This is a genomic window from Stenotrophomonas sp. NPDC047960 (assembly GCF_043204395.1).
Classification (GTDB): domain Bacteria; phylum Pseudomonadota; class Gammaproteobacteria; order Xanthomonadales; family Xanthomonadaceae; genus Stenotrophomonas.
In genome coordinates, this window is sequence record NZ_JBIDBX010000006.1 from 285,010 (window position 1) to 388,368 (window position 103,359).

The following is a 103,359-nucleotide window of genomic DNA, read 5'->3' on the forward strand; positions in this document are numbered from 1 at the left end:
GCGCAGGCGCGGCTGGACGGCCTGGTCGCCAAGCTGCGCGCCCCCGGCGCGGGCTACCCGGTGCCGATCACCCGCGATGTGCTGGACGAGAACGATTTCGTCTCCGGCTTCACACGCGAAGGCTTCATCGCCGCCGTGGACAAGTCCAAGGAGTACATCCGCGCCGGCGACATCTTCCAGGTGGTGCTCAGCCAGCGCCTGAGCGTGCCGTTCAAGGCGCGCCCGGTGGATGTGTACCGCGCGCTGCGCGCGCTGAACCCGTCGCCGTACATGTACTTCCTCGACACCGGCGACGTGCAGGTGGTCGGCTCCTCGCCGGAAATCCTGGTGCGCCTGCAGGACGGGGAGGTCACTGTGCGTCCCATCGCCGGTACCCGCCCGCGCGGCGCCACGGTGGAAGAAGACAACGCGCTGGAAGCCGAACTGCTGGCCGATCCAAAGGAGCGCGCCGAGCACCTCATGCTGATCGACCTGGGTCGCAACGACGCCGGCCGCGTTTCCAAGGCCGGCACGGTGGAAGTGGGCGAACAGTTCGTGATCGAACGCTACAGCCACGTCATGCACATCGTCAGCGAAGTGACCGGGCAGCTGCAGCCGGGCCTGAGCTACGCCGATGTGCTGCGCGCCACGTTCCCGGCCGGCACGGTCAGCGGCGCGCCGAAGATCCGCGCGCTGGAAGTGATCCGCGAACTGGAGCCGATCAAGCGGAATGTCTACGCCGGCAGCATCGGCTACATCGGCTGGCACGGCGATGCCGACACCGCTATTGCGATCCGCACCGCAGTGATCAAGGACGGCCGCCTGCACGTGCAGGCCGGCGCGGGCATTGTCTACGACTCGGACCCGGGCAAGGAATGGGACGAGACCATGAACAAGGGGCGCGCGCTGTTCCGCGCCGTGGCCCAGGCCGCCAAGGGCCTTTGATATTCGCGGTGTGCCCGCCAACGGCTGGTGCCACCGATTTCCCATTGCATCCTTGATTCCAGGAATTTGCCATGTTGTTGATGCTCGACAACTACGACAGCTTTACCTACAACCTCGTGCAGTACCTCCAGACGCTGGGTGCCGATGTAAAGGTGGTGCGCAACGACGCCCTGAGCGTTGACGAGATCGCCGCGCTCGCGCCCGAGCACATCGTGATCTCGCCCGGTCCGTGCACGCCCAACGAAGCGGGCGTGTCGCTGGAGCTGATCCGGCGGCTCGGCCCGACCACCCCGATCCTCGGCGTATGCCTGGGGCACCAGGGCATCGGGCAGGTGTACGGCGGCGATGTCATCCGCGCCGGCACCATCATGCACGGCAAGACCTCGCCGATCCGTCACCTGGGCAAGGGCGTGTTCGCCGGCCTGCCGGACAGCTACCAGGCCACCCGCTACCACTCGCTGGTGGTGGACAAGACCACCCTGCCCGACTGCCTGGAAGTGACCGCCTGGACCGAGAATGAGGACGGTACGATCGAAGAGATCATGGGCCTGCGCCATCGCGAACACCCGGTGGAAGGCGTGCAGTTCCACCCCGAATCGATCCTCACCGAGCACGGCCACGCCCTGCTGAAGAATTTCCTGCACAGGAACCCCGCATGACCTTCTCCCCCCAGGAAGCCCTGCAACGCACCATCGAGCATCGCGAAATCTTCTTCGACGAGATGGTCGACCTGATGCACCAGGTGATGCGCGGTGAAGTCTCACCGGTGATGACCGCTGCGATCCTCACCGGCCTGCGGGTCAAAAAGGAAACCGTGGGCGAGATCGCCGGCGCGGCCACCGTGATGCGCGAGCTGGCGCTGGCGGTGCCGGTGGAAGACAAGACCCACCTGATCGACATCGTCGGTACCGGTGGTGATGGCTCGCACACCTTCAACATCTCCACCTGCGCCATGTTCGTGGTCGCCGCCGCCGGTGCCAAGGTGGCCAAGCACGGCAACCGCAGCGTGTCGTCCAAGTCCGGCAGCGCCGATGCGGTGGAAGCCCTGGGCGCCGTCATCGAGCTGCAGCCATACCAGGTGGCCCGCGCGATCAGCGAAACCGGTATCGGCTTCATGTTCGCGCCGATGCACCACCCCGCGATGAAGCGGGTGGCGCCGGTGCGGCGTGAGATGGGCGTGCGCACCATCTTCAACATCCTTGGCCCGCTGACCAACCCAGTGGGTGCCACCAATGTGCTGATGGGCGTGTTCCACCCCGACCTGGTCGGCATCCAGGCGCGCGTGCTGCGCGAGCTGGGCGCCGAACGCGCCATGGTGGTGTGGGGGCGCGACAACATGGATGAGATCTCGCTCGGCGCCGGCACGCTGGTCGGCGAGCTGCGCGACGGCAAAGTGCGCGAATACGAGATCCACCCGGAAGATTTCGGCATCGCGATGTCGGCCAGCCGCAACCTCAAGGTCAGCGGCCCGGAAGAATCGATCGCGATGCTGCGTGGCGTGCTCGACAACCAGCCCGGCCCGGCGCTGGATATCGTGGCGCTGAATGCCGGTGCGGCGCTGTACGTGGCCGGTGTGGCCAGCAGCATCGCCGACGGCCTGGCGCGTGCCCGCGCGGCCATCGCCGACGGCAGCGCGCACCAGCGCATGCAGGATTATGTGGCTGCCACCCGGCGGCTGGCCGATAATGGCCAGCCTGAAGGACCCCGAACGACATGAGCGACAAGAGCGACATCCTCGAGACCATCCTGGCCCGCAAGGCCGTTGAAGTGGCCGAGCGCCGTGCCCGGGTCCCCCTGGAAACGCTGCAGGCACGCCTGGCGGGCGCCCCGCCGGTGCGCGGCTTTGCCGATGCACTGCGCGCCTCGATCGCGGCTGGCAGCCCGGCGGTGATCGCCGAGGTGAAGAAGGCCAGCCCGTCCAAGGGCGTGATCCGCCCGGACTTCCACCCGGCCGACATCGCGGTGAGCTACGAATTCGGCGGCGCCAGCTGCCTGTCGGTGCTGACCGACGTGGACTTCTTCCAGGGCGACGACGCTTACCTCCAGCAGGCGCGTGATGCCTGCACCCTGCCGGTGCTGCGCAAGGACTTCGTGATCGATGCGTACCAGGTTTACGAAGCCCGTGTGCTGGGCGCCGACTGCATTCTGCTGATCGTGGCCGCGCTGGAGGACCGCCAGCTGGCCGAGCTGTCCGGCCTGGCCATGCAGCTGGGCATGGATGTGCTGGTGGAAGTGCACGATATCGACGAGCTCGAACGCGCCATCCAGGTGCCGGTCCCGCTGATCGGCATCAACAACCGCAACCTGCGTACCTTCGAGGTGTCGCTGCAGACCACCTTGGACATGCGCCAGGCCGTGCCGCGCGACCGCCTGCTGGTGACCGAGAGCGGCATCCTGGGCGCCGACGACGTCAGTCTGATGCGCAGCGCCGGCGTGCACGCGTTCCTGGTGGGCGAGGCCTTCATGCGGGTCGAAGAACCCGGCGAGGGCCTGCGTCAGCTATTCTTCAGCGCATGACTGCGATCTACCCGACTCCGCGCGACGATGCGCCGCTGGTGGTCTTCGACTTCGACCACACCCTGTACGACGGCGATTCCGGCAGCCACCTGTTCGCCTCGCTGATCAAGCGCAATCCGCTGCGGCTGCTGGCCGCCCTGCTGGTCACGCCGATCGCCGGACCGCTGGTGGCGATGCTGCCCACGCGCCGCACGGGCATTTCAGTGTATGTCTGGATCGCCACGTTCGGTCTGCATCGTGCGCGCGAATTCAACCGCGTCATCGACGCCTACGTGCTCAAGCACGAGCCGCAGCTGCGCGCCAAGCTGCTGCCGCAGGCGCTGGAGGTGTTCGCCGCGCACCGCGCGCAGGGCGATCGGGTCGTGGTCGCCACAGGCGCACCGCCGGAGCTGGCCCGTGCCATCCTGGCGTTTGTCGCCCATCAGGGCGTGCCGGTGATCGGCAGTGAGGTAGGCCCGCGCTTCGGTGCGGTGGGCGCTACCCGCCATTGCCACAACGAAGAGAAGATGCGCATGCTGCGCGAGCGCGGCTATGGCGACATCGACGTGGCCTACTCTGACAGCACCGCCGACCTGCCGCTTCTGCTGGCGGCCAAGGCCCCGGTGGTGGTGAACCCCAAGCACTCCAAGGTGGCGTTCTTCCGCCAGGTGCTCAAGCCCGGCACCCGCATCCTCAACTGGGGCTGCGTGGACCGCGGCGGCGACCGGTAAGGCCGTATCGACCAACGGTCGATACCTACCGATCAGGCGGTAGCGCACGCCCGTTGTACCGATCAGGCGGTAGCGCACGACCGTTGGTCGTGCGGCGGCGCACTGCGCCGACCATCACGCGCCCCACCACCCGCGAACGGCCCGGCTGATCTGGAACAGGCTGATCGACAGCACCAGCACCCCCACGGCCACCAGCACCCAACGTTCCTTTACCCGCTTGACCAGCACGGCCGCCAGCGGGGCGGCCATCATGCCGCCGATCAGCAGGCCGGCCACGATGTTCAGGTGCTGCAGGCCCATCGAGAGCAGGAAGGTGATCGATACCGAGAGGGTCACCACGAATTCGGCCGCGTTGACCGTGCCGATGGTGGTGCGGGCCTGGCCGCCCCGGGCGAGCAGGGTGGAAGTGGCCACCGGGCCCCAGCCGCCGCCGCCGCTTGCGTCCAGCAACCCGGCAATGAAGCCCAGCACCGGCACCCGCTTCACTTCCTGGCGCGGCACCAGCCTTCCGGCCGCGCGCAGCAGGATGAAGATCGCCAGGATCAACAGATAGCCGTAGATGAAGGGGCGGATCGCATCACCTGGCAGCTGGGTCAGTACGTAGGCGCCCAGCACCCCACCCACCGCGCCCGGCAGGGCCAGGCGCAGGAACAACCGCTTGTCCACGTTCCCGGCGACGAGGTGCGAAACGCCGGAGGCGCCTGTCGTGAACACCTCAGCGGTATGCACGCTTGCGCTGACCGCCGCCGGAGGCAGGCCCATGCTGAGCATCACGGAGGAAGAGACAAGCCCGAACGCCATGCCCAGCGCGCCGTCCACCAGCTGCGCGCCAAGCCCGATCAGGATGAACCAGTAGAATTCGCTGCCAGGTGCCATGTGTTGAGACTAGCGGCAGTCCGTGAATGCCGCGAACACGCGCTGGACGGCGGCGCAGGGCGCCGGCATTTACCGGGTGCCGTACAGAACGACCGTTTTCCCCCGTGCATGCAGCAGCCCATCGCTCTGCAGCTTCTTCAGCACGCGGCCGGCCATTTCACGCGAGCAGCCGACCAGGCGGGCCAGCTCCTGGCGCGACACGCGCAGCTGGGTGCCTTGCGGATGGCTCATGGCCTCCGGTTCGCGGGCCAGGTCGTGCAGCGTGCGCACGATGCGATCGGTGACATCCAGGAACGCCAGGCGGCTGGCCTTGCGGCTGGTATCGAGCAGTCGCTTGGAGACCTGCTGGCCGAGGGCGTACAGCAGCCGGGGCGCGTCGGTGGAAAGCGGGCCCAGGAACAGCTGGTGCAGCCGCTCGTAGCTGATCTCGGCCAGCTCGCAGGGCGTCCGGGTGCGCAGGATCACCTCACGGCGGTCGGTTTCCACGAACAGGCCCATTTCGCCCACGAACTCGCCGGAACCGAAGTAGCCCAGCACCAGTTCGCGGTCGTCCTCTTCTTCAGCAATTATGGAAACTGAGCCGCTGATCACGTAATACAGGGTGCCGGCGGGGTCGCCGGGGCGGAAAACGTCCGTGCGGGCCGGGTAGCGGCGTCGGTGGCTGTGGGCCAGAAAGCGGTCAATGGTGGCGATGTCCAGGGCCAATGGACTTGTGGCAAGGCGCACAGATGACACGTTGAGGCGCTCCCTTTGCTCATGAACAATTCACGGCTATGTGCCGCGAGCTTAACGATCAGGGTTGTGAAGGGCAAACCCCAACACAGCAACTTGTTTCAATGCAAGTTTCGCCCCCGATCACTTTGCCCCATAATTGATCCTTTCCCACCACACACAGGATCGACCGCCGTGGTCAAGCCGTTGCCTCGCCTGAGGTTGCAGGGTTTCAACAACCTCACCAAGGCGCTGAGCTTCAACATCTATGACGTGTGTTACGCCCGCACCGAAGAGGAGCGTCAGCGTTACATTGAATACATCGATGAAGAGTACAACGCCGATAGGCTGACTCAAATCTTGACCGATGTCGCCGAGATCATCGGCGCCAACATCCTCAATGTCGCGCGCCAGGATTACGATCCGCAGGGCGCGTCGGTGACGATCCTGATCTCCGAAGAGCCGGTGATCGACAAGAAGCTGGCGGGCAAGGAGTTGATCTCCGATGCCGTGGTAGCGCACATGGACAAGAGCCACATCACCGTCCATACCTACCCCGAAACCCACCCTCAGGAGGGCATCGCCACGTTCCGCGCGGACATCGATGTGGCCACCTGTGGCGTGATTTCGCCGCTGAAGGCGCTGAACTACCTGATCGAGAGCCTGGAATCGGACATCGTGATCATGGACTACCGCGTCCGTGGCTTCACCCGTGACGTGAAGGGCAAGAAGCACTACATCGATCACAAGATCAACTCGATCCAGAACTTCCTGGCCAAGAACATCAAGTCGCGTTACGAGATGTTCGACGTCAACGTCTACCAGGAAAACATCTTCCACACGAAGATGCACCTGAAGGACTTCGACCTGGACCAGTACCTGTTCGAGGAAAAGGCCAAGAACATCTCGTTCAAGGAGCGCATGAAGATCGAAGCGCTGCTCAAGCGCGAGATCGAAGAGCTGTTCCACGGCCGCAACCTGTCCGAGTAACACCACGCGACACCCGCCCGGGCCCTGGCCCGGGTGGTGCTGCACAAGGCGGGACGCCCCGCCCTGTGGAACATCTGTTTTGCGCAGAAGTAATGTTCCACGGCAAGCTACCGACGACGGTCCGGTGTGAAGACACCGGACCGTTTTGTTTTTGTTTAGGAGGCAACCCCCATGCCCTGGATCTACCTGCTGCTGGCCGGCATCTTTGAGATCGGCTTCGCCCTTGGCCTGAAGTACAGCGACGGCTTCAGCAAGCCCTGGCCCACCGTGGCCACCCTCATTTCCGCCGGTATCAGCCTGTACCTGCTGACCCATGCCCTGCGCACCATCCCGGTGGGGACGGGTTACGCGGTCTGGACCGGCATCGGTGCGCTGGGCGTGGCGACCCTGGGCATTTTCCTGTTCGGGGACAGCGCCTCGGCGCCGCGGCTGGCCTGCATCGGGCTCATCGTAGCCGGGGTGATCGGCCTGAAGCTGGTTTCCGGCTGACTTTAAAGCCGGTAGGCGATGGTCTTCATGACCTTCGACGCCAGTGCCATCACCGCCGGGATCGGCGGCGGCAGCCGGCGCGCGCCGGCATGTTCGGCGTGGTCGGCGTGCCTGGCCTCATCGATTTTCATCACCTTGAGGATCTCGCGGCTGCGCTGGTCGGTCGGGGGCAGGGTATCCAGGTGCTCGTCCAGGTGGGCTTCGACCTGCCGCTCGGTTTCCACCACGAAGCCCAGGTTCCAGCCATCCCCGCGCAGCCCGGCCAGCGTGCCGATGGTATAGCTGCCGGCATACCAGATCGGGTTGAACAGGCTGGGCCGGCTGTCCAGCTCGCGCAGGCGCCGGGCGCACCAGGCCAGGTGGTCGGTCTCTTCCTGGGCCGCCTCGAGCAGGTGGGCGCGGGTTTCCGGCTCACGCGCCACTGCCGCCTGGCCGAAGTACAGGCCCTGCGCGCAGACCTCGCCGACATGGTTGATCCGCATCAGGCCGGCCGCGTGGCGGCGGGCCGGGGTCGGCATCGGTACGTCCGGGGTTGCCTCGGCCGGGTACGGGCGGCTGGCCGGCGGGTTGCCGAACACCGTGTCCAAAGCGCGCTGCGCCTCGGTCAGCAGATGGTCGAGCGGGGTGATCTGGCGGAGCGCAGTCATGCGGTCGGGCATCGCGGCTGGGGATCATCGATTCTCACCCCCTGGAGCCGGTCTGCCAAGCCGTGCTACCGGCCGATTTGCATGTGGGCCAAATGGCCAGTACAATCCCGCCTCTTCACAACGCGTGGCAGAGTTCCGGCCGCTCCATGGCCGCAATGAGCCCGACCTACTTGAGTTCTTCCATGAGCACTTTCACTGCAAAGTCCGAGACCGTCCAGCGCGACTGGTATCTCGTCGACGCCTCCGGCAAGACGCTGGGCCGTCTGTCCACCGAGCTGGCCCGCCGTCTGCGCGGCAAGCACAAGCCGGTCTACACCCCCCACGTTGATACCGGTGATTACCTGGTTGTCATCAATGCAGAGAAGATTGCCGTCACCGGCAACAAGCTGCAGGACAAGCTGTACCACCGCTTCACTGGCTACATCGGCAACCTGAAGACCGAAACTCTGGCCCAGGCGCTGGAGCGCCACCCGGAGCGCGTCATCGAAACCGCCGTCAAGGGCATGCTGCCGAAGGGCCCGCTGGGCCGCGCCATGTACCGCAAGCTCAAGGTGTACTCGGGTTCCGAGCACCCGCACGCCGCTCAGCAGCCCCAGGTTCTGGATATCTAATCATGGCTATCACTCAAAACTACGGCACCGGCCGCCGCAAGTCCTCCACCGCCCGCGTGTTCCTGCGCAAGGGCGCCGGCAACATCACCGTCAATGGCCGTCCGCTGGACGAGTTCTTTGGCCGTGAAACCGCACGCATGATCGTGCGTCAGCCGCTGGAACTGACCAAGAACACCGAATCGTTCGACATCATGGTCACCGCCGCTGGCGGCGGCACCACCGGCCAGGCCGGTGCGATCCGCCTGGGCATCGCCCGCGCGCTGGTCGAGTACGACGAAACCCTGAAGTCCGAGCTGCGCAAGGCTGGCTTCATGACCCGTGACGCCCGTGAAGTCGAGCGTAAGAAGGTCGGCCTGCACAAGGCACGTCGCGCCACCCAGTTCTCCAAGCGCTGATCCATCGCGCCTGGCGTGGGATCCTCCGGGATCCCGCTGGGAGGAAAGCAAAAGCCCGGCTTCGGCCGGGCTTTTGTCGTTTCAGCGTGCCGGGTGCGCTTACACCGCGCCCGGGTCGCCCTTGACCTTGCTGCGTGGCCAGTAGCCGCCCCCACGCTTGGGCGCGGGCGCGCGCTTGCGCGGTCGGTCGTGCCCGGCCGCATGCCCCGGCATCCAGGCTTCCTGGGCGGACTTGGGCATGGCGTCCACGCCGGTCCCGGCCACCCCGCGCGCCAAGGGCGCCAGATGACGCAGTGCCCGCGCATAGACCCCGCGCTTGAACATCACCACGTGCTCGACCGGATACCAGAAATCCACCCAGCGCCACTGGTCGAACTCGGGGCTGTCGGTATGGTCCAGTTTCACGTGCGATTCGTCGCCGGCCAGGCGCAGCAGGAACCAGACCTGCTTCTGGCCGATGCAGACCTGCCGTTCATTACGGCGGACGGCCCGTGCCGGCAGGCGATAGCGCAGCCAGCCCGGTGTCGCACCCAGCACTTCGACGTGCTCTGGCAACAGCCCGGTTTCTTCATGCAACTCGCGATACATGGCTTCGACAGGCGTCTCATCGGTATTCATGCCACCCTGCGGGAACTGCCAGCCATCCCGGCGCACACGTCGTGCCCAGAACACCTGCCCGTCCTGCCGCATCAGCACGATGCCGACGTTCGGTCGATAGCCGTCCGGATCGATCACGATGCGGACTCCTAGAAAAATCTACTGGTCAGGACTGTGACACGCCCGCTGCCCACTCACAAGCGCGGTGAAAAGGTGTTGACAGATTCCGTTTACATGTCCAGAATTGCCGGCTCACTAAGGCTATGTAGCTCAGCCGGTTAGAGCACAGCACTCATAATGCTGGGGTCGGTGGTTCGAGTCCACCCATAGCCACCAAGTCCGCTTGGTTTTCCAGTGAGAAAGTGCAACAATTGCACGCACGTTTTGCCCCGTCGCCAAGCGGTAAGGCACCTGACTCTGACTCAGGCATTCGGTGGTTCGAATCCATCCGGGGCAGCCAAATACGAAAAAGACCGATCGAAAGATCGGTCTTTTTTTTGGCACGCTGAACCGTATCGAGAATGATTCAGTTACGAAATTGACAACCATTCTCGTTTCGATTGGAATACGCACAGGCCGATCCGGGCCTGCCTGCCGAGTCCGCACGTGTACGTCTGCATCTGTAACGGGGTAACCGACCACCAGATCCGCGAAGCCGCCCAGAGCGGTGTCGCCAGCGTGTCCGAGCTGACCATGCGCACCGGCTGCGGCGCCACCTGCGGTTCCTGCCTGGACATGGCGGCGGATCTGCTGGCCAAGGCCCGCTCCGTTGATCTGCCGCTACCCGTGCTGGGTCTGGCGCAGGTAGCCTGACGGCAACCTGGTCCAGCCCCGCCAAGGTCATCCGACCAACGGTCGGCTGCTACGGGATCATTCCTGCGCCTGGGGCGACGCCCCGCCGTAAACCGATCGATCATGATTCGCGTTCCCTCATTGGTTGCGGGGACGCGCTACAGTGCCGGCGTTTTCACGCTGCAGGAGCACGGTCATGAAAGGCGACGCCAAGGTCATCGCATTCCTCAACAAGGTCCTCTACAACGAGCTGACCGCGATCAACCAGTACTTCCTGCATGCCAAGATGCTGAAGAACTGGGGTCTGAAGGAACTGGCCGACCACGAATACAAGGAATCGATCGAGGAGATGAAGCACGCCGACGTGCTCTCCGATCGCATCCTGTTCCTTGAGGGACTGCCGAACTTCCAGGCGCTGGGCAAGCTGCGCATCGGCGAGAACCCCACCGAGATCCTGCAGTGCGACCTCGCCCTCGAGCGCGAAGGCACCGTCACCCTGCGCGAAGCGGTGGCTTACGCTGATTCGGTCGGCGATTACGTCAGCCGCCAGCTGTTCGTGAAGATCCTCGACAACGAGGAAGAGCATATCGACTGGCTGGAAACCCAGCTGGAATTGATCGAGCGCATCGGCGAGCCGAACTACCTGCTCACCAAGCTGGAAGACTGATTCAGCGCGTGGCCGTGACGCGGATGCTGGCCTGGTAACCGGCCAGCGCCAACCGTGCACGCGCGTATTCGGCAATCAGCAGCGCCACGGCCACCGCCGGGCGCTCCAGCGTACCGGCGCGGGCATCGTGTTCAATCCGACGTGCCGCCACCGACAACGCCATCGCCCCCACGTTCGCACTGGCCGACTTCAGGCTGTGCGCCAGCGCGCGCAGTTTTTCCAGGTCGCCGGCCACCGAGGCGTCCTGCAGCTGCCGGATCAACGGCGGGGTGTCTTCCAGGAACACGGCGATGATGGTGGCCGTCTCCGCACCGATCACTTCCTGCAGCTCATCCAGTACGCCGCTGTCGAGCACCCCGGGTGTGGCGTCGTCACTGCTGTCGTCCGCGACCAGCGGCGGCATGGGCGGCGGTGACCGGGTGGGAGCGGGTGGCAGCACCGGTGTCCTGCGGGCCTCCGCGGCGTTGTCCTCCGCCGCGATCTGCCAGCGCAGCAGACAGGCCTGCAGCGACTCGCGGTTGACCGGCTTGGACAGGTAATCGTCCATGCCCGCCTGCAGGCAGCGCTCACGGTCGCCAGCCATTGCGTTGGCAGTCATCGCCACGATCGGCAGGCGGGTGCGGCCTTCCGCCGCTTCCTGCTCACGCCAGCGGCGGGTGGCGCTGTAGCCATCCAGGACCGGCATCTGGCAGTCCATCAGCACCAGGTCGAAGGCGTGGTCCTGCAACTGCTGCAGGCCCTGCTGGCCATCGGTGGCGGTGGTGACGGTGCAGCCCAGCACCTGCAGCAGGCGCTGTGCGACCAGCAGGTTGACGCTGTTGTCTTCCACCAGCAGCACGCGCAGGCCAAGCTGCGGCGCGTCCAACGGGCCGCTGTAGGGCTCCACGCTGGCCAGCAGGGGGGCCGGGCGCGCACTGGCTACCGCCGGGCGCAGCACCGCATGCAGATCCACGTCACCGGCCTCGCGCGGAAACACGCAGGTGTTCTCGCGCAGCAGCGCGGCCAGCGGGTCGTCGCCCTGCAGCCAGAGCAGGCGCGGGGTGGGCGTGCGGGCATCGTGCAGTACGGCGCGGTGCAGCGCGGTAGCGCCATGGCGCAGCGCGTGGCTGTCGGCGATCACCCAGACCAGGTCCGGTTCGATGCCCGGGCGCACCGGCGCGCGCAGAATGTCCAGCGCGGCAGAGGCGCTGTCCACCGTGTGCAGGCGGATGTCGTGGTGCTGCAGCACGCGTTGCAGACGCTGCACCAGCAGCGGATCTTCGCTGACCAGCAGAGCGCGGGTGGTCAGCGGCGCGGCCGGCAGGTCGCCGACAACCTTCAGCAGCGGAATCTCGAACCAGAACGTGGCGCCGTGGCGCGGGGTCGAACTCACCCCGATGTTGCCGTGCATCAGGTCGATGATGCGTTTGCAGATGGCCAGGCCCAGGCCGGTGCCGCCGTAAATGCGGGTAGTGGACGCGTCAGCCTGGCTGAAGGACTGGAACAACCGCGCCTGCAGGGTGCCGTCGATACCGATGCCGGTGTCGATCACTTCGAAGCGCAGCTGATGCTGGCTGGCGGTCTCGCCCTGGCGGGTGACCCGCAGGCGGATCTGGCCGCGCTCGGTGAACTTGATGGCGTTCACCATCAGGTTGCCCAGCACTTGGCGCAGCCGCACCGGGTCGCCGCGCACCGACAGGCGCACGGCCGGGTCCAGCTCCAGCGATACCGCCAGGCCCTTGGCTTCGGCGCTGCGCTGCATGAGCTGGACGATGCCTTCCAGCAGCTCGCGCAGGTTGAACGTGGTGATCTCCAGGTCCAGGCCTTTGGCCTCCAGCCGGGAGTAATCCAGGATGTCATCGACGATGCGCAGCAGCTGCTGCGAGCTGACCATGGCGGTCTGCAGCATCTGCCGCTGGTCGGTACCCAGCTGGCCGCGCGCGATCAGGTCCAGCATCGGCAGGATGCCGTTGAGCGGAGTGCGTATCTCGTGGCTCATGGTGGCCAGGAACTCGCCCTTGGCCAGCGCGGCGGCTTCGGCCGCCTGCTTGGCCTGGAGCAGCTCCTGCTCGAGCATGTCCTGCTGTTGCATCGCGCGCTGCAGGTGGTCGCGCTCACTGGCCAGCGCCTCCTGGCGGCGCTGGCCCGATGCCAGCTGCGCCTGCATGTCGCGCCAGCGGCCCACGCAGACCAGCGCGCTGACCACGGCCACGGCGGCCGAGCCGACGGCAATGATGGGCCACGGGCCATGGGCGCCGGCCGCAGCCATGCCGCTGGCCGTAGCCGCCAGTGCGGCTGCGATCGCAGCCAGCCACAGTGCGGAGGGTCCCCGTCCTTGGGTCGCCATGGTCAGAGCACCGCGGTGTGGAAGTCGAAGTTGAGCTCGCTCCCGGCCGACTGCACCATGTTGCCCTGGATGAAATCGACCCCGCCCATCCACATCGCCGCGGCGGCCTGGGGGTCTTCGATCTGCTGGCCGATGATCAGCGCCCCGGCGCGGTGCGCGGCATCGATGGCGCCGCGCAGTTCATCGCGGGTCTGCTGGTTGGCATGGCTGCTGGAGAAGCGCGCGGCCATGCGCACGAAGGCCAGCGGCAGCTGGCCGAGCAGGGCATTGGCTTCGCCGCTGGGCTCGAACTGGCTCAGGCAGAAGCGTACGCCGGCCGCGCTCATGCGCGCGCAGAACTGCTGCAGCGTGACAGTGTGGATCAGCGCGTCGGGCAGGCGCACGTCGATGACCAGCGCGCTGCCCGGCAACTGGCGTTGCTGCAGGGTTTCCAGCAGCCAGTCGGCAAAGGCATCGCGGGCCAGCGTACGCAGCGATTGCGACACGAACAGGCTCAGCGGCTGGGTGGCGTGCCGGTACAGGTCGAGCAGGCCCAGCGCATGGTCCAGCACCTGCTGGTCCAGGTCGGCGATGCGCCCGGCCGCTTCCGCGGCGGGAATCACCTGGCCGGCGTTGAGCACGCTGCCATCGGCCTGGCGCAGGCGCAGCAGCACCTGGTACTGCGCGGTGTTGCCGCCGGCGACGGCGACGATGGGCTGGTAGGCCGGTTCAAGCTGTCCTTCCAGAATCGCCAGGTGTTCCTGCGCGGCGACGTCCTCGCGGCGCACGTGCGCGGCCACGCCGGAGGGCAGCAGCCGCGCCTGAAGCGTGGTGCGTTCCACTGCTTCCAATGCGGTGCCGGCATCGCCGAAGCCCCCGGAAAGCCGGGCATGCCCGACCACGCCCCGAAGGTGCACCGATTCCTCGTCGCGGATGACGAAGGAACGCGCGGACAGTTCATCGCGCAGCTGGTGCGCCGTCGCGTCCAGCGACTCCTCGTCCAGCCCGCGGGCCAGGACCAGGAAGCTGTTGTCGTTCAGGCGCGCCAGCAGGTGCGGGTGCGCGTTGTCGGCAAGGCGCTGCGCGGCCTGCACCATCAGCCGCTCGAACGCCGCATAGCCATAGCGTTCGCGAAGGCCCAGTGCGCTGGCCACCTCGATGAAGAACAGGCCGCCACGGTCGCCGTGCGACAACGCCGCGCCCAGCTGCTGCATCACGTGGTGGCGGGTGGGCAGGCCGGTCTCGGGGTTGTTCATCGCCGGCGCGCCCTGCGCGCCGGGCTGCAGGGCCGCCTGCGCGCGAGCGCGGCGGATCCGGTTGGACACCGCGGCAATCAGGTGGCGCGGGCGGATCGGTTTGCTCAGGAAATCGTCGGCGCCGCTGTCGAGCACTTCGAACTGGCGCTCCGGGTCCGGGTCGCCGCTGAGAAACACGATCGGCAGCAGCTGCTGGCCAGGCTGCTGGCGGATCAGTGCGGTCAGGCGCATGCCATCCAGACCCGGCAGGTGCAGGTCCATCAGGATCAGGTCCGGGCGCTGTTCGTTGATCACCTGCTGTACGCCTTCGGCCTCGCTGTGCACGATGGCTTCCATGCCGGCGCCATGCAGTACGCTCTGTGCGAACAGGGCCTGGGAGCGGTCGTCCTCTACGATCAGCACGCGATAGGGTGCCTCGCTGCCCAGCAGCGGCGGACTGGCATCGTCGTGCTGCCACTGCGACGGCGGCAGCACCGGCGGCGCAGACACCGCAGCGGCGGCTGCGGCGTTGAGCGGCACCACGTTGCTTGGCGTGGGCGCCGCGGCGGGCACGTCGGCACCAGCCCAGCGCTGCCAATGATCAGCGGGCGGGGTTTCGGCGCGGGTCACGCGGGTGGATGCAACAGCGTTGTCTTGGACGGCCATCAGTACTCCCAGTCTGCGGCGCGATTATGCGGCATCGCGGTCGGCCAGTGCCCCGGGCTTGCCCGCCGGTTGCCGCAGCAGCCAGCGCATGCCCTTCCACAGGGTGCGCCAGACCAGCCAGACCACCAGCGCGCCGACCAGACTGCAGGCCACCACCACGATCAATGCCATCCACGGGTGCGCCAGCGCCAACGCCAGGCCGCCGACCACCACGGTGTCTTCCGCCGCCGACGCCACCCAGTTGCTGGCCGGCTCCGGCGAGGTGTTGAGCAGGGCGCGGGTGCCTGATTTCAGACCATGGCTGGCCAGCGCCACGCCGGCACCGGCGGCCAGCGCCGTGGTGCTGAGTTCGCCAGTGGGCGAGAGCGTGGCGGCGGCCAGGAAGGCGCCTGCCGGTACCCGCGCCAGGGTCTGCACCAGGTCCCAGGCCGAGTCGACCCCGGGAATCTTGTCGGCGACGAATTCCGTTATGGCCAGTGCAGCCGAGGTGCCCAGCACCCACCACGATTCAGTGGCCTGCAGTGCCGGCGGCAGCTCGACCCAGCCCAGCATCCCGGCCAGGCCCACCCCGAACACCGTCAGGTACACGCGGATGCCGGCCAGCCAGGCCAGCAGGATGCCGATCACGAACAGGTGGGCCTCGGTCATGGCAGGCGCTCCGGCGAAAGTGTGCACAGGCCCACACTATCGGGGATGACGACCCTGAACGCTACTGTCCCGGAGGGGGAAAGGGGCGAAAAATGTGCCACCCCTGACTTACACTAACGAGTCGCTCTTCCCGACAGGGGTCGTGTCGGTATCGCCCAAGCTGCGGTGCCGCCGTATTCGCCATGAACAACCCGACACCTTCCCGTATCCAGATCCGCCGCCCCGGTTCCCCGGTGGCGCCTGATCGCCGCCGGCTGCTGATCCTGGCCGGCATCTGGCTGGCCAGCCTGGTCCTGGCTGCGCTGCTGGGCCGTTGGACCGCCGGTCCCGGTGGCGACGCCGGCCGCCAGCTGGACGCCGCCGAAGCGCGCGTGGAAACCCTGCAGAAGCAGGTGGTGGAACTGCAGCAGACCCAGGCCACGCTGCAGGCGTCGGATCGGATCAGCCGCGCGGCCAACAACGAGGTGCAGGCCTCGCTGGGCGAACGCGATGAGGAAATCGCCGGACTCCGCGCCGACGTGGCCTTCTACGAGCGCCTGGTCGGATCCACCAGCCAGCGCAAAGGCCTGAACACCCATTCCATTGAATTCTCGCCGGAAGCGGGGGGCACCTGGCAGTACGCCGTGGTACTGACCCAGAACCTCAACCGTGGCGCGATCAGCCAGGGCCAGATGCGCTTTACGGTTGAAGGTGTCAAGGACGGCAAGCTGACCTCGGTCAGCTGGGACGAGCTGCACCAGCGCACCAAGGTGCCGGGCCAGGATTACTCCTTCCGGTACTTCCAGCAGCTCACCGGCAGCATCATGTTGCCCAAGGACTTCACCCCGCAACGTGTGCGGGTCACGCTGGGAACCGGCGCAGGGGGCGCCACCCAGGTATTCGACTGGAAGCAGTCCGGGGCACCGGCTGCAGCAACGGCAAAAGAAGGGGAGTAAGCCCATGTTTGGCAGCAACAAATCCAACCGCAACGGTCATCTGGTCGTGGACGCGCTGATCGGCGCGCAGGTGGTGATCCGGGGAGACGTGGAATTCAGCGGTGGCCTGTACGTGGAAGGCACCATCCTGGGCAAGGTGATCGCCCAGGACGGCGCCACCAATGCCACCCTCACGCTGGCCGAGCAGGGCAGCATCGAAGGTGAGATCCGCGCCCACGTGGTGGTGGTCAGTGGTCGCCTGGATGGCGACGTGCACGCCAGCGAACGGGTCGAGCTGACTCCCACCGCCCGCGTCACCGGCAATGTTCACTACCAGGTGGTGGAGATGAACGCAGGCGCCCAGCTGACCGGCCGCCTCATCCACGGCGGCGCCCAGATGGCGCTGCCGCCGCCGGCTGACGACAGCGCCGAACGGAAGGATGGCAAGGACGGCAGTGCCCGCAAGAAGCTGGCCGAAGCCATGGCCTGAACGGCCGGTGCTTGAAAGCGTGCCCATGCACCCCCATGCTGGGGGCATGAGCACGCTAGTTTCCCTTCCCGGCGCCCCTACCCCTGCCGCCGCGCCGAATTACCAGACGCTGGATCGCCCGCTGAACTTCACCGAAGCCGCTGCGGCCAAGGTCAAGGAACTGATCCAGGACGAGCCCGGCGATGGGCTGGCCCTGCGTGTCTACATCCAGGGCGGTGGCTGTTCCGGCTTCCAGTATGGCTTCGAGTTCGACGAGAACCGTGCCGAGGATGACCTGGCCGTAGACACCAACGGCGTGACCCTGCTGGTCGACCCGCTCAGCCTGCAGTACCTGATGGGTGCCGAAGTGGATTACACCGAAAGCCTGACCGGCGCGCAGTTCGTGATCCGCAATCCGAACGCCAAAACCACCTGCGGCTGCGGCAGCAGTTTCAGCATGTGACCGGTTGGGCGATGCCGCACGGCACCGCTTGCTGTTCGGGTTGAATAGCGGCAGGCTTCAGGGATGTCCAACGTCTCCTTGCCGCTTGCCGGTTTTGCTTTCACCACCGAACCCCTTGAACGCGCCGACAGCCTGCGCGACGACGCCGATGCGTTGTTGCGGATGTGGCCGCAGGCCCACGTGCTTGTGCTGGACCCCGATGGCCGCGCGCTGGCCGGCGACGACGGCCAGCCGCTTGCGCTGACCGGCGCCCAGGTCGGGGGTGGCCCCGGCACGGCGATATTTCTCGGCCTGCGCGGCGAGCAGGCGTGGTTCTCGGTCGAATCCGCCGCGGTGGATGCCACGGCTCCCCAGCGCGTGGACCTGCGCGAATCGGCCACCACCTGGTCGGCCGCCGATGCCAGCGCCTTCTGCTACGCCCGCGGCATGTCGTACTGGCAGTCGCGCACCCGCTTCTGCGGGGTGTGCGGCGGTGCCGTGGCCTTCACCCGTGGTGGCTTCATCGGCCGCTGCGCCAAGTGCAACACCGAGCACTACCCGCGCGTGGACCCGGCGGTGATCGTGGCGGTGGAGAACAATGGCCGCCTGCTGCTCGGACGGCAGGCCAACTGGGCCCCGCGCCGGTACTCGGTGCTGGCCGGGTTCGTCGAGCCGGGCGAATCGCTGGAGCAGACCGTGGTCCGTGAGGTCTTCGAGGAAAGCCGGGTGCGGGTGCGTACCTGCAGCTACCTGGGTACCCAGCCGTGGCCATTCCCGGGCTCGCTGATGCTGGGCTTCAGCGCAACGGCTGAAGATGACGTGCCGACCGTAGACGGCGAGCTGGAAGATGCACGCTGGTTCAGCGCCGAGGAAGTGGGCGCGGCACTGGCACGCGACATCGAGGACGACGGGGCGGGCATCCGGCTGTCGCCGCCGATCTCGATCTCACGCAGTCTGATCGAGCACTGGTACCGCAGCCAGGTAAGCTGACCGGCACCACGTTGCCGCTGCCTGAACGCGGGGCGGCATACATTACCTGTGGCCCGGGGAATTGCCGGTCCCCAAGGCATAGTAGCGCCCAGAAACCGAACGGAGGCCGCCATGTTCACCACCCTGGTCGCAGTACTGGTCGCCTTGGCTCTGGGCCATGTCGCGCCTGCCGCGGCCGTGGCGCTGCGCCGTTTCGGCTGGTACCGGCGTTGGCTGCAGTGGCTGGACGCGCACGCCGCCGAAACCGGCTTCTGGCGTGGGCGCCACGGCTGGCTGTTGGCAGTGGTTCCGTTCGTGCTGTGTCTGGCCCTGCTGCAATGGGCGTTGCATGACCGCCTGTTCGGCCTGCCGTCGCTGCTGCTGGGCATCGCCACGCTGGTGGTGTGCTGGGGCCCGCGCGATCTGGACCGTGACGTGGAAGCGGTGATCGATGCCGATGATGCGCATGCCCGCCATGCCGCCATCGGCCAGCTGCAGTCGGCCGGTGGCAGCCTGCACGAGGACGTGCCGTCGCTGGTGGAAGTTACCGTGCTCAACGCGCTGCGGCGCTGGTTCGCGGTGCTGTTCTGGTTCCTCCTGCTGGGCCCGGTGGGCGCGCTGGCGTACCGCCTGCTGGTGCTGCTGGCGGTGGGGCCGCTGCGCTCGCTGGCCGACGTCGAGACAACCGCCGGCGCGCGCCAGGTCGTGTCGTGGCTGGAATGGCCGGTCGCGCAGCTGATGTCGCTGTCGATGGCGCTTGTGGGCAACTTCGATACTGCCTTCAAGGCCTGGCGCGAGGCGCACGGTAATCGCTGGGCCGCCTCCAGGAACTTTTTGGGCGCCGTGGCGCGGGCCAGCGTCAGTGCCGAACTTCGTGAAGACGCGCACGATTACAGCGAAGCGGGCATGGTGCCGGTGTGGCGCCGCCTGCCGGAACTGCGCGACGCGATGAGCCTGGTCTGGCGGATGCTGTTGTTGTGGATGGCAGCGCTTGCGTTGCTGGTCATCGCCGGTTGGGTGACCTAGGGCGCCAGCAGCGCGAACGGCATCCATGGCAGGTTGCGCAGCACCGCATAGCCGACCAGCAGCACCAGCCAGAAGGTGGGATTGGCCAGCACCCGCATCAGCGGGTCCAATGCGCGCATGCGCACGCCTGCGTTGTTGAGCAGCATCAACAGCAGGAACGGCAGCGAGATAACCAGCAACGGATTCATCGCCATCGCGCCGGACCAGTCGAAGTGGACCAGCGAATACAGGCAGCGGGTGCTGCCACAGCCGGGACAGTACAACCCGGTCAACGCATACAGCGGGCAACCCGGCAGCGGGCTGTTGCCGGCATACGGGCTGACATGGCGCAGCACCACGGTCGCGCCCACGGCCAGCCCGGCCGTGACGGCCAGCGGCGTCCAACGCGACAGGGTGGAACGGGAAGGCATCGTCATGACGGCAGAACGGCCCGAGCCGGGCACCCTTCCCGGGCGCCGGACCGGGCCGTCCAGGGGGCGATCAGTAGTTGCCGCCGCCCATCGCGCCGCCAACGCCCATCACCACGACCAGGATGATGTAGAGCACGATGGCCACGACGCCGATGATGGCCGACCACATCGCCCACTTCTTGGCCTTGTCCGACGACTCGCGCGCACCGGCGATGTCACCGACGGCCAGCTTGCCGTTGACCTGCGCGGCATACACGATCGACACGATGCCGGCCGGCAGGCAGCAGAACAGGGTGGTCAGGATGGCCCAGACCAGATTGTTGGGGACTTGCGGGGCAGTGGTGTTCATCGGTGAAGCTCCATTTTTTTGGGTGGGTTGAACGAAGGGTGTTTCACAGGTCGGAAAGAGCGCCCAGCGCGGCCATGCCGCCAAACAGGCCAAACCACACCAGCAGCAGCACCGGCAGGGCCAGCGCCGATGCCAGGGCCCATCCGCCGGCCTTGCGCGATGCGTCATACGCACCGGCCAGGTCGCCGGCCGCGCGGCGGCCATCGACCTGGGCCGCATACACGATCGACACCACGCCCAACGGCAGGCAGCAGAACAGCGTTGTCAGGATGGCCCAGACCAGATGGTTGGGAACGACAACGCCCGGTGGGGTGGGTGGCGGCAGATGATTCACGTACGACTCCATTCCATTGGCTGTCTCCCGGCGTCTCCCAACGCCAGGGGACATCCCCTATGGGCGGTAATCTACCCGATGTTTCCTGCGATGTATGCGTTTACATGAGCGCCGCAATGGATTTCTTTGCGGAATACCCTGACCCGCCGCTTTCAGCCTTGGTCGCCGCGCAGCGCTCGCACCTGTGCTTCCAGCCCCTCGGCGGTCGCCATGGCGCCGTCGACCGGCGGTCCGGCGATCACCTCTACGTGGGCGCGCAGGCGTCGTGGCACCCGCATACGCCCCAGGCGCGTATCGCGGCGGCTCCACATGCTGGCCCACATGCCGCGCAGTGCCATCGGCACCACCGGCACCGGTCGGCGCTCGAGGATCTTCTCCACGCCGGATTTGAAGGCCGCCATTTCGCCATCGCGGGTCAGCGCACCTTCGGGGAAAATGCAGACCAGCTCACCTTCGGCCAGCGCCTTGTCCACTTCATCGAACGCGGCCTGCATCAGCGCCGGGTTCTCGCGCGCGCCGGCGATGGGAATGGCCTTGGCGGTACGGAAGATCCAGCGCATCACCGGGATGTTGAAGATCCTGTAGTACATGACGAAGCGCACCGGACGCGGGATCGTCGCCGACAGGATCAGCGCGTCCATGTAGCTGACGTGGTTGCAGACGATCAGCGCCGCGCCCTCATCAGGCACGTTGGCTTCAATGCCATGCGGGCGCAGCCGGTACAGGAAGCGCACCATCACCCAGCTGAGGAACCGCATCAGGAATTCGGGCACGATGGTGAAGATGTAGATCGCCACCACCGCATTGGCGATCGCCAGCGCCAGGAACAGCTGCGGGATCGTCCAGTGCAGGAATTTCTGCGTGGCCAGCGCGATCATCGCCGCGGCGACGATGAAGCCGGAATTCTGGATGTTGAGCGCGGCGAACACGCGCGACATTTCCGATTTCGGCGTGCGGCTCTGGATCAGCGCGAACAACGGCACCACGAAGAAGCCGGTGAACAGGCCGATGCCCACCAGGTCAACGATGATGCGCACGCTGCCCGGCGCGGCCACGAAGGCGGCTACGCCCAGGCCCGCCGTGGTGGCGGTGCCGGCGCGCGCGAAGTACAGGTCCAGCATGAAGGCCGTCATGCCGAAGGCGCCGAGCGGCACCAGGCCGATTTCCACGGTGCGTCCGGACAGCTTTTCGCACAGCAGCGAGCCTACCCCGGTACCGACCGAGAACAGCGCCAGCGCGAAGATGTACAGGGTGGGCTCGCCGCCCAGGTTGACCACCGCGTAAGTGGGCAGCTGCGAGGTGAGCATGGTGCCGACGAACCAGAACCACGACACGCCCAGGATGGCGTTGGACACCGCCTTCTGCTTCTTGGCCAGGCGCAGCACCGCCAGCGATTCGGGAATGGGGTTCCAGTTGATCTTCAGGTCGGGCGCGCCGGCATCGACCTTGGGGATCATGCGCGCGGTGATGTTGCCGGCAATGGCCAGCGCGATCACCGCCGTTGCCGCCACGATCGGGCCGAAACTGCCGGCCAGGGTGAAGATGATCCCGCCGCTGATCATCCCGGTCAGGATCGACATCGAGGTGCCCATCTCGACCAGGCCGTTGCCACCGGTGAGCTCTTCGGGCTTGAGCACCGAGGGCAGCACCGAATACTTGACCGGGCCGAACAGGGTGGACTGCAGCCCGGTGCAGAACAGGGCGATGAGCAGGATCGGCATGCTCTGCGTCAGGAAGCCGACCGCAGCCAGGGTCATGATCGCGATCTCCATCGTGGTGGTGATCACGATCAGGCGCGACTTCTCCAGCTTCTCGGCGATCTGCCCGGCCAGGGCGGAGAACAGGAAGTAGGGCAGGATGAAGATGGCCGGTGCCAGCGTGGTGTACAGCGACTGCTCGGCCTGGCTCACGCCGAGGTAGAACAGCAGGCCGATGATGGCCTGGCGGTACACGTTGTCGTTGAACGCCCCCAGCGACTGCACGATGAAGAAGGGCAGGAAGCGGCGCTGGCGGAGCAGGGCGAACTGACTGTGGCCGGACATGGAATCTCCTTGCGAACCGGCGCAGCCTATCACGCAGCCCCGGTACCTATTTCGTTCGCGGCCGCGCGCAGCTTGGGCAGGAGTCGCAGCATCAGGCCGATCTGGGTGCGGATCAGCTGCAGCTTGGGCGGCATCTCATCGCTGACCTGCTCCAGCTGTTCGGCCAGGGCGCGGTCGTCCTCGTTGGCCGCCTCGTCCACCGGTTCGCGCCGTTCCAGCGCACCGGCGATCTGCTGCATCGCGTGCTGCACGCGTTCGCCGCTGGAGCGGGCCAAAGGGTCCTGCGCGTAGCTGTCCACCTGCGCGCGATGGGCGCCGAGCGCGGAAAGATGGCCGAGCAGGGTGTTGGACAGCGCCAGGAAGCGGAAGCCGGCATCCAGGTTGCCGCGCACGTGGCCCGGCTCGCGCAGCATGTTGGACAGCGCGGTGGACAAGGCCGCATCGGCGTTGTGCATATCGCGGCGGGCGATACGGTAGGCCAGGTCGTCCTGCATGCCGCTGCCGTACTGGCCCAGCACCGCCTGCAGGTAGCCGGCGCAGCGTTCAAGCACGCGCGCCATTACCAGGTCGAGGCGGCGGCCCTGCCAGTCGGGCAGGATCAGGAACGCGGCAGCGGCGGCAATCGCGCAGCCCAGCAGGGTATCGACCAGGCGTGGCCAGATCAGCAGGAAACCATCGCCGATGAGGTTGAAGCAGGTCAACGCCATCACGGTAATCGCCGCCGAGGCGACCAGGTAGCGGTCGCTGCGGGTGAAGAAGAACAGCAGTGCGGAAAGCAGGGCGATCAGCAGTTCGATGCGCAGGTCCTGGAACAGCTGCATCAGCGCCCAGGTGAGCACCAGCCCGATCAGGGTGCCGGCAATGCGCTGGGCCAACCGCTGGCGCGTCGCGCCGAAGTTGGGGCGGCATACGAACACGATGGTGAGCAGCACCCAGGAGCCGTTCTGGGCGTTGAACAGGCGGATGGCGGCAAAGCCCACGATCAGCGCAAGCGCCATGCGCAGGCCGTGCCGGAACAACAGCGAGCCGGGTGTGAGCTGCTGGCGGATGCGCACGCCCATTTCGCGCAGGGTATGGGGGTTGGTGTCGCGCAGGCGGGTATCGACGTTGTCCAGGGTGGATTCGGACTGGGCGGCTTCGGACAGGCGGCGTTCGATGCTCTGCAGGTTGTGGCCGAGCAGTTCCAGCGAGGAGAGCAGGCGCTGCCACTGGGGATTGTGCTGGGCGCGCAGCCAGGTGAGGGAGTCGGTGAGGTCGGCGGTGGCCTGGCGGGTGCGGTCGCCGTACTGGAACGGCCGGCGCATGCGGATGGCGGTGCCCAGGTTGGCACAGGCTTCTCCCTGCAGGGCGAGCAGGCGCTGGCAGCGGTAGAGCACGTCGCTGTGGAAGAAGGCGTCGGTGAGCGCGCCATAAGGGTAATGCGAGGAGCTGGCGCGTTCGTGGAAGTCCTGGGCCATGTAATACAGGCGCAGATACAGGCCGGACTGCACGCCGGGCCGGCCGGAGCGGCCGAACCGGGCCAGGATGGCGGTCTTGGCGATGTTGAGCGCTTCAACGACGCGGCGGTTCTGTTCGGCCAGGGCCAGCTGGCGCTTCTGCACGTCGGCATCGCGCACGGGCTCGAACAGGTCGGCCTTGAGCTGGAGGTAGCGGCCCAGTTCGAGGTAGAGGCGGGCGAGGCGTTCGCGAACGGGGCGGTTGGCGAACAGCGCGGTCCACAGAATGGACAGCAGGCCATACCAGAGGGCGCCGGCCAGCAGGTGGCTGACGGCGGTGATGGCCTGGGCGCGGTCGTCGGCGCCGTGCTGTTCGAGGCCGATCATGGTGTAGATGGCCAGGGTGACGGTGGCCTGGGCGATGGAGGCGTAGCGCTCGCCAAGGGCGCCGAGCAGGGTCAGGCCGAAGGTGGACAGGGCGAGGGCGGCAATGAACAGCCATGGCCAGGCGAACAGTTCGACCACCGCGGCCGCCGCCACCACGAAGCACAGCAGGGAGAGCGCGACGGATTTGGTGCGGCCCCACCAGTTGTCGTCGGTTTCGGCAATGGCGCTGGCGATGATGCCGAGGAACACGCCGGGCAGGGCGGGCAGCTGGTCCAGGTGCCAGCACACGCCCATGGCCACGGACAATGCAATGAACACCCGCAGCCCGTAGCTGGCCTTCTCATGCGCCCACAGGCGACTCAGGCGGGATTCTCGGGCGGACATGCGGACTCGCAGGGCGGTGACGCCTCATTATTGCGTCATCGCAGTGAAGCCGACATAGCCGGTTGGTAGGTACCGACCATACCGCGGAAGCGCACGGCCGTTGGTCGTGCGCTGCGTCAGGCGCGTGCAGCGCGCTTGATCATCACCTTTTCGCGCCGGCGCGCACGCCAGCCGCGCCAGTGCTGCTGCAGGCACGAGAAGATCACATACAGCGCCGGCGTGCTCAGCAGGGTCAGGCTCTGCGAGAACAGCAGGCCGCCGATCATCGCGATGCCCAGCGGGCGGCGCAGCTCCGAGCCCTCGCCCAAACCGATGGCCAGCGGTACCGCCGCCAGGATCGCTACCATGGTGGTCATCATGATCGGGCGGAAGCGCACGATGCTGGCCTCGCGCACGGCTTCGAGCGGGCTCTTGCCATGCTCACGCTGGGCCACCACGGCGAAGTCGATCATCATGATCGCGTTCTTCTTGACGATGCCGATCAGCAGCACCAGCGCGATCATCGAGATCACCGACAACTCGGTGTTGGTGACAAACAACGCCAGCAGCGCGCCCACGCCGGCCGCCGGCAGCGTGGACAGGATCGTCACCGGGTGCACCAGACTTTCGTACAGCATGCCCAGCACCAGGTACACGGTGATGATGGCCGCAAGAACCAGGATCAGCATCGAATTGGGGTTGAGCTGCACGTTGAAGCCGCCGCCGTCGCTGATGCGGATGTCGCCGGGCAGGCGCAGCCCGTCCACCGTGGCCTTGATGATCGCCTCGCCTTCGCCGGTGCTCACGCCGGGGGCCAGGTTGTAGCTCAGGTCCATCGTGGTGTATTGGTTCTGGTGGGTGATCTGCGGCGGCGCCAACCCGGGAACCTGGCGCGCCACGGCGGTGATCGGAATCATCTCGCCGTTGCCGGCCCGCACGTGGATCTCATCCAGCGCGCGCGGGGTCGCAGTCTGCTCCGGCAGTGCGTTGACCACCACGCTGTACTGGTTGATGTCCGAATAGATGGTCGAGATCTGGCGCTGGCCGAATGCACCGTACAGCGCACCATCAATCGCACCCACCGACACGCCAAGGCGCGCGGCCTTGGCCCGATCGATCTCGATGTTCTGGCGCAGGCCGGCGGTATCCACGTCGGTGCCGACGTCGCGCAGCATCGGGTTCTTCTTCAGTGCCGCCTGCACCTTGGGCAGCCATTCCTGAAGCTGGGCCAGGTCGTTGCCCTGCAGCGACACGCGATACTGCGCACCCTGGCTGTTGCCTCCGCCGCCGTCGCTGGGAAGATCCTGGATCGCGCGCAGGCGCAGTTCCAGGTCCGGGTAACGGTCGGCCTTGGCACTCAAACGGGCCAACGCCTGCGCCGTGGTTTCGCGGCGGCCTTCCTTGCGCGTCTTCAGCTCGATGTTGAACTGCGCGCTCGATCCCTGGCGGCCGCTGCCCAGGCGCACGCCCACGGTCTTCACCGCCGGGTCGGCCATCAGCATGTCGGTGATGCGCCGTTGGCGGTTGACCATGTCCTCGAACGAGACCGTGGCGCTGGAATTGGCGCGGCCCCAGATCAGGCCGGTGTCCTGCGGCGGGAACGAGCCCTTCTTGACCGCGCCGGCCAGCATCACCGTGGCCACGATCAGCAGGATCGGGGTCAGCGACAGCAGCAGCGCATGCCGCAGCGAGAAATCCAGGCACACGGTATACAGGCGCAGCATGCGGTCGTGGGTGGCATCCAGGAAGCGGCCGATCCGCGAAGGCTTGTCCGGTTCGGTGTGCGCGCTCAGGAAGCGGCTGCACAGCGCCGGGGTGAGCGTGAGCGAGACGATCATCGAAACCACGATGGCCGCCACCAGGGTCACGGTGAACTCGCGGAAGAACGCACCCACCATGCCGCTGGCAAACAGCAGCGGAATGAACACCGCCACCAGCGAGGCGGTGATGGAAACGATGGTGAAGCCGATCTCGCGCGCGCCGGTCAACGCTGCCTGCATGCGCGGCATGCCTTCGTCGAGATGACGCATGATGTTTTCGATCACCACGATCGCATCGTCCACCACGAAGCCGATCGCGATCACCAGCGCCAGCAGGCTCAGGTTGTTGAGGGTGAAGCCGAACACGTACATCACCAGCGCGGCACCGGCCAGTGACAGCGGCACGGTGATCGCCGCGATCAGGGTCGGCGCCAGCCGGCGCAGGAACAGCGCCATGGTCAGGACCACCATGGCCAGGCTGATCAGCAGGGTGATCTGCACTTCATGCAGCGACGAGCGGATGGTCGGGGTGCGGTCGAAGTACGGGGTGAGCGTGGTGCCCGGCTGCAGGTAGTCGCGCAGCATCGGGATCTGCGCCTTGACCCGGTCCACCGTCTCCACGATGTTGGCCCCGGCGCGGGTGAACACGTACATCACCACCGCCGGTTTGTGGTCGAACCACGCGGCCTGGTAGGCATCCTGCTGGCCGTCGTAGACATTGGCCACGTCCTTCAGGCGGATCACCCGGCCATCGTCCTGGGTCTTGATCACCAGGTTGGCGAAGTCGGCCGCGCGCGCCACTGAATCGTTGGCGATGATCGCCGTGGTGGTGTTGCCATCGCTCAGGAACCCGGTGGGGGAGGTCACGTTGGCTGCACGCACCGCATTGCGCAGGTCGTCCGGGGTGAGGTTCAGCGCGTTGAGCAGGCGCAGGTTGACGTCCACCCGCACCGCTGGGGTGGAAGCGCCGGCAATATCCACCGACGACACCCCGCTGATCTGGCGGATGCGCTGGGCCAGCAGCGAATCGGCCACGTTGTACAGCTCATCGGCCGACTGCGTCTGCGACGTCAGCGCGATGGCGATCACCGGATCGTCGTTCGGGTTGGCCTTCTGGAACATCGGCGAGCCCAGCCCGGAGGGCAGGTCGGCCTGGGCCGAGTTGATGGCGGTCTGCACGTCCAGCGCGGCTGAATCGATGTCGACCCCGCTCTGGAAGATCATGAAGACCAGCGAACTGCCTTCGGAACTGGACGAGCGCATCTGGTCCACCCCGGGCAGCTGGCCCAGGTGGCGCTCCAGCGGTGCGGTGACCGTGGACGCCATGGTGGTGGCGTCCGCGCCAGACTGGCTGGCGTGCACGAAGATCACCGGAATCTGGATGTTCGGCAGCGCCGACACTCCGAGCTTCAGGTAGCACATCAACCCGACCACGAACAGGCCGATGGCCAGCAGCGCGGTACCGATCGGGCGGCGGATGAACGGACCGGAGATGTTCACGCGCGGTCCTGTGCGGTGGCGTTGCGCAGGGCGCGCTGTTCACGGCGCTCGCGCAGCCATTCGGAGTAGCGCTCCATGTACAGGTAGATCACCGGCGTGGTGTACAGCGTGACCAGCTGCGAGATCAGCAGGCCGCCTACGATGGCGATACCGAGCGGGCGGCGCAGCTCCGAACCGATGCCGGTGCCCAGTGCCAACGGCAACGCGCCCAGCATGGCCGCGGCGGTGGTCATCATGATCGGGCGGAAGCGCAGCAGGCAGGCGCGGCGGATCGCTTCGTGCGCGTTGGCACCGGCGCGGCGCGCCTCGATGGCGAAGTCCACCATCATGATGCCGTTTTTCTTGACGATGCCGATCAGCAGCACGATGCCGACGATGCCATCCACCGACAGGCTCAGCCCGCACACCATCAGCGCCAGCAGCGCACCGACGCCGGCCGGAGGCAGGGTGGAGATGATCGTGATGGGATGGATGTAGCTCTCGTACAACACGCCCAGCACGATGTAGATCACCACCAGCGAAGCCAGCAGCAGCCACACCACGTCAGTCTGGCTGCCGGTGAACTCGGCCGCCTTGCCGATGAACTGCGCGTGCACCTGCGACGGCATGTCCAGGCTGGCACGGGTTTCTTCAATCGCCTTGACCGCATCGGACAGCGAATAGCCCGGAGCAATGTTGAACGACACCGTCACCGCCGGCAGCTGCTGCTGGTGGCTGACCACCAGCGGAGTGCTGGTGACCTTGCCTTCGGCCAGCGCGGCCAGCGGGATGATGTTGCCCGCACCCACCGGAATGCCCGTGTTCTGCGCGCCGATGCCGGTGGCAGTGGACGAGTTGGACGAGGTGACCTGGCCGAAGTTGGTGGCATTGCTGCCGGTCAGCGCGCCGGCGCCGTTGGACGCCACCGCCAGCTGGTTCATCAACGCAGTGCTGGTGCGGAACTCAGGCGCCACTTCCAGTACCACGCGGTACTGGTTGAGCTCGGTGAAGATGGTGGAGATCTGGCGCTGGCCGAAGGCGTCGTACAGGGTGTCGTCGATGGTCTGCATCGGCACGCCCAGCACGCTGGCCTTGTCGCGGTCGATGTTCAGCTCCAGCGCGCGGCCTTGGTTGGACAGGTTGTTGTCCACGTCTGCCAGTTCCGGGCGCTGGCGCAGCGCCTCGGTCAGGCGGGTGGCCTGCAGCGCAACCTGCGCGCTGTCCACGTCCGACAGCGAGTACTGGTACTCGGTGGCCGCCACGCGGGTATCCAGGGTCACGTCCTGCACCGGCTTGAGGTAGAGCGCCACCCCAGGAATGCCGGCCACGGCCTGCTGCAGGCGCGGCAGGATCTCTTCCAGGCCGTCACGGTCGCCGCGCTCTTTGAGCACGATCGACAGCTGGCCCTGGTTGAGTGTGGGGTTCATGCTGCCGGCGCCGATGAAGGCCGCCACGCCGGTTACCGCCGGGTCCTTGCGCAGCGCCTCCGCCACCGCCTTGGTGCGTTGTTCCATCTGCGGGAAGGCGATGTTCTGGTCGGCCTGGACCACGCCGGTGATCAGCCCGGTGTCCTGTTCGGGCAGCAGGCCCTTGGGAATCACGATGTACAGCACCACGGTCAGTACCAGCGCGCCGGCGGCCACCGCCAGGGTCATGCGCTGGTGGTCCAGCACCCAGTCCAGGCTGCGCTCGTACAGGCCTACGGTGCGGCTCCACACGGTCTGCTTGCCAGCCGCGTGTGCACGCTCATGCGCGTCCTCGCCTTCGGGCAGCGCGTCGGGCTTGAGCAGGTAAGCGCACATCATCGGGGTGAGCGTCAGCGAAATCAGCATCGACAACACCACCGCGATGCTCAGCACCCATGCGAACTCATGGAACAGCCGGCCGGTCACCCCGGGCATCAGCAGCAGCGGCAGGAACACCGCCACCAGCGACACGGTCAGCGACAGCACGGTGAAGCCGATCTGGCGTGCGCCGATCTCGGCCGCTTCGGGGCCGCTCTTGCCCTGTTCGATGTAGCGCACGATGTTCTCGATCATCACGATCGCATCGTCGACCACGAAGCCGGTGGCCACCACCAGCGCCATCAGCGAGAGGTTGTCCAGCGACATGCCGGCAAAGGCCATCACCCCGAAGGTGCCCGCCAGCGACAGCGGCACCGCCACCGAGGGAATGATCGTGGCCCAGAGGCGGCGCAGGAACACGAAGATCACCGCCACCACCAGGCCGATGGTGAGGATGAGCGTGAACTGCACTTCATGCACCGAGGCGCGGATGGTTTCGGTGCGGTCCGAGAACACCTCCAGGTGCACGTCGGCCGGCAGCACGTTCTGCAACTGCGGCATCAGCGCGCGGATGCGCTCCACCGTCTGCACGATATTGGCGCCGGGCTGGCGGCGGATTTCCAGCAGCACCGCCGGCTTGCCATCGGCCCATGCGGCAAGCTGGTCGTTCTCCACGCCATCGACCACCTCGGCCACGTCCGACAGTCGTACCGGCGCGCCGTTCTTGTAGCTGATGATGGTCTCGCGGTATTCGGCCGCGCTGGTCAGCTGGTCGTTGGTGCCGATGCTGTAGGACTGGGTCTTGCCGTTGAGCGAGCCCTTGGGTGCGTTGACGTTGGCCTGGGTCAGCGCGCTGCGCAGGTCTTCCAGGGTCAGGCCCATGTTGGACAGCTGCGCCGGATTGACCTGGATGCGCACGGCCGGGCGCACATTGCCGGCAATCGAGACCAGGCCCACGCCCTGCACCTGCGACAGGCGCTGGGCCAGGATCGAGTCGGCGTAGTTGTTCACATCGCGCAGCGGGCGCGTGTCGGAGGTGAGCTTGAGGGTGATGATCGCCGCGTCGGCCGGGTTCACCCGGTTGTAGACCGGCTGGTAAGGCAGCGACGAGGGCAGGGTGGCCTGTCGGATGGCGGCCTGCACGTCCTGGGCGGCGATATCGATGTCCCGGTCCATCGAGAACTGCAGGATGATCGTGGACAGGCCCGCCGACGAATCGGAGGTCATCAGCTCCAGCCCGGAGATCTGGCCGAACTGGCGCTCCAGCGGCGTGGTCACCAGCGAGGCCATGGTGGTGGCGTTCGCACCCGGATACTGGGTGGTGACCACAAGGCTGGGTGCATCGATTTCCGGAAGCGCCGACACCGGCAGCTGGCGGTAGCCGAGGATGCCGAGCAGCAGCAGGCCCGCCATCAACAGCGAAGTGGCGATGGGGCGGCGGATGAAGATCGTCGAAAAGCCCACGGGCGGATCCTTGCTGTTACGTCAGACGGCGATGCGGGAAGCGAACGCCGGCCACCCGGCCGGCGTTACCTGTGCGACGCGCGCGGTCAGCGCGGGCCGCCGCCACGGCGGCCACCGGGGCCGCCCTGTTTCTGCGCGGCGGCTTTGAGCTCGGCCTCGGTCGGTGCGGCCGGGGTTTCACCCGGCTTCAGTGCCGTGACCTTGCTGCCGGGCTTGAGCCGGAACTGGCCTTCGCTGACAACGCGCTCGCCGCCTTTCAGGCCTTCGGTGATCTGGATGTTGCTGTCGCCCACTTCCACGCCGCTCTTCACGGTCTGCATGGCCACCGTGTTGTCCGGCTTGACGATGTACACGTACTCGCCATCGGGGCCTCGCATCACCGCCTGGGTCGGGATGACCACGCCACCGGCGATGGTGCGCAGCTGCATGCGCACGTTGACGAACTGGCCCGGCCACAGGCTGTTGTCTTTATTGTCGAACAGGGCGCGCGCGCGGAAGGTGCCGCTGTCGCTGCTGATCTGGTTGTCCACCACGTCCAGCGTGCCGCCGTCGGTGAGCACGTGCGAATCGTTGCGGTCCAGCGCGGCAATCGTCACCGGGCCGGCCTGCTGGGCCTGGCGCACGTCCGGCAGCTGGCGTTCGGGCAGGTTGAACACCACGTGGATCGGGTGGATCTGGGTCAGGGTGACCAGCGCGGTACCGGCGCTGACCACGTTGCCGGCGTCCACGGCACGGATGCCGGCAATGCCGGAAATGGGCGCGGTCACGCGGGTGTACTGCAGCTGCACCTGGGCCGCGCGCATGCTGGCTTCATTGGCCGCCACCGCGCTTTCGTACTGGGCCACCTGGTTGCGCTGGGTGTCCAGGTCGGTCTTGGCGACGTACTGGCGGTATTCGGGCGAATTGGAGCGCTGGTAGTTCGAGCGCGCCGTGGCCAGCTGGGCCTGGTTCTGCTTCTTGGCCGCCGCGGCTTCGTCAAAGCTGGCCTGAAGCGTGCGCGGATCGATCTGCGCCAGCAGGTCGCCCTGCTTCACTTCCTGGCCTTCCTTGAAGTTCAGCCTGATCAGCTGGCCGCCCACCTGCGGGCTTACGGTCACGGTGTTCATCGCGCTCACCGTGCCGAGCGCGCTGGCGTAGACCGGCACGTCCTGGCGGGCCGCGTCGATCACCGTCACCGGCACCGGGCCGGTATCGCGTTCGCCGTCCTTGCCGGCCCCGGCCTGCGCCCCTGGCCTGGCATCCTTGCCCTTGCCACCGTTGAGCAGGTGCATGCCGACCAGGCCCACCACCAGCACTGCGATCACCAGCAGCACGATCTTCCAGAAACGCGACATTCAAAACTCCTGAGGCTGGCGAAGGGCGGGGCCCGGTTGGCAGTGGCAAAGCATACCCGCCACCCGTGACCTTTCATGCATGACAAATGGGACGGGCGGTCAGACCCGCAGCGGCCTTCAAGGTTCAACAGGTGACCCCGGCGGCCCGACCGCGCCTGAAGGGGGAGAGCCGAATGCGGGTCGGCTGCCTTCCCGGACAACGTTCGGCCGCGCCGAAAGTTACAGCGAAAACCAGCTTGATGCCCTACATTCAGGTTCAACCCCATGGAACCCCCGCCGGAGACCCGAATGCCCCGTCTTTCGCTGCTGCTGTCCGCCCTGCTGCTCGCCTCGCCCGCGCTGGCCGCCACCGCCCCGGCAGAACGCCCGGAAGTCACCGCCGCCGCCGCTCGTCTGCAAGCCCAGGTGGTGCAGTGGCGCCGCGATTTCCACCAGCACCCGGAGCTGTCCAACCGCGAAGAGCGCACCTCGGCCAAGGTGGCCGACCAGCTGCGTGCGATGGGCCTGAAGCCGAGGACCGGCATTGCCCATCACGGCGTGGTGGCCATCATCAAGGGCGGCAAGCCCGGCCCGCGCATTGCCCTGCGCGCGGACATGGACGCGCTGCCGGTCACCGAACAGACCGGCCTGCCGTTTGCCTCGAAGGCCACCAGCACCTATCGCGGCGAACCGGTGGGCGTGATGCACGCCTGCGGCCATGACGCCCACACCGCCACCCTGCTCGGCGTGGCCGACGCGCTGGTGAAGATGCGCGAGAGCCTGCCCGGCGAAGTGATGCTGATCTTCCAGCCTTCCGAAGAAGGCGCGCCGCCGCCGGAAGAGGGCGGTGCCGCGTTGATGCTCAAGGAAGGGCTGTTTGCCGACTTCAAGCCGGATGCCGTGTTCGGCCTGCACGTGTTCTCCAGCGTCCAGGCCGGGCAGATCGCGGTGCGTGGCGGCCCGCTGATGGCCGCCTCGGACCGCTTCGGGATCAAGGTAATCGGCCGCCAGACGCATGGTTCGGCACCGTGGAACGGGGTCGACCCGATCGTGGCCACCGCTGACCTGGTCGGTACCGCGCAGACCATCGTCAGCCGCCGCTCCAACATCTCCAGGCAACCGGCGGTGGTGTCCTTCGGCGCGATCAAGGGCGGCATCCGCTACAACATCATTCCCGACGAAGTAGAGATGGTGGGCACCATCCGCACCTTCGACGAAGGCATGCGCCAGCAGATCTTCGCCGACCTGCGCAACGTGGCCGAGCACACCGCAGCCGCGCACGGCGCCAAGGCGCAGACCGAGATTTTCGAGGCGGAAGGAAACCCGGCCACGGTCAACGATCCGGCGTTGACCGCGCGCATGCTGCCCAGCCTGCAGGCCGTGGTCGGCGAAGCCAATGTCTACGAGCCGCCGCTGCAGATGGGTGCCGAGGACTTCTCGCTGTATGCCCAGCAGGTGCCGGGCATGTTCTTCTTCGTCGGCTCCACCAGCGAAGGCATCGACCCGGCCACCGCCCCGGCCAACCATTCGCCGAAGTTCCTGCTGGACGAGAAGGCGCTGGACGTGGGCCTGCGCGCCTTGCTGCAGGTGAGCCTGGATTTCCTCAACGCGCCGAAGGCGGGTTGAGGTCGCACGACTGCTGGCGCCGCACGACCAACGGTCGTGCGCTACTGGCGCACGTCCCGAACGGTCCGCGCTGGGTGTGCGATCCCCGCGCTGGCCCGCCATGGGTTGATGTCCAACCCACCGCGACGCGTATAGCGGGCCTCCACTTCCAGCCACTCCGGCTGGCAGCGCAGGGTGAGCTCGTTGAAGATGCGCTCCACGCACTGCTCGTGGAATTCGGCATGTTCGCGGTAGCTCACCAGGTAGCGCAGCAGGCCTTCGCGGTCGATCCGCGGGCCGCGGTAGCGCACGCTCACGCTGGCCCAGTCCGGTTGCCCGGTGACCGGGCAGTTGGACTTGAGCAGCGCCGAACTCAGCGTTTCGGTCACTACCTGGCCAGCATTGGCCGAGAGGTACTCGGGCGCCGGCGGACCGTAGCGCTCGATCGCCACATCGAGCCCATCCAGTGATTCGCCTTCCGCGGTGTCCACCAGCGGGGGCACCCCGAACACCACCATCACCACTGCCCCGGCGCAGGCCGAGAGATCACCGGCAATCCGATGGCGCGCCTGCTCGTCGTCGTCGAACCGGGTGCTGTTGAGCGAGTTGAGGTAAAGCTTGAACGATTTGGATTCGATCAGGTTCGGCGAGGTGCACGGCACGCTGATGGTGGCCACCGCCACGCGCGGCTTGCCACGCCGGTCCAGCCAGCTCAGCTCGTAGGCCTGCCAGCGGTCATGGCCGATGAAGGGGAGGTGGGCCTCGTCCACGCCGATCTCCTCGCGCGCGGCGCGGCGCGGGATCGGAAAGAGCAGGGACGGGTCGTACTGGGAAGGGTAAGCAACCTCGCGACCGAGGCTGGAGTCCTGGGGGGTATTCATGCGGCCATTTTAGCGTGGCCGGCCCCCGCCTGCGGCCCTGTTCAGAAAACCTCCCGAACCCTTCACACCTGCGCCATGCCCCATTAACAAGGCCTGTGACACCTTGCGATCCAAGGCTGTTCCATTCAAGGGAGCGTGTGGATGAGTACCGACAAGAAGGCTGATTTCTCCGGCGTCACCTCCAGCGTGGATACCTCCGCGCAGAAGGTGGAAAAGGCCGATTTCTCCGGCGTGACCTCCTCGGTGGACACCACTGCCGAAAAGGTGGGCGGCGGCACCTACACCGTCCAGAAGGGCGACACCCTTTCCAAAATCGCCAAGAACGAGCTGGGCGACGCGAACGCCTGGCAGAAGATCTTCGATCTCAACAAAGACGTGCTGAAGGACCCGGACAGGATTTTCCCGGACCAGGTACTCAAGTTGCCGCCGAAGAGCTGAGCCGTTCGCCTCGCAATCCGACTTTATTCCCAGGGAGGAATTCCATGAAGAAGACATCCATCAGCACCACCGTACTCGCCGCCGCGCTGGCCACCGTGGCCTTGGTCGGCTGCAAGAAGAAGGAAGACACCGCCGACAACAACGCCCAGCCGGCTACGCCGGTTGCCACCACCCCGGCCGAGCCGGCCGCGCCGCAGCCGATGACTGCGGCCGCACCCGTCACGGTGACCGCCATCACGGTGGGCACTACCGCTGCTGCGGACAAGACGGTTGCACCGGTGGCACTGATCACGCCGCGGGACGCAATCATCGTCTCATTCCGCACCGATGGCACTGCCAACAACGTGAACACCACCGCCAAGTTGACCTATCAGGATGGTCAGGTGGCCGGTGAGCAGAGCCAGGTCCTGAACACCACGGGTGCCGAAACCACCAACGTCACCTTCAAGAATGCCAATGGCTGGCCGGCAGGCAAATACCGCGCGGAAGTCATGGTAGATGGCAAGGCGGCTGGAACGCCGCAGGAGTTTGAGGTCAAGTAAGTCCCGCCGACTCTCTCCCGGCACGGGCTCACGATGGACGCAGCCGCGAGGCTGCGTCTTTTTTGTTTGTGCCACACAGCGTTCCAATACCGCCGCGTATGGCATGGCTTTGCTCCCCGGGGCTGAAACCGCGACAATGCGGGGGTTACCCGGAGAGCACTGTCCCCCATGTCGAACACGCCCAAGATTCTGTACACGCTTACCGATGAAGCCCCGTTCCTGGCCACCCAGTCGCTGCTGCCGATCGTCGAGGCCTACACCGCCACTGCCGGCATCGCGGTCGAAACCCGCGACATTTCGCTGTCCGGCCGCATCCTGGCGCTGTTCCCGGATTTCCTGAAGGACGACCAGAAGGAAGCCGACCACCTGGCCGAGCTGGGCCAGCTGGCGACCACCCCGGACGCCAACATCATCAAGCTGCCCAACATCAGCGCCTCGGTGCCGCAGCTGAAGGCGGCCATCAAGGAACTGCAGGATCAGGGTTATGCCCTGCCGAACTACCCGGACGTGCCTACCGACGAGGTCTCGCGCGACATCAAGGCGCGCTATGACAAGGTCAAGGGCAGCGCGGTGAACCCGGTGCTGCGCGAAGGCAACTCCGACCGCCGCGCGCCGCTGTCGGTCAAGAACTACGCCCGCAAGCACCCGCACCGCATGGGCAAGTGGTCGAAGGACTCCAAGTCGCATGTCGCGCACATGGACGGCGGCGATTTCTACGGCAGCGAAAAGTCGGCCACCCTGGCCACCGCCGGGACCCTGAAGATCGAACTGCAGCAGGCCGACGGCACCACCGTGGTGCTGAAGGAAAAGACCGCCGTCAAGGCCGGTGAGATCGTCGATGCCGCCGTGATGAGCCGCAACGCGCTGGCCGCGTTCGTACAGGCGCAGATCGCCGATGCCAAGGCCAAGGGCGTGCTGTTCTCGCTGCACCTCAAGGCCACCATGATGAAGGTCTCCGACCCGATCATGTTCGGCGTGGTCGTTGAAGAGTTCTACAAGGACGTGCTGGCCAAGCACGCCGACGTGCTCAAGCAGGCCGGCTTCGATCCCAACAACGGCATCGGCGACCTGTACGCGCGCCTGCCGCAGCTGCCCGAAGCCATCCAGGAAGCGATCAAGGCCGACCTGGCTGCCGAGTACGGCAAGCGCCCGGGCCTGGCCATGGTCAATTCCGACAAGGGCATCACCAACCTGCACGTGCCCAGCGACGTCATCGTCGATGCCTCGATGCCGGCGATGATCCGCGACTCCGGTGGCATGTGGAATGCCGACGGCAAGCTGCAGGACACCAAGGCCGTCATTCCTGACCGTTGCTACGCGGGCGTGTACCAAGCCGTAATCGACGACTGCATTGCCCACGGCGCCTTCGACCCGGCCACCATGGGCTCGGTGCCGAACGTCGGCCTGATGGCGCAGAAGGCCGAAGAATACGGCTCGCACGACAAGACCTTCCAGATTCCGGCCGACGGCACCGTGCGCGTCACCGACGATGCCGGCAACGTGGTGTTCGAACACGCCGTGCAGACCGGCGACATCTGGCGCATGTGCCAGACCAAGGACGCCCCGATCCAGGACTGGGTCAAGCTGGCCGTGAACCGCGCCCGCCTGAGCAGCACCCCGGCCGTGTTCTGGCTGGATGCTTCCCGCGCGCACGATGCGCAGGTGATCGCCAAGGTCGAGACCTACCTCAAGGACCACGACACCAACGGCCTGGACATCCGCATCCTGGCCCCGGTGGAGGCGACGGCGTTCTCGCTGGAGCGCATCCGCAAGGGTGAAGACACCATCTCGGTGACCGGCAACGTGCTGCGTGATTACCTCACCGACCTGTTCCCGATCATGGAACTGGGCACCAGCGCCAAGATGCTCTCCATCGTGCCGCTGATGGCCGGTGGTGGCCTGTTCGAAACCGGTGCCGGTGGTTCGGCTCCCAAGCACGTGCAGCAGTTCGTGGAAGAGGACTACCTGCGCTGGGATTCGCTGGGTGAATTCCTGGCCCTGGCGGCCTCGCTGGAGCACCTGGGCAACCGCTACGGCAATGCCGGTGCGACGGTGCTGGCCAAGACCCTGGACCAGGCCAACGGCCAGTTCCTGGACAACGACAAGTCGCCCTCGCGCAAGCTCGGTGGCATCGACAATCGCGGCAGCCACTTCTACATCGCGCTGTACTGGGCCCAGGCCCTGGCTGCACAGGATGACGATGCCGCGCTGAAGGCCCGCTTCGCCCCGCTGGCGAAGGCACTGGCCGACAACGAGCAGGCCATCGTTGGCGAGCTGATCGCCGCGCAGGGCAAGCCGGTCGACATCGGCGGCTACTACCGCCCGGACGTGGCCAAGGCCAGCAAGGCCATGCGCCCGAGCAGCACGTTCAACGACGCGCTGGCAGCGCTGTAACCGACCCGTACTTCGTCGCAGGGTAATACCCGAAGAACCCGCGCCTGGCGCGGGTTCTTTTTTTGGCCGCAAATACGTGACGCCGGTCCGGGTCGTTCTGGCACCCTGTCGGCCACCGTCACATGAACGACGGCATGCAACCTGCCTTCGAAAAGGGCCCTGCGCTCGGACGGATCTGGCTGTTTCGCCAGTGCGAAGTGAGCAATCCGTCACCGACCTGCACGAGATCCTTGGCATAGGCTAGCGAAGCGGATACCAGGGGAAGGCGATGGCCAGGGTGCTGGTGGTCGGATCGGATGTCCAGGGAGAGCGGGCGTTGCTTCAACGCCTGCGTGTCGCGGCGTCATTGCCGGGCGACAGCGTGCGTAGTTGCCGCGATCTTGATGAGTGCGACCTGCTGGTGATCAAGGACACCCCGGCGCTGCGCAATGCGGCGCTGCGCATGGTGCGCGAGCGACCGCGCATACAGCTCTGGGTGGAAGACCAGAACGGACAGCTGCACCAAGGCCAGGGCGACGACCGCGGCGTACTCGACGACCACGCCATCGAAGACGCTTTGCGGCAGATGCCTGGTGCGCCGCTGCGTATCGACGAACCGTGCACGGCGCAGGGCGCCAAGGCGATCACCCGCGCGCTGCGCGAACGCCTGCCTGCGCGGCAGGGGCACGCGGTGCTGGTGCTCAACGATGTGCCAACCCTGCTGCTGGATTTCTCGCTGGATCAGATGGTGGTGCTGCACGGTACCGACGCCTCCAGCCTCGCGCAGCTGCTCTCGGACCAGTTTGAAGCGCTTTCGCTGCACGGCCTTTCCGAACGGCGGTATCAGGAGTTATCCGGCGCATTGCCACGCCAGCCGCTGCGACCGCTGCTGTGGCAATGGGGCCAACGCCCCGGGCACTGGCACGACCTCGATGCCCGCCTGCAACGCGGCGCACGGGTAAAGCTGCTGCGCTGGCCCGACTTTCGCGTGCTGGGCCACCAGCACGACAGCTTCCGACTGTGTTCGCTGCTGCTCAAGCGCGCGTGCAGCGTGGACGAGTGCGCCACCCTGTTGGACGTGGCGCCGGATGCCGTGCGCAGCGTCGTGCACCCGGCGTACCTGTGTGGCTACGCCGCGCTGGAAGACGCGCCGGCCAGCAGCCTGCCGCTGCGTGCAGGCGAGGGCGGCGGCACCCTGCTGGCCCGGATGTGGCGCAGCGTGCGCCAGCGCGGCGGGGGTTGAGCGTGCGCGAACACAAGATCGTGGTGCTGGGTGGGATGGGGTGCGGAAAATCAACCCTGGTACGTGCCATCGCCGCCGGCGCGGTGGTGGATACCGATGTGCACAACACCGACCGCGAAGGCGCCGACAAGGCCTCCACCACGGTGGCCATGGACTACGCCGACATCGACCTGCCCAACGGCGACCGCCTGCGCCTGTACGGCACCCCCGGCCAGCAGCGCTTCGACTTCATCTGGCCGATCCTGCTGCAGGGCGCCAGCGGCGTGGTACTGCTGCTCGATGCCACCCGTCACACGGCAGTGGAAGAACTGCAGGGCTATCTGGGTGTGCTGCGTGAGCATGCCGCGCAGGTGCCGGCGGTGATTGGCGTCTCGCGCGTGGATCTTGCTCCGGAGTTCGACCTCGATTCCTGCGCCACGGTCGCGGGCTGGAACGACCGCCTGCTGCCGGTGATGCCCATCGACGCGCGCGAACGCGAACAAGGACTTTTCCTGATGGACGTGCTGATGAGCGAGATGGAAACCCGCGACCTGGTGCTGGCCCATGGCTGACGGGCAGGATGTGCGCCGGCTGGATCCGGCCGTGCGCGAGCGCGTCGTGCAACACCTTCAAGCGTTCGCCGACAACCTCAATGGCGTGCGCAGCGCGGTGCTGGCCAGCGTGGACGGCTTCGCGCTGGTGCCCGCTGCCGGCAGCCACGGAAACGGCGAACGCCTGGCCGCGATGACCAGCGCGATGCTCGCGCTGGCCGCCGCCGTGGGCCGCGAGCTGTCGCTGGGCGAGCTGGAAGTGCTGATGCTGGAAGCGGGCGAGGGCAAGGTGCTGATGCTGGCGCTGCCGTGCACGCCCGCGCCACTGCTGCTGATGACCGCCTGCGACACGCGCTGCGTGACCGGCAAGGTGCTTTGGAGTGCAAAGGAATGTGGCCGCAACATCATGGCCGAACTCAGCGGATCACGAGCCGATCCGTAGGGGAACCTGGGGCTCGACAACCAAAGGGGTGCAATATGGCAGGTGTGAGCGAAACCTTGAGCGCGCTGATGACCATCGACGGCGCGCAGGCGGTGGCACTGGTGGACTATGAAAGCGGCATGTTGCTGGGCGAAGCCGGCTCGGGCATGGACATGGAAGTGGCGGCAGCGGGCAACACCGAAGTGATCCGCGCGAAGATGAAGACCGCCGCGTCGTTGAACCTCAACGACACCATCGAGGACATCCTGATCTCGCTGGGCAAGGCGTACCACATCATGCGCCCGGTCGCGAAGCAGAAGGGCCTGTTCCTGTACCTGGTGCTCGACCGCAACAAGTCCAACCTGGCGCTGGCACGCCGCCGGGTGCAGGACGTTGAGGCGTCATTGGCGCTGTAATCCGGAAGGATGCCGTAGGCCGCGCGGCAAGTGGCCGGTGTCGCTCTACGCTTTCACAAGTGTAGAGCGACGCAGGCGCTGCGCTCCCGCGAACCCTGCTCAGTTTGATAGTTCTACTGACCACATGTGGTTGGGACGATCTTGATGGAGCATCAAGGCGAACTCCGAATCTCTGTATATGTAGAGCGGCGCCGCGCCAGGCAAGGTTCGTGAAGGCGACGATGGAAGCGATATCTTGGCGCTGGCATCTCCGGCGGGAAGTCTCCAGAACACATCGTTCGCCTTCGCGATGACGATGTGCACACGATCCCTACTGTCATTGACCTGATAGTAGGTAATTCCGTCGCGGTCGAAAGCGTACAGGCGCCAGGCGGGATGCAGACTCTGATTCTTCGCCTCCGGGAGCGATTGACCTAGCCCAAGCCTTGCCTGTTCGGATCCGTGGTTCTCGTGCTGAGCAAGGGCCGTGGGTGCGGGCATGACAATTAACGAAGCGAAGAAGCAGATTGCTTTCGAGAGGGAGTTCACGGGATTCTCACTGCTTTAGACCAGTTGGTTGGTGCATGAAAGGCTACTGATCACGCAGGTCCGCGCCATTGAAAGATCTCCGAATCATCAACTCTCGCGGCCGAAGGACGTCGCGACTCGCGTCCCCGGTACAGAACTTGGAGGAAGCGCGGTGGCGACGTGTGCGCCGCGCTCGATGGAAGTGGGTGGATAGCGGCGCCTGACCGATCTAGGAACGGGACGAAAGTATTGTTGGTCGATCAATCGACTTGAACGCCTCCCCACGTTGGTGCGAGTACGAAGCGAAAGCGATTGCGAACTTGATCATGTCGACGGTCATTGTTTGTATGTGATGGCCATCAAAATCGTGTGGACGCACAGTGCTGATTTGTCGAAATCGAGCCGTATAGCCGTTTGCACCAGCTCGATTGTATGGCTACCGTTCCGCCGCCAAGTGCCTGCGTCAATTCGAAGCAGGATTGGAAGGAGGAGTGAAGCGTGCGATTGGATTGGTGGAGACAGGGTGTCCGACTTGATTTCAGAATTCACCCACAAGGGATTGCACTTTCGGCAGTGTATGCAGTGGCGTGCTGGGCGACCCGGCAGCTATCTCTTGATCAGTTCTATCTTCCCGCAGGCGTTCGCGTCGCAGCGTTGCTTGTCTGTCCACCCAGGTTATGGGTCTATCTGATTCTTGGTGAGTACGCCTACTTCGCCCAAATGCGCTACCCGCTCATCGAGAAGTACGGGCTCGCCTGGGTAATTGCAGGTTCGGCCTGCCTGATGCCTGTGGTCGCGCTTGTTATGAAGCTTCATGCTCGCCTGCTGCGCGATAGGGCTGACGTTTGGATGCTGTCAGTGGCTGCTGTTTCCGCCTTATCGGCTACAACCATAAATGTTGTTTTCTCATACGTGCTTTGGCCGGTTCCGCTGCCAGTCCCCTTCCTGACCAGCCTAGTCCGCTACTCTATTGGAGACTATCTCGGAATACTGACGCTTGCGCCGTTGGCGCTACTTTGGATACACAGAAAAGGGCGGGAGTTGAATCGGGCGCTGATCTGGCCCAGCGCCCTATTACTCGCATTGCTGTTAGCTATGGGTCTACTGGTTGCAGCGTTGCCGTCCTCGCTGGCGGGTGCAAAGACCACGTTGCAGCTGGTCATGGCTCTTCCTGTTATTGCGTTGACATGCATGCACGGATGGCGGGGCGCCGCCGTCGGAGTATCCCTTATCAATCTCGTAATCGGGCTGACCACGCCGGCGTCCACGCGCTACTCCTTCGATTACGATACCTTTGTCACACAGCAGATCATGGCCGTAGCAGGAACTGCGCTTCTTGCTCTGGGCTCCAGTATTACCCAGTACTATCATCGCTACCGCATTGGAAGCCGGGACAGAGAGCTGGCTATCAAGCATGTCAGATCATCTCACTTGGCAAGCGAAATGGACCTTCGCGAAAGGGCATTGAGCATGCGCAATCTGGGTGAGGGGTTGGACCATACTCTCAGTCAGATTGCCGATGTGTTGGAGACCAGTGGTCATCCCGGGCTTGCAAAGAGTCTGTTGCGCATATCGGTGTCGAACTCGCGTCAGTTCCGGGGAGAGACCAGCATGGTCTATCCAACCTCGTTGGAACATGTAGGTCTCTATCTGGCATTGCAGATTGGTGGAATCAACGAGGCTTGGAACCAGACCAACAGGATGTCGAGCCCCCGCCTGGTCGGCGACCCCTGCCAGTTGAGCATGGGTCTGCAGCTGGCCGCGTACCGCACGATGGTGGAAGCTGCCTCGTTGTTGCTCAAGCACGAGGCGGGCCAGATCCAGATCCGGGCCCGTTGCGGGCGTATGGGAGGCTATCGCGGCATTGTTGCCAGCGTCGGGCTCATCGATTCCGAGGCCCGCCTCTCCGAATCGACCATGCGACTGGCGATCGAGCGGCTGACCGGGCGTACCCTGGCCTATGGCGGTACCGTGCAGTGCCGTCGCAACCGTGTGCGCATCCTCTTGGTGGAGGCGTCCGCAGGTTCAGTCGGAAAGGCTGGCGTGCAGGCTGCGGCCTGAGCAGGACGGGCGGCGACATTGCGCGCCGCCGGGCTTGCCGGCCATGGGCCGGCACTACTATCGTGGGGTAGGTTCTTCCGGTTGCCCTGCATGCCTGTTGCCCAATCCCCTGATGACGATGCGTTGGCCGCGCGGCTGGCGGCGCGGATCCGCGATGGTTTCGAGGATTACCACGCGAGCTTTGCCGGGGTGACCCGCCGCGCGCGGGTGCGCTTTGAGACCCGCGACTGGAACGGGGCGCGGCAGGATGCGGTGGAGCGTATCGGACTCTATGACCGCTGCGTTGCCGAAACCGTGGATGTGCTGCGGCGGGCAGCGCGTGAGGCCGTCGGTGAGCGCACCCTATGGCTGCATATCCGAAGTGCCTATGCGGGCCTGGTTTCCGGGTTGATCGACGCCGAGCTGTACAAAACCTTCTACAACACGCTGGCCCGCCGCCTGTTCGCCACGGAAGGCGTGGATGCGGCGGTGGAGTTCATGGCGATGGATGTGGAGCCGTCCGATGCCATCACCCACCCGGTCGCGCGGCATACCTACGCGCTGTCGGCGACGCGGCCGGCCGAGGCCTTCATGCGGGTGCTGGGGGACTACCGCTTCGACGTTCCTTACGCACACCAGTTGCGCTGTGCGGCGGCCATTGCCGTGCGCCTCCAGGATGATCTGCAGCATTGGGGGACACAACCCGTACGCAGCATCGAGCTGCTCGATACCGTGTTCTACCGCGAGCGTCGTGCCTACCTGGTGGGGCGCGTGTTCGGCGAACACCGCTTCTCCCCCTGCGTGATCGCGCTGGTCAACGACGACAACGGCCTGCGCGCCGAAGCCGTGCTGACCCGGCGCCGCGACGTGGCGCACCTGTTCGGCGTGTCGCGCAGCTACTTCCAGGCCGACCTGGCCACGGTCGGCGATGCGGTGGTGTTCCTGCGCAGCCTGCTGCCGGCCAAGCCCATCGATGAGATCTACACCGTGCTGGGCCGCGCCAAGCAAGGCAAGACCGAGCGGTACCGTACCTTCTTCCGCCATTTTCAGGAGCATCCCGACGAACAGCTGGTGCATGCCGATGGCACCCCCGGCATGGTCATGGCGGTATTCACGCTGCCCAGTTACCCGCTGGTGTTCAAGCTGATCCGCGACCGCTTCGCCTGGCCCAAGACCCTGACCCGGCACCAGGTGGAGGAAAAGTACGCGCTGGTGTTCAACCTGGATCGCGTCGGGCGCCTGCTGGATGCGCAACCCTACCGCCATCTCCGCTTTCCCAGGGCCCGGTTCTCGCCGGCGCTGCGCGAAGAGCTGCTCACCCAGTGCGCAGCCAGCGTACGTGAAGACGGCGATTCGCTGGTGATCGCGCTGTGCTACGTGCAGCGCCGGTTCCGCCCGCTCAATCTTTACCTGCGTGAACAGACCGCCGAAGCGCGCCTTGCCGCCGCGCTGGATTACGCGCAGGCGATCACCGACATGGCCCGCAACAACATCTTCCCGGGCGACATGCTGCCCAAGAACTTCGGCGTGTCGCGGCACGGGCGTGCGGTGTTCTACGACTACGACGAGCTGTGCCTGGTGAGTGACTGCGTATTCCGCGCGTGGCCCACGCCGCGCAATGCCGACGAAGCGATGGCGGACGAACCGTGGTTCCACGTGGGCCCACGCGATGTATTCCCCGAGCGCTTCGCGCCCTTCATGGGGTTGCCCGCCGACGAGCTTGCCGCCGTGCGTGAGCACCATGCGCACCTGTTCGATCCGCACTGGTGGCAGGGACTGCAGGCGCGTTTCGCGGCCGGCGATTATCCCGATACGCCACCCTACGCAGCCCATCATCGCCTGGCATGATTTTCCCCTGACACATCACTGGGCTATTCTCGGGGTTCATCCACAAGGAGCAGGTGAGATGCGTTATCCCCATTTTCTGGCGTTGGCCCTCGCATTGGGCGGCACCGGGCTGGTCGCAACAAGCGACACCGCTGCACAGACCGCGCGTGCGGTGCGTGAGACCGCCGAAGCCAGCATGACGCTGACCGGCAAGATCGATATCGGTACCGACGGGCACGTCACCGGCTTCCAGCTGGACCATGCCGACAAGCTGCCTGCCGATCTGGCCGCGTTCGTGCAGCGCCAGGTGCAGGCATGGCAGTTCCAGCCGGCTCTGGAGAGCGGCAGGGCGGTCGCAAACGCAGACCCCGGTGACCCTGCGCCTGCTCTCCCGGCCCAGCGCGGACGGCGCGGGCGACACCGTGCGCGTGGCTGGAGCGAGTTTCACCCGATACGACCCGGAAGACACCAGCCGCGTGACCTCAAGCGAGGTACGTGTGCCGACCTATCCCAAGAACCTGGCCGCCTTGCGCGCCAAGGGCGAAGTGCTGCTGCTGGTGAAGGTAGGCCGCGACGGTACCGTGGACGATGTATTCGCCGAACAGGTGAACCTGCGCGTGGTGGGCAAGGAAAACCAGATGCGGCAGGTCCGCAACGAATTCGCCCGTGCATCGGTTTCCACCGCTCGCAGCTGGACCTTCCGCCCGCCGACCACCGGCAAGTTCAAGGATGCCGAGTCTTGGAACGTGCGTATTCCAGTGCGCTACATGATGGGCGAACGCACGCCCTATGGCACGTGGGAAGCCTACATCCCCGGTCCGCGCGAGCGTGCACCCTGGCGCACCTCCGAAGCCGGCGCGGATGCCGCACCGGATCTGCTGACCGCAGGCGGCATCTATATGGCCGACCTGGATGAGGGCCCGCGCCTGCTGACGCCGCTGGGCGGTTGAGCCGTTGAACGACCGGGTCGACGCGACGCGTCGATCCGGTGCCGGGTTCAGGCGTTGCCGGGGCCGTCCGGCGCCGGATACACCACGGTGCGGTTGCGGCCCTGTTCCTTGGCCATGTACAGCGCCTTGTCGGCCAGCCGCAGCGCCTGCTGCGGGTCTTCGTGGTAGGACGGGTAGTGGGCTACGCCCAGCGATACCGTCACCGTGCCGACCTGTTCAAACACTTCTGCTTCCACCTGCAGGCGCAGGCGTTCGGCGATGCCCGCGCTGGCGGTTACGTCGATGCCGGGCAGCAGGATCAGGAACTCCTCGCCGCCATTGCGGCACAGCAGGTCGGTATCGCGCGAATCGTCGCGCATCAGCTGGGCGATGCGCAGGATCACCGCATCGCCCACCGCGTGGCCGAAGCGGTCGTTGATGGTCTTGAAGCGGTCGATGTCCAGCGCGATGATCCCGAACGGCTGCCCGCGTGCCTGCCAGTCTTCCAGCCCTTCCTGCAGCCCACGGCGGTTCTGCAGGCTGGTGAGCGGGTCGGTCATGCTGGCGCGGTTGAGCTTGCCGATGCGGTCCTGCAGCAGGTTGAAGCTGTACAGCAGCGCCTGCTTGAGGTGCGCGGCCTCGTAGTACCACGCCTTGATGCCGTTCACGTGGCGGATGGCGATGCCGGTATCGCGGTTCTGTACGTTGCGCGCCATCTGCCACAGCGGCAGCGAAATGCGCCGGGCGAACCACCAGGTGACCAGCAGCGACAACACGCCCAGCGGAATGGCATTCCAGATCACCGCCTTCATCAAGCGCGCCAGCGGCGCCAGCGTCGCCTCGGTCGGTCGCTGGGCCACCACGCCCCAGCCGACGCTGGGCACCGGCGCGTAGCCGGCCAGCATCAGCACACCGTGGCTGTTGCGCACTTCCTGTGCGCCCGAGTGGCCCTGGCTGACCGCCTTTACCGCGGGGTTCTCCAGCGCGAACTGGCCCACTCGGCCGGGTTCGATGTGGTACAGGATGCGGCCATTGCGGTCGACCACGTACAGATACGAGCCGTCGCGGTAGTAGTGCTTGCCCAGCAGGCTCTGAAGGATGCTGCGCTGGCGCAGGTAGATGGTGCCGCTCACATAGCCCTTGTACTGGCCCTGCGCGTCGAAGATCGGGTGCGAGATGGCGATCAGCAGGCGGCCGGTAGCCGACTGGTACGGATCGCTGATGTACGGCTCGCGACGCTTGAGCGCCTCGCTGTTGCCCTGGCTGTTGAGCACCACCCCCTGCAGGGCAAGGCTCAACGGCGAGGTGGCCAGCACCGTACCGGCCGGGTCCACGATCAGCACCGAGTTGAAGCTGTTGGTCTGCAGCTGCAGGCGGGCCGCTTCGGCTTCCAGCTCGGCGCGGGTGTGCGCCCGCTGGCCCAGGCCGGTGGCGGCATAGGCCAGCTGCTGCTGGGCTGACAGCACGAAGTTCTCGGTGCTCTCGGCCAGCTTGCTGGCGTAGACCCGGTTGGATTCGAGGGTGGTGCCGATCAGTTGGTCGCGTTGCACGCGGTAGCTGGCATGCAGGGTATTGGCCAGGGCGACCAGCGCGCTGAGCAGGGCAAGCGCCAGGATCAGCTTGCCCAGGTTGAGGCGGGACGACAGCAGGGGCATGGACGAAACAACCGGCAAGGTGCTGCGCCAACCGGTCCTACCGATGAGGCTGCAACGAAGAAGCGGTCAGAGGCGGACTGCATGGCGCCGGGCCGGTGCACCTCACGGCGCGCTGGATGCGGCCACCCTACCCCCGGGCGGACGATGGATCTCGGCGCGGATTATCACGGATTCACAGGCGATGTGGGTAAAACACTGTGGGCCGTCGCAGCGGCCGATGCCCGCTCAGCGTTCCAGCCGCTTGCGCAGCACGCTGCGCACGTTGGCCGCCATCGCCCCGTCCAACGGGCCAAGCACCCCGCGCGCGGCCTCCGGGATATGCGCGGTGGCATCGCCGCCGGCGCCGAACACGTAGTGGTCGAACAGTGCCTGCCAGCTGCGGCGCTGGGCCGGCGGCAGCCCGCGCAGCGCCAGCAATGACAGCATCAGCGCGTTCATGGGCGGGTCCATCCAGGCCGGTACCGGGCGCCACCAGTAATTCACCAGCACGTTGAAATCATCCAGCCCTTCCATGTGGTGCCACCACAGGGAGGGAATGAACACCGCATCGCCGGGGCCCAGCTCCGCCACCTGCGCGCTGGCCATGGCCCGGGCAAAGCGCGGGAAACGGTCCAGGTCCGGTTCGGCGAAGTCGACCAGACTCACCGCCTGGCCGGCCGGGGTGAAGTCCAGCGGACCGATGTACAGGTTGCCGATCTGATCCGGTGGAAACAGGGTGACGCGGCGGCGGCCGGCGACCGCGCAGGCCAGGTTGTCCGGCACGTCGTGGTGGGCGGCGATGCGCGAACGGTTGCCGATCCAGATGCTGGCCAGCGGTTCGTCCACGCCCAGCGCCAGCGGGTTGTCCTGGCGGAAGCCGGGCAGGAAGCTGTCCAGCGTGGTCGAGGCCACGTAGATGGTGGGCGGATCGGACGCGCTGCGGTACTTGAGCAGCGTATCGAGTGCTACTTTCAGCGCGACCTGCTCGCGGCGGAAGTTGAAGCCGCTCATGTCCGCGTTGTAGAAGATGCGGCCGTTCGCTTCGGGCGGCGCGGTCGTGGCGGTAACGGGCAGGGTGCCGTGGTCGTACTGCTTGAGGTGGGCAACCGCGGCCTCGGCCGAGTCGCGTGCGGCGCTGACCATCGGCCAGTCCGCCACCAGCCCGCGGATCACCTTGGGCGTGGTCCAGCCAGGGAGTACCTCGGCCAGCCGGTAGCGGTCGAGGTCGCGCACTTCGTCGATCGGGCCGGGGGGTGCGGGCATGGCGGGGTCGCTTGCGGGCGGTGGCGGTGTGGCGAGTGTAGACCCGCCACACCGCGGCTGCTCAGAACTTGTAGCGGACCCCGAACATGTAGCGCGGGCCGGTCTGGGTGGCGTAGCGCAGCATGTTGGTATGCCGTGCGTAGGTGCGCATGGTCTCGTCCGTGAGGTTGATCGCCTCCAGGCTCAGCGACAGCTGTTCGCTGACCGCGTAGCTGATGTTGAGGTCGAGCTGGCCGTAATCATCGGTGTAGTTCGGGTTGGGCCCTTGGCCGCCGATGCCGTTGAGGAACTTCTCGCGCCAGTTGTAGGCCGCACGGATCTGCCAGTTGTGCTTGTCGTAGAACGCCACCAGGTTGGCCGAATCGCTCAGCCCCACCATCGGGTACTGGTCGCCCAGGCTCAGGTTGTCGAAGGTCAGCCCGGATTTCACCTTGGTGTAGTTCGCCGCCAGGCCGAAGCCGGATTGGCCGAACAGGTGCTGCACCGCCACTTCCCAGCCATCGAGATGATCCGAACGCTGGTTGGACGGCAGGGTGATGTCGAACCCGGCGATCGGGTCGCCAGGCTGGCCGACGATGGTGCCGGTGAGCTGGCCGGCCGAGTTGGTGCCAGTCGCGGTCACGCCGGGCTGGCCGTTGAAGTTGGTGAAGATGTAGTCGCGGATGCAGGGCATGTCGCTCACCCCGCAGCCGGCGGCCAGCGCCGCGTTCCAGTACGCGCCGCCCACGGGCGTGTGCAGGTTGCCGGTGTTCTCGCGCACGATGGTGTCGCTGATGAAGTTCTTGATGTTCTTGCGGAAGAAGCCCACCGAGGCGTAGCTGGATTCGCCGTAGTACCACTCCAGCGACAGATCGAAGTTGTCCGACAGCAGCGGCTCCAGTGCCGGGTTGCCACGCGACCCGCTGCCGCCCTGGGTGCGCACGATGTCGGCCAGGGTCTGCCCGCTCTGGATCTGGGTCCAGCCGGGGCGGCCCAGGCTGCGGCTGTAGCTGCCGCGCAGCGCCAGGGAATCGCTGATATCCAGCTTCAGGTCCAGGTTGGGCAGCACGTAATCGTACTTGCCGCTGTCGCTGATGAAGCCGCTTTCGGTGGCGTAGTCGATGTTGAGTTCGTTGGCCGAACTCCAGCTGATGCCGTTGGGCACGCGCACCATGGCGGTGGAATCCACGTCGGTCTGCTCATAGCGCACGCCGACCGCCACGTTCAGCGGCATCGACCAGTCGAAGGTGGTGCGGTACTGCAGGAACGCGCTCTTGGACTTCTCGTTGGTGCGGATGTCTTCGGAGTATTCGGTGGGCGCGTAATAGCAGGTCGGGCAGGCCGGGTCGGACGCGGTGCCGACCTGCGCGGCGCGGTTGATCAGCCTGTCGAAGTCGAACACCAGGAACTGGCCGGTCAGGCGCGGATCGTTGTGCCCCGAGAACGCATCGAAGTACCTGGCCATGTCATCGGCGTACCAGATGCTGTCATCGTAGTCAGCCGGGGTGCCCAGGCCGCCCCACGTATTGCGCTGCATGATCGCCGAGGCCGAACGGTTCTTGACGTCGGTGTAGCCCACGCCGAAGTCCAACGCGGAGTAGTCGGCGAACTTGAAGGTACCGCGGCCCTGGTACTGTTCCACCTCGGACTTGTTGTAGCTGTTCTGGAACACCGAGCCGGTGACCAGGGCATCGGCCGCCTGCACCCCGCCTGGCGGCAGCGCAATGTTGATGATCGGCAGGTCGCCGCTGTAATCCACGGTGGTCTTGCCGCGCACGAACGCGGCCACGCCGAGCACGCCGGCCGAGCCGTACGGGCTGTCCGGCTGCGATTCGGCGGTGGAGTTGTGGGCGTCGAAGGACAGGGTCAACGCATCGCTGACGTCCCATTCCACGTTGAAGCCCAGCGAGTCCATCTCGTTCTTGGTGGCCAGCTGCGCGCCACCCATCGACACGTCCGAATTGACCATGTCTTCGCTGTAGATGATCGGCGCGGCGACCGGGCCGTTGGTCCAGATGCTGTCGCCCGGGCCGTAGTTGAACCACACCGACAGCTCGCTGCGCTGCTGCTGCACCTTGTTCTCCACGTAGGTGTAGTCCAGCGTGGTGGTCACGTTGTCGACCGGCTTCCACTGCAGGGTGGCCTGGCCATTGGTGCGCTGGCGCTGCACGCCATTGACGTTGTAGGCGGTGTTCTGCGGGCGGCCGTACACATCATCCGGACCGGGACGGTTCTGGATGCGGTCGGCATAGCCCTGGCCCGGCTGCGGCAGCACGCGCCAGTCGGTGGTGTTGTCGCCTTTGAAGGTGGCCCAGCCTTCTGCCACGGTGGCCTGGTTGAAGCCCGAGTCACGCTCCTGGTAGCTGCCGCTCAGCATCACACCGAAACGACCGTCGGCATACGTGTCGCTGAAGATGCCCGACAGCTCGCCGGTGAAGTCCGATCCCTTCAGGGTGCGCGGCAGGTTGTCGTTGGAGGTGTCATTGACCGCCTTCAGCCCCACGCTGACCACCGGCGCCGATTCGAGCGGGCGCAGGGTCTTGACGTTGATCGTGGCGCCGATGCCACCGGTCGGATTGTCTGCGCGGGTGGTCTTGAACACCTCCACGGCCGAGATCGATTCCGAAGCGATGTTGGCGAAATCGAACGAGCGTGAGCTGTTCAGACCGCCGCCACCGTTGCCCAGGTTGGACGCTGGCATCTGGCGGCCGTTGAGCAGCACCAGGTTGAAGTCGGGGCCGATGCCACGCACGGTTACCTTGGAGCCTTCGCCGCTGGAGGTGCGGTCGATCGACACACCGCTGATGCGCTGCAGCGATTCGGCCAGGTTGGTATCGGGGAACTTGCCGATGTCCTCGGCCACGATGCCGTCCACAACGCCCTGGCTGTCGCGCTTGAGGTTCATGGATGAGGTCAGGCTGCCACGTATGCCGGTGACCTGCACCGTATCGAGCGTGGCTGGATCCAGCCCGTTCGATGACGAGGCGGCGCCATCCCGGGTGGTGTCCTGGGCCCACGCCGGCCCGGCCAACACGGCGAGCAGCGCGGAAGTGAGCATTGCCTTGCGGGGTACGGCCTTGTACGTCTTCATTGCAGCTCCCTCCCCAGGGAAATCGGTAATGGCAGTCCTACGGCACGATTCAACAACGATGTGGGCGGATTGGGCCGACGCCTGACAGCGTTGTCAACAAAGTGCCATGAAGAGCATCCTCTCCTCTGTCGCCCACGGTGTCGTTGCATGCCCAATGACAGCTCGCTGCATAGCCCTCAAACGTTGCAACGCGGGCGTTTCAGCCCGGTTTTGCAGGGACGTGACGCGCCCGATTCAGTGGGGCATGTTCGTTGTGCAGTGCAGAACGAAACTGCGCGAATCCCCGTTTCGTGTCGACGCCGGGTGCTGTCGTGTTGTCTGACCGATTGTCTGACAGCGCTGGACAACCGGGTCACTAGCGGGTTCCATGTCTGGCCGCCGCTTGGCTGGCAATCCCCATCAGAAGGACAGGCAATGGACACTTCCACCGTGGTTCGCGGGCAACCCGTACAGAGCACCCGCACGGCGCTGGCCGTGGTGACGGCGATCTTCTTCATGTGGGGTTTCATCACCTGCCTCAATGACATCCTGATTCCGCACCTCAAGGCCGCCTTCGCGCTGACCTGGGTACAGGCGATGCTCATCCAGTTCACCTTCTTCGGCGCGTACTTCCTGATGTCGCTGCCGGCGGGGCGGCTGGTAGCCGCCGTAGGCTACAAGCGCGGCATCGTGGCCGGGCTGGCGATTGCCGGGGTGGGCGCGCTGTTGTTCTGGCCGGCCGCCGCGCTGCATGTGTACGGGCTGTTCCTTGGCGCGCTGTTCGTGCTGGCCACGGGCATTACGGTGCTGCAGGTCGCTGCCAACCCGTATGTGGCGCTGCTGGGGCCGGAGCAGACCAGCTCCAGCCGACTCACGCTGGCCCAGTCCATGAACGCGCTGGGCACCACCATCGCGCCGCTGTTCGGCGGCCTGCTCATCCTCGCGGCCGAACCGCGCAGCGCCGAGCAGCTGGCGCTGCTTCCGCAGGCCGAGGCGTTGGCCTACCGCGCCGCTGAAGCACAATCGGTGCAGGTCCCGTACTTCGGCCTGGCCATCGCGCTGTTCGTGCTGGCTGCGGCGATCTGGATGTTCCGCCTGCCCAGCATTGCGGGGGTTGAAGACATCAAGGCGCAGGGTACGCTCGGCGCGGCGCTGCGCCACAGGCACCTGGCGTTCGGCGTGCTGGCGATCTTCTTCTACGTGGGCGCGGAAGTGTCGATCGGCAGCGTGCTGGTCAACTTCCTGTCCATGCCCGGCATCGGTGAGGGACTGACCGAGCAGGAGGCCACGCGCTATGTGTCGCTGTACTGGGGCGGCGCGCTGGTGGGACGGCTGGTCGGCACCTTCCTGCTGGCGCGCTTTGATCCGCGTCGCCTGCTCGGGCTTTTTGCGCTGGTGGTGATGGGGCTGCTGGGGGTGACCATGCTCGGTGCCGGCGAGCTGGCCAAGTGGAGCGTGGTCAGCGTGGGTCTGTTCAATTCGATCATGTTCCCGACCATCTTCGCGCTGGCCATCGGCGGCCTGGGCCCGCTCACCGGGCAGGGGTCGAGCCTGCTGGTAATGGCGATCGTGGGCGGCGCGGTGGTTCCGCTTGCCGTGGGCTGGTTGGCCGACCACTACGGGCTGCAGGCATCGTTCCTGCTGCCGATGCTGTGCTACCTGTTCATCGTCTTCTATGCATGGCGCGGCTCGCGCCGCTACACCTGACCGCTTACCGTCGCCGCGGTGCTTGGGTGGATTCACGCACCAGCACCGCATGGTCCACGGTGACCATGCGGCCGGCCTTTGGCGAGCGGATGCGTTCGATCAGCTGCTCGGTGGCCAGCCGGCCCATCGTGTCGGTGGGCTGGCGCACGGTGGTCAGGGCCGGGTAGATGTGCCCGGCAATGGGCGTGTCATCGAAGCCGCACACGGAAAGGTCGCGCGGCACGCGCAGGCCGCGCTGGCCAGCCACCCGGAACACCGCGGCCGCCATGTCGTCGTTGGCCGCGAAGATCGCGGTAGGCGGATCGGGCAGGTCCAGCAGCGTGTTGGCCGCCTCGATGCCCGATTCGAACGAGAACTGGCCACTGGCCACCAGCGCCGGGTCGTACTCGATGCCCGCGTCGCGAAGGGCCTGGCGGTAGCCGGACAGGCGCCACTGGCACGCGCCATGCGCGCGCGGGCCCTTGATGTGGGCGATGCGACGGTGGCCCTGTGCGACCAGATGGCCGATCAGTTCCACCACTGCGGTGGTTTCGTCCATCCGTACGCCGATGCGCCCTTCGGGATGACGCGGTGCGATGCTGGAAAACGGAATATCGTTGTCTTCCAGGTACGCCAGCACCACCGCATCATCGGTGAGCGGCGGGATCAGCACCACGCCATCGGGCCTCGAATTTTCGAACAGTGCGGCGAGGTCGGGCAGGGTGCGCCGGCCGATCCCGACCGGCCCCAGGATCAGGTTGTAGTGATGGGCATGACAGGCCTCAAGCATGCCGTTCTGGATTTCCATCAGGTAGTTGCGCGAGGGATTGTTGTAGACCAGCGCCAGTGCATACGAGCGCTGCCCGGCCAGGCTGCGCGCCGACAGGTTCGGTTTGTATCCCAGCCTCGAGACCGCAGCGAGCACGCGGTCGCGCGTTTCCACCCGCACGTTCGGCTCGTTGTTGAGCACGCGCGACACGGTTTTGATCGAAACGCCCGCGACCGCGGCAACATCCTCGATACGACTACGCATGGTGCGATGGATCCTCCTGGAGAGCCGGGCCGGCCGCTGCCGATGGTAATGCGCCTGTGTCGTTTCGGGATTACCGAAGCAGGCGGATGGTGCCACGTTGCGGGGTATTCGTGCACGGCTTGGACATCCATGCGGCGCTGCAACAGCTACTGCGGATCCGCGCCGCGCTCGGGCCGCGCCAGCCCAACAACGACGGGGAGGCCAGGACAAGCCGTTTGCCGAACGGTTGACAGCGCCCCGCCGGGCTTATATGACAGCGCTGTCACCGGAGGCGTCGAATCGGCGCGCGCCCGGTCCATCACCCGCACATTCTCTTGGAGGTAGATGCACGTGAGCAGCGCCCGGAAGACTCTTCTTACTGCCTGTGTCTTGACGGCATTGGCCGCCCAGGCGCACGCAGCGCCCGCTGCCGGGCACCTGCAGGACTGGCCGCAGGTGACCAGCGCGATCGGCTCCGACCCGGCCATCGAAAGCCGCGTGCGCAGCATCCTTGCGCAGATGACCCTGGCCCAGAAGGTCGGGCAGATGACCCAGCCGGAGATCAAGCAGATCACCCCGGAGCAGGTGCGTACCTACTACATCGGCTCGGTGCTCAATGGCGGCGGCTCGTGGCCGGGCATGGACAAGCACGCCAGTGTGGCCGATTGGGTGAAGCTGGCCGACGCCTATCACGCCGCTTCGCTGGCCACTGACGCGCGCACCCCGGTGCCGGTGATCTGGGGTACCGATGCCGTGCACGGCCACAGCAATGTGTTTGGCGCCACGCTGTTTCCGCACAACATCGGCCTGGGCGCCACCCGCGATACCGCGCTGATCGAGCGCATCGGTGCCGCCACCGGCAGCGCCACCCGTGCCACCGGCATTGGCTGGGTGTTCGCGCCGACGCTGGCAGTCGCGCATGACCCGCGCTGGGGCCGTACCTACGAAAGCTTTTCCTCGGACCCGTCGATCGTTCGCGAGTACGCCACCGCCTACGTCAAGGGCGCGCAGGGCCGCTTCACCAGCGACGGCAACGTGGTGGCCACGGCCAAACACTATATCGGCGATGGGGCCACCGACAACGGGCGCGATCAGGGCGAGGCCACGGTGGACAAGGCCACCATGATCAACGTGCACGGCCAGGGCTACTTCGGTGCGCTGGGCGCAGGCGTGCAGACAGTGATGGCCTCGTTCAACAGCTGGAACGACCGCGCCGGCGGCGTGGACTACGGCAAGATGCACGGCAGCCAGGCGCTGCTCACCGGCGCGCTGAAGGAAAAGATGGGCTTTGACGGCTTCGTCGTCTCCGACTGGAACGGCATCGCCCAGGTGCCCGGCTGCCGCAACGACAGCTGCGCCCAGGCGATCAACGCCGGCATAGACATGGTGATGGTGCCCGACGACTGGAAGGCGTTCATCGCCAACACCATCGCCCAGGTGGAAAGCGGCGAGATTCCGATGACACGCATCGACGATGCGGTCACCCGCATCCTGCGGGTAAAGCTGCGTGCGGGCCTGTTCGAGCACAAGCCGTCCGACAGCCGCTTCGCGGGTGACGCCAATGCCGTGCAGCACCGCGAACTGGCGCGCGAAGCCGTGCGCGAATCGCTGGTGCTGCTGAAGAACCAGAACACGGTGCTCCCGCTCAAGCGCGATGCGCGCGTGCTGGTAGTGGGCAAGAGTGCCGACAGCCTGTCCGACCAGGCCGGTGGCTGGTCGCTGACCTGGCAGGGCACCGAGAACACCAATGCCGATTTCCCCAATGCCGATTCGGTGCTGGGTGCGCTGCGTGCCGAACTGGGCACGCAGCAGGTGACCTACAGCGCCGATGCCAAGGGCATCGATGCCTCGGCATTCGACGTGGTGGTCGCGGTGATCGGTGAAACGCCATACGCCGAAACCAACGGCGACATCCTCGCTTCGGACACGCTCAGCCACAGCCGTGCGCAGCCGCAGGACCTGGCCGTGCTCAAGGCCGCCGCCGCCACCGGCAAGCCACTGGTCACCGTGTACTTCTCCGGTCGCCCGATGTACACCAACGACCTGCTCAACCTGTCGCAGGCGTTCGTTGCCGCGTGGCTGCCCGGAACCGAAGGCAAGGGCATCACCGACGTGCTGGTGGCTGGCAAGGACGGCAGGCCCGCGCATGACTTCCACGGCCGGCTCAGCTTCCCATGGCCCGGCGTGCCGTGCCCGGCACCGATCGACCGCCCGGACCCGAAGCGCCCGGACCTGTTCAAATTCGGCTATGGCCTGAGCTACGCAAAGCCGGCGCAGGTCGCGCGCCTGCCCGAAGCCAACCCGGACCATTGCGGCGAAGTGACCACGCTGCCGATCTTCAACCGCGTGGATACCGCGCCGTTCTCCCTGCACATCGCGGCCGGCGGCGCCACCCAGCCGCTCGGCAATGATCTCAACGCGCGCCTGCGCTGGCCCACCGCCACGCCGGTCGCCGACGTGCGCACGGTGCAGATCAACACCCAGCAGGACGCCCGCGAAGTCACCTGGCTGGCCCCGGCGCAGCTGATCGCGCGCAGCACCTCGCGGCGCAACCTGGGCGCTCTGGCGCGCAGCGACGGCGCGTTGCAGTTCGACGTGATGGTGCAGCATCAGCCCGTTTCGCCGGTCACGGTGACCATGCAGTGCGGCACCGGCTGCGAGGGCGGCGTGGATATCGCCCCGGCGCTGGCAACACTCACCGCGGGGCAGAAGCGAACCGTGACCATTCCGTTGGCCTGCTTCGCCAGCAAGGGCGTCGACCTGGGCGCGGTGGACGCCCCGTTCGTGGTCAGCGCGGACAAGCCGTTCGCGGCGGCGTTCACCCAGATACGGGTGGCGACGAAGGCCGACAAGGCCGAGGGTGTGGTGGCGTGCAGGTGATGTGCGGCGCCGGCGAGCCGCCGGCGCCACCCGCTTGGCGTTTTAGGAACAGATTCAAAGGAAGGCTGCCGCGTGCTGCGTAGTGTGCGGGTCATACGCACGCGGGGAGCCGGCTATGACACTTGTTCACGTCCTGGGTGGGGCATCGCTGTTGATCCTGGTGGCGGTGTCCACGGTGATCAGAGCCGGGATCGGGTTGGATTGGGGAGGTCCGGAACCAGCGGCTCCGGACGCTGCGGAGGACACTGCCGTGGACGCGGTGGAGGCTGTGGCGGAGCCGGTAGCGGGGTCGGTTGCGCCGCAGTTCGGGCCGTTGATGGATAGGATGCAGCCTTGAGGTGTACCGAGCAACGGCCGGTACCTACCGGTCTGCATGAAAAAGGCCCCGCAGTGCGGGGCCTTTTTCTGTTTCGATCTCGGCGCGGGTCAGCGCTTCATCGAACCGAAGAACTCGTCGTTGGACTTGGTGTTCTTCATCTTGTCCAGCAGGAACTCCATCGCGGCGATTTCGTCCATCGGGTGCAGCAGCTTGCGCAGGATCCAGATCTTCTGCAGCAGCTCCGGCTCGATCAACAGGTCTTCGCGGCGGGTGCCCGAACGGTTGATGTCGATGGCCGGGTACACACGCTTTTCGGCGATGCGACGGTTCAGGTGCACTTCGCTGTTGCCGGTGCCCTTGAACTCTTCGTAGATCACTTCGTCCATCTTGCTGCCGGTGTCGACCAGCGCGGTGGCGATGATGGTCAGGCTGCCGCCTTCTTCAACGTTGCGCGCGGCACCGAAGAAGCGCTTCGGGCGGTGCAGGGCGTTGGCGTCCACACCACCGGTAAGCACCTTGCCGGAGCTGGGCACCACATTGTTGTAGGCACGTGCCAGGCGGGTGATCGAGTCGAGCAGGATCACCACGTCCTTCTTGTGTTCCACCAGGCGCTTGGCGCGCTCGATCACCATTTCGGCAACCTGCACGTGGCGTGCGGCCGGTTCGTCGAAGGTGGAGCTGATGACTTCGCCGCGAACGGTGCGCTGCATTTCGGTCACTTCTTCCGGGCGCTCGTCGATGAGCAGCACGATCATGTGCACGTCCGGATGATTGGTGGTGATCGCCGTCGCCACCTGCTGCATCAGCATGGTCTTGCCAGCCTTCGGCGGGGAGACGATCAGCGCACGCTGGCCCTTACCCTGCGGTGCCATCAGATCCATGATGCGGCCGGTGATGTCTTCGGACGAACCGTTGCCACGTTCCAGGGTAAAGCGCTTGCGCGGGAACAGCGGGGTAAGGTTCTCGAACAGCACCTTGTTCTTGGACGCTTCCAGCGGCTCACCATTGATGGTGTCGACGATCGACAGCGCGAAATAGCGCTCGCCGTCCTTCGGGAAGCGGATGCGGCCGGACAGGTGATCGCCGGTGCGCAGGTTGAAGCGGCGGATCTGGCTCGGCGAAATATAGGTATCGTCCGGGCCAGCCAGGTAGCTGGCTTCAGCCGCGCGCAGGAAACCGAAGCCGTCCGGCAGGATTTCCAGCACGCCGTCGGCGGCAACGCCGTCGCCATGGCGGGTGAGCACCTTGAGCAGGGCGAAGATCACGTCCTGCTTGCGGGCGCGGGCCACCCCTTCGGAGATCTGCAGCTGCTCGGCGATTTCCAGCAGCTTCTGGGCCGGCATGCGCTTGAGGTCGCTCAGCGAGTAGACCGGGAAGCCCTCGGGCACGTTGGCCTGCTGGCTGCGCACGAAGGGCTGCTGCTCGCCATTGTCCTGCGGCATGCCGTCATCGCGGTAGCCACCACCGCCGCCACCACCACCACCGCGATTGCGGTCGCGGTCACGGCGATTGCGGAAACGATCGCGGCGGTTCCCCTGGCCCTGGCCCTGGTTCTGGCCTTGGTTCTGACCCTGGCCCTGGCCCTGCTGGTACGGGTTCTGGCCGCCCTGCGGGTTGTTGTTGTTGTTGTTGCGTTGGCCGCCGTCACCGGCGTCCTGGCCACCGCCCTGCGTGGAAGGGGCGTCGCCGCCGGATGCAGCCGGTGCCTGCGGTGCCTGCTGCGGTGCTGCGGGTGCAGCCGGCGCCGGCGCCGGCGCGGCGGGCGCGGCAGCCAGGGGCAGGGCGTTCTGTTCGGGAGAAGACCCGGTGTCGGCGCTGCTGGCAGCGGCCTTGGCGACGCGCGGCTTGCGCACGCGCTTCTCGGCGGGCGCGTCGGCGCTCCCGGGTTCGGACGTAGTGATATCGGACAAGTGCTGAATTCCTCGCTGGAAGGTGCGAGCGCCCGGCAGGGGCGGCGAACGTTGTTGGGAAGGGATTCTGGAAAGAGACGTCGTCCAGAAGATGCGGCGCGCGAATGCGGCCGGATGTGCCGACACTAACACCGGCTCGCGGCGATGCGCAAGCCGGGTGGGGCAGGGTCATTCATGCGGGCGTGGGCCCGCGCGGCAGCCGGAGGGTGGCCGGCTGCCGGGTGGCTCAGGCCAACGCCTTGTCCAGCAGGCCAGCCAGCTGGGCCTTGCCGACGGCACCGATCTGCTCGCCGACCTTCTCACCGCCCTTGAACACCACCAGGTACGGGATCGAGCGCACGTGGTACTTGGCCGCAAGCGCACGGTTGTTGTCCACGTTGACCTTCACGATCCTGGCGCGGCCGTTGTAGGCGTCGGCCAGTTCGTCCAGCGCCGGGGCGATCATCTTGCAGGGACCACACCATTCGGCCCAGAAATCGACCAGGACCGGTTCCTTGGAATTCAGTACGGTGCTATCGAAGTCGGCATCGCCGACATGTACAACCTTGTCGCTCATCTTGGTCTCTCGTTTTGGAGTGCACCCGGCAGGGCCGGAGGGGTTGAACCTGGACAGGGCTGGGGGCCTGGTCCGCGTCTGCTGCCTCGTGGCCGCATGTGCGGCCAGCGGTGCGTCCGATGGATGCCTGGACGCTCACGGCCGGCAGTGTACCCCTATCGTCGCGGGGCGACAGGCACCGGTTGGAAAGAATCGTCCTGTGACCGTCATCGCGCTTTGCCGGGGTGGGCCGGAACGATATGCGGGTGGGGCTTTGGCGGTTCCAGCCCCTTGGATTCGAGCGTTCAACTGGGGGTGGGGGCCGTGAAAGCCAGCCACGCAGGGCGTGGCGCTCCGGTCGGGCGGGCCGTCGCACGGGGGTGTGCGACGGCCTCCCCCGGTTTGCCGGCCGCTTTGCGCTAAACTGGCCCACTGTGCGGCGCCCCGGGACCGGTTCGGTCCGGCCTCCGCCTTCCCAGGCGCAGGGCCCAATGGCGACGGTGCCCCCCAAGATTGCAAGCCTCCCGCATCTCTGCCGGCTGGCCTTACCAAGACGGACTCATGAGCGACAAACCGCTGACCGATTTGACCTTCTCTTCCTTCGAGCTGCATCCGGCCCTGCAGGCTGGCCTTGAAGGCGCTGGTTTCACCCGCTGCACCCCGATCCAGGCGCTGACCCTGCCGGTGGCACTTCCCGGCGGCGACGTTGCCGGCCAGGCCCAGACCGGTACCGGTAAGACGCTGGCATTCCTGGTCGCGGTGGTGAACCGCCTGCTGACCCGTCCGGCGCTGGCCGACCGCAAGCCGGAAGACCCGCGCGCGCTGATCCTGGCGCCCACCCGCGAGCTGGCCATCCAGATCCACAAGGATGCGGTCAAGTTCGGGTCAGACCTGGGCCTGCGCTTCGCGCTGGTGTACGGCGGCGTTGATTACGACAAGCAGCGCGAAATCCTGCAGCAGGGCGTGGACGTGATCATCGCCACCCCCGGTCGCCTGATCGATTACGTCAAGCAGCACAAGGTGGTGTCGTTGCACGCCTGCGAAATCTGCGTGCTCGATGAAGCCGACCGCATGTTCGACCTGGGCTTCATCAAGGACATCCGCTTCCTGCTGCGCCGCATGCCCGAGCGCACCACGCGGCAGACCCTGCTGTTCAGCGCCACGCTCAGCCACCGCGTGCTGGAGCTGGCCTACGAGCACATGAACGAACCGCAGAAGCTGGTGGTGGAAAGCGAGTCGATCACCGCCGCGCGCGTGCGCCAGCGTATCTACTTCCCGGCCGACGAAGAGAAGATCCCGCTGCTGCTGGGCCTGCTCTCGCGCAGCGAAGGTGCGCGCACCATGGTGTTCGTCAACACCAAGGTGTTCGTGGAGCGCGTGGCGCGCTCGCTGGAGAAGGCCGGCTACCGGGTCGGCGTGCTGTCCGGCGATGTGCCGCAGAAGAAGCGCGAGAGCCTGCTCAACCGCTTCCAGAAGGGTCAGCTGGAAATCCTGGTGGCCACGGACGTGGCCGCGCGCGGACTGCACATCGATGGCATCAAGTACGTCTACAACTACGACCTGCCGTTTGACGCCGAAGATTACGTGCACCGCATCGGCCGCACCGCCCGTCTGGGCGAGGAAGGCGATGCGATCAGCTTCGCCTGCGAACGCTATGCAATGGGCCTGCCGGATATCGAGGCCTACATCGAGCAGAAGATCCCGGTGGAAGCGGTCACCAGCGAAATCCTGACTGCGCTGCCGCGACCCGAACGCGCGCCTGCGCCGGCGGGCGAGGAAGGCGACGAGAACGAAAGCGTTGGCCAGATCTTCCGCGAAGCGCGCGAAGCACGCGCTGCGGAAGAAGAGCGTCGCGGCGGCGGTCGTTCGTCCAGCGGCGGCCGCTCCGGCGGTGGTCGTGGCGAGCGCAGTGGTGAGCGTAGCGGCGAACGCCGTCCGCGTGGTCCGCGCAAGCCGCGCGTGGAAGGCGAACAGCCCGCGGTGGCCGTGGAAGGCACCGCGCCGGTGGAGGCTGCACTGGCCCCGCAGTCAGCGCGTCCGCCGCGCGCCGAACGTGCGCCGGAAGGTGCGGCCGAGGGTGAGCGCGCACCGCGCAAGCGCCGTCGCCGTCGCCACGGTCGTCCGGTGGAGGGTGCTGAAGGTGCCGCGCAGCCGGTCACGCCGGTGCAGGTCGCTGCCAAGCCGATGCGCACCGCCGCGCCGGCCGCCGACCCGGGCGCAGGCTTCCTGACCCGCATCGGCCGCAAGATCCGCCGGATGCTGTCGGGCGGTTGATCTCCGATCAACGGTAGCGCCCGGCCGGTGGCCGGGCGACACGCCATTCCCACGCCGCCATCCTCCTCCTGCATAATCGGAGGAATGAGCGTCCTGCGTTTTGACAATGTCAGCAAACACTATGCGGGCGGCCACCAGGCTCTGGTGGACGTCAGCTTCGATGTCGCACCCGGCGAAATGCTGTTCGTCACCGGGCATTCCGGCGCGGGCAAGAGCACCCTGCTGAAGTTGATCCACCTCGACGAACGGCCCAGCCGTGGCGCGGTGGTGTTCGACGAGCGCAACCTGCTCAAGGTGCGCGGTGGCGATATCCCGCATCATCGCCGCGCGGTCGGTGCGGTCTATCAGGACCATCGCCTGCTGATGGACCGCAGCATTGCCGAAAACGTGGCCCTGCCGCTGATCCTGCGTGGGACCCGGCGGGGTGACATCGGCAAGCGCGTGCGTTCTGTGCTCGAACGCATGGGTCTGGGCCATCGCGAAAAGGCGCTGCCGTCGCAGCTGTCGGCCGGCGAGCAGCAGCGCGTGGGCATCGCGCGCGCGATCGTCGGCGAGCCCAAGCTGCTGGTGGCCGACGAACCCACCGGCAACCTCGATCCGACCCTGGCCGCTGAAATCATGGCACTGTTCGCCGAACTGCCCGAGCGGGGCACCAGCGTGCTGGTGGTCAGCCATGACCTGGCGCTGCTGCGCGCCATGCGCAAGCGCGTGCTGATTCTCGACCACGGCAAGCTGATCGACGACATCTCGCCGCAGGACCTGGCCGAATGAGTACCGCCACCAACAAGGAAGCCGCTGCACCGTCGCGCCTGGGCGTGTGGCTGCACCACCACGGCCACAGCGTGGTGTTCAGCCTGGGCCGCGCCTGGCGCAAGCCGTGGGCCACCCTGCTCACCGTGATGGTGATGGCGCTCGCCCTGGCCCTGCCACTGGGCCTTTCGATCGCGCTGGACAACCTCAAACATTTCGCCGGCAGCGTGCAGCAGTCGCGCGACATCAACCTGTTCCTGAAGACCGATGTCGACGCCGCCGCCGCCAGACAGGTCGCCGATACGCTGCGCGGTCGCGCGGATGTGGCCGGGGTGACCCTGCGCTCGCCCGATGAGGGCCTGGCCGAACTGCGCGACAGCGCCGGGCTGGGTGAAGCGATCGATGCGCTGCACGACAACCCGTTGCCGTCGCTGCTGATCATCACCCCGACCAACGGCACCGACGACGCCCGCCTGGCGCAGTCGCTGGAGGGCCTGCCGCAGGCCGACCTGGTCCAGCACGATGCGTTGTGGCGCAAGCGCCTGGATGCCTGGCTCGGCTTCGGCACGCGCCTGGTACAGGTGCTGTCGGTACTGCTGGGCTTGGGCGCGGCGCTGGTGGTCGGCAACACGGTGCGGCTGGACATCCAGGCGCGCCGCGATGAAATCGGCGTGCTGCAGCTGCTGGGCGCCAGCGACGGTTTCATCCGCCGCCCGTTCCTGTACCTGGGTGCGTGGTACGGGCTGGGCGCCGGCGCGCTGGCCCTGGCGCTGGTGGGTGGGGCCGGGCTTGCCCTGCGCCCACCGCTGGCCGCGCTGTCGCAAAGCTATGCCAGCCCGTTCGTGCTGCATGGGCTGGACCTGTTGCATTCTTCGCTCGTGCTGGTCGGCACTGTTGTGCTGGGCTGGCTGGGCGCGTGGCTGGTGACCGGACATTTCCTGCGCCAGACCCGTCCGACCGAAACCTGAGGCCTGCCCCGCATGCGTCCGCAAGTACTGAAGCACCTGGTCGACGACGCGCCGCGCGTCATGGTGGTCGATGGCTCCAAGCTGGTCCGAAAGCTCATCGCCGACGTGCTGCAGCGCGAGTTGCCGGCAGTCGAGGTGGTGGGCTGTGCCTGTATCGAAGACGCCCGCATGGCGCTGGAAGCCGGCCCGGTCAACCTGGTCACTACCTCGCTGACGCTCAGCGATGGCGACGGCCTGGACCTGGCACGACTGGTGCGCGACACCGCCGGGCAGGCCTACGTGCCGGTGATCGTGGTGTCCGGCGATGCCCAGCAGCACCTTGAGCAGCGGCGTTTCACCGATTACGTCACTGACTATTTCGACAAGGCGCTGGGCCATGAAGCCCTGGCCACCTTCATCCGGGGCTATGTGCAGCCGGAAACCATTCCCGGCGCCACAATCCTCTATGTGGAAGACAGCCGGGTGGTCGCCGAAGCGACCAAACGCATGCTTGAGCGGCAAAGCTTGAACGTGCTGCATGTGATGACCGCAGAAGAGGCGTTCGCGCTGCTGACGGCCGAATCGCTGGGGCGCAGCAGCCACCGCATCGACCTTGTGCTTACCGACGTCACCCTGAAGGGCGAGCTGAGCGGTCTGGATGTGGTCGAGCGCGTGCGCGTGGACTTCGGCTACGGCAAGCGGCGGCTGCCCGTGCTGGTGATGACCGGTGACGGCAACCCGCTCAACCAGTCCGGCCTGCTGCAGGCGGGTGCCAACGACCTGGTGCAGAAGCCGATCGAAGAGCGGCTGCTGGTCACCAAGGTGTTGTTCCAGCTGCGCCTGTCACGGCTCAACGACAAACCGCTGGTGCGATGAACGACGTACCACCCTCGACCATCCAGCTTGAACCGAGCTGGAAGGCGCGTATTGGCGATTACCTGCTGCGCCCGGAGATGCGCGAGCTGGCGGCCTTCCTGCGCCAGCGCAAGGCGGCGGGCGCGCACGTGTTTCCGCCGGGTCCGCAGATCTTTGCCGCGTTCGATGCGACCCCGTTCGATCAGGTCAAGGTGGTCATCCTCGGCCAGGATCCGTACCACGGCGCGGGCCAGGCCCATGGCCTGAGTTTTTCGGTGATGCCTGGCGTGCCAGTGCCGCCATCGCTGTTGAACATGTACAAGGAACTGGAGGCCGACCTCGGCCTGCCACGCCCCGACCATGGCTGCCTGCTGCCGTGGGCGCACCGCGGCGTGCTGCTGCTCAACGCGGTGCTGACCGTGGAAGAGGGGCAGCCCGGTTCGCACCAGAAGCGTGGCTGGGAAGGATTCACCGACCACGTGGTGGAAACGCTCAACCGCGAGCGCGAAGGCCTGGTATTCCTGCTGTGGGGCAGCTATGCCCAGCAGAAAGGCAAGGTGATCGATACCAGCCGCCATCGCGTGTTCAAGGCACCGCATCCGTCGCCGCTTTCGGCGCATCGCGGTTTCCTGGGGTGCCGACACTTCTCGTCGGCCAACCAGTATCTGGAGCGGCGCGGCCTGGGTCGCATCGACTGGTCGTTGCCTGCGCGCTCCGCGCTCCAGGTGATGCGTGACGACTAACAGTCGTCACCTACCCGTCGTCACCTACCGTCGTTGCCTACACCCCCAGCATCTCGATGATGGACTGCGCCACCTGCCGCTTGCGCGCCGGCAGGCGCCGGAACAACGACAGCAGGTTGCCCTCCAGTTCGTTGCGCGCGTAGTCGGCGGTGGGCGCCGCTGCGCTCAACTCGCCGCCATCGGCTTTGCCGCAGCCGCGGCCGGTGGCCAGCCACTCGAACCGCACCTGCGTCACCACCGCAATCCGCGCCAGGTGCTCCACGCTTGGATGCGTGCCACCCCGCCGTTCCCACTGCGCTACGGCACTTCTTTTCACGCCGGTTTCATTCGCGAGTTGCGACTGCGACAGCCCTGCACTGGTCCGCGCACCACGGATCCGGTCCGACATCGTGAGCATGGCAATCCCCTTCCCATTCCTTGAGTGGTGGCGGGTTATCGATACTAACGAGACAGCAATTCTTTCAACATAATGTACAGAATCGCTATCCGTCATTGCCGCTGAAGGGTTACCCATCCGTAAACCCCGCAGCGATAGTCAAACTTCCCTCAGTAAATCTACTGGCCGATTTGACGATTGTCATCCGTCCACGTAGTTAATCCTCCATGTCGGCCAGTTGCTGCGCCGGACAAATCTGAACATCGGAACAGGCCGTAAGGTCCCGCATGGTAGGTATTTTCCTACACGTGATGGAGCGCTGCGGCCACGAAACCGGGGGATGGCCGATGGATAATGTCAAAGGCGTGAATGGGGCGTTAGCGCGGTTCAGGATTGTCAGTATCCCCGCATTAATTGTGATCGGCCTCGCATTAAGTAGCCTATTTAGTGTCGCAAATGCACAGGATGCGTGTACGGCGAATGGCGCCTGCGTATCTGCGGGGCCCCGGCTTGCGCAGATCGACAGCACGCAGAGCCCGGTCCTGAATCTGCTGTTCACGACGCTTCTGCCCGGAACGAACATCAACATCACTGCCCTGGACTGGAACAACATCGCCGGCGCGGATGTGAATCTGAATGCGTTACTGACACGCCTCAACGGCGGCGTCGTGGTCAGCGATCCCAGCCAGGTGCTCAACGCCAACATCACCCTGGGTCAGCTGCAGGCGGCGCTGGTGTCGGTGCTGCAGGCCGACGGCAACACGCTGGCGGCCAACGCGCTCAACCTGCTCACGCCGTCGCTGAGCGGCCTCACCGGCAACATCCGCCTGGCCGACCTGATCCAGGTGAGCCTGCCGCCCGGTTCGCTGGCCAACGTCAATCTGGACGTGCTGGATCTGATCACCGGCGGGGTGCAGCTGTACAACTTCCGCAATGTTCTGACCACCCCCACACCGGTTACCCTCACCACCGCGCAGCTGGCCCCGCTCGGCCTGGGTGGCCTGGCCAACGTGCGCGTCTGGGCGCAGGTAGTGGAGCCGCCGGTGTACAACTGCGGGCCGGTCGGCACCGGCTTCCACAGCGCGGTAATCCGCCTCAAGTTCGATTTCGACGTCGTCCAGGGGCTGGACGTCGCGCCGCTGGTGTCGGCGCTCAACGGGCTCAACGTAGGCGGCCTGGTGTCGCTGGCTGGCACCAGCATCACCGCCTCGCTGCTGCACCTTTCGGTGTATGCCGACATCGCCCGTGCCGAGGGGACCATCAATGCGGTCAACCTGGCCAGCAACGCGGTGACCCTGCAGGCGCGACCGGGCCTGGTCAACCTGTACATCGGCACGATCAGCGATGCGGTGTTCTTCAACCGTACCGCCGTGCTCACCCCGGCCAGCGTCACCCCGATCAATGCCACCTCGCTGGCAGTCACGGTGGGCGTCAACCTGCTCAGCGGCCTGAAGGTCGCCGACGTCGATGTACCGCTGACAGTGTCGGTGCGTGCGGTTGCCACCGGGACCCCCTCAACACAGTCGGTGGTGTTCAATGGCCCCTATCCGCAGACGCGTACGCTGACCAGCGGCACGGTCACGGCCACGTCGCTGGTCACTTCGCTGGTCAATTCACTGGAGCTGCAGATCACCAGCGGTACGCCCGTGGTCCGGCTGGTCAACAACCTGATCACGCTGCCCGTGCCGGTGAACAGCATCGTCAATGCGCTGGTGACCGCCCTGCAGCAGCCACTGAGAGGGGTGGTGAACGCGGTTGTCGCGCCCGTGCTGGCCGCAGTGCTGGGCGGGGTGGTCGACAACCTGCTGGGCCTGCTCGGCATCCGCATCGGCCAGGCGGTGTTCACGGTAGAGAGCATTTCGCAGAGTTGCGCGGCTACCGTGCAGCTGGTCAAAACGCTGGCGCCTACGACCGACACCGGGCTGTTCAACCTCAGTGTCGCGCAGGGCGCCACGATACTGGCCAGCGTAGCCAATGTCGGCAACAACGGCGCCACCACGGCGGTCGTGACTACCCCGGGTACGGTCTACACCCTGGCTGAAACCGCGGGTACGGCCACCGTGCTGGCGCGCTATGCCAGCACCTGGGAGTGCAAGGATCAGGCCGGCACCACGCTGACCAGCGGCACCGGGCAGAACTTCACCTTCACATCGCCTGCGTTGTCCGCCCAGCCCCTCAACGTGGTCTGCCGCATCACCAATCGAACGCGCCAGGCAGATCTGTCGATCACCAAGTCCGATGGCAGCGGCACCTATACCCCGGGCGGCACGGCCAGCTACGTCATCACCGTCAGCAATGCCGGGCCGGATCCGGTCACTGCCGCGCAGGTGACCGATACGTTGCCGGCGGGCGCCACGCTGAGTGCGCCGTGGAGCTGCGCTGCCTCGGCGGGCAGCGTCTGCAGTGCCGCCAGTGGCGGTGCGGCCGGCGGCAACAGCGTCAGCCTCGGGGTCGATCTGATCAACGGCGGGCAGGCCACGATCACCGTGCCGGTCAGCTTCAGCGCGGATCCCGCCGCGTACTAGTCGTACCCACCCGGAGTGCCACCGTGGTGGTGGCGCTTCGAAAGCAACGACGCAACACGTAGCGCGCGGGCAGGTCCCTGCGCGCTGCTTTCGAGGATCACTGCATGCCGACCGCCAGCGCCCGCCGCTCCCTTTCCCAGCCCGCCGCCAGCCGCCTGCGCGCCCGCGCGCGGCCCCTGGCTGGCGTATTGCTGATGGCCCTGGCCACCGCCGGCGTGCATGCGCAGGCCTACCGCAACCCGCTGGTGAACACCGCCACGGTTGCCGCACCGGCCGACATTTCCGATCCCACCCCGGGCAACAACAGCAGCAGTGACAGCAATACCCTGGCGGCCACCGCGCAACTCAGCATCGTCAAGACCATCACCTCGCCGGTGCCGGTTGCGGCCGGTGCGCCCGTGCAGTACCGCATCGAGGTACGTAATGGCGGACCGTCGCAGGCCGTGGGCGCACTCCTGACCGATTCGGTGCCGACCCAGCTCACCGGCGTGACCTGGACCTGCGCGCCGGTGTCGGCCGCCACCTCCTGTTCCGCGGCGTCGGGTACCGACAGCGTCAATGTCGGGGTCAACGTCGGCGTGGGCGAGGTGCTGGTGGTGCTGGTCACGGGTACCGCGCCTGTCGTCACCCCGGCCACCATCTCGGCCAACAGCGCCACCATCACACCGCCGCCAGGCACCACCGATCCCACCCCGGGCGACAACACCGCCACCACGCCCACGATCAGCGTGCAGGCGGCGGCAATCGTCGCCAACAACGACAACTACACCGCCACGCCGATTCCGCCCGGTGCCGGTGGCACCACACCGCGCGTGTTCGCCAATGACACGCTGCGCGGGGACGCGTTCGTGGATGCGGCGGTGGTCGCCACGCTGACCACTGCGCCGGCGGGCTATTCCATCAACGCCAATGGCACCATCAGCGTGCCCGCCACCGCGGCGTCGGGCCCGGTGACGCTGACGTACCAGATCTGCGAGGCGGCTTCGCCCAGCAACTGCGCCAGCGCCAATGTGCAGCTTGTGGTGGCCCCCAACGCCGTGGACGACAGCTACGCCGTGCAGGCGGGCGCGCAGCTGGTCGGCAACGTGCGCGACAACGACAACTACGTGGTCGACTCCACGTTCACCCAGACCGCCGCACCGACACAGGGCACCCTGCAGCTTCTGACGGACGGCAACTTCACCTATACGGCCAATGCCGGTGCCACCGGCACCGATACCTTCAGTTACCAGCTGTGCCTGCCCGCGCCCAACGGCGCCGTGTGCGACACCGCCACGGTTACGGTCAACCTCACCGCGAACGTGATCGACGCGGTCAACGATGATTTCAGCGCCGGGGCCATTCCGGCTGCGGCGGGCGGCATCACGCCCAGCGTGCTCACCAACGACACATTCAATGGCGCTGCGGTTGATCCGGCCACCCTGACCACGACCCTGATCACCGCACCGGCGGGTTACACGATCAACGCCGGTGCGATCAGCGTGCCGGCGAACGCCGTGGCGGGTCCGGTCAGTCTGGCGTACCGCATCTGCGTCACCGCTGCGCCCACGTTGTGCGATACCGCCACGGTGCAGGTGGTGGTGGGCCCGAATGCGCTGGACGATGCCATCACCACGCCCGGCGCCGGGCAGCCGGTATCGGGCAGCGTGGCTGGCAACGACAACACCCCGGCCGGCTCCGCGTTCACCGCAGCGGGTGCGGCCGCGACCCAAGGTACCGTCGTCCTCAACGCGGATGGTTCCTTTACCTACACGCCCAATGCCGGGGCCAGTGGCACCGATACGTTCGGCTACTCGGTGTGCCTGCCGGCCCCCAATGGCGGCGTCTGCGATACCGCAGTCGTCACCGTGACCCTGGGCGCCAATGCGCTGCTGGCCAACGATGACCTGTTCCCGACTCCAGTCCCGGCCCTCACCGGCGGCAGTACCCCCAGCGTACTGGGCAACGACACCCTCAATGGCGTCGTGGTCACCCCGGGCACCGTCACCGCTACCCTGCAGGGTGCGGTGGCCGGTTTCAGCCTGGATCCCACCAGCGGTGTGATCACCGTAGCGGCCGGCGTTCCGGCCGGTGCCACCGCGCTGAGTTACCAGCTCTGCGAGAACGCGGCTCCTGCCAACTGCAGCACCGCCAACGTGCAGGTGCTGGTCAGCCCGGCGGCGCAGCCGGACAGCTTCAATCTCCAGTCCGGCCAGGCGTTCAGCGGCAATGTCGGCACCAACGATGCGCCGCCGCCCAACGCGGTATTCGCCGCGCTGAGCCAACCGACCCTGGGCACGCTGGTCTTCAACAGCGACGGCAGTTTCACTTACACATCGGCCGCCGGCAGCGCCGGCACCGATACGATCACCTACCAGGTGTGCCTGCCCGCGCCAAACAGCGGCGTGTGCGCGACCACCACGGCCGCGTTCGTCATCGCCGCCAACACCGTCGATGCGGTGGACGATACATTCACCACGCCTGCGATCTCGCCGGTCACCGGCGGCAGCACGCCGTCGGTACTGGGCAACGACCTGTACAACGCCGCGCCCGCCTCCGCTGCGCAGGTCACCCTGAGCCTGACCGGCACCGCGCCGCCGGGTTACACCATCACCAGCGCCGGGGTGATCAACGTCCCGGCCGGTGCCGCCGCCGGTGCGGTGAGCATCAGCTACGAGCTGTGCGAAGCCGGTACCACCAGCAACTGCGATACCGCAGCAGTCGCGCTGCTGATCGCTCCCGCGGCTGCCGACGACAGCTACACCACGTCGGCCGCCCAGCCGCTGGTGGGCGATGTCAGCATCAATGACAACGCGCCTGCCGGTGCGGCCTATACGGTGCTCACCCCACCGGCAGCCGGTACCTTCTCCCTGCAGCCCGACGGCAGCTTCAGCTACACGCCTGCCGGCGCAGGCGTCCAGACTCTGCAGTACCAGGTCTGCCTGCCGGCACCGGATGCCGGAACCTGCGCCACCGGTACGGTGAGCATCAACGTCATCGCAAACACCCTCGATGCGGTGGACGACAACTTCCGCACGCCGGTGTTCGCCCCCGGCGCCGGCGGCACCACCCCGAGCGTGCTCGGCAACGACACCTTCAACGGCGCCGCGGCGAACCCGTTGCAGGTCACCGTGAACCTGGTCGGCGCACCGGCCGGTTTCAGCATCGATGCGGGCGGCGTGATCACCGTGTCCGGGTTCGCACCCGCCGGCGCCGCCACGCTTGCCTATGAACTGTGCGAACTGGGCTCCACCAGCAACTGTGACACCGCGGCAGTACAGGTGCTGATCGCCCCGGATGCATTCGACGACACCGCCTCGGTCACCGGCACCCAGCCGGGCAGCTTCAACCTGGCCGCCAACGACAACGTGCCGGCCGGTGCGACGTTCACCATCGCGGTTGCGCCGACCAAGGGTACCGCCGTGCTGGCCGCCGATGGCAGCCTGCAGTACACGGCCACGGCGGGCCAGAGCGGGGCCGACACGCTCAGCTACCAGGTGTGCCTGCCCGCGCCCGATGGCACCACCTGCGATACCGCGCAGGTGACCATCAGCATCGCCGCCGCCGCGCTGGTGGCGGTGAACGACGATTACAGCGCCAGTCCGATTCCGCCCAGTGGCGGCAGTACGCCCAGCGTGCTGCTCAACGACACCTTCAACGGCGCGCCCATCGTGCCCGGCACCACCCCGGTCATTGCATCGCTCACCACTCTCGTGACGGGCTACAGCATGGCTACCGACGGTGTGATCTCGGTCGCCGCCGGTACGCTGCCGGGCTCCGTGGCGCTGAACTACCAGGTCTGCGAAGCCGCGCTGCCCAGCAACTGCGCTACGGCCACCGCGGTAGTGGTGACGAGTCCCGACGCGGTCGATGACAGTTTGCCAGCCACCGCCGGCGCCACCACCGTACTCAACGTGCTGGCCAATGATGTCGCCCCGCTTGCCCCGGTGGTGAGCGTGACCGTGCAACCGACCAGCGGCACTGTCGCGGTCAATGGCGACGGCAGCATCAGCTACACCCCGACCGGTGCGTTTGTCGGCCCGGACACCTTCACTTACCAGCTGTGCCTGCCGGCACCACACGGCACTGTGTGCGATACCGCCACCGTGGCGCTTACGGTGACCGCCACCACGCTGGTTGCGGTGAATGACGATTTCACCGGCATCCCGATTGCGCCGGCCGCAGGCGGCAGCACCCCCAGCGTGCTGCTCAATGACACCTTCAACGGCGCAGCGATCGTGCCTGGCACCACGCCGGTCACCGCGTCGCTGCTCAGCCCTGTGACGGGCTACACCATGGCCGCCACGGGCGTGGTCAGCGTGGCGCCGGGCACCACGCCCGCAGCGGTCACGTTGAGCTACCAGGTGTGCGAGACCGCCTTGCCGACCAACTGCGCCGCCGCCACGGCCGTGGTGGCGGTCGCTCCTGACGCGATCGATGACGCCCTGCCGGCCACGGCCGGCACCACCACCGTGCTCAACGTGCTGGCCAACGATGCGGCACCGCTGAATCCGGTGGTCACCATCGCGTCGGCGCCAGCCAACGGCACCGCCGTGGCCAATGGTGATGGCAGCATCAGCTACACCCCGACCGGCGCGTTCGTCGGCGCGGACAGCTTCACCTACCAGGTGTGCCTGCCCGCGCCGGGCGGCAGTGTCTGCGACACCGCTACCGTCAGCGTCAACGTCAGTGCGACCACGCTTACCGCCGTGGCCGATGACTTCACGTCAACGCCGATCGCGCCGGCCACCGGCGGCAGCACCACCAGCGTGCTGCTCAACGACACCTTCAGCGGTGCGCCGATCATTCCCGGTACCACCGCCGTGACAGCGTCGCTGTCCACGCCGGTCACCGGTTACAGCATGGATGCCAACGGGGTGATCACCGTGGCGCCGGGCACCCCCCCGGCTGCGGTCACCCTGAACTACCAGGTGTGCGAAACCGCAGTGCCCACCAACTGCGCCGGGGCCACGGCCGTGGTCGCCGTGAGCCCGGTCGCGGTGGACGATGTCCTGCCCGCCGCCGCGGGCAGCGCCACGGTGCTCGCCGTCACCGCCAACGACACCTTGCCGGCCAACCCGACCATCACCGTCGCGGTTGCGCCGACCAACGGCACCGCCGTGGTCAACGGCGATGGCACCATCACATACACGCCCGTCGCCGGCTTCACCGGTGCGGACAACTTCACCTACCAGGTGTGCCTGCCGGCACCGGGCGCAGCGGTCTGCGATACCGCTTCGGTTGCGGTCACTGTCAGCGTCACCGGCCTGACCGCGGTCAACGACGACTTCACGGCAACGCCCATCGCGCCGGCGGCCGGTGGCAGCACCGCCAGCGTGCTGCTCAATGACACCTTCAACGGTGGGGCCATCGTGCCCGGCACTACGCCGGTCACCGCCACGCTGCTTACCACCGCCACCGGTTACACGATGGCGGCCGACGGTGTTGTCACCGTGGCGCCGGGTACCACGCCAGCAGCGATCACGCTGAACTACCAGGTATGCGAGAACGCGGCACCGACCAACTGCGCCAGCGCTGCGGTCCAGGTTGCCGTGCGCCCCGAGGCGGTGGCCGATGCGCTGCCGGCCACCGCCGGGACCACCACCGTGCTGAACGTCCTGGTCAACGATGCCGCACCGCTGAACCCGGTCGTCACCATTCCGACCGCGCCGACCAGCGGTACCGCGGTGGTCAACGGCGACGGCACCATCAGCTACACGCCCACTGCCGGTTTCACCGGTCCCGACAGCTTCACCTACCAGCTGTGCCTGCCCGCGCCGGGCGCCAGTGTCTGCGATTCCGCGACGGTGAGCATCACCGTGAGTGCCACCACGCTGACCGCTGCGGCCGACGACTTCACCGCCACACCCATCGCGCCAGCCGCCGGTGGCAGCACCGCCAGCGTGCTGCTCAACGACACCTTCAATGGGGCACCGATCGTGCCCGGGACCACGGCGGTAAACGCCTCGCTGGTAACGCCGGTGACCGGCTACAGCATGGCGCCCAATGGCGTGGTCACGGTTGCCCCGGGCACCACGCCGGCGGCCACCACGCTCAGCTACCAGGTATGCGAAATCGCCGTTCCCACCAACTGCGCCCAATCCACTGCCGTGGTGGCGGTCAGCCCGGTGGTGGTGGATGACACCCTCAACGCCGCTGCCGGCACTACCACGGTGCTCAACGTCACCGTCAACGACACGCTGCCGACCAACCCCACCATCACCGTGTCGGTTGCACCGGCCAATGGCACCGCGACGGTGAACGGCGATGGCACCATCAGCTACACGCCCAACGCCGGTTTTACCGGTTCCGACAGCTTCACCTACCAGGCCTGCCTGCCGGCGCCCGCTGCCGGGGTCTGTGACACCGCCACCGTGACGCTGACGGTTGCCGCCACCTCGGTGACGGTGGTGAACGATGACTTCACCGGCACCCCGATCGCGCCGGCCGCCGGCGGCAGCACCGCCAGCGTGCTGCTCAACGACACCTTCAACAGCACGCCGATCGTGCCCGGCACCACGCCGGTGACGGCGTCGCTGATCAGCCCGGTCGCCGGCTACAGCATGGCGGCCAATGGCGTGGTCAGCGTCGCCGCGGGCACCACCCCGGCGGTGGTAACCCTCAGCTACCAGGCATGCGAAAACGCGGTGCCCAGTAACTGCGCGCAGGGTACCGCCGTGGTTGCGGTCAGCCCGGTCGCGGCCGACGACGCCTTGTCGGCTGCTGCGGGCACAACCACCGTGCTCAACGTCGCCGCCAATGACACGCTGCCGACCAACCCCACCATCACCGTGTCGGTTGCACCGGCCAACGGCACCGCCGTGGTCAATGGCGATGGCACCATCAGCTACACCCCGAGCGGACCCTTCACCGGCGCGGACAGCTTCACCTACCAGGTGTGCCTGCCGGCCCCCGGCGCGGGAGTGTGCGACACCGCCACCGTCAGCCTGACCGTGACGGCCAGTGCGCTGGTCGCAGTGGGCGATGACTTCAGCGCCACCCCGGTCGCGCCCTCCGGAGGCAGCACCACCAGCGTGCTGCTCAACGACACCTTCAACGGCGCACTGATCGTGCCGGGCACGACGCCGGTGACCGCGTCGCTGGTCAGCGCGGTGCCGGGCTACAGCATGGCCGCCAACGGGGTGGTGACGGTGGCACCGGGCACAGTGCCCGCCGCCACCACGCTCACCTACCAGGTCTGCGAGAACGCACAGCCGACCAACTGCGCGCAGGCCACGGCCGTGGTGGCGGTGCGTCCCGACGCGGCCGATGACACCCTGCCTGCCGGCAGTGGTACCACCGTGCTCAACGTGGCGGCCAACGACACGTTGCCGCCGGGTCCGGTGTTCACCGTGTCGGTGCCACCCACCAATGGCACCGCCGTGGTCAACGGCGACAACACCATCAGCTACACGCCCAATGCTGGGTTCACCGGCACCGACAGCTTCACCTACCAGGTGTGCCTGCCCGCGCCCAACCTCAACGTGTGCGATACCGCCACGGTCAGCGTGACGGTCACGGCGGCGCTGCTGGATGCCGTGGACGACACCGCCACCAACGTGCCGGCCACCGGCGCGCTGGGCCTGCTCAACGTGTTCGCCAACGACACCTTCAATGGCGCGGCGCTCGATCCGGCCACGGTGCTGCTGACCCCGAACAACACCACGGCGCTGACCATCCAGCCCAACGGCAGCCTGGACGTGGCAGCAGGCACGCCCGGCGCCACCTACACCACCACCTATCGCCTCTGCCTGGTGGCACAGCCGACGGTGTGCGATATCGGTACGGTGTCGGTCACCCTGGCCACCACGCCCGGCCTGCTGGACGCGGTGGATGACACGGTGGCCAACGTACCGGCTGCCGGTGCCAGTGGCGTGGCCAACGTGCTGGCCAACGACACCTACAACAGCGCCGCGCTCGACCCGGCCACGGTGGTGCTGACCCCGGTCAACACTGCTGCGCTGACCATCCAGGCCAATGGCAGTGTGGATGTGGCAGCCGGTACGCCCGGCACCACCTACACCACCACGTACCAGATCTGCCTGGTGGCACAGCCTGCCGTGTGCGATGTGGGCACCGTATCGGTCACCCTTGAAGCGGCCGGTGCGCTGGTCGCCGCCGACGACACCGTGCCTGGCGTCCCGCCGGGCGGGGCGACCGGCGTGACCAACGTGTTGACCAACGACACCTTGAACGGCGCACCGGTGGATCCGACTGCGGTGGTGCTGACCCCGACCAACACCGCCGCGCTGACCATCCAGCCCGACGGCAGTGTCGACGTCGCCGCCGGTGCCCCCGGCACGACCTACACCACCACCTACCAGATCTGCCTGGTGGCGCAGCCCACGGTGTGTGCGGTGGGTACGCTGTCGGTCACGCTGGCGGCAGCACCGAACAGCGTGCCGGTGGCCAACAACGACCAGGCCAGCACTCCGCAGGACATCCCGGTCGACGTGCCGGTACTGGCCAACGACCTGGCCAACGGCGCTCCGGTCGACCCGGATACGGTGGTGGTAACCATCACCGCTGCGCCGACCATGGGCACCGCGGTGGTGCTGCCAGGTGGCAGCGTGCGCTACACCCCGATGACCCACTACAGCGGCGCCGACAGCTTCACCTACACCGTCTGCAGCCAGGCCTCGCCGTCCACCTGCAGCAGCGCCACGGTCAGCGTGCAGACCGGCCTGAACGACGTGGATGTGGTGGACGAGAACATCACCGTGCTCAGCGGTACCACCACCACCGTACCGTTGCTGGACAACCTGACCACCAGCGGCGCGCGCATCAACCCCGCGTCGATGCGGCTGGGCCGTGCCGCCTCCAGCGGCCGGGCGACCTGCGGCAACGGCGAGTGCGTCTACACCGCCTTCGTGGGCTACAGCGGCCTGGACAACTTCAGCTACAACATCTGCGACACCTCGATGCCCACCCCGGTGTGCGTGGAGGGCTGGGTGAATGTGGTGGTTACCGCCGACGCGGTGGTCCTGCGCCTCACCAAGCAGGCCACCCAGCGCAGCGTGCAGGTAGGCGACGTGGTGCGCTATGTGGTGACCGTGGAGAACATGGGCGACTTCGATGCCCTGGGCGTGACCCTGCTCGACACCCTGCCGAGTGGCTTCACCTTCATTCCGGGTGGATTCGAAGCCCGCGATGCCGACAACGCCGCACGTGCCAGCGGCGTGGCACCGCTGCGGATCGATGGACTGGATATCCCGGCGGGTGGCTCGGCGACGCTGGTGTACTACCTGCGGGTAGGGGCGGGTGTCGGCTTGGGCGTGCACACCAACCGCATCACCGCAGCCGATGTGCTGGGTACCACCATCAGCAACGTGGCCTCGGCCGACGTGGAGGTTGTCGGCGATCCGCTGCTGGATGAGAGCCTGGTGATCGGCAGCGTGTTCGACGACCGCAACGGAAACGGCGTGCAGGATGCCGGTGAGCGCGGAATACCCGGCGTGCGCGTGGTGTCGGTGGAAGGCCTGGTGATCGAAACCGACGCCTACGGCCGCTACCACCTGGTCGGCATCAACGGCGGCCAGGCGCGCGGACGCAACTTCATCCTCAAGGTCGACCCCAGCACCTTGCCGGGTGAGGCGCGCTTCACCACCCGCAACCCCTTGGTGCGGCGGATCACCCCGGGGCTGCCGGTGCGCTTCGACTTCGGTGTCGCGTTGCCGGAAGGACGCATGGGGGCAGGACCACCGCCATCGGTGCTCGAGGTCGGCGAAGGACTGTTCGTTCCCGGCCAGGCCACGCTCGGCCCGGCGGCTGAAGCGGTGCTGGCGCATGCCGCCCGCACGCTGCAGGCGCAGGGCGGTGGGCAGCTCAACGTGGCCGTGGGGCAGGCCACGCCCGAACTGGCCGCACGGCGTGCCGATGCGTTGCGGCAGGCATTGCTGCCACGCCTTCCGGCCGACGTTGCCGCCCGTGTGCAGGTCCAGGTGCAGCCTACTGCGCCGGCCCGCCCCGCCACCCGTGCGGATCGCTGAGGAGATGCCCATGATCAACAAGACCTCACTCAGCCCCTTGGTGCTCCTGCTGGTGCTGTGGCTGCCGACCAGCCACGCGCAGGCCCCGCAACCCGTGCCGGAGGTGCCCACCACGCTGTGCGGCGTGGATGGCTGCCGCCAGGGCAACGACCTGCTGCTGCAGGTGCACCCGGCGGCGGATGCGCCGTCCGATCCGACGGCGCCCAGCGCGTTCGTGCCGGCGCCCAATGGCGCCTCGGCCACCGAGCTGCCCGACGGCGCGGTGGTGTGGGCCACCGAAGACCCGGCACTGTCGGCGCCGGTGCTCAACGTACAGACCGGTTCGATGGCCCCGTTCGAGAACGGACGCCTGACCAAACCGCTGCGCTTCCATGGCTACAACAACTACGCTTCGTTCATCGAACGACTGGAAGTGGTGATCTATCGCGGCAGCGACACCGACCTCGTCACGCCGTTGGCGCGCATCGAAATGCCGGTCGACTACGTGGGCAATACCGAATGGGATGGCCAGCTGCCGGAAAACCTGAACCTGCGCGTCGGCGACGACCTGCAGTACATCGCCCGCGCGTACGGCCGTGATGGCTCCTTCGATGAAACCAACGCCCAGCGCTTCCAGCTGGTGCTGCCCACCGATTACGAACGTGGCACCCAGCTGGTGCGTGACAACGTGCAGCGCACCCTCGGCCGCGTGCTCGACGGCGACGATGCACAGGCCCAGCAGCTGAGCAATGCGATCTATGGCCAGAACGCGCTGCGCCAGCAGAACATCCCGATCTACGGTTCGCGGGTGCGCATCTACGGGCGTGGCCTGAGCCCCAACGCACGGGTGCTGATCAATGGCCTGAGCTTCCCGGTGGACCTCGAGCAGAAGTTCGCCGCCGAGTTCCTGGAGCCGATCGGCCAGCACCGCTATTTGGTGCAGGTGGAAGCGATGGATGCGCCCACCCTGACCCGCACGCTGGACGTGGAGGTCACCGGCAGCTACCGGTTCCTGGTGGCACTGGCCGACGTGACGTTGTCGAGCAACACCGCCAGCGGCAACCTGGACCCGCTGGCTGCCGACCGCGACCAGGACGACAGCTTCCTCAGCGAAGGCCGGCTGGCGTTCTACCTGAAGAGCAAGCTTCGTGGCAAATACCTGGTCACTGCCCAGGCCGACACCTACGACCGCGAACTGAAGCGGCTGTTCGACGGCTTCCTGGATGCCGATGCGCGCGATGTGTTCCGCCGGCTGGACCCGGACCAGTACTACCCGGTCTACGGTGATGACTCCACCACGTATCGCGACGTCGATACGCAGGGCAGGTTGTACGTGCGCGTGGACTGGGACCAGAACCAGGCGCTGTGGGGCAACTTCGCCACCGGCTTCACCGGTACCGAGTACGGCCAGTACGTGCGTTCGTTGTATGGCGCGGCCGTGAGCTGGCGCTCGCGTGCCACCACCCCCTTGGGCGATCCACGCTCGCTGCTGAAGGCGTTTGGATCCGAAGCGCAGTCCGCGCTGGGCCACAGCGAGTTCCTCGGCACCGGCGGCAGCCTGTACTACCTGCGCCACACCGACCTGCTGCCCGGCTCGGAGCAGGTGGTGCTGGAGGTGCGCGACCGTACCACCGGCCGCACCGAAGTGCGCACCAACCTGCAGCGGGGCGTGGATTACGAGATCAACGAGATCCAGGGCCGACTGTTCCTGACCCGCGCGCTGTCGCAGATCACCCGTGAGAACGTGCGCACGTTGACCCGGGATACCCCGCTGGACGGCTACGACCAGCTGCTGCTGGTGGATTACGAGTACATCCCGGTGGGCTTCAGCACCGACGATGTCAGCGCCGGCCTGCGCGGCAAGCAATGGCTGGGCGACCATGTGGCGATCGGCGGCACCTACGTCGATGAAAACCGCAGTGGCGACGACTACAGCCTGATGGGCGCCGACCTCACCCTGCAGGCCGGGCGTGGCACCTACCTCAAGCTGGAGCAGACCCGTACCGAAGCCACTGCGGCGCCGATCTTCTATTCGGACAACGGCGGCCTGAGCTTCATCCAGCGCAACCCGGTCAGCGGTGACCGCAAGGGCGATGCCCGCGCGGTGGAAGCGCGCGCCAACCTGCGCGAGCTGGGCTGGACCAGGCAGGACTGGAGCATGGGGGCCTGGTGGCGCGACGTGGATGCCGGTTTCTCGGTCTCGCGCATGGACAGCGGGCTGGCGCTGGAAGAATACGGCGCAGAGTTCCTGGGGTACTTCACCGACAACCTGAGCCTGTACGGCCGGCACAGCCGCGCCGAACGCGGTGAGGTGGCGGTGGAGCAGTCGCAGCTCACGATGGACTGGCGGCTGGGCAACGATGGCCAGCTCGGTGCCGAACTGCGCCGGGTACGCGAGGAAAACGCCGGCACCGATGTGGACGGCACGCTGGCGGCGCTGAGCTACCGGCAGCGCTTCGGTGCCAAGTGGGAGCTGTACGGAGTAGGGCAGCTGACCGTGGATGACGACAGCGGCGCCTACGAGAAGAACGACCTGGCCACACTGGGCGCACGCTACCTGTTCGGCAACCGCTCCAGCCTGGGCGCGGAAGTGAGCAGCGGCAGCCGCGGCGATGGCGCGAAGCTGGAGGGCGAATACTGGATGACGCCCGAGCACAGCTTCTACGGCAACTACAGTTACAGCACCGACCGCACCACCACCGACCCGCTGTATGACACCGGGCTGCAGTCGGGCTGGACGCTGGGCCAGCGCTGGCGCCTGAGCAACCAGGTCAACGTGTTCAACGAAAGCCAGTACCTCAAGGACCGCCGCGACGACAGTGCCGGGCTGGTACACACCTTCGGCATGGACTTCTACCCCGCGCAGGGCTGGACGCTGGGCTTCAGCGTGATGGATGGCGAGCTGGATGCCACCACCGGGCGGGTTGACCGCCGCGCGTACAGCGTCAACGGCGGGCGGACCGATGCGAACACCCAGTGGACCAGCAAGCTGGAGTACCGCCGCGATGAAGGCGCTGAAGACCGCCGCCAGTGGGTGACCACCAACCGTCTGCTGTACAAGGTCAACGAGGACTGGCGCATCGCGTTGCGCGCCAACTACGCCGACACCGACGACAGGCGCAACCCGCTCGCTGACGCCAAGCTGGTGGAATCCAACCTGGGGTTCGCCTGGCGCCCGCACGACAACACGCGCTGGGCGGCGTTCGGCAAGTACACCTATCTGTACGACGTGGCGTCGCTGGGCCAGGAAGGCGGCAACGTGTATGACCAGAAATCGCAGATCGTCTCGTTCGAAGGCGTCATGCAGGTCAGTGACCGTTGGGAGCTGGCCGGCAAGCTGGCCGGGCGTTGGGGCGACTATCGCACCGGCCGCGGCGAGGGCGAATGGCTGGACAGCCGGGTGAACTTCTCGGCACTGCAGCTGCGCTACCGGCTGTTCTCCCAGTGGGAAGCCCTTGCCGAGTATCGCTGGCTGGATGTGCGCGAGGGCGGCGACAGGAAGGGCTGGCTGGTGGGCGTGGATCGCCAGGTGGGGCAGAACTTCAAGATCGGCGCGGGGTACAACTTCACCGAGTTCAGTGATGACCTGACCGAGCTGCGGTATGAGGCGAAGGGGTTCTTCTTGAATCTATCCGGATATTACTAGGCGTCGGTGGGTTCTGGCCTGCCACCCATGGGGTGGCACTACCGGGCGTTGCGGCTTCGGCTGTCGGCTTCGGTGGGGTTCCGGTGCCGTGCATCTGCTTGGGGGCTTTTGGGGGCGTTCAGGCGTTGGCGGGTGCCGGCGCTGAATGCCTGGCAACGCTTTCATCCTGAATGGGTGTCTTTTGGTGGGATTGTCCTGCCCAAAACGACGTGCTTGTGACGTTTTTGCCTATATCCCATTGATTTACAATGGAATCTGACGCGGCGCGGCCCACTCGCAACTGTCACCATTTCGCGGTACGTTAGGGGCCTGATCTGCGCCAGCGTTTCACCCACGGAACGCTGGAACTTTTTGAACTGTCAGCAGTCCAAATACGGGACTGATAAGATGACCCCTATGAGCCAGAACATGTCTACTGCCCTTGTGGCAAACAATCTTCCGATTCCCAGTGCGCTCGGTTCGCTGGACGCCTACATCGGCGCCGTGCACCAGATCCCGGTGCTGACGGTCGATGACGAGCAGGACCTGGCCCGCCGCTTCCGCGACGAGCAGGACCTGGACGCCGCGCGCGAGCTGGTCCATTCCCACCTGCGCTTCGTGGTGCACGTGGCCCGTGGCTACAACGGCTACGGCCTGCAGCTGGGCGACCTGATCCAGGAAGGCAACATCGGCCTGATGAAGGCCGTGAAGCGCTTCGACCCGGACATGGGCGTTCGCCTCGTGTCGTTCGCGGTGCACTGGATCCGTGCCGAAATGCACGAGTTCATCCTGAAGAACTGGCGCATCGTCAAGGTCGCCACGACCAAGGCGCAGCGCAAGCTGTTCTTCAACCTGCGCAAGTCCAAGACCCGCCTGGGCTGGTTGAACGCGGCCGAAGTCACCGCTGTCGCCAAGGACCTCAACGTGTCCGAACGCGAAGTGCTGGAAATGGAATCGCGCCTGTCCGGCCGCGATGTCGGTTTCGATGCGCCCAGCGATGACGACAACGAGCATGCGCCGCCGTCGCCGGCTGCGTTCCTGGTCGCCAACGACGAAGATCCGTCGATGGCCTATGAGCGTGCCGACAGCGAAGACAACCAGCTGCAGCTGCTGCGCGAAGGCCTGGCCGAGCTTGACGCACGCTCGCGCGACATCATCCGTCGCCGCTGGCTGGACGCCGACAGCAAGGTCACGCTGCAGGAGCTGGCCGATGAGTACGGTGTGTCCGCCGAACGCATCCGCCAGGTCGAAGCGAACGCGCTGAAGAAGATGAAGGCGCTGTTCACCGCGTAATGCGGCGTCCAACGCAGTACACAGAAAACCCGGCGTTGCCGGGTTTTTTGTTGCTTCGAGCGTGCCCACCAACGGTGGGCACCTGCCGGGTAGCGCCCGACCGTTGGCCGGGCGCCGCGGCGATCATGCCCGCTCGCGGGCGATCGCGCGCCAGCCGATGTCGTTGCGGTGGAACTCGTTGTCCCACGACACCTTCGCCACGCCGGCATACGCATTGGCCTGCGCGTCGCCCACGCTGTCGCCCAGCGCGGCCACGCACAGCACACGGCCGCCGGCGCTGAGCACCTGGCCCTGCGCGTCCAGCGTGGTGCCGGCATGGAACACCTTGGCTGTAGACGGCACCTGGTCCAGGCCGTGGATGACGTCACCGGTGATCGGCGCCTCCGGGTACGGCGAGGCCGCCATCACCACGCCCAGGGAAGGACGCGGATCCCACTGCGCCTGCACCGTGTCCAGGCGTGCATCGATTGCCGCTTCCACCAGCTCCACCAGGTCCGACTGCAGGCGCAGCATCACCGGCTGGGTTTCCGGGTCGCCGAAGCGCACGTTGAATTCAATTACTTTCGGCGCGCCGCTGGCATCGATCATCAGTCCGGCATAGAGAAAACCGGTGAACGGGATGCCATCGGCGATCATGCCCTGCACGGTGGGATTCACCACCTCGCGCATCACCCGTGCATGCACTTCATCGGTGACCACAGGCGCGGGCGAATACGCCCCCATGCCGCCGGTGTTCGGGCCGGTATCGCCGTCGCCCACCCGCTTGTGGTCCTGCGAGGTGGCCATCGGCAGCGCCGTGGTGCCATCGACCATCGAGATGAAGCTGGCTTCCTCGCCATCCAGGAACTCCTCGATCACCACGCGCGCGCCGGCATCGCCGAACGCATTGCCCGACAGCATGTCGCGCACCGCGTCTTCGGCCTCCTGCTGCGTCATCGCCACGATCACGCCCTTGCCGGCGGCCAGGCCATCGGCCTTCACCACGATCGGTGCGCCCTTCTCGCGGATGTAGGCCAGCGCCGCGTCCACCTCGGTGTGCACCGCGTAGAACGCGGTGGGGATGTTGTGGCGGGCCAGGAAGTCCTTGGCATACGCCTTGCTGCCCTCCAACTGTGCCGCTGCGGCGGTGGGCCCGAAGATGCGATGGCCAGCAGCGCGGAAGCGATCCACCACGCCAGCCACCAGCGGCACTTCCGGGCCGACCACGGTCAGCCCGACGCCTTCGGCCTGCACCAGCGCCAGCAGCCCGTCGAGGTCGGTGACTTTGACCGGCACGTTGCGGCAGCCGGCCTCGGTGGCGGTGCCCGCATTGCCCGGTGCAACCAGCACCTCGGTGACACGGGACGACTGGGCCAGCTTCCAGGCCAGGGCATGTTCACGGCCGCCGGAGCCGATGACGAGGATCTTCAAGGCAGTTCTCGCAACAAAGGGGAAGAAAAAAGGGGCCCGGCAAGCACCGGACCCCTGTGATGATCAATGACGGAAGTGACGCACGCCGGTAAACACCATCGCCAGGCCGTGTTCGTCGGCCGCGGCAATCACTTCCGCGTCGCGCATGGAGCCACCCGGCTGGATCACCGCCTTGATCCCGGCGGCCGCAGCGGCGTCGATGCCGTCGCGGAACGGGAAGAACGCGTCGGATGCCATCACCGAACCTTCAACCACCAGGTTCGCGTCGGCCGCCTTGATGCCGGCGATGCGGGCCGAGTACACGCGGCTCATCTGGCCGGCGCCGACGCCGATGGTGCGGTTGTCCCTGGCGTAGACGATCGCGTTGGACTTCACGAACTTGGCCACGCTCCAGGCGAACAGCAGGTCGGTGAACTGCTTTTCGGTCGGGGCCAGCCTGCTTACCACGGTCAGTTCGTCACGGCGCATGCCCCGGTTGTCCGCGCTCTGCACCAGCAGGCCCGAGCCAATCCGCTTGGTGTCGTAATGGTTGCGGCCTTCGCCGTGCGGAATGCGCAGCACACGCACGTTGGCCTTCTTCTGCGCGTACTCCAGCGCGGCCGGTTCGTAATCCGGAGCGATCAGCACTTCCACGAACTGGCGGTCCAGGATCACCTTGGCGGTAGCAGCGTCCAGCGGCGTGTTGAACGCGATGATGCCGCCGAAGGCGCTGGTCGGGTCGGTGGCGTAGGCCAGCTCGTAGGCATCGCCGTTACCGGCGCCCACGGCTACGCCGCAGGGGTTGGCATGCTTGACGATCACGCAGGCCGGCGCGTCGAACTGGCGCACGCATTCCCAGGCGGCATCGGCATCGGCCAGGTTGTTGTAACTCAGTTCCTTGCCCTGCAGCTGCTGGAACGTGGCCAGCGTGCCGGCCACCGGCGACAGGTCGCGGTAGAACGCGCCGGCCTGGTGCGGGTTCTCGCCGTAGCGCAGGTCCATGACCTTGACGAAGCTGGAGTTCATCTGCGCCGGGAACTCGGTGCGCAGCGGCACGGCCGCCTCGGTGGCGGTCACCGCCGACAGGTAGTTGCTGATCGCCGCGTCGTACTGCGCTACGCGGTTGAACGCGGCCACCGACAATGCGAAACGCTTGGCGGCAGACAGCTTGCCATCATTGGCATCAAGCTCGGCCAGCAGCTCGGCGTACTGCGACGGATCGGTGGCCACCGCAACCCGGGCGAAGTTCTTCGCAGCAGAACGCAGCATGGCCGGGCCGCCGATATCGATGTTCTCCACTGCATCGGCCAGCGTGCAGTCCGGATTGGCGGTGACGCGCTCGAACGGGTACAGGTTCAGCACCAGCAGGTCGATCGCCGCAATGCCATGTTCGGCCATCACCGCATCATCCTGGCCGGCCCGGCCCAGCAGGCCACCGTGCACCAGCGGGTGCAGGGTCTTGACCCGGCCATCCATCATTTCCGGGAAGCCGGTGACATCGGCCACATCCCTGACCGCCAGGCCTGCGTCGCGGATGGCCTTGGCGGTACCGCCGGTGGACAGCAGCTCGACATTGCGCGCGGCCAGGGCGCGGGCCAGGTCGATCAGACCGGTCTTGTCGGAAACGGAAAGCAGGGCCCGGCGCACGGGCAGCAGATCGGAACTCATGGGGGCAGGAGATCGAAGCGGAGCGGGCCCGTATTGTAGGCCGTAAATGCCCGCCACCGGACCGTGGCCAACGTCCGGCAGGTACCCCCGCAGGCGGGCCCACCTCAGCCAGGCATCACGTAGTGATGCCGTATTCCTTCAACTTCTTGCGCAGGGTAGCGCGGTGGATGCCCAGCATCGACGCCGCGCGGCTCTGGTTGCCTTCGCAGTGGTTGAGCACTTCCACGAACAGCGGGATTTCCATTTCACGCAGGACGATCTCGTACACGTCATCCGCATCGCAGCCGTCCAGGTCGCGCAGGTAACGCCGGACCGACTGGGCCACGTGTTCGCGCAGCGGTGGCTTGGGCGCGCCACGACTAGTGTCAGGACGAGAAAGGACAGCGTTCAAGAAGGATCCCGGTGCGAAGCCAGGGCGGACCACAACCCTGGCGGAAAATTTGGAGGGGGTCAGTCTAGCGCGTGCGTGGCCGGGCCGCCACGCTCGTGGGCAGGACGCCGGGTTACAGGAACTCGAAGGTGAATGCGACGGTGGACGCGGCAGGTTCGCGGACCCGGAATGCTATCTGCGCGCTCTGGCCCGGTTCCAGTACCGCAGCGGCATCAACCGTAGGGTCCAGGTAGTCGCGAGGTGCGAACACGCGGGTACCGATCACGCGGCCATCGGCGTCGGACAGCGACAGCCGCAGCGATGGCCAGGCTTGCGCCCAGCGGGCATCGTTGCGGAAGCTGGCCTGTACCTGCAGCGCGCCGGGCTGACCGGGTACCGGCCGCACATCGCGGCTGATCATGCTGAAGGCGGCCGGCTCCCGCCAGGCCGGCAGGCTGCAGCGCAGCACGCTGCACAGGCCGCTGATCCATGGCCGGCTGCCGGCATCGGCGGCCAGGCGCGCGCGGTCGGCAAGGGCGATCTGCAAGGACAACAGCACCACAAGCCCGGTCACCAGGCCCCATTGCCAGCGCGGCGCAGGCGCTGCCGCCTGCGGCGTGCGCATGAAGCTGGGCGCTGACGTCGCCGACAGCGGGGCCGCGTTCCTGCTGGCGAGCCGCCGGAAGGCTTCATCGTCGTCGGCCACCACGGCTGCGTCATCATTGCCGACCGCCGTGCGATCGTGCGGGATGTCCGCGTCGGCCCGGCCGGTGTCCCGCGCTTCCTCGCCAGCGTGCTCGTCCGGCACCGTGTCGTCCGGCGCTGCTACCGGCGGTGGGTCGACCGCAGGCGGGGCATCGGTGGATGCACGCAGAAACGTCGCCAGCGGGCGGCGAGGGGGCGGGGTGGGCTCGGTCATCGCGTCAGGGCCGGGCGGAGGTGGTTCATTCAAGCACGGCGCACGCCGGTGATGCGCATCCAGTCGTCGTCACGCGCAACTTCAAGCTGCTCGAACCACGGTGCGTAACGCACCAGCAGTTCGTCTTCCTGCCCATGCAGGATGCCCGACAGCGCAATCCGGCCCCCCGGCGCCACGCGCGCGGCCAGCAGCTCGGCCAGCGCATCCAGCGCCGAAGCCAGGATGTTGGCCACTACCACCGGGTAGGTGGCCTGCGGTTCGTCGGCTGGCAGGTACACCTGCATGCGCTCCTGCAGCGCGTTGCGCTCGGCGTTGTCGCCCGTGGCGAGTACCGCCTGCGGGTCGTTGTCCACGCCCACTGCCTTGGCCGCGCCAAGCTTGAGCGCGGCCAGTGCCAGGATGCCCGAGCCGCAGCCGAAATCCAGCACGGTCTGCCCGGCCAGCGCGCCTTCGGCGGCCAGGGCGTCCAGCCAGCGCAGGCACAGCGCGGTGGTGGGGTGGGTGCCCGAACCGAACGCCAGGCCCGGGTCCAGCCGTACGATGGCGGCATCGGCGGCCTGTGCGGCCTCGGGCAGCTCATGGTTCCACGGCACGATCCAGGTGCGGTCGCCGAACGCCATCGGCTGGAACTGGTCGAGCCAGGCGCGCTCCCAATCTTCGTCCTCCACCGCGCGGAAACTGGCATTGCTCCATTCAAGGCCCGGGTCGAACGCCTCGAGCGCCGCCAGCAGTGCCAGCGCATTGGTGTCGGCCGGGAACAGGGCGCTGAGCACCAGATCGTTCCACAGCGGGGTTTCGCCCACGCCCGGTTCCAGGATGGCGCGCTCGTTGCTGGTGTCGGCATCGGCGTCGAGCAGGGTCACCGCCAGCGCGCCCACGTCGTCCAGCGCATTTTCATAGCGCGGCTGGGTGGCTTCGGTGCAGCGAAGGGTGAGTTCCAGGAACGGCATGGGCGGTAGGGACCTGCGGAAAACGGTGAATGCTAGACCATTGAGGGGGCTCGCGGTGACGCCCGTCTCATAAGTCGGTGAGAAGCGACGCGACGGGGCGTTCAGACAACAGGTTACGCCATTGCTAAACTCCGCATCCTGCTGTCTGTCTCCTTCGAACTGGTCCCGCCATGGCCCTCGCGCCCACGCTCAAAACCTGGCTGCTGGTGGTGCCGGCCTTGGCGTTGCTGGGGATGGTGGGTTACCGCGCGGGTGGCCGCGCGCTGCAGGCCGACCATGGATCGGCTGCGGTCAGCGAACTGCAGGTAGGTGCAACATCGGCCGCGCCGCTTCAGGCCCAGCAGTTGGCGCGCCGGTTGCTGGCCAGCGAGCGCAGCACGGCGGTGCCGTCGGGATTGCCGCTGGACATCCGCGCCGATATCGAAGGGGACACCGACCTGTTTGCCTACGCGCAGCGCCTCCGCCTGCAGGCCGCCAACGGCAATGCCGAGGCAGGCTGGATGGTCAGCCGCGTGTACGACTACTGCGCCATCTATGCGATGGACCCGGGCGGCTACCAGCTCGACAACAACGTGCTCACCGGGCTGGGCATGAACGCATCCTCACCGATGGTGCAGGCGCGCGAGCGCGTTGCACGCCGCTGCGCGGGTTTTGTCTCCAGCGACGGCCTGGGTCGTTCGTTGATTCTCACCCAACGCGTGCTGGCCGCACGCGCGGGCAACCTGGCGGCTGAAGCGGCGTTGTTCGCCGATGGCCAGCCGCTCCAGGACAGTCCCGAGTACCGCCGTGACCTCGTGGAGCGGGTGATGGACTCGCGTGATCCGGAAGCCTACATGGCCATTTCCACCGCGATGGGCCAACGCGCCAGCGGTGATGGCGCGCTGCAGGGCCTGGTAGCCGGCGATCAGTTCAGCGAACTGGCGTGGCGCCTGGCGGCGTGCGAGCTGGGCATGGCCTGTGGGCCGGACAGCGTGCTGATGAACAATTTCTGCGCGAACGGAGGGATCTGTTCGCAGGACGGTGGGCAGGACTTCGCCACTTTCGTGTATGACGCTGCGGTTTCGCGGCAAGGTGCGGGGAAAATGAAAACGTTGGTTGAGCAGTTGATCAAGCGGAGTAACCGGTCATGAATTACCGTCGATTCCTGCATGGCGCCAAGTTCTGGTTCTGGGTGGCGTTGTTCGTGGCTTACTCGGCCGGTGCCGTGGGTCTGGTCATGATCGACACCTACGATGACCGCTACCGGAAGTTGTCGAAGGTGACGCTGACCTCGGTGAAGACACAGGAAGACGTGCGCCGCGCCGGTGCCAGCCAGGTCGCCGCGGTGTACCGCGCGCAGAGCGGCATGCCGTTCGCCTCGTTGCCGGCGGGCAGCACCTTCCAGGTGGTCTGGCCGGACGGCTCGACCGAAACCATGGTGATCGTCGACCCGACGTCGTCGCTGGGCGTGGCACCGGTCAAGGACACCCAGATCACGGCGGCCGACGCCCGCCGTTGATGCAGGCGCCTGGCACCCCGGCGCCGGGGATGCCGCATCTGGTGATGCTGCCGGGGCTGGGCCCGCGCACAGGTCGCTGCTGACTACCACGATGCGCCACGCCTATCGCAGGCGGGTTTTCATTAGGCATCTTCGCTTGGACAGCGCGGGGCTGTTCCGATTTCATCGGGCACGCCTTTCCAGCGAGTTGCCCATGCCCACTACCGCCGAAGCGCATCGGCACGCCGCCGGTCGCTTCCACGCCCGTACCACCCCTGTCGCCGCTCCGTTGCCGCACCCGGTGGACCCCGTCGCCATCCGCCGTGTTGAAACGCCCATGCAGGCGCTGGCGGCGGTGCTGACGGTGACCAATGCCGCAGGGTTGCCCCTGAGCACCGCGCGGCCGCTGCCCGCGCGCCCGCCCGACTGCATTCCGGTGGCTGTCTCGCCGACCCTGCCGGGCGTGCTGCACGGCGTGGCCGGTTTGCTGCGCAGCCCGGTAACCGAGCTGTTCAGTGATACGCGCACTGCCTGGCTGCGCCATGAAGGGGTCCGTTGCGCGCCGCCACTGGGCACCGGCACCCGGGCGCTGCTGCAGGTAGCGGATGCGATTTCCACCGTTGCCGAAGCCGCCGTACTGGGCGGGCGGAGCGTGCTTGGCATGCAGGAAGCGGCGGTCGTACTCGATGCAGGCGCCGACGTGCTCGAACATCGCCCACTCGGTCGAAACGAACTGACCAACGCAGTGATGGCGCTGGGCGGCCTGCATGAATTCGAACCCGGCGCACGCGGAGGACCGGACACTGAGGAGCTCTTGCCCGCCGCCCCGTCATCGCGTGGCTCCGGCGAGAATGAAGCGCCACCGGCGCTGCCGCGGCGGACCGGCATGACGATCCGACAGACCACCGCCGAGCTGCACCACGGTCGTATCCAGGTGCGGTTTGAGGGGGCTGAACACGACCTCACCATCAGTGAGGGCCGGATGCAGGTGCTCACCGACCGTGGCGCCGTCGATGTGATGTTCGATACCGGCGATTGGCAGTGGAAACGCGCACCGACCGCACGGCCGGCAGCGTCCGGGGCGAGTCGCCCGGGCAGCTCCATCCCGTTGTTCGATCACGTGGCCGGGCATGTGCATCAGCAGGCGGCGATGGAACATGCCCGGCTGCGCCTGGACCTGCTGGGGCCCGACGGCATCCTGTACTACACCGATCCGGCGACGGAGCTGGCGGGCAACGCCGTATGCGTGGATGGGCGCTATTACGCCGCCACGCTGACCGAGGGCCTGGGCCTGCGCATCGGTGCGCTGGAACTGGTCAAGCGCGACGGTGTGTACCAGCTGCGCGAGCAGGCCCCCCGACCCGTCCGCACACTGCGCTGCCGCCGCGCACCGGGCGACGCCTGCGCCGCGCTGCCGCCGGAGTTCTCGCCGGAGCTGTCCCGTCGACTGGAGGCCCATCATGGGCAGGCGCTGGGCGAGCACCAGGCGCGTCTCCGGGGAATTGTGCCCGACGCGGGGCGGCCGGGCTGGTATATGAGCCGCCGGGGCAACCGCCTGCGCCACTACCTGCGGTTCAACGAACGCTACTTCCGCGTGCGCCTGCGTCAGGTGGACGAGCACACCCAGCGCATTTCGGTGTATCTCCCGCGCGGGCGGGGTGCCGGTCGCCTGCCTCACCGGGCCCAACCGGCGCATCGCATTGCCGACATCCGCCAGGCAATCCCCGCACAGGAGCATCGCTTCATGACCCAGGCCGAGTTCAATGTGGAATATCGCGGCATGCCCAGCCTGGAAGCGGCGCAGGTGTACGAAAGCGCCGTGGCGCAGAACGGGCAGCTGCGGTTGAGTCAGCTGCAGCGTGCCGCCATCCACAGCTATCTCACCTGGCGCCGCCGTTCCATGGACGATTACCTGCAGTACGGGAGCCTGCAGCCGGTGTTCCGGGATTCGGAGCAGGTTGTGGCGCGCATCAACCGCGGCTTGGCGCGTATTCCGCCGCATGCTGGCCGGGTGTACAGCGCGCTGGCGCTGGATGCAGCGCAGTTCGCCGGGTTGCAGGAAGGCCAGACGCTTTACACCCGTACCTTCCTGGTGGCCAGCGGTGACCGTGGACGCGCCGTCCATGCCGCCGCAGCAGCCAGCAGCAATAACATCCAGGGGGCCACTACCCTGGTAAGCCTGCTGATGCACCAGCATGCCCACCCCACCGGTCTGATCTCGCTACAGGATGAAGCGCAGGTCATGATCGGCAACAACGTGCTGTTCAAGGTCACCGCCAAGGCAGCTGGCGAGCTGCACCTGGAAGAGCTGGGCGCCGCACGGCAGGCCATGGGAACACTTGGCGCGCAGCCGCTGCTGGCCAACCCGCTGCGCGATTGAACAACGCGTTGCCGGCTGGCGCCGCCCGTTGGTTGGCCGAAAGCGGTATCACCCACCCACAACGAGCCGCGCAGAGCGCCGGAAAGCAGAAAGGCGGGCAATGCCCGCCTCCCCGTTCAACCCGCCACCGAACAGATCAGGTCAATGCGATCGACTTGTTCTTGCGCTCGGCCAAGCGCTTTTCCAGGTAGTGGATGTTCTGCCCACCGGCCTGGAAGCCCTTGTCGCGCATGATCCGCTGCTGCAGTGCCACGTTGGTCTTGATCCCGTCCACCACCATCTCGCTCAGCGCCACCCGCATGCGCGCGATGGCGGTTTCACGATCCGGTCCGTGCACGATCAGCTTGCCGATCATCGAGTCGTAGTTCGACGGCACCCGGTAGCCGGAATAAATGTGCGTATCCACGCGCACGCCCGGACCGCCCGGGGGGTGGAACGCGGTGATCTGACCCGGGCTCGGCACGAAGGTTTCGGCATCTTCGGCGTTGATGCGGCACTCGATCGCATGGCCGGTGAGCACCACATCGCTTTGCTTGATGCTGAGCTTGTGGCCGGCGGCGATCTTCAGCTGCTCCACCACCAGGTCGATACCGGTCACCATTTCGGTGACCGGGTGCTCCACCTGGATGCGGGTGTTCATTTCGATGAAATAGAAGCGGCCGTCTTCGTACAGGAACTCGAAGGTGCCCGCACCGCGATACCCGATCCGCACGCACGCCTCGGTGCAGACCCTGCCGATTTCTTCGCGCTGTTCGGCGCTGATGCCCGGTGCCGGCGCTTCCTCCACTACCTTCTGGTGGCGGCGCTGCATGGAGCAGTCACGCTCGCCCAGGTGGATGGCGTTGCCCTGGCCATCGGCCAGCACCTGGATTTCCACGTGGCGCGGATTCTCCAGGAACTTCTCCATGTAGACCTCACCATTGCCGAACGCGGCCTTGGCCTCGCTCTTGGTGGTTTCAATGGAGGTCTTCAGCGACGCCTCGGCATGCACCACGCGCATGCCGCGCCCGCCGCCGCCGCCGGCCGCCTTGATGATGACCGGATAGCCGATCTCACGCGCGATCTTGGTGTTGGCCACGATGTCCTCGCCCAGCGGCCCGCCCGAACCGGGCACGCACGGCACGCCGGCGGCCTTCATCGCGCGGATCGCTTCCACCTTGTCACCCATCATGCGGATGGTGTCGGCCTTGGGGCCGATGAAGATGAAGCCGGACTCCTCCACGCGCTCGGCAAAATCGGCATTTTCCGAAAGGAAGCCGTAACCCGGGTGGATGGCCTGGGCATCGGTGACTTCCGCCGCCGCGATCAGCGCCGGAATATTGAGGTAACTTTGCGGCGACGGCGCCGGACCAATGCAGACCGACTCGTCGGCCATGGCCACGTGCTTGAGGTTGCGGTCGACCGTGGAATGCACGGCCACCGTGCGGATGCCCAGGGTGTGGCACGCGCGCAGGATGCGCAGCGCGATCTCCCCTCGGTTGGCGATAACGACTTTGTCGAGCATGGACGGATCCTTAGCCGATCACGAACAGCGGCTGGTCAAATTCGACCGGAAGGCCGTTTTCGGCCAGGATGGCCACGATGGTGCCGGACGCATCGGCTTCGATCGGGTTGAACATCTTCATCGCTTCGATGATCGCCAGCGTTTCGCCGGCCTTGACCTGCTGGCCGATGCTGACGAAGGCCGGCTTGTCCGGCGCGGACGAGGTGTAGAACGTGCCGACCATCGGCGAGCGCAGCACGTGGCCTTCAGGCAGCGAAGCAGCCGGCTTGGCGGTACCGCCGGTGGAGGCTTCGGTCGGCGACTGCATCGGCATCGCCTGCGCGACCGGCTGGGCCGGTGCCGGAGCCATCATCATCTGCGGCTGGGCCTGCACCATGCCGTAGCCCGACACCGGGGCGCGCGACAGGCGGACGGATTCTTCGCCTTCCTTGATTTCGATTTCGGCCAGGTTCGACTCTTCCAACAGGTCGATCAGTTTCTTGATTTTGCGGAGATCCATAGGGGCCTCTGGTGTTTGATGTCAGTGTGGTGGGAAGCGCGGAGCGCTCGGGTCAATGGGGTGTCAGGTGGCGGCCAGCCGCACCAGCGCCGCGTCCATCGCGTAGCGGTAGCTGTCGGCGCCAAAGCCGCAGATCACGCCGACCGCCTTGTCGCTGAAGTAGCTGTGCTGGCGGAACGGTTCGCGGGCATGCGGGTTGGACAGGTGGATTTCGATGAACGGCACGTCCACCGCCGCCAGCGCATCGCGCAGGGCGACCGAGGTGTGGGTGAACGCGGCCGGGTTGATCAGGATGAAGGTGGTACCGTCGGTACGGGCAGCCTGCACCCGGTCCACCAGCACGTGCTCGGCGTTGGACTGCAGGCTTTCCACCACGTGCCCGGCGCCCTGCGCCTGGGCCAGCAGGGCCTGGTCGATCTGCGCCAGCGTGGTGTGCCCATATACGCCCGGCTCGCGCGTACCGAGCAGGTTGAGGTTGGGGCCATGCAGGACCAGCAGTTTCGCCATGAGAGCCAAGCAACAGGAAAGGGCGGAGTCTGGCGGAACCGGTGGATCGTGTCCAGTTCGGCGAAGTTACGGTTGTTTCAATCGATCGTTTGAATGTGCGGCGTACCGCTTGGGACGCATGGGATGGCGCATCTTGTGCGGCTCAGCATAGTTGGTGAGAATTCCCACCAACTATGACGCGCGCTCACCATAGTTAGTGGTGATAGGCCCGCCAGTGGCCGAAAGCGCACGTGCCGGCCCCAGAGAACGTTACCAGTGATGCTAGCGTACGCTCTTGACCCGAGGCGGACATTCGGCAATATCCCGGGCCATAAGCTGCCTCTTCGTGACCGTGAGGCGGCGCTATCCGAAACTCAGGCCAGATTTACCCCAAACGCGCAGCCGGATCGCCCCGGCCTGTACGTGGCGCAGCGGTGCCGGAACTTCTAGGACACGGTGCCAATGCTGTTCCGAGATGCCAAGCACATTGAGGTCGTGGATACGACCGGCCCGGACCGCGGGGCCGACGCCATCCGCTACGGGTGCTTGCGGCAGCAGCTGGTGGCTGAGGTGAAGCTGGTGCGGCATCGCTGCTAGGGGGCGAAGGACTCCCATTGCTTCCTGCCGGGCGCACCCCCATGCTGATTTGGCAGCAGGGGGGCGCCGAGTAACTAGGCTGTCTCAGCAAATGAGATAGCGGACTGGCCAACTTGCTGAGTCAATGTCATGAACACAAGGAGGCTACCGTGGCGAGTAAGTTTCTCGGGGTGGATGGGGAATACCATACGGAAGGATCGTTCTTGGGCGTGGATGGTAGGTACCACCCTAAGGGTTCCTTTCTCGGCACTGATGGCAAGTACCATCCTGGCGGATCGTTTCTAGGCGCTGACGGCAAGTACCACCGCAAAGGTGAGTTCATCGGTGCTGACGGCAAGTACCACCCAAAGGGGCAGTTCATTGGGCAGGACGGCAAATACCATCCCGCTGGATCATTCGCTGGTCGAGATGGCGGATATCACGAGCAAGGGGCCTTCCTCGGCCAAGATGGGAAGTACCACCCCAAGGGCTGCTTCTTGGGCTCCGACGGTAAGTATCACTTTGCCGGCTCTTTCCTCGGAACGGACGGCAAGTACCACTCGCCAGGGTCCTTTCTCGGCACAGACGGCAAGTATCACCCCAAAGGCTCGTTCCTTGGGGTTCATGGGCGCTATGAAGAGCCGGAAGGGTTGGCCCAGCAAGAACGTCGCAACCAAAACGGCGTGGACTGCTAGTGGCTGGCGCGGCAAAGCTCCTACTCACGCTGCCGGAGTATCGGCGGATCTATGAAGTCATCTACTCGGTGCTTGAAGGTCGGGCCAATACGCCTTTTGCGTGCATGTTTTTTGCCGCCGCCGGGGCACTGATCCTCAACAAACACTACAGGATTGCTGCTCGCGCAGTAGCTGGCGCATTCCTGCTGTGCACTGACCCTGCACCTTCGGTCATCAGCATTGCCAAGAACGACGATGGCGTGGTCACATCTGATCGGAATGGGTTCCATATGTGGGTCCAGACCAAAACACACGTAATTGACTTCATGTCGCCGATCTTCAACGAGGCAGTAAAGGGTAAGGGGTATCCCGGCACTGTGCCGCGCAGGATGTTTCAGCGCCCATTGTCTGCGGAAGTGGAATCCATCGAGCAGCTGCGCACGCCCGGCGACTACTTCACGATACCCGACATTGAGCTGACCTCTGAACTCATCGATTTGCTCTGTGATCGACCTGCGAACGTGGATCTTCTGAACGCAGTTGAGCGTTGGTTCAAGAAGCATCCAAAAAAGCTGGATGAACTTAGCCTGCTAAACGACCTTGGCGAGATCTACAAGCTGACTCTGCGTGCTCCTGCTATCTCAGGGGCTTGGTAACGAGTAATGAACGTCCACGACGCGCTGCGAAATCCCAGCTTGTCCGGCAAGCTGATGCTTGCCCTTCAGCGCGCAATCTCAGGTCAGTTCACCATTTCTGACTGGGAAGAGTTCGGATACGAAACTGGTGAACATGAATACATCACCAGTCATGAACGTTTGCGCAGAAGCCTCTACTTTGGGGACGACGACTACGGAGCTTGCGTATTTCAGGCGCTCCGATACTTCGCCAATAGCAACCCCTCCGCGATCGCGACGTTGCTGAAGCGAAAGGATATTCGTCGCGCTTTGGAGAATGAGTCACCGGAGTTGCTGCATGAGCTTGGGCTGATCGAAACCCACGTACCCTCGCTGCCGGCCGGAAGCATCAGTGCTTCCCAAGTTGTTGAGCGGGCGCTCGGTGACGCTGATCACCTTCTACTGAAGAGCGGTCCTGTCAGCTGTATTGACCGTCTTCACACTGCGCTTCACGGGTACCTGAAGGACGTGTGCCTTCGCGCAGGACTGATATTTGATGACCAAACATCGCTTACTCAGCTATTTAAGCTGCTGCGCGCCAGTCACCCCAAGCTCCAGCATCTCGGGAGCCAGGATAAGGATGTTGTGCGAGTGCTGAACTCGTTCTCCAGCGTAGTCGATACGCTCAACACTATCCGGAATCACGCCTCGGTCGCTCACCCCAATGACAAATTGTTGGATGACGCGGAAGCGATGCTGATGGTGAACGCCACCGGGACCTTGTTTCACTACCTCAACGTGAAGGTCTAACGCGAAGCGATCCGCACTAGGAGTTACCGCAGTACAAGTGCGAAGAGCCGCTATTGGCCGTAGGGCGTCATACCACTCGAAGCGGACGTTCACCTGCGGGTTGAGGTACTCTGGAACCCGGTTTTCTTCCCCTGATCTAGTCTCGGATCAGGAACTGGGCGATCTCTTCCTTGGAGGCAATCGGCTCGATTGACCCGATGGCCTCACGTAGTTCGGCTAGCTGTGGATCGTCAGGTTGCGCGCTGATAAAGAACTCATGCGAAACGGCGGCGCTCAGTCGGTTGAGTTCCGATACGCCTATGGATCGGACAGCGGACGGGGTGCGCGCGACCACGCAACGTGTGGGGGAAATCGGGAGGAACACGATCTCCATGTCGACTACCTTGTAGATGCTGCCCAGAGCCAGCCTTGGCTTGCTATCCGAAAATAGACCGACCGTGCCGCAGTCGCCTAGGATGAAGTGTTCGCCGTCGGGCGCATCCCACACCTCAAACACCATCTCTGCTGCCAGTCGCTTGGCGCGCTCTGGCATGTTAGGCCCCTTTGCCAGTGCTTTCAAAAATCCACTATCGCCAATCTCGGACGCTTTTTCCATCAGGCGTTCCAACGCGAACGCAACCCAGGCATGAGCTTGGGCAAGTAGGCGGCCTTCGTTTTCCTGGACGAGGATCTTCCACTTCGGCAGCATGAGCGTGTACATCTTGGCCTGCTGTTCGCGGCTGTGGTGGCCCATCTGGTCACGGATCTGCTTATAGATGAGATCCTTGCGCTTCTTCGGGTCGTGCAGGCTTTCATGGAGGTTCTGTTGCAGCAGTCGTCCATCCAGCATGTAGGTCCGGCCGGCTTCCATTAGGGGTGCAACAAGGTCGGATAGAGCTTTCCGCATGGCCTTAGTGCGGAACGAGAGTGCAGCGATAAGTGAAGCGATGTCTTCGGCTGGCACCTCCTGTCCATCATTGAGCTTGTTGACCGTCTGCGCGAGATGTTGCTCCCCTTTTGTGATTTCGTCGTCCAGGGTCGTGTCTTCGGGACTACCATAGAAGTCCCGCTCCAATCCTAGGTTCATGACGTTGGAGGGATAGGCGCCACGCGCACTGTGATGGGCATAGACATAGAACTCTTTGCCATTTTGCCGGTGGGCGAAGGGTCGTTGGAGGAACCGGGGTAAGTAGTGGTGTCGGCGGCCGGACATGGAAGTGCCAATGTGATCCTTTCGACAGAATTCCATCCTATCGGCTCAAGTGGTGAGACTAGGGGCGTGTCCCATACCAGTCTGGAAGGGTAGTTCGATGTCATCTGGACCACCCAGCCTTTCCTAGACCACGAAGGGCCACAATTGGCCGCAGGGCGTCATGCGACCCAAAGCGGACATTTTCCCTTCTACCGACGCGAGCTTGCGGTGGTCGCCAAGGCTACCACTGGATCCAGCTATACGCGGGCTTGTTAGCCGGACCCAGCCACCCTAAGATCGAGGCGTACGAAGGGGAACTCGTTTCGCGAATCGACTTAGTTCCGGAGTTATACGTGATAGGAAGATTTTTATGCTCCTAACCATCCTTTCAGTTGTCTGTGGTCTGGCCTCGGCTGCTGCTTGGTTTTATGCAAGCCGCGTAAAGGTGACTAGAGAACAAGCTTTGGAGCAGCGGCGTAAGGCTGCTGCCAAGAGCGGGAATGAGCCATATCTCGGCGGCATAACCTTCGACGGGGCTGAGGTGAGAGAAACTCTAGCGGCGCAGTCCAAATGGAATTCAGTTGGCGCGGTGTTAGCTGCAATCGCGGTTGCGTCGCAATCTTTGGCGCAAGTACTCGCTCATGTATAGCAGTTCATTCAACCCGAACCCGCTGCGCGGGTCGGCTTAATTCAGGCGTTGTAGAGGTCCGTTTTTGGCCGCAGGGCGTCATGCGACCCGTAGCGGACATCTGCGCTTCCGCCGGCCCGAGCTTGCAGTGATCGCCGGGGCTACCTCGCTGGGTTTGGTTTCCCGCTGGCTTGTTAGCCGGACCCAGCCGCCCTAAGATCAAGCTGTATCAAGGAGGCAGCCCGCAATACGGTGCTTTGTGGGTAATTCGTATAACCGGCCCCTGGGTCCTTCTATTAGGTGGTTAGAGCTCACACATGGCTTTTATCGAGATTGGATACAAAGGTGGCCCTCTTACGATCCATAAAGCGATCACGAAGCCTCATTTCGGTGAAAAGACTGTTCTGGTAACGGATACGTGGGACTACGTCGATCTATGGCTTCGCCGGTCAAAACAAGACAAGGCTCGATTCTTTTGGCAGCAGGCGCACTCATTCTATGACGCAACACGTGTCCTGCCCAAAGTCGCATCACCGCTTCCCGCTTACTACTGTTTCTTGAATGCCACTAAGGCGCTTCTGATCGCTAAGGGCATAAATTTCAGTGACCAACATGGTGTGAGCGGCTATACGAAAGCGGGGCGGGCATCACTCTCAAACGAGATCGTAAAATTTCAAAGTGGCGGCATTCTCGCTGCGCTATGCACGCACTTAGGTGAGCCTACGGCGGGCGCCATGCACTCAATAGCAGATTTAATCTACAACTTACCGTACGTACACCGGGCCTACGATCTAACCTTCGAAAGCTCCAAGGAGCTATTCATTCCAATTTCTTCACCTCGAATAGTGAAGTCGAGCAAAAGCCATGAGGCATGGTTTGTTGCTGAGCTTCAAGGTAAATATGCGACGCAGAAGACAGTTGCAAAGCTCCCTGCTGGTTACGAGCAAGAGCTAGGCGATCCCAATAGATTTATGATCCGGCGAAAGGCGAGATTTAACTGGGTTGGAAGCAATCGAGAAGACAGCATTGCTAGGTACTGCACGTATCACCGGAAGCTTAGATCACAACTGCATTACATATGCGGATCGCAGCGGCTTTGGTACATCAAGCGAGGCGGAAATATCACGTCACTGATTTCGAGATCACCTCTCACGCTTGCATTTGCAGCAATGCATAAGTTGAGTGAGCTCTCGCGATACACACCAGACCTGCTAGCCCGCCACTTTGAATGTCAGCACAACTGGCTTCTTTCCGAGTTCATTGAATCATCGCCGGATCAGTTTCTCGATGAGATCTCGTCCGAGATGACAGGGAGAGAGTTCATGCCCCCTGGCCGGTCATCCAGAAGGTGAGCTCCAACACTTCATTCAAGCCGACGCCGCTTCGCGGCGCGGCTTAATTCCGGCGTTGAACGTCCGCTACTGGCCGTACGCGGCCATTACCCAGTGCGATCACAGCGCCGAGCTTAACTCGGCGCTCTGATAGGGGCGGCCGGCCGAGTGCCGCGGATCACCTCTCTGCTACGGCTGAATGTTAAAAAATATACAAATGACTGCTCGGCTCTAAAAGATGGTTTTCGTTATTTTCTTGACTCCAGCAACGAGATCACCGACTTGTTCCGGCGTAGGCTCTACCACCTTGCTGTGGTCGCACAGATTTCTGATGTCCCCCAGATGTTGAATGAATCGCCATTGCGGAACATCAATTACGCCGGCACCCTTAAGTAGCTCATTGAGGTCAGATATTCCCGGGTTCTTCTTTGTCACTTTGATCGCATGATTCGAGCAAACTTGGGCCAGGTGACGCTCAAGCACTACACCCGCCATGGCTCCCGCAGCGCGAGAGAATTTTTGCTTTAGCAACTCTGCTGCTGCATCTAGCTCAGAGTCGAACAGGTCCGCTTGGACAAGTTGACGTATATCAAAGAGCGTGCTCTCAAATCTAGATCTCACAGACTTCAGGATTGCTAGTTGCTGTTCAAAGTGAGGAATTGCCCCTTCGGTTCCAACAAGCTTTTCATATCCCCGAGTGATTCTGAGGCCCTGAAGCGCATCCTCAATCCGATAGTTTTCAAAGCTAATCTCCTTCCGCACTTTTGGCTTTTCATAGTGCCGTACGAAGTCAGCGAGACGGTCTGGGAGTAACTGCTTGATTAGGCTCAGAGCCTCCGAGTACCACGCCTGATACGCAAGTTTGAAATTTGGGACAGCCTTTATGAACTCCGCAGCTCCTTCCCCGAGCTGCTTTTTGACCTCCTTATCGAACTCGTCACCATGTGCGTATCGCTGAATCGCATATGTGAGCTTATCCCCAGTTGCGATCAACGCGTCCAAGTCCTTCTTGTACTGCTCCAAATTCGAGATCATGCTCCCTCCAACTCAGGTGAAGATCCGGTCCGATTTGTTTCGCACACGGCATCATCGAGACTTGCCAGTTACTCGGTGAGCGCATTCTTCCAATGACTCTTTGGCTTTAGTGCTGCAGAAGCTCTTTGGACCGGCCAGGATTTCGTAGACATCTCAGAGCCATAATCAATGAAAGCGAGAGAGGTGTCTATGGCAAGCAAGCAGTACACCGATGAGTTCAAGGCCGAGGCGGTCAAGCAGGTTACCGAAAGAGGCTTTGCTGTAGCCGAGGTTGCCAAGCGGCTGGGGGTCTCATCCCACAGCCTTTACCAATGGCTCCGCAAGGCCAAGCGCGAGGCCTTGGCGGGCACGCCAGAGGGGTCGATGTTGCCGACGCCCAGGGACTCAGCCGAGGTGCGTCAGTTGAAGGCCGAGGTGAAACGCCTGACTGAAGAGCGCGACATCCTAAAAAAAGCCGCGGCGTACTTCGCCAAGGGGTGATGGCGAAGTACGCTTTCATGCGTGAGCACTTGGGCGAGTTCAGGCTGACGGCAATGTCTCGAGTGCTTGGGGTTAACCGCAGTGGCTACTATGCATGGGCGGGCAATTCGGGCAGGCCGCGTCGTCGTGAGGATGATCGTCTGCGCGGTCTTATCAAGCACGCCTGGCTGGCAAGTGGAACGTTGTACGGCTACCGCAAGATCACCCGGGAACTTCGTGAGGCCGGTGAACGTTGCAGCCGCCATCGTGTTCGACGTCTGATGAAGGCAGAGGGAATAAGGGCAGAAATTGGCTACGGCACC

General features: G+C 65.8%; 79 protein-coding genes, 2 tRNA genes and 1 pseudogene (1 of these 82 only partly in view). 48 read left to right on the plus strand and 34 right to left on the minus strand.

Annotated elements, in window-relative coordinates; genetic code table 11:
- The 5 genes from trpE to ACGFZ3_RS14885 form a co-directional block, all read left to right on the plus strand.
- A protein-coding gene (trpE, locus tag ACGFZ3_RS14865) for an anthranilate synthase component I (RefSeq protein ID WP_093534930.1) crosses the window boundary here: on the plus strand, positions 1–924 show its 3' portion. The gene continues 552 nt to the left of window position 1, outside the view; only the last 924 of its 1,476 coding nucleotides appear in the window; its start codon lies off the left edge, out of view; it ends in the stop codon at positions 922–924.
- A gap of 71 nt (positions 925–995) precedes the next feature.
- Entirely contained in the window at positions 996–1,583 is a 588-nt protein-coding gene (locus tag ACGFZ3_RS14870) for an anthranilate synthase component II (RefSeq protein ID WP_392922693.1), read from the plus strand.
- The gene (gene trpD, locus ACGFZ3_RS14875) at positions 1,580–2,641 is read left to right on the plus strand and encodes an anthranilate phosphoribosyltransferase (protein WP_392922695.1); all 1,062 of its coding nucleotides are present in this window, start codon (positions 1,580–1,582) and stop codon (positions 2,639–2,641) included. The genes ACGFZ3_RS14870 and trpD overlap by 4 nt, the downstream gene beginning before the upstream one ends.
- Entirely contained in the window at positions 2,638–3,441 is an 804-nt protein-coding gene (gene trpC, locus ACGFZ3_RS14880; protein WP_392922697.1) for an indole-3-glycerol phosphate synthase TrpC, read from the plus strand. The genes trpD and trpC overlap by 4 nt, the downstream gene beginning before the upstream one ends.
- Complete coding sequence (locus ACGFZ3_RS14885) at positions 3,438–4,151, plus strand: haloacid dehalogenase-like hydrolase (protein WP_392922700.1); 714 nt, start codon at positions 3,438–3,440, stop codon at positions 4,149–4,151. Before trpC ends, ACGFZ3_RS14885 begins: the two co-directional genes overlap by 4 nt.
- 114 nt (positions 4,152–4,265) lie before the next feature.
- Here ACGFZ3_RS14885 and ACGFZ3_RS14890 read toward each other — a convergent pair whose 3' ends face one another.
- Together ACGFZ3_RS14890 and crp are read right to left on the minus strand one after the other, a co-directional pair.
- Positions 4,266–5,027, minus strand: a complete 762-nt coding sequence (locus ACGFZ3_RS14890; RefSeq protein WP_392922702.1) for a sulfite exporter TauE/SafE family protein — start codon at positions 5,025–5,027, stop codon at positions 4,266–4,268.
- Positions 5,028–5,096: 69 nt separating this feature from the next.
- Complete coding sequence (gene crp, locus ACGFZ3_RS14895; protein ID WP_392922704.1) at positions 5,097–5,762, minus strand: cAMP-activated global transcriptional regulator CRP; 666 nt, start codon at positions 5,760–5,762, stop codon at positions 5,097–5,099.
- 171 nt (positions 5,763–5,933) lie between these two features.
- On the opposite strand from crp, the gene speD reads away from it, so the two are divergent.
- Positions 5,934–6,728: an adenosylmethionine decarboxylase gene (gene speD, locus ACGFZ3_RS14900; protein WP_017354544.1), complete on the plus strand. Its 795-nt coding sequence runs from the start codon at positions 5,934–5,936 to the stop codon at positions 6,726–6,728.
- 171 nt (positions 6,729–6,899) lie between these two features.
- Entirely contained in the window at positions 6,900–7,217 is a 318-nt protein-coding gene (locus ACGFZ3_RS14905; RefSeq protein WP_392922708.1) for a DMT family transporter, read from the plus strand.
- A 2-nt stretch (positions 7,218–7,219) separates the two neighbouring features.
- Here ACGFZ3_RS14905 and coq7 read toward each other — a convergent pair whose 3' ends face one another.
- The gene (coq7, locus tag ACGFZ3_RS14910) at positions 7,220–7,864 is read right to left on the minus strand and encodes a 2-polyprenyl-3-methyl-6-methoxy-1,4-benzoquinone monooxygenase (RefSeq protein WP_392922710.1); all 645 of its coding nucleotides are present in this window, start codon (positions 7,862–7,864) and stop codon (positions 7,220–7,222) included.
- Between the two features lie 182 nt (positions 7,865–8,046).
- Here coq7 and rplM point away from each other — a divergent pair, with 182 nt between their 5' ends.
- Positions 8,047–8,475 (plus strand): 50S ribosomal protein L13, encoded by a 429-nt coding sequence (gene rplM, locus ACGFZ3_RS14915; protein ID WP_017354548.1) that lies wholly within the window; start codon positions 8,047–8,049, stop codon positions 8,473–8,475.
- Positions 8,476–8,477: 2 nt separating this feature from the next.
- Entirely contained in the window at positions 8,478–8,870 is a 393-nt protein-coding gene (gene rpsI, locus ACGFZ3_RS14920) for a 30S ribosomal protein S9 (RefSeq protein WP_017354549.1), read from the plus strand.
- Between the two features lie 99 nt (positions 8,871–8,969).
- On the opposite strand, the gene ACGFZ3_RS14925 is transcribed toward rpsI, so the two are convergent.
- Positions 8,970–9,605, minus strand: a complete 636-nt coding sequence (locus ACGFZ3_RS14925; protein WP_392922717.1) for an RNA pyrophosphohydrolase — start codon at positions 9,603–9,605, stop codon at positions 8,970–8,972.
- A 121-nt stretch (positions 9,606–9,726) separates the two neighbouring features.
- Between ACGFZ3_RS14925 and ACGFZ3_RS14930 the strand changes: the two genes are divergently transcribed.
- From ACGFZ3_RS14930 to bfr, 4 genes are all read left to right on the plus strand, one after another.
- Positions 9,727–9,803: transfer RNA gene (locus ACGFZ3_RS14930), tRNA-Met, on the plus strand.
- A gap of 49 nt (positions 9,804–9,852) precedes the next feature.
- Positions 9,853–9,927: transfer RNA gene (locus ACGFZ3_RS14935), tRNA-Gln, on the plus strand.
- A 146-nt stretch (positions 9,928–10,073) separates the two neighbouring features.
- Positions 10,074–10,280, plus strand: coding sequence for a bacterioferritin-associated ferredoxin (locus tag ACGFZ3_RS14940; protein ID WP_214904481.1), 207 nt, complete (start codon positions 10,074–10,076; stop codon positions 10,278–10,280).
- A 175-nt stretch (positions 10,281–10,455) separates the two neighbouring features.
- Positions 10,456–10,926 (plus strand): bacterioferritin, encoded by a 471-nt coding sequence (gene bfr / locus ACGFZ3_RS14945; RefSeq protein ID WP_392922721.1) that lies wholly within the window; start codon positions 10,456–10,458, stop codon positions 10,924–10,926.
- A 1-nt stretch (position 10,927) separates the two neighbouring features.
- On the opposite strand, the gene ACGFZ3_RS14950 is transcribed toward bfr, so the two are convergent.
- The 3 genes from ACGFZ3_RS14950 to ACGFZ3_RS14960 are packed head-to-tail and all read right to left on the minus strand — an operon-like array spanning position 10,928 to position 15,780.
- Positions 10,928–13,216, minus strand: a complete 2,289-nt coding sequence (locus ACGFZ3_RS14950) for an ATP-binding protein (RefSeq protein ID WP_392922916.1) — start codon at positions 13,214–13,216, stop codon at positions 10,928–10,930.
- 38 nt (positions 13,217–13,254) lie between these two features.
- Positions 13,255–15,132, minus strand: coding sequence for an EAL domain-containing protein (locus ACGFZ3_RS14955; protein WP_392922723.1), 1,878 nt, complete (start codon positions 15,130–15,132; stop codon positions 13,255–13,257).
- 24 nt (positions 15,133–15,156) lie between these two features.
- Positions 15,157–15,780, minus strand: a complete 624-nt coding sequence (locus ACGFZ3_RS14960) for a DUF4126 domain-containing protein (protein WP_392922725.1) — start codon at positions 15,778–15,780, stop codon at positions 15,157–15,159.
- A gap of 182 nt (positions 15,781–15,962) precedes the next feature.
- On the opposite strand from ACGFZ3_RS14960, the gene ACGFZ3_RS14965 reads away from it, so the two are divergent.
- From ACGFZ3_RS14965 to ampE, 5 genes are all read left to right on the plus strand, one after another.
- A complete protein-coding gene (locus ACGFZ3_RS14965) occupies positions 15,963–16,715 on the plus strand; it encodes a DUF6776 family protein (protein WP_392922728.1) in 753 nt (250 codons plus the stop codon).
- Positions 16,716–16,719: 4 nt separating this feature from the next.
- Complete coding sequence (locus ACGFZ3_RS14970) at positions 16,720–17,184, plus strand: polymer-forming cytoskeletal protein (RefSeq protein ID WP_392922731.1); 465 nt, start codon at positions 16,720–16,722, stop codon at positions 17,182–17,184.
- A 46-nt stretch (positions 17,185–17,230) separates the two neighbouring features.
- A complete protein-coding gene (erpA, locus tag ACGFZ3_RS14975; RefSeq protein WP_392922734.1) occupies positions 17,231–17,626 on the plus strand; it encodes an iron-sulfur cluster insertion protein ErpA in 396 nt (131 codons plus the stop codon).
- A gap of 63 nt (positions 17,627–17,689) precedes the next feature.
- A complete protein-coding gene (gene nudC / locus ACGFZ3_RS14980; RefSeq protein ID WP_392922736.1) occupies positions 17,690–18,595 on the plus strand; it encodes an NAD(+) diphosphatase in 906 nt (301 codons plus the stop codon).
- Positions 18,596–18,706: 111 nt separating this feature from the next.
- Positions 18,707–19,600, plus strand: coding sequence for a regulatory signaling modulator protein AmpE (gene ampE / locus ACGFZ3_RS14985; protein ID WP_392922739.1), 894 nt, complete (start codon positions 18,707–18,709; stop codon positions 19,598–19,600).
- On the opposite strand, the gene ACGFZ3_RS14990 is transcribed toward ampE, so the two are convergent.
- The 8 genes from ACGFZ3_RS14990 to ACGFZ3_RS15025 all read right to left on the minus strand — a co-directional run bounded on the left by ACGFZ3_RS14990 (position 19,597) and on the right by ACGFZ3_RS15025 (position 32,742).
- Complete coding sequence (locus ACGFZ3_RS14990; RefSeq protein WP_392922742.1) at positions 19,597–20,016, minus strand: DUF2752 domain-containing protein; 420 nt, start codon at positions 20,014–20,016, stop codon at positions 19,597–19,599. The genes ampE and ACGFZ3_RS14990 overlap by 4 nt on opposite strands.
- Positions 20,017–20,080: 64 nt before the next feature.
- The gene (locus tag ACGFZ3_RS14995) at positions 20,081–20,359 is read right to left on the minus strand and encodes a CD225/dispanin family protein (protein WP_392922745.1); all 279 of its coding nucleotides are present in this window, start codon (positions 20,357–20,359) and stop codon (positions 20,081–20,083) included.
- A gap of 43 nt (positions 20,360–20,402) precedes the next feature.
- Positions 20,403–20,693 (minus strand): CD225/dispanin family protein, encoded by a 291-nt coding sequence (locus ACGFZ3_RS15000; RefSeq protein WP_392922748.1) that lies wholly within the window; start codon positions 20,691–20,693, stop codon positions 20,403–20,405.
- A gap of 152 nt (positions 20,694–20,845) precedes the next feature.
- Positions 20,846–22,735: an MFS transporter gene (locus tag ACGFZ3_RS15005; RefSeq protein WP_392922751.1), complete on the minus strand. Its 1,890-nt coding sequence runs from the start codon at positions 22,733–22,735 to the stop codon at positions 20,846–20,848.
- Between the two features lie 29 nt (positions 22,736–22,764).
- Positions 22,765–24,942: a YccS family putative transporter gene (gene yccS / locus ACGFZ3_RS15010; RefSeq protein ID WP_392922754.1), complete on the minus strand. Its 2,178-nt coding sequence runs from the start codon at positions 24,940–24,942 to the stop codon at positions 22,765–22,767.
- A 116-nt stretch (positions 24,943–25,058) separates the two neighbouring features.
- Positions 25,059–28,181: an efflux RND transporter permease subunit gene (locus ACGFZ3_RS15015; RefSeq protein WP_392922757.1), complete on the minus strand. Its 3,123-nt coding sequence runs from the start codon at positions 28,179–28,181 to the stop codon at positions 25,059–25,061.
- Positions 28,178–31,408, minus strand: coding sequence for an efflux RND transporter permease subunit (locus ACGFZ3_RS15020; protein WP_392922759.1), 3,231 nt, complete (start codon positions 31,406–31,408; stop codon positions 28,178–28,180). Before ACGFZ3_RS15020 ends, ACGFZ3_RS15015 begins: the two co-directional genes overlap by 4 nt.
- 86 nt (positions 31,409–31,494) lie before the next feature.
- The gene (locus tag ACGFZ3_RS15025; RefSeq protein ID WP_392922761.1) at positions 31,495–32,742 is read right to left on the minus strand and encodes an efflux RND transporter periplasmic adaptor subunit; all 1,248 of its coding nucleotides are present in this window, start codon (positions 32,740–32,742) and stop codon (positions 31,495–31,497) included.
- A gap of 288 nt (positions 32,743–33,030) precedes the next feature.
- On the opposite strand from ACGFZ3_RS15025, the gene ACGFZ3_RS15030 reads away from it, so the two are divergent.
- On the plus strand, positions 33,031–34,347 hold the full coding sequence (locus ACGFZ3_RS15030) for a M20 family metallopeptidase (protein ID WP_392922764.1): 1,317 nt from the start codon (positions 33,031–33,033) through the stop codon (positions 34,345–34,347).
- 41 nt (positions 34,348–34,388) lie between these two features.
- Here the strand turns inward: ACGFZ3_RS15030 and queF are convergent, their stop codons facing one another.
- Positions 34,389–35,207 (minus strand): NADPH-dependent 7-cyano-7-deazaguanine reductase QueF, encoded by an 819-nt coding sequence (gene queF, locus ACGFZ3_RS15035; protein WP_392922767.1) that lies wholly within the window; start codon positions 35,205–35,207, stop codon positions 34,389–34,391.
- Positions 35,208–35,348: 141 nt separating this feature from the next.
- Between queF and ACGFZ3_RS15040 the strand changes: the two genes are divergently transcribed.
- From ACGFZ3_RS15040 to ACGFZ3_RS15070, 7 genes are all read left to right on the plus strand, one after another.
- Entirely contained in the window at positions 35,349–35,645 is a 297-nt protein-coding gene (locus ACGFZ3_RS15040; RefSeq protein ID WP_392922770.1) for a LysM peptidoglycan-binding domain-containing protein, read from the plus strand.
- 44 nt (positions 35,646–35,689) lie between these two features.
- Complete coding sequence (locus ACGFZ3_RS15045; RefSeq protein WP_392922772.1) at positions 35,690–36,187, plus strand: hypothetical protein; 498 nt, start codon at positions 35,690–35,692, stop codon at positions 36,185–36,187.
- Between the two features lie 168 nt (positions 36,188–36,355).
- On the plus strand, positions 36,356–38,581 hold the full coding sequence (locus tag ACGFZ3_RS15050; RefSeq protein ID WP_392922775.1) for an NADP-dependent isocitrate dehydrogenase: 2,226 nt from the start codon (positions 36,356–36,358) through the stop codon (positions 38,579–38,581).
- Positions 38,582–38,897: 316 nt separating this feature from the next.
- Positions 38,898–39,803 carry a hypothetical protein gene (locus tag ACGFZ3_RS15055; RefSeq protein WP_392922778.1) on the plus strand — a complete coding sequence of 302 codons (906 nt, stop codon included), beginning with the start codon at positions 38,898–38,900 and terminating at the stop codon, positions 39,801–39,803.
- 2 nt (positions 39,804–39,805) lie between these two features.
- On the plus strand, positions 39,806–40,354 hold the full coding sequence (locus ACGFZ3_RS15060; RefSeq protein ID WP_392922781.1) for an ATP/GTP-binding protein: 549 nt from the start codon (positions 39,806–39,808) through the stop codon (positions 40,352–40,354).
- Positions 40,347–40,775 (plus strand): roadblock/LC7 domain-containing protein, encoded by a 429-nt coding sequence (locus ACGFZ3_RS15065; RefSeq protein WP_392922783.1) that lies wholly within the window; start codon positions 40,347–40,349, stop codon positions 40,773–40,775. The genes ACGFZ3_RS15060 and ACGFZ3_RS15065 overlap by 8 nt, the downstream gene beginning before the upstream one ends.
- Before the next feature lie 35 nt (positions 40,776–40,810).
- Positions 40,811–41,170, plus strand: a complete 360-nt coding sequence (locus ACGFZ3_RS15070; protein WP_392922786.1) for a hypothetical protein — start codon at positions 40,811–40,813, stop codon at positions 41,168–41,170.
- Positions 41,171–41,269: 99 nt separating this feature from the next.
- On the opposite strand, the gene ACGFZ3_RS15075 is transcribed toward ACGFZ3_RS15070, so the two are convergent.
- On the minus strand, positions 41,270–41,698 hold the full coding sequence (locus ACGFZ3_RS15075; RefSeq protein WP_392922789.1) for a hypothetical protein: 429 nt from the start codon (positions 41,696–41,698) through the stop codon (positions 41,270–41,272).
- 477 nt (positions 41,699–42,175) lie between these two features.
- Between ACGFZ3_RS15075 and ACGFZ3_RS15080 the strand changes: the two genes are divergently transcribed.
- The 3 genes from ACGFZ3_RS15080 (at position 42,176) to ACGFZ3_RS15090 (ending at position 46,494) form a co-directional block, all read left to right on the plus strand.
- Entirely contained in the window at positions 42,176–43,738 is a 1,563-nt protein-coding gene (locus ACGFZ3_RS15080) for an MASE1 domain-containing protein (protein ID WP_392922791.1), read from the plus strand.
- Between the two features lie 90 nt (positions 43,739–43,828).
- Positions 43,829–45,565, plus strand: a complete 1,737-nt coding sequence (gene aceK, locus ACGFZ3_RS15085; RefSeq protein WP_392922795.1) for a bifunctional isocitrate dehydrogenase kinase/phosphatase — start codon at positions 43,829–43,831, stop codon at positions 45,563–45,565.
- 350 nt (positions 45,566–45,915) lie between these two features.
- Positions 45,916–46,494, plus strand: coding sequence for a hypothetical protein (locus ACGFZ3_RS15090; RefSeq protein WP_392922797.1), 579 nt, complete (start codon positions 45,916–45,918; stop codon positions 46,492–46,494).
- Positions 46,495–46,541: 47 nt separating this feature from the next.
- Here the strand turns inward: ACGFZ3_RS15090 and ACGFZ3_RS15095 are convergent, their stop codons facing one another.
- From ACGFZ3_RS15095 to ACGFZ3_RS15105, 3 genes are all read right to left on the minus strand, one after another.
- Positions 46,542–48,128 (minus strand): diguanylate cyclase, encoded by a 1,587-nt coding sequence (locus ACGFZ3_RS15095; RefSeq protein ID WP_392922800.1) that lies wholly within the window; start codon positions 48,126–48,128, stop codon positions 46,542–46,544.
- 225 nt (positions 48,129–48,353) lie between these two features.
- Entirely contained in the window at positions 48,354–49,370 is a 1,017-nt protein-coding gene (locus ACGFZ3_RS15100; protein WP_392922803.1) for a cupin-like domain-containing protein, read from the minus strand.
- A 61-nt stretch (positions 49,371–49,431) separates the two neighbouring features.
- Complete coding sequence (locus tag ACGFZ3_RS15105) at positions 49,432–52,440, minus strand: TonB-dependent receptor (protein WP_392922807.1); 3,009 nt, start codon at positions 52,438–52,440, stop codon at positions 49,432–49,434.
- A gap of 414 nt (positions 52,441–52,854) precedes the next feature.
- Between ACGFZ3_RS15105 and ACGFZ3_RS15110 the strand changes: the two genes are divergently transcribed.
- The gene (locus ACGFZ3_RS15110) at positions 52,855–54,126 is read left to right on the plus strand and encodes a sugar MFS transporter (protein ID WP_392922810.1); all 1,272 of its coding nucleotides are present in this window, start codon (positions 52,855–52,857) and stop codon (positions 54,124–54,126) included.
- Between the two features lie 4 nt (positions 54,127–54,130).
- On the opposite strand, the gene ACGFZ3_RS15115 is transcribed toward ACGFZ3_RS15110, so the two are convergent.
- The gene (locus tag ACGFZ3_RS15115; RefSeq protein WP_392922813.1) at positions 54,131–55,138 is read right to left on the minus strand and encodes a LacI family DNA-binding transcriptional regulator; all 1,008 of its coding nucleotides are present in this window, start codon (positions 55,136–55,138) and stop codon (positions 54,131–54,133) included.
- Positions 55,139–55,507: 369 nt separating this feature from the next.
- Here ACGFZ3_RS15115 and ACGFZ3_RS15120 point away from each other — a divergent pair, with 369 nt between their 5' ends.
- Positions 55,508–57,997, plus strand: a complete 2,490-nt coding sequence (locus ACGFZ3_RS15120; RefSeq protein WP_392922816.1) for a glycoside hydrolase family 3 N-terminal domain-containing protein — start codon at positions 55,508–55,510, stop codon at positions 57,995–57,997.
- A 426-nt stretch (positions 57,998–58,423) separates the two neighbouring features.
- On the opposite strand, the gene rho is transcribed toward ACGFZ3_RS15120, so the two are convergent.
- Both rho and trxA read right to left on the minus strand, forming a co-directional pair.
- Positions 58,424–60,226, minus strand: a complete 1,803-nt coding sequence (rho, locus tag ACGFZ3_RS15125) for a transcription termination factor Rho (RefSeq protein WP_392922819.1) — start codon at positions 60,224–60,226, stop codon at positions 58,424–58,426.
- A 226-nt stretch (positions 60,227–60,452) separates the two neighbouring features.
- Entirely contained in the window at positions 60,453–60,782 is a 330-nt protein-coding gene (trxA, locus tag ACGFZ3_RS15130) for a thioredoxin (protein WP_392922822.1), read from the minus strand.
- 540 nt (positions 60,783–61,322) lie between these two features.
- Between trxA and rhlB the strand changes: the two genes are divergently transcribed.
- From rhlB to ung, 5 genes are all read left to right on the plus strand, one after another.
- Positions 61,323–63,035 (plus strand): ATP-dependent RNA helicase RhlB, encoded by a 1,713-nt coding sequence (gene rhlB / locus ACGFZ3_RS15135; RefSeq protein ID WP_392922825.1) that lies wholly within the window; start codon positions 61,323–61,325, stop codon positions 63,033–63,035.
- An 84-nt stretch (positions 63,036–63,119) separates the two neighbouring features.
- Positions 63,120–63,806 carry a cell division ATP-binding protein FtsE gene (ftsE, locus tag ACGFZ3_RS15140; protein ID WP_068854240.1) on the plus strand — a complete coding sequence of 229 codons (687 nt, stop codon included), beginning with the start codon at positions 63,120–63,122 and terminating at the stop codon, positions 63,804–63,806.
- Positions 63,803–64,753: a permease-like cell division protein FtsX gene (gene ftsX / locus ACGFZ3_RS15145; RefSeq protein ID WP_392922829.1), complete on the plus strand. Its 951-nt coding sequence runs from the start codon at positions 63,803–63,805 to the stop codon at positions 64,751–64,753. Before ftsE ends, ftsX begins: the two co-directional genes overlap by 4 nt.
- A 12-nt stretch (positions 64,754–64,765) precedes the next feature.
- Positions 64,766–65,608 (plus strand): response regulator, encoded by an 843-nt coding sequence (locus ACGFZ3_RS15150; RefSeq protein WP_392922832.1) that lies wholly within the window; start codon positions 64,766–64,768, stop codon positions 65,606–65,608.
- Positions 65,605–66,330: a uracil-DNA glycosylase gene (gene ung, locus ACGFZ3_RS15155; protein WP_392922835.1), complete on the plus strand. Its 726-nt coding sequence runs from the start codon at positions 65,605–65,607 to the stop codon at positions 66,328–66,330. The genes ACGFZ3_RS15150 and ung overlap by 4 nt, the downstream gene beginning before the upstream one ends.
- Positions 66,331–66,367: 37 nt before the next feature.
- On the opposite strand, the gene ACGFZ3_RS15160 is transcribed toward ung, so the two are convergent.
- The gene (locus ACGFZ3_RS15160; RefSeq protein ID WP_392922838.1) at positions 66,368–66,727 is read right to left on the minus strand and encodes a helix-turn-helix domain-containing protein; all 360 of its coding nucleotides are present in this window, start codon (positions 66,725–66,727) and stop codon (positions 66,368–66,370) included.
- A 647-nt stretch (positions 66,728–67,374) separates the two neighbouring features.
- Between ACGFZ3_RS15160 and ACGFZ3_RS15165 the strand changes: the two genes are divergently transcribed.
- The 4 genes from ACGFZ3_RS15165 to rpoH all read left to right on the plus strand — a co-directional run bounded on the left by ACGFZ3_RS15165 (position 67,375) and on the right by rpoH (position 84,096).
- Positions 67,375–69,231 carry a hypothetical protein gene (locus ACGFZ3_RS15165; RefSeq protein WP_392922841.1) on the plus strand — a complete coding sequence of 619 codons (1,857 nt, stop codon included), beginning with the start codon at positions 67,375–67,377 and terminating at the stop codon, positions 69,229–69,231.
- Between the two features lie 104 nt (positions 69,232–69,335).
- On the plus strand, positions 69,336–79,199 hold the full coding sequence (locus ACGFZ3_RS15170) for an Ig-like domain-containing protein (RefSeq protein WP_392922844.1): 9,864 nt from the start codon (positions 69,336–69,338) through the stop codon (positions 79,197–79,199).
- Positions 79,200–79,209: 10 nt separating this feature from the next.
- Entirely contained in the window at positions 79,210–82,824 is a 3,615-nt protein-coding gene (locus ACGFZ3_RS15175) for a hypothetical protein (protein ID WP_392922847.1), read from the plus strand.
- A gap of 396 nt (positions 82,825–83,220) precedes the next feature.
- A complete protein-coding gene (rpoH, locus tag ACGFZ3_RS15180; protein WP_392922850.1) occupies positions 83,221–84,096 on the plus strand; it encodes an RNA polymerase sigma factor RpoH in 876 nt (291 codons plus the stop codon).
- A 123-nt stretch (positions 84,097–84,219) separates the two neighbouring features.
- On the opposite strand, the gene purD is transcribed toward rpoH, so the two are convergent.
- The 5 genes from purD to prmA all read right to left on the minus strand — a co-directional run bounded on the left by purD (position 84,220) and on the right by prmA (position 89,392).
- Positions 84,220–85,506 carry a phosphoribosylamine--glycine ligase gene (purD, locus tag ACGFZ3_RS15185; RefSeq protein ID WP_392922853.1) on the minus strand — a complete coding sequence of 429 codons (1,287 nt, stop codon included), beginning with the start codon at positions 85,504–85,506 and terminating at the stop codon, positions 84,220–84,222.
- Positions 85,507–85,569: 63 nt separating this feature from the next.
- Complete coding sequence (gene purH / locus ACGFZ3_RS15190; protein ID WP_392922856.1) at positions 85,570–87,153, minus strand: bifunctional phosphoribosylaminoimidazolecarboxamide formyltransferase/IMP cyclohydrolase; 1,584 nt, start codon at positions 87,151–87,153, stop codon at positions 85,570–85,572.
- 115 nt (positions 87,154–87,268) lie between these two features.
- Positions 87,269–87,544: a DNA-binding transcriptional regulator Fis gene (gene fis / locus ACGFZ3_RS15195; RefSeq protein ID WP_392922859.1), complete on the minus strand. Its 276-nt coding sequence runs from the start codon at positions 87,542–87,544 to the stop codon at positions 87,269–87,271.
- A 112-nt stretch (positions 87,545–87,656) separates the two neighbouring features.
- Positions 87,657–88,442, minus strand: coding sequence for a DUF3426 domain-containing protein (locus ACGFZ3_RS15200; RefSeq protein WP_392922862.1), 786 nt, complete (start codon positions 88,440–88,442; stop codon positions 87,657–87,659).
- Between the two features lie 29 nt (positions 88,443–88,471).
- The gene (gene prmA, locus ACGFZ3_RS15205) at positions 88,472–89,392 is read right to left on the minus strand and encodes a 50S ribosomal protein L11 methyltransferase (protein ID WP_392922864.1); all 921 of its coding nucleotides are present in this window, start codon (positions 89,390–89,392) and stop codon (positions 88,472–88,474) included.
- 170 nt (positions 89,393–89,562) lie between these two features.
- Here prmA and ACGFZ3_RS15210 point away from each other — a divergent pair, with 170 nt between their 5' ends.
- From ACGFZ3_RS15210 to ACGFZ3_RS15220, 3 genes are all read left to right on the plus strand, one after another.
- Positions 89,563–90,522, plus strand: coding sequence for a hypothetical protein (locus ACGFZ3_RS15210; protein ID WP_392922866.1), 960 nt, complete (start codon positions 89,563–89,565; stop codon positions 90,520–90,522).
- Positions 90,519–90,890: a hypothetical protein gene (locus ACGFZ3_RS15215; protein WP_392922869.1), complete on the plus strand. Its 372-nt coding sequence runs from the start codon at positions 90,519–90,521 to the stop codon at positions 90,888–90,890. The genes ACGFZ3_RS15210 and ACGFZ3_RS15215 overlap by 4 nt, the downstream gene beginning before the upstream one ends.
- 193 nt (positions 90,891–91,083) lie before the next feature.
- Positions 91,084–93,249, plus strand: coding sequence for a hypothetical protein (locus ACGFZ3_RS15220; RefSeq protein ID WP_392922872.1), 2,166 nt, complete (start codon positions 91,084–91,086; stop codon positions 93,247–93,249).
- A gap of 136 nt (positions 93,250–93,385) precedes the next feature.
- On the opposite strand, the gene accC is transcribed toward ACGFZ3_RS15220, so the two are convergent.
- The 3 genes from accC to aroQ all read right to left on the minus strand — a co-directional run bounded on the left by accC (position 93,386) and on the right by aroQ (position 95,759).
- Complete coding sequence (accC, locus tag ACGFZ3_RS15225; RefSeq protein ID WP_392922874.1) at positions 93,386–94,753, minus strand: acetyl-CoA carboxylase biotin carboxylase subunit; 1,368 nt, start codon at positions 94,751–94,753, stop codon at positions 93,386–93,388.
- Positions 94,754–94,763: 10 nt separating this feature from the next.
- Entirely contained in the window at positions 94,764–95,252 is a 489-nt protein-coding gene (gene accB, locus ACGFZ3_RS15230) for an acetyl-CoA carboxylase biotin carboxyl carrier protein (protein ID WP_392922877.1), read from the minus strand.
- 63 nt (positions 95,253–95,315) lie between these two features.
- Positions 95,316–95,759, minus strand: coding sequence for a type II 3-dehydroquinate dehydratase (gene aroQ, locus ACGFZ3_RS15235; RefSeq protein WP_392922879.1), 444 nt, complete (start codon positions 95,757–95,759; stop codon positions 95,316–95,318).
- A 725-nt stretch (positions 95,760–96,484) separates the two neighbouring features.
- Here aroQ and ACGFZ3_RS15240 point away from each other — a divergent pair.
- The 3 genes from ACGFZ3_RS15240 to ACGFZ3_RS15250 are packed head-to-tail and all read left to right on the plus strand — an operon-like array spanning position 96,485 to position 98,412.
- Entirely contained in the window at positions 96,485–97,009 is a 525-nt protein-coding gene (locus ACGFZ3_RS15240; RefSeq protein WP_392922882.1) for a hypothetical protein, read from the plus strand.
- Complete coding sequence (locus ACGFZ3_RS15245) at positions 97,009–97,644, plus strand: DUF2026 family protein (protein WP_392922885.1); 636 nt, start codon at positions 97,009–97,011, stop codon at positions 97,642–97,644. The genes ACGFZ3_RS15240 and ACGFZ3_RS15245 overlap by 1 nt, the downstream gene beginning before the upstream one ends.
- Positions 97,645–97,650: 6 nt before the next feature.
- Entirely contained in the window at positions 97,651–98,412 is a 762-nt protein-coding gene (locus ACGFZ3_RS15250) for an abortive infection family protein (protein WP_392922888.1), read from the plus strand.
- A 136-nt stretch (positions 98,413–98,548) separates the two neighbouring features.
- On the opposite strand, the gene ACGFZ3_RS15255 is transcribed toward ACGFZ3_RS15250, so the two are convergent.
- Positions 98,549–99,604 carry a DUF4238 domain-containing protein gene (locus ACGFZ3_RS15255; protein ID WP_392922891.1) on the minus strand — a complete coding sequence of 352 codons (1,056 nt, stop codon included), beginning with the start codon at positions 99,602–99,604 and terminating at the stop codon, positions 98,549–98,551.
- 924 nt (positions 99,605–100,528) lie between these two features.
- Here ACGFZ3_RS15255 and ACGFZ3_RS15260 point away from each other — a divergent pair.
- Positions 100,529–101,563, plus strand: coding sequence for a YaaC family protein (locus ACGFZ3_RS15260; protein WP_392922894.1), 1,035 nt, complete (start codon positions 100,529–100,531; stop codon positions 101,561–101,563).
- Positions 101,564–101,773: 210 nt separating this feature from the next.
- On the opposite strand, the gene ACGFZ3_RS15265 is transcribed toward ACGFZ3_RS15260, so the two are convergent.
- Complete coding sequence (locus tag ACGFZ3_RS15265) at positions 101,774–102,577, minus strand: hypothetical protein (protein ID WP_392922897.1); 804 nt, start codon at positions 102,575–102,577, stop codon at positions 101,774–101,776.
- Positions 102,578–102,766: 189 nt separating this feature from the next.
- On the opposite strand from ACGFZ3_RS15265, the pseudogene ACGFZ3_RS15270 reads away from it, so the two are divergent.
- Positions 102,767–103,359 (plus strand): annotated as a pseudogene (locus ACGFZ3_RS15270) (transposase); the annotation flags it as partial.

Bases quoted from the DNA above. Each gene is read 5' to 3' on its own strand.
- ACGFZ3_RS15005 (WP_392922751.1), bottom strand. From the start codon at position 22,735: ATGTCCGGCCACAGTCAGTTCGCCCTGCTCCGCCAGCGCCGCTTCCTG.
- ACGFZ3_RS15030 (WP_392922764.1), top strand. From the start codon at position 33,031: ATGCCCCGTCTTTCGCTGCTGCTGTCCGCCCTGCTGCTCGCCTCGCCC.
- queF (WP_392922767.1), bottom strand. From the start codon at position 35,207: ATGAATACCCCCCAGGACTCCAGCCTCGGTCGCGAGGTTGCTTACCCT.
- ACGFZ3_RS15250 (WP_392922888.1), top strand. From the start codon at position 97,651: ATGAACGTCCACGACGCGCTGCGAAATCCCAGCTTGTCCGGCAAGCTG.
- ung (WP_392922835.1), top strand. From the start codon at position 65,605: ATGAACGACGTACCACCCTCGACCATCCAGCTTGAACCGAGCTGGAAG.
- accB (WP_392922877.1), bottom strand. From the start codon at position 95,252: ATGGATCTCCGCAAAATCAAGAAACTGATCGACCTGTTGGAAGAGTCG.
- ACGFZ3_RS15255 (WP_392922891.1), bottom strand. From the start codon at position 99,604: ATGTCCGGCCGCCGACACCACTACTTACCCCGGTTCCTCCAACGACCC.
- yccS (WP_392922754.1), bottom strand. From the start codon at position 24,942: ATGTCCGCCCGAGAATCCCGCCTGAGTCGCCTGTGGGCGCATGAGAAG.
- nudC (WP_392922736.1), top strand. From the start codon at position 17,690: ATGTCCAACGTCTCCTTGCCGCTTGCCGGTTTTGCTTTCACCACCGAA.
- ACGFZ3_RS15210 (WP_392922866.1), top strand. From the start codon at position 89,563: ATGGCCCTCGCGCCCACGCTCAAAACCTGGCTGCTGGTGGTGCCGGCC.
- prmA (WP_392922864.1), bottom strand. From the start codon at position 89,392: ATGCCGTTCCTGGAACTCACCCTTCGCTGCACCGAAGCCACCCAGCCG.
- ACGFZ3_RS15095 (WP_392922800.1), bottom strand. From the start codon at position 48,128: ATGCCCCTGCTGTCGTCCCGCCTCAACCTGGGCAAGCTGATCCTGGCG.
- rplM (WP_017354548.1), top strand. From the start codon at position 8,047: ATGAGCACTTTCACTGCAAAGTCCGAGACCGTCCAGCGCGACTGGTAT.
- trpD (WP_392922695.1), top strand. From the start codon at position 1,580: ATGACCTTCTCCCCCCAGGAAGCCCTGCAACGCACCATCGAGCATCGC.
- ACGFZ3_RS15175 (WP_392922847.1), top strand. From the start codon at position 79,210: ATGATCAACAAGACCTCACTCAGCCCCTTGGTGCTCCTGCTGGTGCTG.
- ACGFZ3_RS15115 (WP_392922813.1), bottom strand. From the start codon at position 55,138: ATGCGTAGTCGTATCGAGGATGTTGCCGCGGTCGCGGGCGTTTCGATC.
- ACGFZ3_RS15160 (WP_392922838.1), bottom strand. From the start codon at position 66,727: ATGCTCACGATGTCGGACCGGATCCGTGGTGCGCGGACCAGTGCAGGG.
- ACGFZ3_RS15025 (WP_392922761.1), bottom strand. From the start codon at position 32,742: ATGTCGCGTTTCTGGAAGATCGTGCTGCTGGTGATCGCAGTGCTGGTG.
- rpsI (WP_017354549.1), top strand. From the start codon at position 8,478: ATGGCTATCACTCAAAACTACGGCACCGGCCGCCGCAAGTCCTCCACC.
- trxA (WP_392922822.1), bottom strand. From the start codon at position 60,782: ATGAGCGACAAGGTTGTACATGTCGGCGATGCCGACTTCGATAGCACC.
- ACGFZ3_RS15200 (WP_392922862.1), bottom strand. From the start codon at position 88,442: ATGACCGAGCCCACCCCGCCCCCTCGCCGCCCGCTGGCGACGTTTCTG.
- ACGFZ3_RS14960 (WP_392922725.1), bottom strand. From the start codon at position 15,780: ATGACCGAGGCCCACCTGTTCGTGATCGGCATCCTGCTGGCCTGGCTG.
- ACGFZ3_RS14905 (WP_392922708.1), top strand. From the start codon at position 6,900: ATGCCCTGGATCTACCTGCTGCTGGCCGGCATCTTTGAGATCGGCTTC.
- ACGFZ3_RS15045 (WP_392922772.1), top strand. From the start codon at position 35,690: ATGAAGAAGACATCCATCAGCACCACCGTACTCGCCGCCGCGCTGGCC.
- ACGFZ3_RS14965 (WP_392922728.1), top strand. From the start codon at position 15,963: ATGAACAACCCGACACCTTCCCGTATCCAGATCCGCCGCCCCGGTTCC.
- ACGFZ3_RS15215 (WP_392922869.1), top strand. From the start codon at position 90,519: ATGAATTACCGTCGATTCCTGCATGGCGCCAAGTTCTGGTTCTGGGTG.
- rhlB (WP_392922825.1), top strand. From the start codon at position 61,323: ATGAGCGACAAACCGCTGACCGATTTGACCTTCTCTTCCTTCGAGCTG.
- ACGFZ3_RS14955 (WP_392922723.1), bottom strand. From the start codon at position 15,132: ATGGCCGTCCAAGACAACGCTGTTGCATCCACCCGCGTGACCCGCGCC.
- ACGFZ3_RS15050 (WP_392922775.1), top strand. From the start codon at position 36,356: ATGTCGAACACGCCCAAGATTCTGTACACGCTTACCGATGAAGCCCCG.
- ACGFZ3_RS15105 (WP_392922807.1), bottom strand. From the start codon at position 52,440: ATGAAGACGTACAAGGCCGTACCCCGCAAGGCAATGCTCACTTCCGCG.
- accC (WP_392922874.1), bottom strand. From the start codon at position 94,753: ATGCTCGACAAAGTCGTTATCGCCAACCGAGGGGAGATCGCGCTGCGC.
- ACGFZ3_RS15100 (WP_392922803.1), bottom strand. From the start codon at position 49,370: ATGCCCGCACCCCCCGGCCCGATCGACGAAGTGCGCGACCTCGACCGC.
- purH (WP_392922856.1), bottom strand. From the start codon at position 87,153: ATGAGTTCCGATCTGCTGCCCGTGCGCCGGGCCCTGCTTTCCGTTTCC.
- ftsX (WP_392922829.1), top strand. From the start codon at position 63,803: ATGAGTACCGCCACCAACAAGGAAGCCGCTGCACCGTCGCGCCTGGGC.
- ACGFZ3_RS14885 (WP_392922700.1), top strand. From the start codon at position 3,438: ATGACTGCGATCTACCCGACTCCGCGCGACGATGCGCCGCTGGTGGTC.
- ACGFZ3_RS15065 (WP_392922783.1), top strand. From the start codon at position 40,347: ATGGCTGACGGGCAGGATGTGCGCCGGCTGGATCCGGCCGTGCGCGAG.
- ACGFZ3_RS15150 (WP_392922832.1), top strand. From the start codon at position 64,766: ATGCGTCCGCAAGTACTGAAGCACCTGGTCGACGACGCGCCGCGCGTC.
- erpA (WP_392922734.1), top strand. From the start codon at position 17,231: ATGAGCACGCTAGTTTCCCTTCCCGGCGCCCCTACCCCTGCCGCCGCG.
- trpC (WP_392922697.1), top strand. From the start codon at position 2,638: ATGAGCGACAAGAGCGACATCCTCGAGACCATCCTGGCCCGCAAGGCC.
- ampE (WP_392922739.1), top strand. From the start codon at position 18,707: ATGTTCACCACCCTGGTCGCAGTACTGGTCGCCTTGGCTCTGGGCCAT.
- ACGFZ3_RS15070 (WP_392922786.1), top strand. From the start codon at position 40,811: ATGGCAGGTGTGAGCGAAACCTTGAGCGCGCTGATGACCATCGACGGC.
- rpoH (WP_392922850.1), top strand. From the start codon at position 83,221: ATGAGCCAGAACATGTCTACTGCCCTTGTGGCAAACAATCTTCCGATT.
- ACGFZ3_RS15260 (WP_392922894.1), top strand. From the start codon at position 100,529: ATGGCTTTTATCGAGATTGGATACAAAGGTGGCCCTCTTACGATCCAT.
- ACGFZ3_RS14970 (WP_392922731.1), top strand. From the start codon at position 16,720: ATGTTTGGCAGCAACAAATCCAACCGCAACGGTCATCTGGTCGTGGAC.
- coq7 (WP_392922710.1), bottom strand. From the start codon at position 7,864: ATGACTGCGCTCCGCCAGATCACCCCGCTCGACCATCTGCTGACCGAG.
- ACGFZ3_RS14870 (WP_392922693.1), top strand. From the start codon at position 996: ATGTTGTTGATGCTCGACAACTACGACAGCTTTACCTACAACCTCGTG.
- ACGFZ3_RS15040 (WP_392922770.1), top strand. From the start codon at position 35,349: ATGAGTACCGACAAGAAGGCTGATTTCTCCGGCGTCACCTCCAGCGTG.
- ACGFZ3_RS15220 (WP_392922872.1), top strand. From the start codon at position 91,084: ATGCCCACTACCGCCGAAGCGCATCGGCACGCCGCCGGTCGCTTCCAC.
- ACGFZ3_RS14995 (WP_392922745.1), bottom strand. From the start codon at position 20,359: ATGAACACCACTGCCCCGCAAGTCCCCAACAATCTGGTCTGGGCCATC.
- bfr (WP_392922721.1), top strand. From the start codon at position 10,456: ATGAAAGGCGACGCCAAGGTCATCGCATTCCTCAACAAGGTCCTCTAC.
- ACGFZ3_RS14890 (WP_392922702.1), bottom strand. From the start codon at position 5,027: ATGGCACCTGGCAGCGAATTCTACTGGTTCATCCTGATCGGGCTTGGC.
- aroQ (WP_392922879.1), bottom strand. From the start codon at position 95,759: ATGGCGAAACTGCTGGTCCTGCATGGCCCCAACCTCAACCTGCTCGGT.
- ACGFZ3_RS14990 (WP_392922742.1), bottom strand. From the start codon at position 20,016: ATGACGATGCCTTCCCGTTCCACCCTGTCGCGTTGGACGCCGCTGGCC.
- ftsE (WP_068854240.1), top strand. From the start codon at position 63,120: ATGAGCGTCCTGCGTTTTGACAATGTCAGCAAACACTATGCGGGCGGC.
- ACGFZ3_RS15110 (WP_392922810.1), top strand. From the start codon at position 52,855: ATGGACACTTCCACCGTGGTTCGCGGGCAACCCGTACAGAGCACCCGC.
- ACGFZ3_RS15265 (WP_392922897.1), bottom strand. From the start codon at position 102,577: ATGATCTCGAATTTGGAGCAGTACAAGAAGGACTTGGACGCGTTGATC.
- ACGFZ3_RS15170 (WP_392922844.1), top strand. From the start codon at position 69,336: ATGCCGACCGCCAGCGCCCGCCGCTCCCTTTCCCAGCCCGCCGCCAGC.
- aceK (WP_392922795.1), top strand. From the start codon at position 43,829: ATGCCTGTTGCCCAATCCCCTGATGACGATGCGTTGGCCGCGCGGCTG.